The 112,547-nt window shown below is 67.5% G+C and carries 107 protein-coding genes (1 of these 107 running past the window's edge); 55 read left to right on the forward strand and 52 right to left on the reverse strand.

Features of this window, described 5'->3' with window-relative positions:
* Positions 1-167 precede the first annotated feature (167 nt).
* Genes Q0672_RS04475 through Q0672_RS04490 form a run of 4 tightly spaced genes read right to left on the reverse strand, consistent with a single transcriptional unit; the run spans position 168 to position 4,395 of the window.
* On the reverse strand, positions 168-1,964 hold the full coding sequence (locus Q0672_RS04475) for an acyl-CoA dehydrogenase (RefSeq protein WP_298620194.1): 1,797 nt from the start codon (positions 1,962-1,964) through the stop codon (positions 168-170).
* A gap of 53 nt (positions 1,965-2,017) precedes the next feature.
* Positions 2,018-2,680, reverse strand: a complete 663-nt coding sequence (locus tag Q0672_RS04480) for an energy-coupling factor ABC transporter permease (RefSeq protein ID WP_298620197.1) — start codon at positions 2,678-2,680, stop codon at positions 2,018-2,020.
* 24 nt (positions 2,681-2,704) lie between these two features.
* Positions 2,705-3,646, reverse strand: coding sequence for an FAD-binding protein (locus Q0672_RS04485; protein ID WP_298620199.1), 942 nt, complete (start codon positions 3,644-3,646; stop codon positions 2,705-2,707).
* Entirely contained in the window at positions 3,646-4,395 is a 750-nt protein-coding gene (locus tag Q0672_RS04490) for an electron transfer flavoprotein subunit beta/FixA family protein (RefSeq protein WP_153159496.1), read from the reverse strand. The genes Q0672_RS04485 and Q0672_RS04490 overlap by 1 nt, the downstream gene beginning before the upstream one ends.
* A gap of 227 nt (positions 4,396-4,622) precedes the next feature.
* Here Q0672_RS04490 and Q0672_RS04495 point away from each other — a divergent pair, with 227 nt between their 5' ends.
* Positions 4,623-5,210: a TetR/AcrR family transcriptional regulator gene (locus Q0672_RS04495; RefSeq protein WP_298620203.1), complete on the forward strand. Its 588-nt coding sequence runs from the start codon at positions 4,623-4,625 to the stop codon at positions 5,208-5,210.
* Here the strand turns inward: Q0672_RS04495 and Q0672_RS04500 are convergent.
* From Q0672_RS04500 to ppx, 7 genes are read right to left on the reverse strand one after another with little or no spacing between them, the layout of a single operon-like run.
* A complete protein-coding gene (locus Q0672_RS04500) occupies positions 5,173-5,976 on the reverse strand; it encodes a TatD family hydrolase (protein ID WP_298620206.1) in 804 nt (267 codons plus the stop codon). The two genes, Q0672_RS04495 and Q0672_RS04500, sit on opposite strands and share 38 nt — an antisense overlap.
* Before the next feature lie 15 nt (positions 5,977-5,991).
* On the reverse strand, positions 5,992-6,792 hold the full coding sequence (locus Q0672_RS04505) for an enoyl-CoA hydratase (protein ID WP_298620209.1): 801 nt from the start codon (positions 6,790-6,792) through the stop codon (positions 5,992-5,994).
* A gap of 55 nt (positions 6,793-6,847) precedes the next feature.
* Entirely contained in the window at positions 6,848-7,474 is a 627-nt protein-coding gene (locus Q0672_RS04510; RefSeq protein ID WP_298620211.1) for an ABC-type transport auxiliary lipoprotein family protein, read from the reverse strand.
* A 26-nt stretch (positions 7,475-7,500) separates the two neighbouring features.
* Positions 7,501-8,451, reverse strand: a complete 951-nt coding sequence (locus Q0672_RS04515; RefSeq protein ID WP_298620214.1) for an MlaD family protein — start codon at positions 8,449-8,451, stop codon at positions 7,501-7,503.
* A complete protein-coding gene (locus tag Q0672_RS04520) occupies positions 8,451-9,236 on the reverse strand; it encodes an ABC transporter ATP-binding protein (protein WP_298620216.1) in 786 nt (261 codons plus the stop codon). Before Q0672_RS04520 ends, Q0672_RS04515 begins: the two co-directional genes overlap by 1 nt.
* Positions 9,233-10,354, reverse strand: coding sequence for an ABC transporter permease (locus Q0672_RS04525; protein WP_298620219.1), 1,122 nt, complete (start codon positions 10,352-10,354; stop codon positions 9,233-9,235). Before Q0672_RS04525 ends, Q0672_RS04520 begins: the two co-directional genes overlap by 4 nt.
* Before the next feature lie 11 nt (positions 10,355-10,365).
* Positions 10,366-11,877: an exopolyphosphatase gene (gene ppx / locus Q0672_RS04530; RefSeq protein WP_298620222.1), complete on the reverse strand. Its 1,512-nt coding sequence runs from the start codon at positions 11,875-11,877 to the stop codon at positions 10,366-10,368.
* A 169-nt stretch (positions 11,878-12,046) separates the two neighbouring features.
* Between ppx and ppk1 the strand changes: the two genes are divergently transcribed.
* From ppk1 to bioD, 7 genes are all read left to right on the forward strand, one after another.
* On the forward strand, positions 12,047-14,134 hold the full coding sequence (gene ppk1 / locus Q0672_RS04535; protein WP_298620224.1) for a polyphosphate kinase 1: 2,088 nt from the start codon (positions 12,047-12,049) through the stop codon (positions 14,132-14,134).
* A gap of 116 nt (positions 14,135-14,250) precedes the next feature.
* Positions 14,251-15,591 (forward strand): hypothetical protein, encoded by a 1,341-nt coding sequence (locus Q0672_RS04540; protein WP_298620226.1) that lies wholly within the window; start codon positions 14,251-14,253, stop codon positions 15,589-15,591.
* 90 nt (positions 15,592-15,681) lie between these two features.
* Positions 15,682-17,019 (forward strand): adenosylmethionine--8-amino-7-oxononanoate transaminase, encoded by a 1,338-nt coding sequence (locus tag Q0672_RS04545; RefSeq protein ID WP_298620228.1) that lies wholly within the window; start codon positions 15,682-15,684, stop codon positions 17,017-17,019.
* A complete protein-coding gene (gene bioF / locus Q0672_RS04550; RefSeq protein WP_298620231.1) occupies positions 17,012-18,196 on the forward strand; it encodes an 8-amino-7-oxononanoate synthase in 1,185 nt (394 codons plus the stop codon). Before Q0672_RS04545 ends, bioF begins: the two co-directional genes overlap by 8 nt.
* Positions 18,193-18,927 (forward strand): alpha/beta fold hydrolase, encoded by a 735-nt coding sequence (locus Q0672_RS04555; protein ID WP_298620234.1) that lies wholly within the window; start codon positions 18,193-18,195, stop codon positions 18,925-18,927. The genes bioF and Q0672_RS04555 overlap by 4 nt, the downstream gene beginning before the upstream one ends.
* Complete coding sequence (locus tag Q0672_RS04560) at positions 18,920-19,699, forward strand: methyltransferase domain-containing protein (RefSeq protein WP_153159510.1); 780 nt, start codon at positions 18,920-18,922, stop codon at positions 19,697-19,699. Before Q0672_RS04555 ends, Q0672_RS04560 begins: the two co-directional genes overlap by 8 nt.
* A 9-nt stretch (positions 19,700-19,708) precedes the next feature.
* Positions 19,709-20,383, forward strand: a complete 675-nt coding sequence (gene bioD / locus Q0672_RS04565) for a dethiobiotin synthase (protein ID WP_153159511.1) — start codon at positions 19,709-19,711, stop codon at positions 20,381-20,383.
* Here the strand turns inward: bioD and Q0672_RS04570 are convergent.
* The 17 genes from Q0672_RS04570 to rpsB all read right to left on the reverse strand — a co-directional run bounded on the left by Q0672_RS04570 (position 20,372) and on the right by rpsB (position 35,747).
* Positions 20,372-21,160, reverse strand: coding sequence for an RNA methyltransferase (locus Q0672_RS04570; RefSeq protein WP_298620238.1), 789 nt, complete (start codon positions 21,158-21,160; stop codon positions 20,372-20,374). The genes bioD and Q0672_RS04570 overlap by 12 nt on opposite strands.
* A 3-nt stretch (positions 21,161-21,163) precedes the next feature.
* The gene (locus Q0672_RS04575; RefSeq protein WP_298620240.1) at positions 21,164-21,619 is read right to left on the reverse strand and encodes a CopD family protein; all 456 of its coding nucleotides are present in this window, start codon (positions 21,617-21,619) and stop codon (positions 21,164-21,166) included.
* Positions 21,616-22,212, reverse strand: a complete 597-nt coding sequence (rnhB, locus tag Q0672_RS04580; protein ID WP_298620243.1) for a ribonuclease HII — start codon at positions 22,210-22,212, stop codon at positions 21,616-21,618. Before rnhB ends, Q0672_RS04575 begins: the two co-directional genes overlap by 4 nt.
* On the reverse strand, positions 22,212-23,360 hold the full coding sequence (gene lpxB / locus Q0672_RS04585; protein ID WP_298620246.1) for a lipid-A-disaccharide synthase: 1,149 nt from the start codon (positions 23,358-23,360) through the stop codon (positions 22,212-22,214). Before lpxB ends, rnhB begins: the two co-directional genes overlap by 1 nt.
* Positions 23,361-23,363: 3 nt before the next feature.
* Entirely contained in the window at positions 23,364-24,137 is a 774-nt protein-coding gene (lpxA, locus tag Q0672_RS04590; protein ID WP_284187110.1) for an acyl-ACP--UDP-N-acetylglucosamine O-acyltransferase, read from the reverse strand.
* Positions 24,134-24,568: a 3-hydroxyacyl-ACP dehydratase FabZ gene (gene fabZ / locus Q0672_RS04595; RefSeq protein ID WP_367179933.1), complete on the reverse strand. Its 435-nt coding sequence runs from the start codon at positions 24,566-24,568 to the stop codon at positions 24,134-24,136. Before fabZ ends, lpxA begins: the two co-directional genes overlap by 4 nt.
* 19 nt (positions 24,569-24,587) lie before the next feature.
* Positions 24,588-25,610, reverse strand: coding sequence for a UDP-3-O-(3-hydroxymyristoyl)glucosamine N-acyltransferase (gene lpxD, locus Q0672_RS04600; protein WP_298620253.1), 1,023 nt, complete (start codon positions 25,608-25,610; stop codon positions 24,588-24,590).
* A 10-nt stretch (positions 25,611-25,620) separates the two neighbouring features.
* Entirely contained in the window at positions 25,621-26,115 is a 495-nt protein-coding gene (locus Q0672_RS04605; protein WP_153159876.1) for an OmpH family outer membrane protein, read from the reverse strand.
* 43 nt (positions 26,116-26,158) lie between these two features.
* Positions 26,159-28,450, reverse strand: a complete 2,292-nt coding sequence (bamA, locus tag Q0672_RS04610) for an outer membrane protein assembly factor BamA (protein ID WP_298620256.1) — start codon at positions 28,448-28,450, stop codon at positions 26,159-26,161.
* A 6-nt stretch (positions 28,451-28,456) separates the two neighbouring features.
* A complete protein-coding gene (gene rseP, locus Q0672_RS04615; RefSeq protein ID WP_298620259.1) occupies positions 28,457-29,821 on the reverse strand; it encodes an RIP metalloprotease RseP in 1,365 nt (454 codons plus the stop codon).
* A gap of 46 nt (positions 29,822-29,867) precedes the next feature.
* Positions 29,868-31,061: a 1-deoxy-D-xylulose-5-phosphate reductoisomerase gene (gene ispC, locus Q0672_RS04620; RefSeq protein WP_284187114.1), complete on the reverse strand. Its 1,194-nt coding sequence runs from the start codon at positions 31,059-31,061 to the stop codon at positions 29,868-29,870.
* 3 nt (positions 31,062-31,064) lie between these two features.
* On the reverse strand, positions 31,065-31,892 hold the full coding sequence (locus Q0672_RS04625; protein WP_298620261.1) for a phosphatidate cytidylyltransferase: 828 nt from the start codon (positions 31,890-31,892) through the stop codon (positions 31,065-31,067).
* Entirely contained in the window at positions 31,885-32,673 is a 789-nt protein-coding gene (uppS, locus tag Q0672_RS04630; RefSeq protein WP_298620263.1) for a polyprenyl diphosphate synthase, read from the reverse strand. The genes Q0672_RS04625 and uppS overlap by 8 nt, the downstream gene beginning before the upstream one ends.
* Positions 32,674-32,721: 48 nt before the next feature.
* Entirely contained in the window at positions 32,722-33,279 is a 558-nt protein-coding gene (gene frr, locus Q0672_RS04635) for a ribosome recycling factor (protein ID WP_153159521.1), read from the reverse strand.
* A gap of 10 nt (positions 33,280-33,289) precedes the next feature.
* On the reverse strand, positions 33,290-34,006 hold the full coding sequence (gene pyrH / locus Q0672_RS04640; protein ID WP_153159522.1) for a UMP kinase: 717 nt from the start codon (positions 34,004-34,006) through the stop codon (positions 33,290-33,292).
* A 15-nt stretch (positions 34,007-34,021) separates the two neighbouring features.
* On the reverse strand, positions 34,022-34,918 hold the full coding sequence (gene tsf / locus Q0672_RS04645; protein ID WP_298620266.1) for a translation elongation factor Ts: 897 nt from the start codon (positions 34,916-34,918) through the stop codon (positions 34,022-34,024).
* A gap of 76 nt (positions 34,919-34,994) precedes the next feature.
* Positions 34,995-35,747, reverse strand: coding sequence for a 30S ribosomal protein S2 (gene rpsB, locus Q0672_RS04650; RefSeq protein WP_153159524.1), 753 nt, complete (start codon positions 35,745-35,747; stop codon positions 34,995-34,997).
* 298 nt (positions 35,748-36,045) lie between these two features.
* Here rpsB and map point away from each other — a divergent pair, with 298 nt between their 5' ends.
* Together map and Q0672_RS04660 are read left to right on the forward strand one after the other, a co-directional pair.
* Positions 36,046-36,873, forward strand: a complete 828-nt coding sequence (gene map, locus Q0672_RS04655; RefSeq protein ID WP_298620268.1) for a type I methionyl aminopeptidase — start codon at positions 36,046-36,048, stop codon at positions 36,871-36,873.
* Positions 36,874-36,883: 10 nt separating this feature from the next.
* Entirely contained in the window at positions 36,884-39,481 is a 2,598-nt protein-coding gene (locus Q0672_RS04660; RefSeq protein WP_298620270.1) for a [protein-PII] uridylyltransferase, read from the forward strand.
* 3 nt (positions 39,482-39,484) lie between these two features.
* On the opposite strand, the gene Q0672_RS04665 is transcribed toward Q0672_RS04660, so the two are convergent.
* Both Q0672_RS04665 and Q0672_RS04670 read right to left on the reverse strand, forming a co-directional pair.
* Positions 39,485-40,018 carry a peptide deformylase gene (locus Q0672_RS04665; protein ID WP_298620272.1) on the reverse strand — a complete coding sequence of 178 codons (534 nt, stop codon included), beginning with the start codon at positions 40,016-40,018 and terminating at the stop codon, positions 39,485-39,487.
* Positions 40,015-40,761: an S-methyl-5'-thioinosine phosphorylase gene (locus Q0672_RS04670; protein WP_153159527.1), complete on the reverse strand. Its 747-nt coding sequence runs from the start codon at positions 40,759-40,761 to the stop codon at positions 40,015-40,017. The genes Q0672_RS04665 and Q0672_RS04670 overlap by 4 nt, the downstream gene beginning before the upstream one ends.
* Positions 40,762-40,900: 139 nt before the next feature.
* Here Q0672_RS04670 and typA point away from each other — a divergent pair, with 139 nt between their 5' ends.
* Positions 40,901-42,715 (forward strand): translational GTPase TypA, encoded by a 1,815-nt coding sequence (gene typA, locus Q0672_RS04675; protein WP_153159528.1) that lies wholly within the window; start codon positions 40,901-40,903, stop codon positions 42,713-42,715.
* Between the two features lie 95 nt (positions 42,716-42,810).
* On the opposite strand, the gene galU is transcribed toward typA, so the two are convergent.
* From galU to smc, 4 genes are read right to left on the reverse strand one after another with little or no spacing between them, the layout of a single operon-like run.
* Positions 42,811-43,698, reverse strand: coding sequence for a UTP--glucose-1-phosphate uridylyltransferase GalU (gene galU / locus Q0672_RS04680; RefSeq protein ID WP_298620275.1), 888 nt, complete (start codon positions 43,696-43,698; stop codon positions 42,811-42,813).
* Positions 43,695-45,797 carry an NAD-dependent DNA ligase LigA gene (gene ligA, locus Q0672_RS04685; RefSeq protein WP_298620277.1) on the reverse strand — a complete coding sequence of 701 codons (2,103 nt, stop codon included), beginning with the start codon at positions 45,795-45,797 and terminating at the stop codon, positions 43,695-43,697. Before ligA ends, galU begins: the two co-directional genes overlap by 4 nt.
* Before the next feature lie 13 nt (positions 45,798-45,810).
* Positions 45,811-46,902 (reverse strand): cell division protein ZipA C-terminal FtsZ-binding domain-containing protein, encoded by a 1,092-nt coding sequence (locus Q0672_RS04690; protein WP_298620279.1) that lies wholly within the window; start codon positions 46,900-46,902, stop codon positions 45,811-45,813.
* Between the two features lie 21 nt (positions 46,903-46,923).
* Positions 46,924-50,448: a chromosome segregation protein SMC gene (gene smc, locus Q0672_RS04695; protein WP_298620281.1), complete on the reverse strand. Its 3,525-nt coding sequence runs from the start codon at positions 50,446-50,448 to the stop codon at positions 46,924-46,926.
* Between the two features lie 224 nt (positions 50,449-50,672).
* Between smc and dapC the strand changes: the two genes are divergently transcribed.
* From dapC to Q0672_RS04725, 6 genes are all read left to right on the forward strand, one after another.
* Positions 50,673-51,887 (forward strand): succinyldiaminopimelate transaminase, encoded by a 1,215-nt coding sequence (gene dapC, locus Q0672_RS04700; RefSeq protein WP_153159533.1) that lies wholly within the window; start codon positions 50,673-50,675, stop codon positions 51,885-51,887.
* Positions 51,888-51,904: 17 nt separating this feature from the next.
* Positions 51,905-52,735, forward strand: a complete 831-nt coding sequence (gene dapD / locus Q0672_RS04705) for a 2,3,4,5-tetrahydropyridine-2,6-dicarboxylate N-succinyltransferase (RefSeq protein WP_228111726.1) — start codon at positions 51,905-51,907, stop codon at positions 52,733-52,735.
* A 76-nt stretch (positions 52,736-52,811) separates the two neighbouring features.
* A complete protein-coding gene (locus tag Q0672_RS04710; RefSeq protein WP_298620287.1) occupies positions 52,812-53,981 on the forward strand; it encodes a PilT/PilU family type 4a pilus ATPase in 1,170 nt (389 codons plus the stop codon).
* Positions 53,982-54,071: 90 nt separating this feature from the next.
* Entirely contained in the window at positions 54,072-55,214 is a 1,143-nt protein-coding gene (dapE, locus tag Q0672_RS04715; protein ID WP_298620289.1) for a succinyl-diaminopimelate desuccinylase, read from the forward strand.
* Positions 55,211-56,155, forward strand: coding sequence for a 50S ribosomal protein L3 N(5)-glutamine methyltransferase (gene prmB, locus Q0672_RS04720; protein ID WP_298620291.1), 945 nt, complete (start codon positions 55,211-55,213; stop codon positions 56,153-56,155). Before dapE ends, prmB begins: the two co-directional genes overlap by 4 nt.
* Before the next feature lie 137 nt (positions 56,156-56,292).
* Positions 56,293-56,742: a response regulator gene (locus Q0672_RS04725; protein ID WP_153159538.1), complete on the forward strand. Its 450-nt coding sequence runs from the start codon at positions 56,293-56,295 to the stop codon at positions 56,740-56,742.
* 9 nt (positions 56,743-56,751) lie between these two features.
* On the opposite strand, the gene Q0672_RS04730 is transcribed toward Q0672_RS04725, so the two are convergent.
* The 12 genes from Q0672_RS04730 to Q0672_RS04785 form a co-directional block, all read right to left on the reverse strand.
* The gene (locus tag Q0672_RS04730) at positions 56,752-57,231 is read right to left on the reverse strand and encodes a glutathione peroxidase (protein WP_298620294.1); all 480 of its coding nucleotides are present in this window, start codon (positions 57,229-57,231) and stop codon (positions 56,752-56,754) included.
* 17 nt (positions 57,232-57,248) lie between these two features.
* Complete coding sequence (gene iscX, locus Q0672_RS04735) at positions 57,249-57,443, reverse strand: Fe-S cluster assembly protein IscX (RefSeq protein ID WP_298620296.1); 195 nt, start codon at positions 57,441-57,443, stop codon at positions 57,249-57,251.
* Complete coding sequence (fdx, locus tag Q0672_RS04740) at positions 57,443-57,784, reverse strand: ISC system 2Fe-2S type ferredoxin (RefSeq protein ID WP_153159541.1); 342 nt, start codon at positions 57,782-57,784, stop codon at positions 57,443-57,445. Before fdx ends, iscX begins: the two co-directional genes overlap by 1 nt.
* A gap of 8 nt (positions 57,785-57,792) precedes the next feature.
* Positions 57,793-59,661, reverse strand: coding sequence for a Fe-S protein assembly chaperone HscA (gene hscA, locus Q0672_RS04745; protein WP_298620298.1), 1,869 nt, complete (start codon positions 59,659-59,661; stop codon positions 57,793-57,795).
* A complete protein-coding gene (hscB, locus tag Q0672_RS04750) occupies positions 59,661-60,191 on the reverse strand; it encodes a Fe-S protein assembly co-chaperone HscB (protein ID WP_298620300.1) in 531 nt (176 codons plus the stop codon). The genes hscA and hscB overlap by 1 nt, the downstream gene beginning before the upstream one ends.
* 16 nt (positions 60,192-60,207) lie before the next feature.
* Entirely contained in the window at positions 60,208-60,531 is a 324-nt protein-coding gene (gene iscA, locus Q0672_RS04755) for an iron-sulfur cluster assembly protein IscA (protein ID WP_153159544.1), read from the reverse strand.
* Positions 60,532-60,545: 14 nt separating this feature from the next.
* A complete protein-coding gene (iscU, locus tag Q0672_RS04760; RefSeq protein WP_153159545.1) occupies positions 60,546-60,929 on the reverse strand; it encodes a Fe-S cluster assembly scaffold IscU in 384 nt (127 codons plus the stop codon).
* 13 nt (positions 60,930-60,942) lie between these two features.
* Positions 60,943-62,154, reverse strand: coding sequence for an IscS subfamily cysteine desulfurase (locus Q0672_RS04765; protein ID WP_284187168.1), 1,212 nt, complete (start codon positions 62,152-62,154; stop codon positions 60,943-60,945).
* Positions 62,155-62,198: 44 nt separating this feature from the next.
* Complete coding sequence (locus Q0672_RS04770) at positions 62,199-63,347, reverse strand: cysteine desulfurase family protein (protein WP_298620303.1); 1,149 nt, start codon at positions 63,345-63,347, stop codon at positions 62,199-62,201.
* A gap of 17 nt (positions 63,348-63,364) precedes the next feature.
* Positions 63,365-63,847 (reverse strand): Fe-S cluster assembly transcriptional regulator IscR, encoded by a 483-nt coding sequence (iscR, locus tag Q0672_RS04775; RefSeq protein WP_153159548.1) that lies wholly within the window; start codon positions 63,845-63,847, stop codon positions 63,365-63,367.
* Positions 63,848-63,950: 103 nt separating this feature from the next.
* On the reverse strand, positions 63,951-64,715 hold the full coding sequence (gene cysE, locus Q0672_RS04780; RefSeq protein ID WP_153159549.1) for a serine O-acetyltransferase: 765 nt from the start codon (positions 64,713-64,715) through the stop codon (positions 63,951-63,953).
* A gap of 94 nt (positions 64,716-64,809) precedes the next feature.
* Positions 64,810-65,532, reverse strand: coding sequence for an RNA methyltransferase (locus Q0672_RS04785; RefSeq protein ID WP_298620306.1), 723 nt, complete (start codon positions 65,530-65,532; stop codon positions 64,810-64,812).
* A 79-nt stretch (positions 65,533-65,611) separates the two neighbouring features.
* Between Q0672_RS04785 and Q0672_RS04790 the strand changes: the two genes are divergently transcribed.
* Together Q0672_RS04790 and Q0672_RS04795 are read left to right on the forward strand one after the other, a co-directional pair.
* Positions 65,612-66,418: an inositol monophosphatase family protein gene (locus Q0672_RS04790; protein ID WP_298620308.1), complete on the forward strand. Its 807-nt coding sequence runs from the start codon at positions 65,612-65,614 to the stop codon at positions 66,416-66,418.
* The gene (locus tag Q0672_RS04795; RefSeq protein WP_284187138.1) at positions 66,418-67,032 is read left to right on the forward strand and encodes an arylesterase; all 615 of its coding nucleotides are present in this window, start codon (positions 66,418-66,420) and stop codon (positions 67,030-67,032) included. Before Q0672_RS04790 ends, Q0672_RS04795 begins: the two co-directional genes overlap by 1 nt.
* Before the next feature lie 15 nt (positions 67,033-67,047).
* Here the strand turns inward: Q0672_RS04795 and Q0672_RS04800 are convergent, their stop codons facing one another.
* Entirely contained in the window at positions 67,048-67,593 is a 546-nt protein-coding gene (locus Q0672_RS04800; protein WP_153159553.1) for a bifunctional 2-polyprenyl-6-hydroxyphenol methylase/3-demethylubiquinol 3-O-methyltransferase UbiG, read from the reverse strand.
* Positions 67,594-67,759: 166 nt separating this feature from the next.
* Between Q0672_RS04800 and Q0672_RS04805 the strand changes: the two genes are divergently transcribed.
* On the forward strand, positions 67,760-68,359 hold the full coding sequence (locus Q0672_RS04805; RefSeq protein ID WP_298620311.1) for a c-type cytochrome: 600 nt from the start codon (positions 67,760-67,762) through the stop codon (positions 68,357-68,359).
* Positions 68,360-68,548: 189 nt separating this feature from the next.
* Complete coding sequence (locus Q0672_RS04810; protein WP_298620313.1) at positions 68,549-69,670, forward strand: rhodanese-like domain-containing protein; 1,122 nt, start codon at positions 68,549-68,551, stop codon at positions 69,668-69,670.
* A 78-nt stretch (positions 69,671-69,748) separates the two neighbouring features.
* Here the strand turns inward: Q0672_RS04810 and Q0672_RS04815 are convergent, their stop codons facing one another.
* A complete protein-coding gene (locus Q0672_RS04815; RefSeq protein WP_298620315.1) occupies positions 69,749-71,029 on the reverse strand; it encodes an NAD(P)/FAD-dependent oxidoreductase in 1,281 nt (426 codons plus the stop codon).
* 14 nt (positions 71,030-71,043) lie between these two features.
* Complete coding sequence (locus Q0672_RS04820) at positions 71,044-71,358, reverse strand: c-type cytochrome (protein WP_153159557.1); 315 nt, start codon at positions 71,356-71,358, stop codon at positions 71,044-71,046.
* Positions 71,359-71,640: 282 nt separating this feature from the next.
* Between Q0672_RS04820 and soxC the strand changes: the two genes are divergently transcribed.
* From soxC to Q0672_RS04865, 9 genes are all read left to right on the forward strand, one after another.
* Positions 71,641-72,987 (forward strand): sulfite dehydrogenase, encoded by a 1,347-nt coding sequence (gene soxC / locus Q0672_RS04825; protein ID WP_298620318.1) that lies wholly within the window; start codon positions 71,641-71,643, stop codon positions 72,985-72,987.
* The gene (locus Q0672_RS04830) at positions 72,971-74,038 is read left to right on the forward strand and encodes a c-type cytochrome (protein WP_298620320.1); all 1,068 of its coding nucleotides are present in this window, start codon (positions 72,971-72,973) and stop codon (positions 74,036-74,038) included. The genes soxC and Q0672_RS04830 overlap by 17 nt, the downstream gene beginning before the upstream one ends.
* 27 nt (positions 74,039-74,065) lie before the next feature.
* Positions 74,066-74,533, forward strand: coding sequence for a thiosulfate oxidation carrier protein SoxY (gene soxY / locus Q0672_RS04835; RefSeq protein WP_298620322.1), 468 nt, complete (start codon positions 74,066-74,068; stop codon positions 74,531-74,533).
* A 33-nt stretch (positions 74,534-74,566) separates the two neighbouring features.
* Positions 74,567-74,878, forward strand: coding sequence for a thiosulfate oxidation carrier complex protein SoxZ (gene soxZ, locus Q0672_RS04840; protein ID WP_298620324.1), 312 nt, complete (start codon positions 74,567-74,569; stop codon positions 74,876-74,878).
* 98 nt (positions 74,879-74,976) lie between these two features.
* A complete protein-coding gene (soxA, locus tag Q0672_RS04845) occupies positions 74,977-75,783 on the forward strand; it encodes a sulfur oxidation c-type cytochrome SoxA (RefSeq protein WP_298620326.1) in 807 nt (268 codons plus the stop codon).
* A gap of 15 nt (positions 75,784-75,798) precedes the next feature.
* Positions 75,799-76,419, forward strand: a complete 621-nt coding sequence (soxX, locus tag Q0672_RS04850) for a sulfur oxidation c-type cytochrome SoxX (protein ID WP_298620328.1) — start codon at positions 75,799-75,801, stop codon at positions 76,417-76,419.
* Positions 76,420-76,435: 16 nt separating this feature from the next.
* A complete protein-coding gene (soxB, locus tag Q0672_RS04855) occupies positions 76,436-78,160 on the forward strand; it encodes a thiosulfohydrolase SoxB (RefSeq protein ID WP_298620330.1) in 1,725 nt (574 codons plus the stop codon).
* Between the two features lie 32 nt (positions 78,161-78,192).
* A complete protein-coding gene (locus Q0672_RS04860) occupies positions 78,193-79,155 on the forward strand; it encodes an MBL fold metallo-hydrolase (protein ID WP_298620332.1) in 963 nt (320 codons plus the stop codon).
* A 4-nt stretch (positions 79,156-79,159) separates the two neighbouring features.
* Positions 79,160-79,624, forward strand: coding sequence for a thioredoxin fold domain-containing protein (locus tag Q0672_RS04865; RefSeq protein WP_298620334.1), 465 nt, complete (start codon positions 79,160-79,162; stop codon positions 79,622-79,624).
* Between the two features lie 21 nt (positions 79,625-79,645).
* Here the strand turns inward: Q0672_RS04865 and Q0672_RS04870 are convergent, their stop codons facing one another.
* Positions 79,646-79,948 (reverse strand): c-type cytochrome, encoded by a 303-nt coding sequence (locus Q0672_RS04870; protein WP_284187153.1) that lies wholly within the window; start codon positions 79,946-79,948, stop codon positions 79,646-79,648.
* 46 nt (positions 79,949-79,994) lie between these two features.
* Between Q0672_RS04870 and Q0672_RS04875 the strand changes: the two genes are divergently transcribed.
* From Q0672_RS04875 to Q0672_RS04890, 4 genes are all read left to right on the forward strand, one after another.
* The gene (locus Q0672_RS04875) at positions 79,995-80,594 is read left to right on the forward strand and encodes a rhodanese-like domain-containing protein (protein WP_298620337.1); all 600 of its coding nucleotides are present in this window, start codon (positions 79,995-79,997) and stop codon (positions 80,592-80,594) included.
* A gap of 81 nt (positions 80,595-80,675) precedes the next feature.
* Positions 80,676-81,701, forward strand: a complete 1,026-nt coding sequence (locus tag Q0672_RS04880) for an amino acid ABC transporter substrate-binding protein (protein WP_298620339.1) — start codon at positions 80,676-80,678, stop codon at positions 81,699-81,701.
* Between the two features lie 35 nt (positions 81,702-81,736).
* Entirely contained in the window at positions 81,737-82,699 is a 963-nt protein-coding gene (locus Q0672_RS04885; protein ID WP_298620341.1) for an ABC transporter permease subunit, read from the forward strand.
* A complete protein-coding gene (locus Q0672_RS04890) occupies positions 82,699-83,736 on the forward strand; it encodes an amino acid ABC transporter permease (RefSeq protein WP_298620344.1) in 1,038 nt (345 codons plus the stop codon). Before Q0672_RS04885 ends, Q0672_RS04890 begins: the two co-directional genes overlap by 1 nt.
* Here Q0672_RS04890 and Q0672_RS04895 read toward each other — a convergent pair.
* Together Q0672_RS04895 and Q0672_RS04900 are read right to left on the reverse strand one after the other, a co-directional pair.
* Positions 83,708-84,103 carry a RidA family protein gene (locus Q0672_RS04895; RefSeq protein WP_298620346.1) on the reverse strand — a complete coding sequence of 132 codons (396 nt, stop codon included), beginning with the start codon at positions 84,101-84,103 and terminating at the stop codon, positions 83,708-83,710. The two genes, Q0672_RS04890 and Q0672_RS04895, sit on opposite strands and share 29 nt — an antisense overlap.
* A gap of 46 nt (positions 84,104-84,149) precedes the next feature.
* The gene (locus tag Q0672_RS04900; RefSeq protein ID WP_298620348.1) at positions 84,150-85,049 is read right to left on the reverse strand and encodes a LysR family transcriptional regulator; all 900 of its coding nucleotides are present in this window, start codon (positions 85,047-85,049) and stop codon (positions 84,150-84,152) included.
* A 100-nt stretch (positions 85,050-85,149) separates the two neighbouring features.
* On the opposite strand from Q0672_RS04900, the gene Q0672_RS04905 reads away from it, so the two are divergent.
* From Q0672_RS04905 to Q0672_RS05005, 21 genes are all read left to right on the forward strand, one after another.
* Complete coding sequence (locus tag Q0672_RS04905) at positions 85,150-85,752, forward strand: NAD(P)H-dependent oxidoreductase (protein ID WP_298620351.1); 603 nt, start codon at positions 85,150-85,152, stop codon at positions 85,750-85,752.
* Between the two features lie 15 nt (positions 85,753-85,767).
* A complete protein-coding gene (locus tag Q0672_RS04910; protein ID WP_298620353.1) occupies positions 85,768-86,613 on the forward strand; it encodes a pirin family protein in 846 nt (281 codons plus the stop codon).
* A 78-nt stretch (positions 86,614-86,691) separates the two neighbouring features.
* Positions 86,692-87,039: a hypothetical protein gene (locus tag Q0672_RS04915; RefSeq protein WP_153159574.1), complete on the forward strand. Its 348-nt coding sequence runs from the start codon at positions 86,692-86,694 to the stop codon at positions 87,037-87,039.
* A gap of 344 nt (positions 87,040-87,383) precedes the next feature.
* Entirely contained in the window at positions 87,384-87,950 is a 567-nt protein-coding gene (locus tag Q0672_RS04920; protein WP_298620356.1) for a DUF4255 domain-containing protein, read from the forward strand.
* Positions 87,950-88,804 carry a hypothetical protein gene (locus tag Q0672_RS04925; RefSeq protein ID WP_298620358.1) on the forward strand — a complete coding sequence of 285 codons (855 nt, stop codon included), beginning with the start codon at positions 87,950-87,952 and terminating at the stop codon, positions 88,802-88,804. Before Q0672_RS04920 ends, Q0672_RS04925 begins: the two co-directional genes overlap by 1 nt.
* A gap of 18 nt (positions 88,805-88,822) precedes the next feature.
* Complete coding sequence (locus Q0672_RS04930; RefSeq protein WP_298620360.1) at positions 88,823-90,664, forward strand: phage tail sheath subtilisin-like domain-containing protein; 1,842 nt, start codon at positions 88,823-88,825, stop codon at positions 90,662-90,664.
* A gap of 34 nt (positions 90,665-90,698) precedes the next feature.
* Positions 90,699-91,154 carry a phage tail protein gene (locus tag Q0672_RS04935; RefSeq protein ID WP_284187166.1) on the forward strand — a complete coding sequence of 152 codons (456 nt, stop codon included), beginning with the start codon at positions 90,699-90,701 and terminating at the stop codon, positions 91,152-91,154.
* Positions 91,155-91,274: 120 nt separating this feature from the next.
* A complete protein-coding gene (locus tag Q0672_RS04940) occupies positions 91,275-93,356 on the forward strand; it encodes a phage tail sheath C-terminal domain-containing protein (protein ID WP_298620363.1) in 2,082 nt (693 codons plus the stop codon).
* A complete protein-coding gene (locus Q0672_RS04945) occupies positions 93,356-93,838 on the forward strand; it encodes a phage tail protein (RefSeq protein ID WP_298620365.1) in 483 nt (160 codons plus the stop codon). Before Q0672_RS04940 ends, Q0672_RS04945 begins: the two co-directional genes overlap by 1 nt.
* A complete protein-coding gene (locus Q0672_RS04950; RefSeq protein ID WP_298620367.1) occupies positions 93,835-95,115 on the forward strand; it encodes a hypothetical protein in 1,281 nt (426 codons plus the stop codon). The genes Q0672_RS04945 and Q0672_RS04950 overlap by 4 nt, the downstream gene beginning before the upstream one ends.
* Positions 95,116-95,117: 2 nt before the next feature.
* Positions 95,118-95,315 (forward strand): hypothetical protein, encoded by a 198-nt coding sequence (locus tag Q0672_RS04955; protein ID WP_153159582.1) that lies wholly within the window; start codon positions 95,118-95,120, stop codon positions 95,313-95,315.
* A complete protein-coding gene (locus Q0672_RS04960; RefSeq protein ID WP_298620369.1) occupies positions 95,312-96,391 on the forward strand; it encodes a hypothetical protein in 1,080 nt (359 codons plus the stop codon). The genes Q0672_RS04955 and Q0672_RS04960 overlap by 4 nt, the downstream gene beginning before the upstream one ends.
* The gene (locus Q0672_RS04965; RefSeq protein WP_153159584.1) at positions 96,388-97,086 is read left to right on the forward strand and encodes a phage baseplate assembly protein V; all 699 of its coding nucleotides are present in this window, start codon (positions 96,388-96,390) and stop codon (positions 97,084-97,086) included. The genes Q0672_RS04960 and Q0672_RS04965 overlap by 4 nt, the downstream gene beginning before the upstream one ends.
* The gene (locus tag Q0672_RS04970; RefSeq protein ID WP_298620373.1) at positions 97,080-99,599 is read left to right on the forward strand and encodes a hypothetical protein; all 2,520 of its coding nucleotides are present in this window, start codon (positions 97,080-97,082) and stop codon (positions 99,597-99,599) included. The genes Q0672_RS04965 and Q0672_RS04970 overlap by 7 nt, the downstream gene beginning before the upstream one ends.
* On the forward strand, positions 99,596-99,985 hold the full coding sequence (locus Q0672_RS04975; protein WP_153159586.1) for a GPW/gp25 family protein: 390 nt from the start codon (positions 99,596-99,598) through the stop codon (positions 99,983-99,985). The genes Q0672_RS04970 and Q0672_RS04975 overlap by 4 nt, the downstream gene beginning before the upstream one ends.
* 220 nt (positions 99,986-100,205) lie before the next feature.
* The gene (locus tag Q0672_RS04980) at positions 100,206-102,506 is read left to right on the forward strand and encodes a putative baseplate assembly protein (protein ID WP_298620377.1); all 2,301 of its coding nucleotides are present in this window, start codon (positions 100,206-100,208) and stop codon (positions 102,504-102,506) included.
* A 58-nt stretch (positions 102,507-102,564) separates the two neighbouring features.
* Positions 102,565-104,979: a phage tail protein gene (locus Q0672_RS04985; RefSeq protein ID WP_298620379.1), complete on the forward strand. Its 2,415-nt coding sequence runs from the start codon at positions 102,565-102,567 to the stop codon at positions 104,977-104,979.
* Complete coding sequence (locus Q0672_RS04990; RefSeq protein ID WP_298620381.1) at positions 104,976-106,220, forward strand: hypothetical protein; 1,245 nt, start codon at positions 104,976-104,978, stop codon at positions 106,218-106,220. The genes Q0672_RS04985 and Q0672_RS04990 overlap by 4 nt, the downstream gene beginning before the upstream one ends.
* A 13-nt stretch (positions 106,221-106,233) precedes the next feature.
* Positions 106,234-109,083 (forward strand): hypothetical protein, encoded by a 2,850-nt coding sequence (locus tag Q0672_RS04995; protein WP_298620383.1) that lies wholly within the window; start codon positions 106,234-106,236, stop codon positions 109,081-109,083.
* Positions 109,084-109,177: 94 nt separating this feature from the next.
* Positions 109,178-110,716, forward strand: a complete 1,539-nt coding sequence (locus Q0672_RS05000) for a hypothetical protein (protein ID WP_298620385.1) — start codon at positions 109,178-109,180, stop codon at positions 110,714-110,716.
* Positions 110,713-112,547: the 5' portion of an ATP-binding protein gene (locus tag Q0672_RS05005; RefSeq protein WP_298620387.1), read on the forward strand. The gene runs 76 nt beyond the window's last position; 1,835 of the gene's 1,911 nt are visible here — the first part of the coding sequence; it begins with the start codon at positions 110,713-110,715; the stop codon falls past the right edge of the window. Before Q0672_RS05000 ends, Q0672_RS05005 begins: the two co-directional genes overlap by 4 nt.

The raw sequence follows: 112,547 nt of genomic DNA on the forward strand, positions 1-112,547 counted from the left end.
GACACGAATACGCTATTTGGGCTGCCCGGGGGAGATGGGGTGGCCGGACGCTTACAGAACTTCGATCAAATCTAGTCTTTGAAATCGCTCCGACGAAATAAAAATGCCGTTCAGCCTACGCTGAACGGCATTTGTCTGGCGATCAAAAACCGACGATCAGCCCAGCATCAGAACTGATCTTCCGCCAGATCCAGCGCACCAGCAGCGCCGTTGACCACCGTATAGGCCAGGCCCGGAGCCTGCGACAGCACATGGTCGGCGTAGAAGCGCGCCGTGGTGATCTTGGTCTTGTAGAACGACGCATCACCGCTGCCTTCGGCCAGGCGACGGGCGGAAACCAGCGCGGCACGGGCCATCTGCCAGCCACCGGCAACGATGCCGAGGAGCTTCAGGAAGGGCACGGAACCGACGGAGGCCGCCTTGATGTCCTTGCCATAGGTGGCGACGATGTACTCCACCGCCTCCTCAACTGCCGTCACGCCGGCCGACAGGGACTTGCGGATTGCCACGAACTCATCGCCAGCCGCTTCGGCCAGCTGAGCCTCGACCTTGCGCATCTCGGCAACCAGCGCCTTGGCGGTCAGGCCGCCTTCGCGGGCGATCTTGCGGCCGATCAGGTCATTGGCCTGGATGGCGGTGGTGCCTTCGTAGATCGCGGTGATGCGGGCGTCACGGTAGTGCTGAGCGGCGCCAGTTTCCTCGATGAAGCCCATACCACCGTGCACCTGCACACCATCGGAGGTGATGAGGTTGGCGTTTTCGGTGCACCAGCCCTTGACCACCGGGATCATCAGATCAACAAAAGCCTGGCTGCGGGCACGCACGGCTTCGTCGGCATGGTAGTGGGCCATGTCGGTGGCGGCGCCGACCACGTAGGCCAGCGAGCGCATGGCTTCGGTGGTGGACTTCATGTTCATCAGCAGACGACGGACGTCGGCGTGATGCAGGATGCTGACCTTCGGGCCGCCACGAACGCCGGCTTCGGTGCCCTGGACACGATCCTTGGCGTAGGCCAGCGCCTGCTGGTAGGCGCGCTCGGAGAGGGCCAGGCCTTCCATGCCGACTGCAAAGCGGGCTTCGTTCATCATCACGAACATGTACTCGAGACCCCGGTTGGCTTCGCCGACCAGCGTGCCGATGGCGCCGCCGTTATCGCCGAAGGCCAGCACCGCCGTCGGGCTGCCGTGGATGCCGAGCTTGTGTTCGATGGACACGCAATGCACATCGTTGCGCTCGCCCGGGGTGCCGTCGGCGTTGAGCAGGAACTTGGGCACCACGAACAGCGAGATGCCCTTCACGCCCTCCGGCGCATCCGGCAGACGGGCCAACACCAAATGAATGATGTTGTCGGTCATGTCGTGCTCGCCGTAGGTGATGAAGATCTTCTGGCCGAAGATCTTGTAGGTGCCATCACCCTGCGGCACGGCGCGGCTGCGCACGGCAGCGAGGTCGGAACCGGCCTGGGGCTCGGTGAGGTTCATGGTGCCGGTCCATTCGCCGCTCACCATCTTGGGCAGGTAGTCGGCTTTCTGGGCATCGGTGCCGCACAGGGAGATCGCTTCGATCGCGCCGGTGGTCAGCATCGGGCACAGGGAGAAGGCCATGTTGGCCGACTTCCACATTTCCATCACCGCGGTGGAGACCAGCTTCGGCAGGCCCTGGCCGCCGAATTCAGGTTCGCAGGCCAACGCGGTCCAGCCGGCTTCGGCGAACTGCGTGTAGGCGTCCTTCCAGCCGGGCACGGTCGTCACGACACCGTTGTCCCACTTGGCGCCGATGGTGTCACCGGCACGGTTGAGGGGAGCCAGCACGCCGTTGGCGAACTTGCCGGCCTCTTCGAGGATCGCGTCCACCACGTCGGGGGAGGCATCCTCACAGCCAGGCAGGGCGGCGACGGCTTCGAGATCAGCCAGTTCGCGCATCACGAACTGCATGTCACGGATAGGGGCGTTGTAACTGCTCATCGTATTTTTTCTCCACTCTAGTTGTTTTGGATTTACGACCTGGCGGGGCCGGCTTACTGATTCAAATAACTGCGGTCATCAAAACTCGCGACCCATTCCGGGCGGTAAACCACCAGCAATGTGAGCGCCATGCCCGACAGCCAGGCCTCGGCGAAGCCAAGCAGCAAAAAGAAGGGCAGATACTCGGACAACAGCAGATCCGCCGGGTAAGCGCCGGCAGCAAAGAGCATCACCGATGCCACGGCGCCCTGGACGAGAACCACCGCCGCAGCGCCGATGAAGGCATTGATGAAGATATAGACAAAGAAATGCTTGGGCAGCCAGCGCTCCACGAGGCGGAAATAAAACCGCCCCGCCAGCACTGGCACGATACCCATCACCAGCAGGTTGAGCGGATAGGCCGCCCATTCGGCGCTGCCATTGATGGTGATCCCCAGCAGGGCCAGCGCCACCACCACCAGGGCCAGCTGTGGCCCGAAGATCAGCGTGCTGGCCATGGCCCCGAGCAGATGGAGATTGAGCCCGGGCTTGACGCCGGCGTTCATGCTCCACAGCAGGGTAAGAATCACGGCGGCCCCCAGCAGCGCGTTGAGCTGATGCCCATCGAGCAGGCGCCGCCACGGGGCCGTCCGATAAATCCACGCTCCGACCCCCGCCCCGCAGCAGATGGCACCCACGTGCCATGCTGTCGAGAAGAGGTCGGGCGCGAAGTTCATTCAAGCGATCCCGACGGGGGCTCGTCAGACTGCGGAGACCAGCTGCGGAACCGCTTCGAACAAGTCGGCAACCAGACCGTAGTCGGCCACCTGGAAGATCGGCGCTTCCGGATCCTTGTTGATCGCCACGATCACCTTGGAATCCTTCATGCCGGCCAGATGCTGGATGGCACCGGAAATGCCGACCGCCACGTACAGCTGCGGCGCGACGATCTTGCCGGTCTGACCAACCTGGTAGTCGTTCGGGACGTAGCCCGCATCGACGGCCGCACGGCTGGCACCAAGGGCGGCACCCAGCTTGTCCGCGAGGGGCTCGAGCACCTTGTGGTAGTTCTCGCTGCTGCCCATGCCGCGACCGCCGGAGACGATGATCTTGGCAGCGCCAAGCTCAGGACGGGCAGACTTGGTGAGCTCGCGACCGACCAGCTTGCTGAGGCCGGCATCCGCCACCGCGGCAACTTGTTCGACAGCGCCGGAACCACCCTCACCCGCCGCTTCGAAGGCGGTGGTACGCACGGTGATGATCTTGACCGCGTCGGCCGACTTGACCGTGGCCAGCGCGTTGCCGGCGTAGATCGGACGCACGAAGGTGTCGGCGGATTCGATGCCGACGATGTCGGAGATCTGCGCCACATCCAGCAGCGCGGCGACGCGGGGCAGCACGTTCTTGCCGAAGGTGGTGGCCGGGGCCAGCACGTGGCTGATCGCGCCACCGGCCGCATTGACGACGGCGACGATCTGGGCGGCGAGGTTCTCGGCGGACTGGTCGGCGAAGGCGGCCGAATCGGCCACCAGCACCTTGGCGACGCCGGCCACCTTGGCAGCGGCTTCGGCGGCAGCACCGGCGCCGGAACCGGCAACCAGCACAGCCAGATCACCACCCAGCTTGGCAGCGGCGGCAATCGTGTTGAGCGTCGCGGCCTTCAGGGACGCGTTATCGTGTTCGGCAACAACCAGAACCGTCATCACAGCACCTTCGCTTCGTTCTTGAGTTTTTCGACCAGCTGAGCCACGTCAGCCACCATCACGCCAGCGCTGCGCTTGGCCGGCTCGACGACCTTGAGGGTCGTGAGACGCGGCGTCACATCAACGCCCAGATCGGCCGGCTTGACGGTTTCCAGCGGCTTCTTCTTGGCCTTCATGATGTTCGGCAGCGTCGCGTAACGCGGCTCGTTCAGGCGCAGGTCGGTAGTCACCACTGCCGGCAGGGCGATCTCGAGGGTCTCGAGGCCGCCGTCGATTTCACGGGTGACGGTTGCCTTGCCGCTGCTCACCGCCACTTTGGAGGCGAAGGTGGCCTGGGGCCAGCCCATCAGCGCAGAGAGCATCTGACCGGTCTGGTTGGCGTCGTCGTCGATGGCCTGCTTGCCGCAGATCACCACCTGGGGTTGTTCCTTGTCGCACAGGGCCTTGAGCAGCTTGGCCACAGCGAGGGGCTGGAGTTCCACGTCGGTTTCGACGAGGATGCCCCGGTCGGCACCGATGGCCATCGCGGTACGCAGGGTTTCCTGGCAGGCGCCCACGCCGCACGACACCGCGACGACTTCGGTCGCGACACCGGCTTCCTTCAGGCGCACGGCTTCTTCAACAGCGATCTCGTCGAAGGGGTTCATGGACATCTTGACGTTGGCGATATCCACGCCGGAACCGTCGCTCTTCACGCGCACCTTGACGTTGTAGTCGACCACGCGTTTAACGGGAACCAGAATCTTCAATGCTGCGCTCCTTCCATATGAGACGTTCTCCACCATTTTCGGCATGCCAGCGCGCCGGGAGTTCCATCCCGCCACGGGCCGACAGCCTCTTTTTTCGCCTTGCCGACACTGCAGCGCATTTGCGCGCACCGTCACGGCGTCAAGCAGGCTAGCTTCTCACAGCAAGCCTTGCCTTGTCACTTTCCGTACGGTAGCGTATGGAGCAATAAGCGTCAATACTACTGCGTATGGATAAGCCTCCCCGCGCCCAACTCGACCGCGCCACCTGGATTCACGCCGCCCTCGACACCCTTGCCGACGAGGGCGCGGGAAGCATCCGTGTGGAAATCCTGGCCAAACGCCTGCACGTCACCAAGGGCAGTTTCTACTGGCATTTCAAGGATCGGCAGGATCTCCTCGACGCCGTGCTCGAGACCTGGAAGGAAGGCCGCATCCGCGACATCGTCAAGCAGACGCGCCCCGAACCCGGTCGCGAAGAAGCCCAGCTCTACCACGTCATCGACGTTTACAGCGCCAGCCGCAACAACAAGGGCATCCTCATCGAGCTGGCGATGCGCGACTGGGCCCGTCGTGATCCGGCCGCCCAGAAGATCGTCGAGTCAGTGGACACCGCCCGCCTCAACTGCGCCCGGGATCTGTTCATCGCCTGCGGTCTGCCGAAAAACGAAGCCTCGACCCGCAGCGTGTTGCTGTACGCCTACGTGTTCGGGGTGTCGATGATGAATTGCGGCAACTTCGACGGCAATGTCGAGGAGATGAAGACGGAGATCCGCCACATCATCGCCCGCAGCAGGACGCCTGCCCCGCCGGCCTGAGGGTTGCAAGCCCCGGAATCGCCGCCACCGCATTGGCGCCGGTCGCGGCGATCACCTCTTCCACCGACATTCCCCTCAACTCCGCCAGCACCATGGCGAACCTTGCCAGGTTGGCCGGATCGTTGCGCCCGCCTCCACACCACGCTGGCGGGATGTCCGGCGCGTCGGTTTCCAGCACGATGGATTCGAGCGGCAGTGTCGCCGCCAGCTCGCGGATGCGCCTTGACCCGGGGTAAGTCATCGCGCCGCCAAACCCCAGCCGAAAGCCCAGCTTGATGAAGGCGTCGGCCTGCTGACGGCTGCCGTTGAACGCGTGGGCGATGCCGCCCGGCACCGGAATCCGTCGCAGAAACTTGAGGATCTCGTCCTGGGCGCGGCGGATGTGAAGCACCACCGGCAGATCGAAATCCCGGGCGAGCCTAAGCTGCGCCTCGAAATAGCGCATCTGCAGCGGCAGGTCGCCGTCCGGCACGAAACCGTCGAGCCCGATCTCTCCCACCGCCACCGCCGAGCCTTCGGCGAGCCTTTCGCGCAGGCGATCAAGATCGTCCGGCCCGGCCTGGCCGACGTACATCGGGTGGATGCCGAAGGCGTGGCGGCAGTCCGGGTTGGCCCGTGACAGGGCCGCCACGGCATCGAAATCCGTCGCGCCGACCGCCGGCACCAGAAAACCGCCGACGCCCGCGGCACGGGCTGCCGCCAGGATGCCAGGCCGGTCGGCGTCGAACTCGGCGGCATCCAGATGGCAGTGGGTATCGATCAGCACCCGGAAGGCTCCAGCTTACTTGCCGGTCCAGACCGGCTTGCGCTTGGCCATGAAGGCGTCGATGCCTTCGGCGGCGTCCTCGCACATCATGTTGCAGGCCATGACTTCGGCGGCCTGCTGGTAGGCAGCGTCGAGGCCCATCTCGAGCTGCGAGTAGAACATCTGCTTACCCATGGAGATCGCCGCCGGCGACTTGGCGCAGATCGACGCGGCAAGTTTGGCCACTTCGTCGTCCAGCGCATCCAGCGGCACCACACGATTGACCAAGCCGCGCTGCTTGGCCTCGGCCGCGTCGATGAAATCGCCGGTGACAAGCATCTCGAAAGCCTGCTTGCGGCCCATGTTGCGGGACAGCCCGACGCTGGGGGTGGCGCAGAAAAGGCCCACGTTGATGCCCGACACGGCAAAGCGCGCGACATCCGACGCCACCGCCAGGTCGCACATGGACACCAGCTGGCAGCCCGCCGCGGTGGCGATGCCGTGGATGCGCGCGATGACCGGCTGGGGCATGTTCACGATCTGCATCATCACCTTGCCGCACAGGCGGAACAGCGCCTGCTGGAAAGCCTTGGTGTAGTTGCCGCGCATTTCCTTCAGATCATGGCCGGCACAGAAAGCCTTGCCGGCACCTGCCAGCACCACCACGCGCACGGATTTATCGGCGGCCACGGCCTCGAGCTCGGCCAGCAGGGCTTCGAGCATGGGCTGGGACAGCGCGTTGAACTGGCCCGGGCGGTTGAGCGTGATGGTGGCGACGCCATCGGCGTCCTGGCGCAGCAGCATGGGTTCGGTGTTGGGCTGGACGACTGCGTTCATGAGTTCTCCTCCTGGTTATGAAAGCGCCGGCACGTGTCGGCCGGTCGTGGCTGCGTCACGCGCCGCAGCGGGCGCGCACGCGGTGGGCCGGATCGGTGTCGAGGGATTCGAGCCAATCCAGCAGTTCATGGTTAACCCGGGCAACGCCGTCGCGCAGGGCGAGCACGCCGCCAACGGCGTTGGCCGACGGCGCCGGCACGCTGGCGCTGAAGCTGCGCGCTGCGATCGACTGGTCGCTACGGGGCGCCAGCAGTGCGGCGCGCAGTTCGATCACGCCACGGCTCACACCCGCGGATTCGAAGACCTGGGCGAACTCATCCAGATCGACCCGCAGCCTGCAGCCGATCGCGCCCGCAGGCGGCAGGTCGCCCTTCATGCTGCGCTTGAGGGCGAGCTCGAGCAGTTGCCCCGGGTGGGCGGCCCAGCGGTTCTCGACGAACACCTGGCGGCGTGTCGGCTGGGCATACAGGAGCCGGTAATGCATCGCCGTCGAGGCAAGCCACGGCGCTGGGACGACCTCGGTGCTGCGGATCGGAAAAGCCAGCATTCGCGGCGGCGGGCCGTCGAGGGGGCCGAAATCGTGCACCGCATAACCCGGGGCCGCCTTGGGCACACTGTTGCAGGCAGCAAGCAGCAACGCTGCGGCGGCGAGGGACAGGCGGATGAGAGGCAGGAGCTGCATGGGCCGGTTCCGGTTGAATTGGGGGCTCAGTGGCTGCCAGCCGCATTGCCGAACCCGGCCTCGCCCGGCCCGGGAGGCGGACGGCGGCGGCCGAGGAGGAGCAGCTGCGGGGTCTCGTCGATCTCGTCGAGCAGATCGGAGAGCTGCCGCGAGGTGGTGGTGAGTTCCTGCAGCAGCACGTTCAGGCGCGGCAGCGTGCTGGTGGCAAGCCCCTCGCCGGTGGTGCCAACCAGCCCGTCGATACGGTCGCTCACCGTCTGCAGTCGGGCGACCAGATTGCGGCCATCACGGGCCAGCGGCACGGCGTCGGCGCTGAGGCGTTCGAGGTTGTCCAGCGACCGCCCGATGCGGCCGAGGTTTTCCTTGCTGACCACCTGGCGCACGGCGGCGAGGGTCTGCGGGACTTCCTTCAGGGTGCGGTCGAGCCCCTGGCTGGAGGATTCCAGATGGGCCAGGGTGCGCTCGATGCGGGCGAGGTTCTCGGGCGCGGCCAGGGCCGACAGACGCTGGGTGAGCTCGCGGACCTGGCGCAGGGTCTGCAGCGACGCATCGGCCACCTCATCCACCAGCCCAGGGGCAAGCTTGAGGCGCGGCGGCCCACCGCCCTCCCCCAGCAGCGGCACGGGGTCGTCGCCCGCGTCATCCAGCGCGATGAAGGCCAGCCCGGTAACACCCTGATTGGCGAGGCGCGCCCGGGTAGCACGAGTGATCGGCAGATCGGTGCGGATGCGGGCGGTGACCAATACGTTGCGCGGGTCGGCCGGATCGAGGTTGATGGCCGCCACCTTGCCGGCAACGATGCCCCGGTAGCGCACGGTGGCCTGCACATTGAGCCCGTTGACGCTGCCGGAGCTCACCAGCAGCACGTCGCGGGTGGCGTCGCGGCGGTCCGAGAACCACCACAGGGCGCCCACCAGCGCGCAGCTCAGGATGATCGCGAACAGCCCGGCCGCGATGGCGTGGGAACGGCTTTCCATCAGGCTTCGGCCCGTCCGCGGGCGAGCGCGGCCTGGCTGCGCTGACTGTGGAAAAAGCGTTCGATGAATGGATCCTGCACCGTCATGATCTCGTCGAGGGGGCCGTTGGCGAGTATACGCCCATCGGATAGCACGGCCACGCGGGTCGCCAGCGCGGCCAGGGTGTCCAGATCGTGGGTGACGAGCACCACGGTGAGGCCCAGCGCCCGGTGCAGCGCGCGGATCAGACGCACAAAACCGGCGCTGCGGTCCGGGTCGAGGCCGGCGGTCGGCTCGTCGAGGAGCAGCAGTTCCGGCTCCAGCGCCAGCGCCCGGGCCAGGGCGACGCGCTTGACCATTCCGCCGGAAAGCTCGGCCGGCATGCGCAGCGCCACCTCGGGGCCGAGTTCGACCATCGCCAGCTTCAAAAGGACAAGATGGTTGACCAATTCATCATCATCGATACCCGCCTCGCGCAGCGGGAAGGCCACGTTGGCAAACACGTTGAGGGCCGAGAACAGCGCCCCTTGCTGGAACAGCATCCCGAAGCGCCGGCGACGGGCGAGCTGGGCGTCGCGGCTGCCGGCAGACAGCGGTTCGCCGAACAGCCGCACCTCGCCCTCGGCCGGCTGCAGCAGCCCGACCATCTGGCGCAGCAGGGTCGTCTTGCCGCTGCCCGAGCCGCCCACCAGGGCCACCACCTCGCCCGCCGGCACGGCCAGGTCGATGTGACGATGCACCCAGGTGTCGCCGAAGCGGGTGGACAGCCCCTTCAGCTCGACGGGAAACGTGGCCGCGCCGCTCATCGGAACGGCAGCCCGATGTTGCGGGTGGCGACGGCGAAGATCGCATCCACCAGAATCACCACGGTGATCGACGTGACCACCGATGCCGTGGTGTTGGCCGACAGGCTCTCGGTGTTGGGCTTGACCCGCAGCCCGAAATGGCAGGCGACCAGCGCAATGAGCAGGCCGAACACCACGCCCTTACCTAGCCCGATCACCAGATTGGCCATCGGCACCGCCCGGGGCAGCGTGTTGAGGAAGAATTCGTAGCTCATGTCCAGCTGCAGGTTGGCCGACACCATGCCGCCAAAGATCGCCACCGCCGAGCCCCACAGGGTAAGCAGCGGCATCGCCAGCGCGAGCGCCACCACTTTGGGCAGCACCAGCCGCACATAACGCGAGATGCCCATCGTGGTGAGGGCGTCCACTTCTTCGGTGACCCGCATCACGCCCAACTGGGCGGTCATCGCGGAGCCCGAACGCCCCGCCACCAGCACCGACACCAGCACCGGCCCGAGCTCGCGGATGATGCCGAGGCCCAGGATGTTGACGATGAACACGTCCGCGCCAAAAGCCCGCAGTTGTAGCGCCGAGAGGTAGGACATCACCACGCCGATGAGAAAGCCCACCAGGGCCGTCACCGGCATGGCCTTGACGCCCACCTTGTAGAAGTTGGCCGACATCTCCCGCAGCGGCCAATGCCCGTGGCAACGCAGCAGGTAGAACAGGTCGAGGCACAGCTGGCCGACCAGCGCCACGAAGTTGAGCAGATGGTGGCCGAAGCCGATGAGCATCCGGCCCAGGTGGGCGGTGGCGTCGAGAAAACGGTAAGGCGGCTCGACCGGCACGCTGACCTCGCCCAGCGCGTCGATGCGCCCGAAGATGCCTTCGAGCTCGGCTGGCAACACCAGCTGCGCAGGACGCCGACGCCCCCAACGCCGCCACAGGAGCAGTGCGCCAAAGCTGTCGAGGCGGGTCACGCCGGTGAGATCCCAACCGGCGGAATCGGGGGTTTCGTCAAGCTGCCTGCGGAAATCCGCCAGCAGCGGCGAGAGCAGGCGCAAGGTCCAGTCGCCCGACAGCGCGACCGCCGCGCCATCGCTGCGGATCGCCGGTTGCGGTCGGGCGTCGGGGGCCATCGGCCGGGCGGTCAGGCGCCCGCCAGGTTGCGGGCCGGGGCACGCTCCACGCGCACCTTGAGGGGCAAGCCGATGGCCTGCCACTGGCGTTCTTCCTCGTCGAGCACGGCGGCGGTGAGCGGCAGGTTGCGCAGCCATTCGCTGTCGGCGATCAGCACGTAGCCACGGCCGTCGCGCTTCAGCCGCAGAGGCGGCACGCCACGCCCGTCGCGGGCCCGATGCACCACCGCCGACAGGCGCAGGCACAGGATCAGCCGCCATTCCGGGCTCTCGGGGCCAAGCGAACTGACCCGCGACAGCTTGCCCCGGTGGGCAAGCACCATGCGCGCCAGCCGGCCCTGATCCATCCGCGAGAATCCCGGCATGTCGGCGTTGCCGAGGATGTAGGCGCTGTGCTTGTGGTAGCTGGAATGGGCCACCGAGACGCCGACCTCGTGGAGCATCGCGGCCCATTCGAGGAAGCGCCGATCCACGTTTTCTTCATCCGCCGCGCCGGGTTCGAGCTGCAGCAGGAAGGCCCGGGCGGTTTCGGTGACCTGCCGCGCGTGGGGCAGATCGACGCCGTAACGCTCGACGAAGGCCGACACGGTGGCGTCGCGCAGATCATGGTGGTGGTAGCGGCCGAGCAGATCGTAAAGCACGCCCAGGCGCAGCGCGCCTTCCGAGAAGGCCATGCGCTCGAGGCCGAACTCCTGGAACACCGCCCACATGATCGCAAACCCGCCGGTGAGCACCGGCAGGCGATCGGGGCGCAGGCCCTCCAGTTGCAGGTTGTCGATGCTGCCGGCCTTCAGCATCGCCGTGCGCAGGCGTTCGAGCCCGGCGCGGGTGATGCCACCATCCGAAAAGCCGTTGAGTTCGAGGATATCCACCAGCGCCTTGGCCGAACCGCTCGACCCCACCGCCTCCTCCCAGCCCACTTCGCGGTAGGCGTGGGAGATGGTCTGGATTTCCTTTTGCGCGGTGAGTTCGGCATCGCGCAGACCGCGCTTGTCGATGCGGCCATCCGGGAAGAAGCGCAGCGAGTAGCTCACGCAGCCCATGTAAAGGGATTCCAGCGCGATGGGCTCGAAGCTCTTGCCGATCACGAACTCGGTCGAGCCGCCGCCGATGTCCACCACCAGCTGCTGCTTGTGGGGATTCGGCAGGGTGTGGGCGACGCCGACGTAGATCAGCCGCGCCTCTTCACGGCCGGCGATGACTTCGATGGGAAAACCCAGCGCAGCCTCGGCCTGGACGAGGAAGTGCGACGCGTTCTTGGCGACGCGCAGGGTGTTGGTGCCCACGGCACGGACGGCCTCGGGCGGGTAATCGCGGATGCGCTCGTTGAAACAGCGCAGCGCGCTGATGCCACGAAACTGCGCGGCGGCATCGAGCATGCGGTCGGGCGAGAGGCCGGCGGCGAGGCGCACCGACTCCTTGATGCCATCGAGGGGATAGATCTGGTCATTCACGATCCGCCCGATCTGCAGGCGGAAGCTGTTGGAACCCAGATCGATGGCGGCGATCAATTCACGATTCATGAAGCAGGCACGAGCTGCGCCCCGTGGCGCGGAAGCCGGGGATTCTAGCACCCGCGCGCTGCGCTTCCGCGCGCCGTCGACACAATGTCGGGCATTGCGAAGCTTCATGATGCGGTAACAAAATCGTCACATACTTGGCATTCAATCGGACGATTCGACAGGAGAGCCCATGCGTCTAAACGCCCCCGACCGCCATTTCCGCCACGACCACTTCACCAACCGCGAGTTGTCCCTGCTCCAGTTCCAGCGTCGCGTCCTCGCCCAGGCGGCCGATCCGTCGGTGCCGCTGCTGGAGCGGCTGCGCTTCCTGTGCATCGTGTCGAGCAACCTGGACGAATTCTTCGAGGTGCGTGTCGCCGGTGTGAAGGAACAACTGCGGCTGGGCAGCGTGGCGCTCACCACCGACGGGCTCACCCCCGCCGTCCTCCACGCGCGCATCAGCCAGGAAGTCCATGGCCTCATCAGCGAGCAATACACCCTGCTCAACGACGTGATCCTGCCGGCGCTGGCCGCCGAAGGCATCGTCTTCCTGCGCCGCAGCGTATGGACCGACGCCCAGCACCTGTGGGCCCGCGAATACTTCATGCGCGAGGTGATGCCCATCCTCACGCCCATCGGGCTCGATCCGGCTCATCCCTTCCCGCGGGTGCTCAACAAGAGCCTCAACTTCGCGGTCGAACTCGAAGGCCGCGACGCCTTCGGGCGCAACTCGGGTGCCGCCATCGTCCAGGCGCCCCGCGCCCTGCCCCGGGTCATCCACCTGCCCAAGGAGCTGACCGGCGTCGATTACGGCTTCGTCTTCCTGTCGTCGCTGCTCCACGCTCATGTGGGCGAGCTGTTCGAGGGGATGAACGTGCTCGGCTGCTACCAGTTCCGGGTCACCCGCAACTCCGACATGTTCGTCGACGAAGAGGAAGTGAAGGATCTGCGCGCCACCCTCAAGGGCGAACTCCAGCAGCGCCACTTTGGCGACGCAGTGCGGCTCGAACTGGCCGACAACTGCTCCGAGGCCATGGCCACCTTCCTGATGAAGCAGTTCGGGCTCGACCCCTCCGACGTGTATCGGGTGCCCGGCATGGTCAATCCGGTACGCCTCAATCAAGTGCCCGACTGGGTGGACCGGCCCGATCTCAAGTACCGCCCCTTCCTGCCGGCCCGGCCGCGGGGGCTGGACAAGCGCGAGAACATCTTCGCCGCCATCCGCCGCCACGACATCCTGCTGCACCACCCCTTCCAGAGCTTCGAGCCGGTGATCGAGATGCTGAAGGCCGTCGCCGACGATCCGGCGGTGGTGTCGGTGAAGATGACCGTCTATCGCACCGGCACCGATTCGGTGCTGATGGAACACCTCATCCGCGCCGCCCAGAAGGGCAAGGAAGTCACCGTGGTGCTCGAGCTGATGGCGCGCTTCGACGAGGAAGCCAACATCAGCTGGGCCGCCCGCCTCGAGGAAGTCGGCGCCCACGTGGTGTATGGCGTGTTCGGCTACAAGACCCACGCCAAGCTGCTGCTGGTGGTCCGCCGCGAGAACGGCAACCTGCGCCGCTACGCCCACCTGGGCACCGGCAACTATCACCCGCGCACCACGCGCTTCTACACCGACTTCGGCCTCCTCACCGCCAACGACGAGATCGGCGCCGACGTGGCCGAGGTCTTCAAGCAGCTCACCGGGCTGGGCCAGGCGGGCAAGCTGCGTCACCTGTGGCAGGCACCCTTCACCCTGCAGCCCAATGTGGTCGCGGCGATCCGCGAGGAAGCCGAGATCGCCCGCGCCGGCCGCAAGGGGCGGATCATCGTCAAGGTCAACGCCCTGCTCGAACCCGAAACCATCGAAGCCCTGTACGAAGCCTCCCAGGCCGGCGTCGAGGTCAGCGTGATCGCCCGCAGCGTGTGCGCCCTCAAGCCCGGCGTGCCGGGGCTGTCCGAGAACATCAAGGTGCGCTCGGTGGTCGGCCGCTTCCTGGAGCACCACCGCATCTTCTACTTCCTCGCCGACGGCGCCGAGAAGCTCTACCTGTCCAGCGCCGACTGGATGGAGCGCAACTTCTTCAAGCGCATCGAGGTCGCCTTCCCGATCCTCGACCCGAAAGTGAAACGGCGTGTAATGAAGGAAGGCCTGCGTCCCTACCTGGGCGACAACTGCCAGGCGTGGGAACTCGACGGTGACAACCACTATCGCCGCAAGAATCCCCGCACCACCCGCCGCGCGGCACAGGAAATCCTGCTCAAGGAGCTCACCGGGGTGACGCCCGCCTGAACATCGACCATCGCCCGCACGGCTACCGTTTCGCCCCGCCCGGCGCACGGGAGGGAAGCCGGACGGCGATGGTGATGTAGAATTCCGGCTCGATTCGTTCATCGATGGCCAAACCCATGTCTGTGTCCCGCCTCCGCATCGCCCCTGCCACCCTGATCGCCGGCGCCCTCGCCGCCCTCATGCTGTCCGCCTGCGGTGGCGGTGGTGGCGACAGCAGCAGCTCCACCCCGGCACCATCCAATTTCGCCGTCGTGGCGGGCGATGGTCAGGCGACCGTCACCTGGGACGACAACACGGCCTACCAATACTGGCTCTACTACGCCCCGAGCGTCAGCTTCTCGACCGTCGAGCAGTGGAGCAAGCTCACCAGCGCACAGTCCAAGGTCGGCTACAACAACGACAAGGGCATCCGCCCGCCCATGGTCGTCACCAGCCTGACCAACGGCACCACCTATTACTTCGCGATGAACGGCCGCGACAACGGTAGCAAGGGCGGCCCGCTCACTGCCACGCTGTCGGCCGTCCCCCGCGCCTCCGGCGATGCCTGGCTGGCCGGCGGCACCTTCAGCGGTAGCCCGACCATGCGCAGCGTGGCCCTCGGCACCGACAGCAGCGACTCCACCTCCAATTACGTCGCCGTTGGCGACGGCGGCGCGGTGTATTCCGCCCCGGCCTACACCAGCACCAGCGCCCTCGTCTGGACTGCCAAGACCACCCTCGGCGGCCAGCTCAATGGCGTGGTCTACACCCTGAGCAAGTTCGTCTCCGTCGGCTCCGGCGGCAAGACCTGGTACTCGACCACGCCGGGCACCTGGACCGCCGGCACCATCAGCGACGCGGGCACCGCCAACCTCAACGCGCTCGCCAGCAACGGCGCCACCGTGGTGGCCGTGGGCGACAACGGCCGCATCGTCTACTCCACCGACGGCCAGAGCTGGACCCCCGCCGCCTCGGTGCCGGCCAGCACCCCCAACCTCTACGGCGTCACCTACTCCGTCAAGGGCCAGTGGATCGCCGTCGGCGCCAACTGCACCATGCTCACCAGCACCGACGGCAGCACCTGGACGACCCAGGCCGTCACCCTCAGCGGTGCTGGCTGCACCGCTCTGCGCAGCGTCGATACCGTCGCCGTCACCACCGACAACGTCACCACCTATTACTTCGCCGCGGTAGGCACCGGCGCTACTGGTGGCGCCATCATCACCAGCAGCGACGGCAGCACCTTCACCCAACAGGCCGACGTGGGCAGCGCACCCCTCTACGCCGTGGCCGCCTCTTCCGACGGCCGCTTCGCCGCGGTGGGCGCCAGCAACGCGATCTACATCGCCACCGCCCTCAACACCTGGGTTGCCCCCACCACCAAGCCGACGCCGGGCGCCACGATGTACGGCATCACCCGTGCCAACGCCACTTACACCGCCGTCGGCGCGAGCGGCACCAGCATCTACTCGTACTGAGCACTACCGACGCAACACCGATTCATCACCGGTAAAAAAGTGGAGCGGCTCCCCGGAGCCGGCTCCACTTTGTCCTTCTGAAGCCAGCCCATGTCCGTCGACCGCAACTCCGCCAACGCCAGCCTCCTCGGTCGCTCCCTCGCCGCCGTGTGGCATCCGTGCACCCAGATGAAGCACCACGAGCAGCTGCCACTGGTGCCGATCAAACGGGGCGAAGGCGCCTGGCTCTACGACATGGACGGCCGCCGCTACCTGGACGGGATCAGCTCCTGGTGGGTCAATCTCTTTGGTCACGCCAACCCGCGCATCGGCGCCGCCCTCAAGCAGCAGCTCGACCAGCTCGAACACGTGATGCTCGCCGGCTTCACCCATGAGCCGGTGGTCGAGCTCTCCGAACGCCTCGCCGCCCTCACCCATCACCAGCTCGGCCACGCCTTCTACGCCTCCGACGGCGCCTCGGCCACCGAGATCGCCCTCAAGATGAGCGCCCACTACTGGCGCAACCACGGCGAGCCCGGCAAGAACCGCTTCGTCAGCCTGGCTGGCAGCTACCACGGCGAGACTGTCGGCGCCCTGGCCGTCACCGATGTCGCCATCTTCCGCGACGCCTACGCCCCGCTGGTCCGCGCCGGCACCTGCGTGCCCAGCCCCGACACCCGCCACGCCGCGCCGGGCGAGACCGCGGTCGACGTGGCCCGCCGCGCCGCCGCCGCCCTCGACGCCCACCTGGCCGAACACGGGCACGAGACCGCCGCGCTGATCGTCGAGCCGCTCATTCAGTGCGCCTCCGGCATGGTGATGTACGACCCGGAATACCTGCGCCTCGCCCGCGAGATCTGCACCCGCCACCGGGTGCATCTGGTGGCCGACGAGATCGCCGTCGGCTGCGGCCGTACCGGCACCTTCTTCGCCTGCGAGCAGGCCGGCATCTGGCCGGATTTCATCTGCCTCTCGAAGGGCATCTCCGGCGGCTACCTGCCGCTCTCCATCGTGCTCGCCACCGACGACGTCTTCGCCGCCTTCTACGACGACGACACCGCCCGCGGCTTCCTGCATTCCCACAGCTACACCGGCAATCCGCTGGCCTGCCGGGCGGCGCTGGCAACGCTCGACATCTTCGCCCAGGACGACGTGCTCGCCGCCAACCGGATCAAGGCCGAACGCCTGGGTGCCGCTTTCCGCGCCGCCATCGGCAGCCACCCGGCCGTGCGCCACCTGCGCCAGCGGGGCATGATCCTGGCCTTCGACGTGGAAGGCGCACCGGCCGGCTTCTCGCGCCGCTTCTTCACCGAGGCGCTGGCCCGCGAGCTGCTGCTGCGCCCCATCGGCAACACGGTCTACACCATGCCGCCCTACATCCTCAGCGACGCCGAGATCGATCATCTGGCAAGCCAGACCGCCGCGGCCCTGGAGGCCAGCCTTGCCTGAGCCCATCGACCCGCTCCTCGAAATCTCCGCCAGCCTCGCCGATATCGACGAAGCCGGCCTGCGCCGCCGCCGCCGGGTCGTCACCACCCCGTGCGCGCCGGTTGCGGGGCTTGCCGACCGGCCCGACCCGGTCATCGCCTTCTGCTCCAACGACTACCTCGGCCTCGCCGCCGAGCCCTCGCTGGCCGAAGCCGCCAGCCAGGGCGCCCAACGCTGGGGCGTCGGCTCCGGCGCGTCCCACCTGGTGAGCGGCCACTACGCCGTCCATGACGAGCTCGAAACGCGCCTCGCCCGCTTCGTCGGCATGGACGACGCGCTGTATTTCTCCACCGGCTACATGGCCAACATCGGCGTGATGCCGGCCCTGGTCGGCCGGGGCGACGCGATCTTCGCCGACAAGGTGAACCACGCCTCGCTGGTGGATGGCGCCCTCCTCTCCCGTGCCGAATTCATCCGCTACCCCCACTGCGACCTCGCCGCCCTCGCTGCCCGGCTCGAGGCCTCCACGGCCCCGCGCAAGCTGATCGTCACCGACAGCGTGTTCAGCATGGACGGCGACCTCGCCCCGCTGCCCGAACTCCTCGCCCTGGCCGAAGCCCACAAGGCCTGGCTGCTGGTGGATGACGCCCACGGCTTCGGCGTGCTCGGCCCGCAAGGCCGCGGCAGTCTGGCCCACTTCGGACTGTCGTCACCGCGCCTGATCCACATGGGCACCCTCGGCAAGGCCGCCGGCGTCTCCGGCGCCTTCGTTGCCGGCCAGCGGGATGTCATCGAGTGGCTGGTGAGCAAGAGCCGCAGCTACATCTTCACCACCGGCGCCCCGCCGCTCATCGCCCACACCTTGCTCAGCGCGCTGGATCTCATCGAGCAGGGCGACACTCGGCGTGCCCACCTCAACACCCTGATCGCCCGCTTCAAGGCCGGCCTGCGCCTCTCCCGCTGGCAGCTGCTGCCCTCCGACACCCCGATCCAGCCGGTGGTGATCGGCGACAACCACGAGACCCTCGCCGTCTCCCGTGCCCTCGACGCCGAAGGCATCTGGGTGCCGGCGATCCGCCCACCCACGGTGCCCAAGGGCGCGGCGCGCCTGCGCGTCACCCTGTCGGCCGCGCACAGCTTCGAGCAGGTCGACCGCCTCGTCGCCGCCCTCAACCGCCTCGAGGCCGCGCCGACATGAGCGCGCCGCTCGTCCTGCTCCATGGCTGGGGCCTGTCGTCGGCCGTGTGGGCGCCGCTCACCACACAGCTTTCGTCGGACCTGACGATCCACACGCCCGATCTCCCCGGTCATGGCGCTGCGCCCGCTGCCGGCGAAACCCTCACCGACTGGGCCGACGCCCTGATCCCGGCGCTGCCCGACGGCGCCACCGTGGTCGGCTGGTCCCTCGGCGCCCAGCTCGCCCTGCACCTGGCCGCCCACGCGCCGCACAAGGTCGCCCGGCTGCTACTGATCGCCGCCAGCCCGCGCTTTGTCCAGACCGACAACTGGCCCACCGCGATACCCGTCGACACCCTTACCGAGTTCCGCCAAAGCTTCGATCTCGACCCGGCCGCCACCCAGCGCCGCTTCGTCGCCCTGCAGGCCCTGGGCGATGCCGCCCGACGCGAGGTGTCCGCCACGCTCACGGCCACCCTCACGCCCGCCGACGCCAACCGCCAGCCGGCGCTTGCCACCGGACTGCGCCTGCTCGCCGAGACCGACCAGCGCCCCCTCGTCAGCCGGATCACCCAGCCGGTGCGCCTGCTCCACGGCAGCGAAGACAAGCTGATGCCAGTCGCCGCTGCCGAATGGCTGGCCGACCACCTGCCCAACGGCCGGCTGTCGGTCTTCCAGCACAGCGGCCACGCGCCCTTCGTCTCGCGTCCGGCCGACTGCGCCACCCTCATCGAAAGCTTCATCCGTGACTGACGCCCCGGCTCCCAAGCGCGCCGTCCGGGCCGCCTTCGACAAGGCCGCCGACGCCTACGACGCCGTCGCCACCGTCCAGCGCGCCGCCTGCGACCGCCTGCTCACCCTTGCCACCGGCCGCGGCTTCGCCCCCCAGCGCATCCTCGACGCCGGCTGCGGCACCGGCTACGCCCTCGCCGGCCTCTCCCGCGCCTATCCGGCCGCCACGCTGTTCGCCCTCGACTTCGCCCCGGCGATGCTGCGCCGCCACCCGCCGGGCCTGGCCCTGCCCGTCTGCGCCGACCTCGAACACCTGCCCATCGCCGCCGGCAGCCTCGACGCCCTGTGGTCAAGCTACGCGCTGCAATGGTGCAACCCGCGCCGCGCCCTGCCAGAGCTCGCCCGCGCCCTCGCCCCGGGCGGCCAGCTGTGGATCGCCACCCTCGGCCCCGGCACCCTCACCGAACTCCGCGACGCCTTCCGCCACGTGGACAACGACGAGCACGTGCTGCGCTTCCAGCCGCCCGAAGTCGTCATCGACGCCGCCGAATGCGCCGGCCTGCGGGTGCTCGACAGCGACCGCGACACACTCCACGCCTGGGCGCCCGACCTGCGCAGCCTGCTCACCGACATCAAGACCCTCGGCGCCCACCAGACCGGCGCCCCGCGCCGCCGCGCGCCCCTGGGCAAGACCGCCTGGGCACGGCTCTCCGCCGCCTACGAAGCCCACCGGGGCCCGGACGGGCTGCCCGCGTCCTACGACACCTTCTGGCTCATCGCCGAAAAGACCTGAAAACCTGAAATGAGCGCGTTCTTCATCACCGGCACCGACACCGAAATCGGCAAGACCTTCGTCACCTGCACCCTCCTCCACGCAGCCCGCGCCCGCGGCCTCAGCGCCCTCGGCATGAAACCCATCGCCGCCGGCGCCGAGATGGTGAACGGCGAATTCCTCAACGAAGACGCCGCCCGCATCCGCGCCGCCTGCAGCTTCGATCCGGGCCTCGCGCTGCTCAACCCCTACTGCCTCGCCAGCCCCATCGCGCCACACATCGCCGCGGCTGAAGAAGGCGTGACGCTCGAAACGGGCAGCATCCTCGACGCGTTCGAAACGCTCAAGGGCAAGGCCGATCTGGTGCTGGTGGAAGGCGTGGGTGGCTTTCGCGTGCCGCTGTCGGACGACTACGACACCGCCGATCTGGCCCGGGATCTGGGCCTGCCGGTGATCATCGTGGTGGGAATGCGTCTGGGCTGCATCAATCATGCGCTGCTGACAGCCGAGGCGGTGGCCGCGCGCGGCCTGACCATCGCCGGCTGGGTGGCGAATCAGGTCGATCCGGCCATGCTGCGTTTTGATCAGAACCTCGAAGCCCTCAAGGCCCGCATGCCGGCGCCGCTGCTGGGGGTGGTGCACTTCCAGCCCGACGGCAACGCCGCCGCAGCTGCGGCATCGCTGGAACTGCCCTTACCGGCCTGAAGCGCGCCGCTGGCGCAGCTGCTCGAACAGGCACACGCCCGCGGCAACACCCACGTTGAGGGACTCCATGCCACCCGGCATCGGGATCAGCACCCGCTTGGTTGCAAGCCCGGCCACGGCCTGCGACAAGCCCTGACCCTCCGACCCGAACAGCCAGGCCACCGGCCCGCGCAGGTCGAGGTCGTAGAGTTCGACCGAATCTCGCAGATCCGCCGCGAGGATCTCGCCAGGATAATCGGCCAGCGCCACGGCGGCATCAACGCCCTCACGGATGCGCAGCCCGAAATGTGCCCCCATCGCCGCCCGCAGCACCCGGGGCGACCAGGCCTGGGCGCAGCCCGGCGTGAGCAGCACATCCGTCACGCCAGCCGCCGCGGCAGTGCGCAGGATGGTGCCGAGGTTGCCCGGGTCCTGCACGCCGTCGAGCACCACACAGTTGCCGGCAAGCGCCACCGCCGCCGGAGCGTCGGGGATCGCCATCACCGCCAGCACGCCGCTGGGCGCATCCACCGGGCTCACGTGGGCAAACAGGCGGTCCGGCAACTCGATGCAGATGTCCGACCGACAGCCGACCAGCAGCGCGGCGATCTCGGGCAAGCGTCGCCCGCTCTCGCTCACCACCACCCGTAGCGGCTGAAAACCCCGCTCCAGCGCGACACCCAACAGATGGGCGCCGTCGAGCAGCGTCTCGCCGCTGGTGCGCCGATCCCGGGCTGACGTGGCCAGGGCGTGGAGGTGCTTGACCGTCGGGTTATCGCGGGAGGTGATCTGCTTCACGGTTCAGAAGGCCAGGCCGAGGGTGGCCAGCGCCACGGTGAGCGTGCCGAGGATCAGGTTGAGCATCACCCGCTGGCGGATCTCGTTCATCGCCTTGGCGCCCTGAGCCCAGCTGGCCTCCATCACTGCCTGCTGCAATCCGCGCCACGGCCCGAACCAGATGCTGGCGAACACCGCCGCCATCACCAGCCCCACACCAGCCATCACGTGCCACGAGCGCGGCGCCTGGGCGAAGCCCACTTCGAGCAGCATTGCGAAGCCACTTACGACGATCGCGCCGATCGCCACCCAGACGATCCGGAAAAAGCGCCCAAGCACCCGGCTCCACAGCCCGAGCCGCTCGGCCGGCGGCAGTTCCAGCGCAGCCGGACGCAGGCAGAAGTGCGCAAACGCCATCCCGCCGACCCACACGATCACGCCGGCCAGATGGATGAAGAGCATCAGATGGTGGAGCTTCATGTGCAGTCCTCGTCTGTCCAGAGTGGTGGGTTGGCGATCACATCATGAACCGGCCCAAAGCTCTTGCGGTAGATCTCGCAGGCACCGTGGGCCCGCAGCGCGGCCAGGTGAGCCGGTGTCGGGTAGCCCTTGTGGCCGGCAAGGCCGTACTGGGGATACATTCGGTCGAGCTCGAGCAGCTGCGCGTCCCGCGCCGTCTTGGCGAGGATCGACGCCGCCGAGATCTCGGGCACCAGGGCGTCGCCCTTCACGATGGCCTCGCAGGGCACGGCCAGTTGCGGGCAGCGGTTACCATCCACCTGGGCACGGGTTGGCGCGGGGCTCAGCCCGGCGACCGCACGCTGCATGGCGAGCATCGACGCATGGAGGATGTTCAGCCGGTCGATCTCCTCGACGCTCGCCTCGGCCACGCACCAGGCCAGCGCCTTCTCGCGGATCTCGGCAGCCAGCGCGACGCGGCGCTTCTCGGAGAGCTTCTTGGAATCGGCCAGCCCGGCGATGGGCCTGGCGGGATCGAGGATCACCGCCGCCGCCACCACCGGCCCGCACAGGGGACCGCGGCCGGCCTCATCGACGCCGCACAGGCGTTCCATCAGGCGTGCCCGCGCAGGTAAGGCAGGATCGCCGCCGCGGCCTTGTCGGCGGTGTTCTGGCGCAGCTGCAGGTGCATGTCGGTGAACACCTGGACCAGCTCGGCAGCCCGCGCCTTGTCGGTTAACCAGCCATCGAGGGCATCGGCGAGCGCCTGGGGCGTGGCAGCATCCTGCAGCACCTCGGGCACCACCTCGCGGTTGGCGAGCACATTGGGCAGCCCGACCCACGGCAGATAGGCCATGCGCCGCATCAGGCGGTAAGACCACTTGCCGATCTTGTAGGTGATGACCATCGGCCGCTTGAGGAGCGCCGCTTCGAGCGTCGCGGTACCGCTCGCCACCAGCACCACGTCGGCGGCGATCATCGCGTCGGTGGCGTGGCCGAACAGGATGCGGATGGGCAGATCCACGTGGGCATGGCGCCGCAGCGCGTCCTCGAACAGCATCCGCGTCTCGCGGGTCGCCAGCGGCACCAGGAAGCGCGCGTCAGGATGGCGCTCGTGGAGGATCGCCGCAGTGGCGATGTAGGTGTCTGCGAGGTTGCGCAGCTCGGACTGGCGGCTGCCCGGCAGGAAGGCGAACACCGGGCCGTCGCCGGTGATCTGCAGCATTTCCCGGGCGCCTGCCTGATCCGGCTTCAGCGGAAAGACATCGGCCAGCGGGTGGCCCACGTAGCTCACCGGCACGCCAGCGGTGCGGTAAAGCTCGGGCTCAAACGGGAACAGGCACAGCATGTGGCTGACCGATCGCGCGATGCCCTTCAGCCGGCCCTTGCGCCAGGCCCAGATGGACGGACTGACGAAGTGGATCGCCGGGATACCCTTGTCCTTCAGGCGGCGCTCCAGCCACAGGCTGAAATCCGGCGCGTCGACGCCGATGAAGGCAGCCGGCCGATCGGCCAGCAGACGGTTCAGCAGGCTGCGGCGGATGCCAGAGAGTTCGCGGTAATTCTTGAGGGCGTCCACATAGCCGTGGACCGAGAGCTTTTCGGCCGGCCACCAGGCCTTGAAGCCTTCGGCCTGCATCTTGGGCCCGCCGATGCCGAAGAACTCGGCATCGGGGAGATGGCGCTTGAGCGCCCGGATCAGGTGGCTGGCGAGGAGGTCGCTGGAGGCCTCGCCCGCCACCATGGCGATGCGCACAACCATGGATCAGCGAACGATGCCACGCCCGGAGTCGGCGATGAAATCAGAGAACTGTTGCAACTCGGGCGCCGAGGCGGCAGCTTCGGCGATCTGCTTGCGGGCCTCGTCGAGGGTCAGGCCGTTGCGGTACAGGGTCTTGTAGGCCCGCTTGATGGCGGCGATGCCTTCTGCGCTAAAACCCCGGCGCTTGAGGCCTTCGCTGTTGATGCCGTGGGGCGAGGCCGGGTTGCCGGACACCGTGACAAACGGCGGCAGATCCTGCAGCAGCACCGTGCCGACGCCGCAGAAGCTGTGCGCGCCCACGCGGACGAACTGGTGCACGCCGGTGAAACCACCGAGGATCGCCCAGTCGCCCACCGTCACGTGGCCGGCCAGCGTCGCGTTGTTGGCGAAGATCGTGTTGTCGCCGACCATGCAGTCATGGGCGACATGCACGTAGGCCATGATCCAGTTGTTGTTGCCGACGCGGGTCAGGCCGCCATCCTGCACCGTGCCGGTGCTGAAGCTGCAGAACTCGCGGATCGTGTTGCCGTCGCCGATCTCGAGGCGGGTCGGTTCGGCGGCGTATTTCTTGTCCTGGGGCTCGGAGCCGATGGAGCAAAACTGGAAGATCCGGTTGTCGCGACCGATCTTAGTGTGGCCCTCAACGACCACATGCGGACCGATCCACGAGCCTTCTCCGATCTCGACGTGCTCGCCGATGATCGAATAGGCACCGACCTGCACGCCGTCGGCCAGACGGGCACCGGGATGGACAATGGCAGTCGGATGGATGCTCATCGCTTGATCGCGCACATGAATTCAGCTTCGGTCGCCACTTCGCCGTCGACGCGGGCAACCCCCTTGAACTTCCAGATGTTGCGGATCGTCCGGACAATCTCCGCTTCGAGGATCAGCTGGTCGCCGGGCACCACCGGGCGCTTGAAGCGCACGTTATCGACGGAGGCGAAATACACCATCGCATCCGGATCCGGCGTCGTGCCTTCGGTCTTGAAGGCGAGCACCGCGGCTGCCTGGGCCAGGGCTTCGATGATCAGCACGCCGGGCATCACCGGGCTGTGGGGAAAGTGGCCGGGGAAGAACGGCTCGTTCACCGTGACGTTCTTCAGACCGACGACGCGCTTGCCCTCTTCCAGCTCGAGAATGCGATCCACCAACAGGAACGGATAGCGGTGGGGAATGTATTTCTTGATCTCGTTGATGTCGATGATGCTCATTGTTCTTGCTCCCTCATGATTCCTTGGCGCCGAGCTTCTTCTCGAGTTCGCGCAGCCGCTCGGCCATCGCGTCGAGACGACGCAGATGGGAGAAATTCCTGACCCAGTCTGCATGGGACTGCAGCGGGATCATCGACGTGTAGACGCCGGCCTTGTCGATGCTCTTGGTGACGTTGGTGTCGGCCGAGATGGTCACATCGTCGGCCACCTCCAGGTGACCCGAAAAACCGGCCTTGCCACCTGCCATCACACGCTTGCCGACGACGGTGCTGCCCGCCAGGCCCGCCATCGCCGCCATGATCGAATCGTCGCCGATACGGCAGTTGTGGGCCACGTGGATGAGGTTGTCGAGCTTCACGCCGTTGCCGATCACCGTGTCGTCCAGGGCGCCACGGTCGATGGTGGTGTTGGCACCGATCTCCACGTCGTCGCCGACGATGACGCGGCCGATCTGGGGAATCTTCACCCAGTGCTTGTCGGCATCCCGCGCGAAACCCAGGCCGTCGGCACCGATCACGGCGCCCGAATGGATAACCGCGCGGGCACCGATGGTGCAGTTGTCGTAGATCTTCACCCCCGCATGGAGGAGCGAGCCGGCACCCAGCCGGACGCCATCGCCCAGCACACAGCCGGCGCCAATGATGCAGTCGTCGCCGATCTCACAGCCTTCACCGATCACCGCCTGGGGCGCGACCGAGACGGAAGCAGGCAGCGACGATGCAACCACCGCCGACGGATGAACGCCGGCAGCGGGCCGTTTGGGCGGATTGAACAGCTGCGCGGCGCGGGCGAAGTAAAGGTAGGGATCCGGCGTGAGGATGCGGGCCCGTTCGGTGAGCCCCGCAGCCTTCGGCGAAAGGATGAAAGCCGACGCCTCGCTCGATGCGAGAGCCGCGATCAGCTTCGGATTCGAGAGGAATGCGATTTCGCCGGGCCGTGCGGCTTCCAGCGACGCGATCTGGCGAACACGAATTGTCGCGTCGCCGACCAGTTCGCCACCCAGCCGGGCGACCAGTTCGCCAAGGGAGATTTCCATCGGCGAACGCTTACTTGGCTTCGGTCAGCGCCTTGATCACCTTGTCGGTGATGTCGATACGCGGGCTGGCGTAGACGGCTTCCTGGAAGATGATGTCGTACTTCTCGGCCTCGGCGATCTGCTTGATCGTCTTGTTGGCACGATCAAGAACGCTGGCGAGTTCTTCGTTGCGACGCTGGTTCAGGTCTTCACGGAACTCGCGCTGCTTGCGCTGAAAGTCGCGGTTGAGTTCATTGAACTCACGCTCCTTGTTGCGGCGCTCGCCCTCGGCCATGGTCATGCCGTTCTTCTCGAGGGCTTCCTGCATGCCCTGGAGCTGCTTGGCGATCCGCTGCAGATCCTGGTCACGCTTCTCGAATTCCTTCTCGAGCTTCTGCTGGGCACGCTTTGCCGGCGGCGCTTCCTTCATCACCCGGTCCGAATTGACGAACCCGACCTTCACCTCGGCTACCGCCGTCTGCGCAAAGGCGGCAAGCAGAAGCGCCGCGAGCGTGGATATACCGATACCTTTCACCTGAAACCTCCATCTGCACCCGATACGGCTGCAATCAGAAAACCGTACCCAACTGGAACTGGAATTTTTGCGTCCTGTCCCCGTCCTCTTTCTTGAGGGCCTGGCCAAGACTGAACTTGAGCGGACCGACCGGGGAGCTCCAGCTGAACGCCAACCCGGCACTGTACCGCAAATCAGAAGCCCGAACCTTGTCGTCCGCGCCCCAGACATAACCCGCGTCACCAAACAGCGAAAGGCGCATGGACTTGTCCTTGCCGCCACCGGGCATCGGGAAATAATACTCCACGTTACCCACCACCCGGCGGTTGCCGCCGAGCGCACGGACATAGCCGTTACTGTCGGTGTAGTGCGGGCCCAGCGTGCTCTGCTGGTAGCCCCGCACCGAACCGATGCCGCCGGCGTAGAAGTTCTTGTAGAACGGCAGTTCCTTGCCATCGTAACCGTGGGCATAGCCGAGATCGCCGTTCAGCATCAGCGCGTAGCCGCCGCCGAACGGGATCCAGTACTGATGCTGGTAGCTGCCGCGGACGTAGCGCATGTCGAGCGCCGGCGTTGCGACTTCCAGCGACGCGCGCTGATAGACGCCGGACGTCGGGTACAGGAAGCTGTCACGCCGATCCCGCGCCCAGCCGGCCGTTGCCACCAGGCTGCGGGCCGTGTCGCCGAAGGTATTGACGAAGTTGACGTACGGCGCCGGGCTGGTGTCGAAGACCTTGATGGAGGTCTGGTCGACGGCCAGGCCGAAGTTGATCCGGTCATCCTCGGCAATCGGGTAGCCGAAGCGCAGGCCGGCACCGATGGACGACGACTTGTAGGTCGCCACCGACAGGGAGGTGGGATCGACGTTACGCTGATAGATGTCCCAGCCCATGCTGACGCCATCGATGGTCCAGTACGGATTGGTGAAGGACAGGGCGACCGTCTTGTTGATGCGGCCGGTGTTCACCTGCAGGGTCATCGCGTTGCCGGTGCCGAAGAGGTTCTGCTGGGCGATGGAGCCGGACAGGATCACCTTTTCGGCACTAGAGAAACCTGCGCCGAGCATGAGGTTGCCGGTGGCGCGTTCCTTGACGCTGAAGTTGGCATCCACCTGGTCGGTCGAGCCCGGCACCGCCGGCGTCTCGATCGTCACTTCCTCGAAGTAGCCGAGGCGGTCGAGGCGGGCCTTGGAGCGGTTGATCGCCGCGCCGTCATACCACGCACCTTCCATCTGGCGAATCTCGCGACGGATCACCTCATCGCGGGTCCGCGCGTTGCCGGAAAAGTTGATCTTGCGTACATAGACGCGCCGACCCGGATCGACAAAGAAGGTGAAGGCGACTTCACGCTTGGCCTTGTCCACTTCCGGCGCGGCATTCACGTTGGCGAAGGCGTAGCCGTCGTTGCCGAGCCGCTCGCTGATCGCCTTGGTGGTAGCAGTCACCGAATCCCGCACGAAGGTGTCGCCAGCCTTGAGCTTGACGAGCTTCTGCAACTCAGCCTCAGGCACTGCCATGTTGCCCGCGAGCTTGACATCGGAGACCGTGTACTTCTCCCCCTCGGAGATACTGAGGGTGATGTAGATGTCTTTTTTATCGGGCGTGATCGAGACCTGGGTCGACTCGATACTGAAATCCAGGTAGCCCCGATTCAGATAGAAGGAACGCAGGTTTTCGATGTCGCCGGAAAGCTTGGGCTTGGAATACTGGTCGCTCTTCGAGAACCACGTGAACCAGCCCGGCGTGGTCAGGGAGAACAGCTCGACGAGCTCCTTCTCCTTGAAGGCCTTGTTGCCGATGATGCTGATCTGACGGATCTTGGCGGCTTCGCCTTCGACCACGTTGAAGTTCACGCCCACGCGGTTCCGCTCGAGCGGCGTGACCGTAGTGGTGATCTGCACGCCGTACAGGCCCTTGGCGAGGTACTGGCGCTTGAGTTCCTGCTCGGCACGTTCGAGCAGCGCGCGGTCGAAGATGCGGGATTCGGCGAGGCCGACTTCCTTCAGGCCCTTCTTGAGGGCATCCTTTTCGAATTCCTTGGTGCCGACGAAGTCGATCTGGGAGATCGCGGGCCGTTCGTCCACCAGAACGATGATCACATCGTTCTCGACTTCGATCCGCACATCCTTGAAGAAGCCCGTCGCGAACAGCGACTTGATCGCCTGGGACGCCTTGTCTTCCGAGAAGCGCTCGCCCACCTTCACCGGAAGATAGCTGAACACCGTCCCGGCTTCGGTCCGCTGGATCCCTTCAACACGAATGTCTTTGACAACGAAAGGCTCGAAAGCCAAGGCGGGCGAAGCAGCGAAAAGCGCGGCAATCACCCCGGAGAGGAGCGTGGATTTCATCCGATTTCAGCTAGCAACAAGGCGGTTGATGTCGTTGTAGAAGGCAAAAGCCATTAGCGCCGCCAGCAGAGCCATTCCAATCTGCTGTCCGATTTCCATGACGCGTTCGGAAACCGGGCCGCCCTTGATGATCTCGATCACATAATACAGCAAGTGTCCGCCATCAAGCACGGGCACCGGCAGCAGATTGAGGACCCCAAGACTGATGCTGATGAGCGCCAGGAACTTGATGTAATGGGCCCAGCCCATGCGGGCCGACTGGCCGGCAAAGTCGGCTATCGTCACCGGGCCGCTGAGATTCTTGACCGAAACCTCACCGACGATCATCCGTCCAAGCACCGACAGGCTCATCGTCGCGGTTTCCCAGGTCTGGTTGATGCCCTTGGTGAGCGCATCCAGTGCCCCGTAGCGTACGGTGACGAACATGAGGTCTCGCTGCCCTTCGGCATCAGCCATCGCGACGCCGATCCGTCCGATGGTCCGACCATTCTCCTCGATGGCCTTCGGTACCAGTTGCACCACCCGCGTCTTGTTACCGCGCAGCACTTCCACCTCGAGCGTCTGACCCGCAGCATCGCGCACGCTGGCGACGAGCTCCGACCAGGTCTCGACCGCCTTGTCACCAATCCGCACCACCCGGTCGCCAGATTGCAGACCGGCCGTTGCAGCGGCGCCGTCGGCGCTCAGCTGACCGAGCACCGCAGGCAGCTTGGGCCGATATAGACGCAGGCCGAGCTGGCTCGCAGCGTCGTTCTGGGTCTGATCCACATCAACCCCCGACAGATCCAGCTTGCGGAAGGCGATCTCGTTCTGCCCGTTGATGGTCTCGATGGTGACGCTGCGTCGGTCGAGGGCGTCGTTGAGCAGGTGCCAACGGAAATCAGTCCACGTCTGCACCTCGTCGCCGTTCACGGAACGCACGAGTTCGCCGTCCTGGAAACCCGCCTGAGCCGCCTGGCTCTCGGCTGGCGGCTCGCCGATGCGGGCGCGAAGCTCCTCGACACCACCGGCGTATAGCCCCCAGTAAAGCACGATGGCCAGCACGAAGTTGGCCAGCGGTCCGGCAGCGACGATGGCGATCCGGCGCCAGACGGACTGACGGTTGAACGCCCGGTGCAGCTCTTCGGCCGGCACCGGCGCTTCACGCTCGTCGAGCATCTTTACGTAACCGCCAAGCGGAAAGACCGACAGCGCCCACTCGGTCTGGTCGGCACCAAGGCGCCGCATGAACAGCACCTTGCCGAAACCCAGCGAAAACCGCAGCACCTTCACGCCGCACAGGCGCGCGATGATGTAGTGGCCAAACTCGTGGACGATGATCAGCACACCAAGCGCCGCGAGAAACGGCAGGACGTAATCGAGCAGGCTCATCGAGCACCCCCTGCAGACCGCCACCGCATGAACAGAGGCGCTCCGGTCACGAGCAATACTGGCGAACGAGACTCGCCGCGACCTGTCTGGCCTGACGATCCGCTTCGAACACAACCTCAAGGGAATCCGCGCTCTGCGCTTCGATCCTGTCGAGGGTCGCCGCGATCACCCCGGCGATGCGATCGAAACGCAGGCCGCCGCCGAGGAACTCGCCAACAGCGATCTCGTTGGCCGCGTTGAGCACTGCCGGCGCAATGCCCCCCTCCTCCAGCGCCCGGTAAGCCAGCGCCAGACACGGAAAGCGCTGCAGATCGGGGCGTTCGAAATTGAGCTGACCGACGGCAAACAGATCGAGCGGCTTGACGCCCGCATCGACCCGCTCGGGAAAAGCCATCGCGTGGGCGATGGGCGTGCGCATGTCGGGGTTGCCGAGCTGGGCCAGCACCGACCCATCCACGTAGGCCACCATAGAGTGGATGACGCTCTCGGGATGGATCACCACCTCGATCCGCTCGGCGGGTGCGCCGAACAGCCAGTGGGCCTCGATGACTTCCAGCCCCTTGTTCATCATGGTCGCCGAATCGACCGAAATCTTGCGGCCCATCACCCAGTTGGGGTGAGCGCAGGCCATATCGGGCGTCACTGCGGCAAGCTCTTCAACCGGCTTGCGGCGGAACGGGCCACCCGACGCGGTAAGCAGGATACGCGTGACCTCGGTGCCATCAACCCCCTGGCGAAAACCGCTGGGCAGCGCCTGGAAGATCGCGTTGTGCTCGCTGTCGATGGGCAGCAGAGTCGCGCCATTGGCGGAGACTTCCTGCATGAAGAGCGCGCCGGACATCACCAGCGCCTCCTTGTTGGCCAGCAGGATGCGCTTGCCTGCGCGCGCTGCAGCGAGGGTCGGAACCAGACCCGCGGCGCCGACGATCGCGGCCATCACCATGTCGACTTCCGGCGCGGACGCAACAGCCACCAGCGAAGCTGCACCAGCCAGCACCTCCGTGCAGCAGCCGGCCGCATCCAGACGGGCCTGAAGCGCCTGCGCGTCTTCGGCGCGATCAAGCACCGCATAGGCCGGCCGATGCTGCAGGCACTGCTCGTAGAGCTTGTCCACCTGCCGGTGGGCGGTCAGGGCGAAAACACCATAACGCTCCGGGTGGCGCGCAACGACATCAAGGGTGCTGACACCAATCGAGCCCGTCGCACCAAGTACGGTGATGAACTTTTTGTCGGAAACCATGGCTTACCGGGCGAACCAGAGGGCCAGCAGACCCGCCAGCGGAAGAGTCGAAGTGAGGCTGTCGATGCGGTCGAGAACGCCGCCATGGCCGGGCAGCAGCGTGCCGCTGTCCTTGACGCCGGCCTGGCGCTTGAGCATCGACTCGAAGAGATCGCCGATGATGCTGATCGCGGTGAAGGCGACGAGTCCGGCAGCCGCAAACACCAACTGACCAATAGCCAGCCCGTGGGGCAGGAAGTAAGACAGGCAGACCAGGCCGTAGATCACGACGCCCGCGACGGCACCATAGGCACCTTCCCAGCTCTTGCCGGGGCTGATCGCCGGGGCCAGCTTGCGCCGACCGAAGGCACGCCCGGTGAAATACGCCGCAATGTCGGCGATCCAGACCGACGCCATCACGCCCAGCAACAGCCAGGGGCTGAGCAGGCGCAAATGGATCATTGCGAGACTGGGCGGGATCAGCAGCACAAAGCCCACCAGCGCTGCGGCGCCAGCACCGGGCAGCGCCCAGCGGGACCGCAGCCAGAACGGCACGCACAGCACCCAGAACAGCGCACTCAGCCCATACGCAGGAACGAGATTGAAGGGCGCAACGGTGTCGTCCCGATGCAACCCGGCCACAAGGCCGAAGGAGAGGCACAACGCCCCCAGCAGCACGGCGTAGATCCAGCTCCGGGCGCCCTTGTAGCCAACGATGCCACCCCACTCGTGGGCGGCCGTCGCGCAGATGACGGACACGAAAGCGAGCCAGCCCCAGGACGGCAGCAGGAACAGCGCGCAGAGCAGCCCTGCCAGCAGAAAAATCGCGGTGATGACCCGCGCTTTAAGCATGGCCTGAGCCGGAAGAATCCGCTCCGCCACCGACGACCTGCTCGCTGGTCCGGCCGAAGCGTCGCTCGCGCCCCTGATAGGACGCAATGGCGGCATCCAGTTCGGCCTCGCCGAACTCGGGCCACAGCTTGTCGGTGAAATACAGCTCGGAGTACGCGAGCTGCCAGAGCATGAAATTGCTGATGCGGGTTTCGCCGCCGGTCCGGATGAAGAGATCGGGCTCCGGGCTGAAGCTCAGCGCCAGATGGGGCGCCAGATCATCCTCGGCGTAGCCGCCTTCTCGGGGGCCACAAGCGGCAATCATCTTGTCGATGGCCTGCATGATGTCCCAGCGACCGCCATAGTTGGCGCAGATCGTCAGGTTCATCTTGGTATTGCCCGCCGTGAGCGCTTCGCCATCGCGGATCAGATCGACCAGCGCCTTGTCGAACGGCGCAAGATCACCCACGACACGCAGGCGAATGTTGTTGCGGTGGATGCGCTCGATCTCGGCCTTGAGCGACTTCACGAACAGCTGCATCAGGAACGAGACCTCGTCCTTCGGACGACGCCAGTTCTCGGAGCTGAAGGCAAAGACGGTCAGATATTCGACGCCGCGATCGAGGCAGGTGCGGATGACTTCGCGCAGGGAATCGACGCCCTTGGCATGGCCCGCAACCCGTGGCATCAGGCGCTTTCGCGCCCAACGCCCGTTGCCGTCCATGATGATCGCGATATGCCGCGGAACCTGCGCAGCCTCAGGTACGCCCCGCGTGGAGCTGGTAAACGGCAATCGCACCATGTAATCTCCGCCTGAAAAGAACCGGGAAAGCAGACACTGACCGGATGGTCAGATCTGCATCAGCTCTTGTTCTTTCTGTGCGAGAAGCTTGTCGATTTCGACCACTGCCTTGTCGGTCAGCTTCTGGACGTCATCCTGGGCACGACGCTCATCGTCTTCCGAGATCGTCTTGGCCTTCAGGGCATCCTTCAGGGAGGCGTTGGCGTCCCGGCGCAGATTGCGCACGGCCACCTTGGCCCCTTCACCTTCATGCTTGACGACCTTGATCAGTTCCTTGCGACGCTCTTCGGTCAGCGCCGGCATCGGAACGCGGATCACTTCGCCCTGGGACGACGGATTGAGACCCAGGTCGGAATCTCGGATGGCCTTCTCGACCTTGCCGATCATCGGTTTTTCCCAGGGCTGCACACCAATCGTGCGGGCGTCGATCAGGGTGATGTTGGCCACCTGATTGACCGGCACCGGGCTACCGTAATAATCGACCATCACGTGATCCAGAATGCCCGTGCTCGCGCGGCCGGTACGCACCTTCGCGAGATCCAGCTTGAGCGCCTCGATGGACTTCTGCATCTTGGCTTCGGTAGTTTTCTTGAGTTCCGGGATCATCGATTCATCCTCAGCAATAGACCAGCGTACCTTCGTCCTCGCCCATCACGACGCGCTTGAGCGCACCGCTCTTGAACAGGCTGAAGACGTTGATCGGAAGACGCTGGTCGCGGCACAGCGCGAACGCGGTCGCATCCATCACGGCGAGGTTGCGGGCGATCGCTTCGTCAAAGGAAATTCGCTGGAAACGCGTGGCGGCCGGATCCTTCTTCGGGTCGGCGGTGTAGATGCCATCCACCTTGGTGGCCTTCAGCACGATGTCCGCACCAATTTCGGAACCGCGCAGGGCTGCAGCGGTGTCCGTCGTGAAGAACGGATTGCCGGTGCCGGCACCAAAGATGACGACGCGACCTTCTTCAAGGTAGCGGATGGCCTTGCCACGGATGTACGGCTCGACCACCTGGTCGATCCGCAGCGCGGACTGAACCCGCGCATTGACCCCGGCGGCGCGAAAGGCGTCCGCAAGGGCCATGGCGTTCATGACGGTGGCCAGCATCCCCATGTAGTCGGCGGTGGCGCGGTCCATGCCGGACGCAGCCCCCGCCATGCCACGGAAGATGTTCCCGCCGCCAATCACAATCCCGATCTCGACCCCAAGTCGGGTCACCTCGACCACATCGCGAACGATGCCGGAAACGACTTCCTGGTTGATGCCGTAGGCGTCGTCGCCCATCAGGGCTTCGCCGGAGAGCTTGAGGAGAATGCGTTTGTAGGCGGGCTGGCTCATCGTCAGGCTACTCCCTTACTTCTGGGCAGCAGCAGCGGCCTGGGCGGCCACTTCGGCGGCGAAATCGGTCACCTTCTTCTCGATGCCTTCGCCGACGACGTACAGGGTGAAACCGGCAACCGACGCGCCCTTGGCCTTCAGCAGCTGGGCCACGGTCTGCTTGCCGTCTTCAGCCTTCACGAAGACCTGATCCAGCAGGGTCACGTCCTTCAGGAACTTCTGGACGGTGCCTTCGGCGATCTTCTCGAGCATGGCTTCCGGCTTGCCGGCTTCGCGGGCCTTCTCGATGGCGATGCGACGCTCGACATCCAGCAGCTCGGCGGGAACACCGGAGGCGTCGAGGGACTTCGGCTTGGAAGCGGCGATGTGCATGGCCAGATCCTTGGCCAGGGCTTCATCACCACCCACGAGGTCGATCAGCACGCCGATCTTGGCGCCGCCGTGGATGTAGCTGGCAACGGCACCCTTGGCTTCGGTACGGACGAAGCGGCGGATGGACATGTTCTCACCGATCTTGCCAACCAGCGCCTTGCGGACTTCTTCAACGGTCTGACCGTCGATTTCCAGCGCGGACAGGGCTTCGACGTCGGCCGGGTTCCTGGTGGCGACGAGTTCGGCAACATTCTTGACCAGCGCCAGGAAGTCGTCGTTCTTGGCAACGAAGTCGGTCTCGCAGTTCACTTCAACCATCGCGCCGAGCTTGGCGTCGGCGGAGATGTACACGCCAACGATGCCTTCAGCGGTCACGCGGGCGGCAGCCTTGGAGGCCTTGTTGCCCAGCTTGACGCGCAGGATTTCTTCAGCCTTGTCCATGTCGCCAGCGGCTTCGGACAGGGCCTTCTTGCATTCCATCATGGGCGCGTCGGTCTTTTCGCGCAGCTCCTTGACCATGCTTGCGGTGATTTCCGCCATGTTTGCTCCTGGATATCTAATTGAATGATGTTCAGTCGGATGCTGAATGGGCGCCCAAGGCGCCCATTGAGAGGGATCAGGCCTGCTCTTCGGTGCCGTCTTCCACTTCGACGAACTCGTCGGAGCCGGCGGCAACGATTTCCTGGATCACGGCATTCTTGCCTTCCAGCACAGCATCGGCGACGCCACGGGCGTACAGGCGGATGGCGCGGGAGGAGTCATCGTTACCCGGGATCACGAAATCCACACCTTCGGGGGAGTGGTTGGTATCGACCACGGCCACAACCGGGATGCCCAGCTTGTTGGCTTCGGTGATGGCGATCTTGTGGTAGCCGACGTCGATGACGAACAGCGCATCCGGCAGACCGCCCAGATCCTTGATGCCGCCCAGGCTCTTCTGCAGCTTCTCGAGCTCGCGGGAGGCCATCAGGGCTTCCTTCTTGGACAGGCGCTCGATGGAGCCGTCTTCGACCATGGCTTCCATGTCCTTCAGGCGCTTGATGGAAACCTTGACGGTCTTGAAGTTGGTGAGCATGCCACCCAGCCAGCGCTCATCGACGAAAGGCATGCCGGCGCGCGCAGCTTCTTCAGCCACGATTTCGCGGGCCTGACGCTTGGTGCCGACGAACAGGATGGTGCCGCGGTTGGCAGCCAGCTTGCGCACGAAATCCATCGCCTCGTTGTACTTGACGAGGGTCTTTTCGAGGTTGACGATGTGGATCTTGTTGCGCTGACCGAAGATGAACGGGGCCATCTTCGGGTTCCAGAAACGGGTTTGATGGCCGAAGTGGACGCCCGCTTCGAGCATTTGACGCATGGTGACAGACATTGTGTAACTCCAGTTACTGAGGTTTGACCGCCGCCCGACCTGCCGACCTCGCCATCGCGAAGCCACGCTTAGCCGCGAATGCCGCACCGTACCAGGTGGCAACATCCGCCGGACCCCAATGGGCCGGACGTGTGTATTTTGCCTGGCACCCTTGCCAGACAAGCCGCAGATTGTAGCAGGATACGGTTAAACCCCTCAAGGCCGGGATGTGCAGCGCAGCACCGGGGATAACCGGATTGCCCCGGAAGGCCGCATGAGCTAGCCTATCCGGTCGGAAAACCCCAGCAGATCAAGCCTCATGAGCGTCACCATAAAAACGCCGGAAGAAATCGAAAAGATGCGTATCGCGGGCCGCCTCGGCTCGGAAGTGCTCGACTACATCACCCCCTTCGTGAAAGCCGGCGTCAGCACCGGCGAGATCGACCGCCTGTGCCACGAGTACATGGTCAATGTGCAGGGCTGCATCCCCGCCCCGCTCAACTACGCGCCGCCGGGCTACACGCCCTACCCGAAGTCGATCTGCACCTCGGTGAATCATCAGGTCTGCCACGGCGTGCCGAACGAAAAGGTGATCCTCAAGAAGGGGGACATCGTCAATCTGGACATCACCGTCATCAAGGACGGCTACCACGGCGACACCAGCCGGATGTTCATCGTCGGCGAAACCTCGATCCGCGCCAAGCGCCTGTGCCAGATCACCTATGAATGCATGTGGCTGGGCATCGCCCAGGTCAAGCCCGGCGCGCACCTCGGCGACATCGGCGCCGCCATCCAGAAACACGCCGAAGGCAATGGCTTCTCAGTGGTGCGCGAGTTCTGCGGCCACGGCATCGGCGCGAACTTCCACGAAGAGCCCCAGGTGCTGCACTACGGCAAGCCAGGTACCGGCATCGAGCTCAAGCCCGGGATGATCTTCACCATCGAGCCGATGATCAACGCCGGCAAGGCCGCGATCTCCGAACTGCCCGACGGCTGGACCATCGTGACCCGCGACCGCAGCCTGTCCGCCCAGTGGGAGCACATGGTGCTGGTCACCGAGACCGGCGTCGAGGTGCTCACCCTGTCGGCCGGCAGCCCGCCCCGCCCGGACGTCGTTGCCCCCTACTCTGCCCAGATCAAGCCCTGACCCGTCCAAGATGTCCCAGACCGTGCCCGCCGCGCCAACTCCCGAAGCTTCCCGGGAGCTCATCACCCGCTTCAAGAGCCGCCTGAAAAGCGGCGGCGAGGCACTCCGCACCGCCTACGAAGCCCATCCGCTGACCGAGCCCATCCTCAAGGGCCGGTCCCGGCTGGTGGACGGGGTGCTGGTGGACATCTGGAAGGAGTTCGGCATCCCCGCCTCGGCGAGTCTTGTTGCCGTGGGCGGCTATGGTCGTGAGGAGCTGTTTCCCTTCTCCGATGTGGATCTGCTGTTCCTCCTCGACCGGGAGCCGGATCACGATCTGAGCGAACGCCTCACCCAGATGATCGGGCTGCTGTGGGACGTCGGCCTCGACATCGGCCACAGCGTGCGCACCATCGACGAGTGCATCGAAGAAGCCGGCCTCGACGTGACGGTGATGACCAACCTCCTCGAAGCCCGGCTGATCGGTGGCAACACGCGGCTCTTCGATCGCTTCACCGAGCAACTGCGAAGCGCGCTCAACGTCGGGCAGTTCTTCAAGGCCAAGCGCCTCGAACAGGAGCAGCGCTACACCCGCCACAACGAGACGCCCTACTCGCTTGAGCCCAACTGCAAGGAAAGCCCGGGCGGCCTGCGCGACCTCCAGATCATCGGCTGGATCAGCCGGGCGGCGGGCTTTGGCACCCACTGGCGCGACCTCGCCAGCCACGGCCTCGTCACCGCCGAGGAAGCCACCGAGCTGCGCGACCTCGAACGCTTCCTGCAGCACGCCCGCATCCGCCTGCACCACATCGCCGGGCGCCGGGAAGACCGCCTGCTCTTCGACCACCAGGAAAAGCTCGCCCATCGATTCGGCTTCGAGGCCAACGAGCACCGCCGGGCGTCGGAAGTCTTCATGCAGGAGTACTACCGAACGGCCAAGAAGGTCACCCAGCTCAACACCATCCTGCTGCAGAATTTCTGGGCTGAGTTCTTCCCCAACCGCTACCCGGCGGCGATCAACATAAACGAGCGCTTCCAGTGCGTGCGCGAGCTCCTCGACGTGCGCGACGAAGGCGTCTTCGACCGCCACCCGAGCGCACTGCTCGAATGCTTCCTGATCCTCCAGCAGCGCTCCGAGCTCAAGGGCATGACCGCCCGCACCCTGCGCGCCCTGTGGCGCGGCCGCAAGCTGATCAACGCCGAGTTCCGCCACGATCCGGCCAACCGGGCGCTGTTCCTGCGCCTGCTCCAGCAGAAACGCGGCGTGGTGCAGGAGATGCGCCGGATGAACCAGTACGGCATCCTCAGCTTCTACCTGCCGGCCTGGCGCCGAATCGTCGGGCAGATGCAGCACGACCTGTTCCACGTCTACACCGTGGATCAACACATCATGCAGGTGCTGCGCAACGTGCGCCGCTTCATGGTGTCGGAACACGCCCACGAATACCCGCTGCTCACGCGGCTCGCCACCAGCTTCGAGAAGCCCTGGCTGATCTACATCGCGGCGCTGTTTCACGACATTGCCAAGGGCCGCGGCGGCGACCACTCCAAGCTCGGCATGAAGGACGCGCGGGAGTTCTGCTCCGCCCACGGGCTCGACGAGACCGACACCGCGCTCGTCGAATGGCTGGTGGAACACCACCTGTCCATGTCCAACGTGGCCCAGAAGCAGGACATGTCCGATCTCGACGTGATCCGTCGCTTCGGCGATCTGGTGAAAACCGAGCGCCGCCTCACGGCCCTCTACATCCTCACCCACGCCGACATCCGCGGCACCAGCCCAAAGGTCTGGAACGGCTGGAAGGGCAAGCTGCTCGAAGACCTCTTCTTCGCCACCCAGCGCCTCCTGCGCGGCGCCACCCCCCACCAGGCCCTCGGCACACCCCTGCGCCAGGACGACGCCCGCAACCTGCTGCGCTACTACGGCCTGCGCCCGGGCACCGAAGACAAACTGTGGGCCCAGCTCGATACCGTTTACTTCATGCGCCACGACGCCGAGGAAGTCGCCTGGCACGCGCGGATGCTCTACTACCGGGTCGAATCCGATGTGCCCGTCGTCAAGGCCCGCCCCACCCATGGCGACGAGGGGCTGCAGGTGATGGTCTACATGAAGGACCAGAAGGACATCTTCGTGCGGCTGTGCGGCTTCTTTGCGCGCCTCGGCTTCACCATCGCCGACGCCAAGATCCACACCACCCGCCATGGCTACGCGCTCGACAGCTTCCTGCTGCTCGATCCGGGCCAGGAAACCCATTACCGGGACGTGATCAACCTGCTCGAACACGACCTGACCGAGCGCCTCAGCGACCCGGATTCGCCCATTGACCAGCCGGCCAGTGGCCGCCTGTCACGGGAGGTCAAGCACTTCCCGATCACGCCCGGCGTAACCATCGAACCCGACGAGCGCGGCCAGCACTACATCATGTCGGTAACCGCCGCCGACCGCCCGGGCCTGCTCTTCGGCGTGGCCGAAACCCTCGCCAGCAACGGGATCAACCTGCACACCGCCAAGATCGCCACCCTCGGCGAGCGGGTCGAGGACACCTTCCTGATCAGCGGCCCCAACCTCACCCAGGACACCCAGGTCCTCAAGATCGAGACCGAACTGCTCGAAAAGCTGGCGATCTGAGCGTCAGTCGCCGTCCGCCGCCGGGGTGCCCGGAAACAGCACCTCGGTGAACCCGAAGCGGGTGAAATCCCGCACCCGCATCGGGTACAGGATGCCGTCCAGGTGGTCGCACTCGTGCTGCACCACCCGGGCGTGAAAGCCCTCCGCAACCCGGTCGATGGGCGCACCATCGGCGTCGAAGCCGGTATAGCGTAATGATGCCCAGCGGGGCACCCAGCCCCGCAGCCCTGGCACGGACAGGCAACCTTCCCAGCCCCCCTCTTCGTCTTCCGACAAGGGCGATAGCACCGGGTTGATCAGCACCGTATCGGGCACCGAGGCCGCATCCGGATAGCGCGGGCTCGGCCCGCCACCAAAGATCACCACCCGCAGATCGACGCCGATCTGCGGCGCCGCCAGCCCGGCACCGGAAAGATGCGCCATCGTGTCGCGCATGTCGGCGATCAGCGCTGCGAGCTCCGGCGTGCCGAAGGCCGTCACCGGCTGCGCCCGCCGCAGCAGACGCAGATCCCCCATCCGCAGTACCTCGCGAATCATTTCGCCGGCCCTTCGCAGATGTGCTCCAGCACCTCGCGGACCCGGCCCATCGCCTCGCGCAGCACCACGTCGATGCTGCCGAAGCAGATCTGCGCCGCACTGTTGCCGCGGCCGGCTGCAAAATTGGCCACCACGTTGATCGCGGCGTACGGAATGCCCAGTTCCCGCGCGAGGGCCGCCTCGGGCATGCCGGTCATGCCCACCACGTCAGCACCGTCCCGCTCCAGCCGGTTGATTTCGGCCGCGGTTTCGAGCCGCGGGCCCTGGGTTGCCGCATACACGCCCCCATTCACCACCGGCTGACCCGCCGCCACCGCCGCCGCAAGAATGCGCTGGCGCACGACCTCGTCGTACGGCCGCGTGAAGTCGATATGCACCACCGGCTGCTCGGAGCTCTCGTGGAAGGTGCTCTTGCGGCCCCAGGTGTAGTCGATGATCTGGTCCGGCACCACCAGCACGCCCGGCCCCAGGTCGTCGCGGATGCCACCGACCGACGCCACCGAGATGATCGCGTCGGCCTTCGCCTCGCGCAGCGCCCACAGGTTGGCCTGGTAGTTCACCCGATGGGGCGGAATCGTATGGCCGTAGCCGTGACGGGCCAGAAAGACCACCGGATGCTCGCACAGCTGCCCGAAAGTCAGGGCGCCCGACGGCTCGCCGTAGGGCGTGCGCATCACCTCGCGGCGGATCACGTTCAGGTTGGCCAGTTGGGTAAGACCGCTACCGCCGATGATTGCCAGCATGCCGGACAACTCCTCATAAAACCGTGTGGGCCGGGGATCTTATCACGCAGCCAGACCCCGACCGCTCCGCGCACCGATGCTGCGTTGCGCAAAAGCGTGGTAAAATTTTGGGTTTACAAGTACTTCGGTATCCAACCCCATGTCCCGCGCCATCCGCAACATTGCCATCATCGCCCACGTCGACCACGGGAAGACCACCCTCGTCGACCAGCTCCTGCGCCAGTCCGGCACCTTCCGTGAAAACCAGCAGGTCAGCGAACGGGTGATGGACAGCAACGATCTCGAAAAAGAGCGGGGCATCACCATCCTCGCCAAGAACTGTGCCGTGCAGTACGGCGACACCCACATCAACATCATCGACACCCCGGGCCACGCCGACTTCGGCGGCGAGGTCGAGCGCGTGCTGTCGATGGTTGATGGTGTGCTGCTGCTGGTCGATGCCGTCGAAGGCCCGATGCCCCAGACCCGCTTCGTGACCCGCAAGGCCCTGGCCCTCGGCCTCAAGCCCATCGTCGTGATCAACAAGATCGACCGTCCGGGCTCCCGCCCCGACTGGGTCATCAACCACACCTTCGACCTGTTCGACAAGCTCGGCGCCACCGACGAGCAGCTCGACTTCCCGGTCGTGTACGCCTCCGCGCTCAACGGCTACGCCATGCTCGACGCCGACAAGCCCGGCACCGACATGACCCCGCTGTACGAAGCCATCCTCGAACACGTGCCCCAGCCCGACGTGGACGCCGAAGCGCCCCTGCAGCTGCAGGTCTGCTCGCTCGACTACTCCACCTACATCGGCCAGCTGGGCATCGGCCGCATCAAGCGCGGCCGCATCAAGCCGAACCAGGAAGTCGTCGTGATGTACGGCGACGAGAACCGCGGCAAGGCCAAGATCAGCCAGATCCTCACCTTCAAGGGCCTCGAGCGCAGCCCCGCCGAATCCGCCGAAGCCGGCGACATCGTGCTGGTGTCGGGCATCGACCAGGTGAACATCGGCGTCACCCTGTGCGACCCGGACAACATCGAGCCGATGACTCCGATCGCGGTCGACGAGCCCACCCTGACCATGAACTTCATGGTCAACAACTCCCCGCTGGCCGGCCGTGAAGGCAAGTTCGTCACCAGCCGCCAGATCCGCGAGCGCCTCGACAAGGAACTCCTGAAGAACGTCGCCCTGCGCGTCGACTACACCGGCGACTCCGACACCTTCCAGGTGTCCGGCCGTGGCGAACTGCACCTCACCATCCTCCTCGAAAACATGCGCCGCGAAGGCTACGAGCTGGCCGTCGGCCGTCCGCGCGTGGTGTTCAAGGACATCGACGGCGTAAAGTGCGAGCCGTACGAAATGCTCACCATCGATGTGGAAGAAGGTCACCAGGGCGGCGTGATGGAAGAACTCGGCCGCCGCCGTGGCGAAATGCAGGACATGCAGCCGGACGGCAAGGGTCGCGTGCGCCTCGAATACCGCATCCCGGCCCGCGGCCTGATCGGTTTCCAGGGTGAATTCCTGACCCTCACCCGCGGCACCGGCCTCGCCAGCCACGTGTTCGACGACTACGGCCCGATGGCCGGCACCATGAGCGAGCGTCGCAACGGCGTGCTGATCTCCCAGGACGACGGTGAAGCCGTGGCCTACGCCCTGTGGAAGCTGCAGGATCGCGGCCGCATGTTCGTGAGCCCGGGCGATGCGCTGTACGAAGGCATGATCATCGGCATCCACACCCGCGACAACGACCTCGTCGTGAACCCGATCAAGGGCAAGCAGCTCACCAACGTGCGCGCCTCCGGCACCGACGAAGCCGTGCGCCTGATCACCCCGATCCAGCTGACCCTCGAATCCGCCATCGAATTCATCGCCGATGACGAGATCGTCGAGATCACCCCGAAGAACATCCGCCTGCGCAAGCGTTACCTCAAGGAACACGAGCGCAAGCGCGCTGCCCGCGACGAGGCGTAAGCCTCTTCAACCCGACCGGGGCAACCCGGCTCGGGCGGCGGTTCAAAAAAAACGCGGCCACATCGGCCGCGTTTTTTATCGTCTGTCACGGTGAGTCATCCGGCCATGTTGGCGCAACGGCTGGCAAGGAAGGCCGCAAACTCGGCGCCCACCTCGGGGTGCTTCAGCCCCAGCTCGACGGTGGCCTGCAGGTAGCCCAGCTTCGAGCCGCAGTCGTAGCGCACGCCCTTGAACTGGTAGGCAAGCACGGCTTCTTCCTGCAGCAGCGAGGCGATCGCATCGGTGAGCTGCAGCTCGCCACCGGCGCCCGGCTTGAGCTGGCGCAGGTGATCGAAGATCCGCCCGGTAAGGATGTAGCGGCCGATCACCGCCTGGGTGGACGGCGCCTCCTCGGGCTTCGGCTTCTCGACGATGCCGGTCACGCGCTGGATCTCGCCGTCGTCGCGCTGGGTGCTGACGATGCCGTACTGCTTGGTCTGCTCCCGCGTCACGTTCATCACGCCGAGCACCGAACAGCGGTTGTAGTTGTACACATCCACCATCTGACGCATCACCGGCAGATCGCCTTGACCGTCGAGCAGATCGTCGGCGAGGAGCACCGCGAAGGGCTCGTCGCCCACCACCGGCGCCGCGCACAGCACCGCGTGGCCCAGGCCCAGCGCTTCGGCCTGGCGGATGTAGATGCAGTTGACGTGGGACGGCACGGTGTCGCGGACGATCTTCAGCAGCTCGGCCTTGCCACGCATCTCGAGTTCGGTCTCGAGCTCGTAGGCCTTGTCGAAGTGATCCTCGATGGCACGCTTCGAGCGACCGGTGATGAACACCAGATCGGTTACGCCAGCAGCCACGGCCTCCTCCACCGCGTACTGGATCAGCGGCTTGTCGACGATCGGCATCATTTCCTTGGGACTTGCCTTGGTCGCCGGCAGGAAACGGCTGCCGAGGCCTGCTACCGGAAACACCGCCTTCGTAACTTTTTTCATCGATCTTCCTCAAACAATCCAATCTGCCTATCGGCGGGCGCAGTATCCACCGGGGCGAGCAAGGCCTGCAAACCCGCTTCGTCAAGAATGGTCACGCCCAGGGCTTGCGCCTTCTCGAGCTTGCTGCCGGCATCGCTGCCGGCCACCACGTAATCGGTCTTCTTGGAGACGGAGCCAGCGACCTTGCCGCCCACCGCCTCGATCATCGCCGCCGCCTCGTCGCGCCGGAGCGTGGGCAGTGTGCCAGTCAGCACGAAGGTCTTGCCGGTGAAAGCGCCCACCTCGGGCACCGCGGCGGGTTCGGTCTCGGGCCAGCGCATGGCCTCGCGCAACCGCTCGATGATCTCGCGGTTGTGGGCCTCGGCAAAGAATTCGACGATCGACCTGGCGACGATCGGCCCGACGTCTGGCACCTGCAGCAGCACGGTTTCGTCGGCGGCCAGCAGGCCGTCGAGCTTGCCAAAGTGGCGCGCAAGATCCTTGGCGGTCGTCTCGCCCACGTTGCGGATGCCCAGCGCGAAGATGAAGCGCGCCAGCGTGGTGTCACGACTCTTGTCGATCGCGGCGACCAGGTTGGTGGCGGATTTCTCGCCCATCCGCTCCAGCCCGGCAAGCACCTCGGCGTTCACCTTGCCGGCGTCGTAAAGATCGGCCGGCGTCTTCACGATGCCGGCGCCGACCAGCTGATTCACGATCTGCTCGCCGAGCCCGTCGATATCCACCGCGCGACGCCCGGCAAAATGGAGTAGCGCCTGCTTGCACTGGGCCGGACAGAACAGTCCGCCGGTGCAGCGCGCCACGGCCTCGTCCTCGCCACGCACCACGTGGGAACCGCACTCAGGGCACTTGTGCTCGATGGCGGCCAGCAGATCGAAGCGCGGCAATTCACCTTCACGTCGCTCAGGGATCGGGCCGACCACCTCGGGAATCACGTCGCCGGCACGGCGCACCACCACCCAGTCGCCGATCCGCACGTCCTTGCGATCGATCTCGCCCTGGTTGTGCAGCGTCGCGTTGGTCACCGTCACGCCGCCGACAAACACAGGCTCGAGCCGCGCCACCGGCGTGATCGCCCCGGTGCGGCCCACCTGCACGTCGATGCCCAGCAGCCGGGTGGCGACTTCCTGGGCCGGATACTTGTGGGCCACGGCCCAGCGCGGCTCGCGGGAGACGAAACCCAGCTCACGCTGACGGACGATCGAATCCACCTTGTACACCACGCCGTCGATGTCGAAGGGCAGCGACTCGCGAAGCGCCGCCATGTCGGCGTGGAATTGCGCGAGACCTTCCGGCCCCGCCACGCAGCGGCGGTGCTCGCACACCGGCAGGCCGAAGGCCGCCAGCGCGTCGAGGATGGCGCTATGGGTATCGGGCATCGCCCAGCCGACCACCTCACCCAGGCCGTAGGTAAAGAAGGACAGCGGGCGCTGGGCGGTGATGTTGGGGTCGAGCTGGCGCAGGCTGCCGGCAGCCGCGTTACGCGGATTGACGAAAATCTTCTGCCCGGCAGCAGCCTGGGCGGCGTTGAGGCGCTCGAAGTCGTCACGGCGCATGTAGATCTCGCCGCGGACCTCCAGCACCGCCGGCGCGTCGCCACGAAGGCGCAGCGGCACCTTGCGCAGCGTACGCACATTGCGGGTCACGTCCTCGCCGGTGCTGCCGTCGCCGCGGGTGGCGGCCTGGACCAGCACGCCGTTCTCGTAGCGCAGGCTGATGGCGAGGCCGTCAAACTTGAGCTCGGCGGCGTAGCCCACCGGCGGCGCGGATTCATCCAGCCCCAGCGCCCGGCGCACCCGGGCGTCGAAGGCCACGGCGCCCTGGTCGGTGGTGTCGGTCTCGGTGCGGATCGACAACATCGGCACCACATGCTGCACCGACGCCAGCTCGGGCGACGGCGCGCCGCCTACCCGCTGAGTGGGCGAATCGGGGGTGACGAGTTCGGGATGGGCGGACTCCAGATCCTGGAGCTCGCGGAACAGGCGGTCGTACTCTGCATCCGGCACAGTGGGCTCGGCCAGCACGTAGTACGCGTGATCATGCGCGGCGATCTCCGCGCGCAGGGCCGCAACCCGCGCGCAGGTTTCGGGACTTGCTGCCACCAGGATGCCCCGCTCAGGAGAACAGGCGCAGGGCCAGCGGGGAACCCGGTGCGATGCCCTGCTCCGCCATCTGCCCCTGGAACTGCTCGATCTGGGCGCGAATCAGGCCCACGGCCTTGTCGCCGAAGGGCGAGCGGTTGTCATCGACCACCGCGCCGCCAAGGGCATCGGCGAGCTGCTGGGCAACGCCCATCATCCGCTCGAAGACGCGTACGCCGTCGGCAACCCGCGGCACGTCGAGGGTCAAGGTGACGCCCTGGGTGACGAGGCCGCGCATCTCTTCGGCTGCAAACAGGACAGGCTCCAGGTTTGACAGCACGAACTGGCTCACGCCAAGCTCGTCGCGGGCATGGAAGCTGCCGTCGCTCATCAGCTCAAGCCCGGCCGCCTCGGCCAGGCCGCGCAGCTTGGTGCCAGCGAAACCCTGGTCGCGGGCCACCACATTGACGCCGATCTGGATGTCCACACCAGCACACAGGCGGTCGAGGTCAGCGGCACGGGTCAGCGCATCGGCCTTGGCCGGCAGCGACGGGATGGCCATGAACAGGTCGCACATGCGCTGCAGGCCGGCGCCCAGCCGGGTTAGGTCGCCGTCGCTGGCGGGGCCGCGGCGGTCCACCAGCTGCAGCGCGGCACACACCCAGTGATAGCTGGCAGCCGTGTTCGCGCCGACGAGCTCCCAGCGATTGTCGGTATCCGAAAAACCGAACCAGCGCAGCGGCTTGGCCGGCCCATCGAGCTGCTCGGTTGCGGCCTGCCACAGGCGGCCACCCACCACCGGCTCAATGGCCTCGATGCGCACCACCCAGTCGGCCCGCTCGTCCACCTCGATGGGCAACAGCGGCGGCACGCGCCGGGCGCTGGCGTCCTTGACGTCCTGAGCGCTGGGCTGGGGCCGCGCCGGCGCCTCACCACCGATCACCGGCTCGAGCCGGTCGGCAGACGCCGGACGGGACGACGCCTCGCCGCCGAGGGGCTGGACATTGTCGAGCGCATCCATCTTCTTGCGGTGCTTGCGCTCCTGCCACTTGTTGAACGCAAAGATGCCGACGACGACAACGCCGCCAGCACCGACCAGACCCATCTGCAAGTCACTGATTGCCATCGAAATCCCTTGTTTCCCGCATCACGCCGCGGCAGCTTCCGCAAGACGCAGTGCTTCTTCAATATCCACTTCCACCACCCGCGACACACCCTGCTCCTGCATCGTGACGCCCACCAGCTGCTCCGCGATTTCCATCGTGATCTTGCTGTGGCTGATGAACACGAACTGGGTCTGCGACGACATGCGCTTGACCATCTGGCAGTAGCGCTCGGTGTTGGAATCGTCGAGTGGTGCATCCACCTCATCCAGCATGCAGAACGGCGCCGGGTTGAGCTGGAACATCGAAAATACCAGCGCAATCGCGGTCAGTGCCTTTTCCCCGCCCGAAAGCAGCTGGATGGAACTGTTCTTCTTGCCGGGCGGCTGGGCGACGATCGAGATGCCCGCATCGAGAATCTCGTCGCCAGTAAGCACCAGCCGCGCTTCACCCCCTCCGAAGAGCATCGGGAAGAGATTCCCGAAATGGTGATTAACCGTATTGTACGTCTCTTGAAGCTGCTCTCGCGTCTCCCGGTCGATCCGACGAATGGCATCTTCAAGGGTTTCGATCGCACCTAGCAGATCCTCTGTCTGCACGTCGAGGTAATTTTTCCGCTCCGACGCCGCTTTCAGCTCGTCGAGCGCCGCCAGATTGACCGGCCCCAGCTCGGCGATCTCACGGCCAAGGCGAGCCACCTCGCGCTGCAGCGAACCTTCCTTCAGATCCGGTACCAGCAGCGGCGCCAGTGCCGCCTCGTCGGCCTGGGCTTCTTCGAGCCGAGCGGCGTGCTGGGCTTCAGCCATCTCGACGGCCTGGACGCGCAGACGCAGATCGGCGACGCGCTCGCGCTGGGGCGCGGCTGCGTGCTCGGTGCGCTGGCGATCTTCCTCCAGCCCGCGCAGCTGGCCGTTGGCGGCCTCCAGCGTGTTGCGGCTGGCGGCGAGCGCGGTCTCGCGGGTCGCTCGCAGGGCCACGGCCTCCTGCAGCGCAGCAGACACCGAGACCTCGTCGATCTCCATCAGCGATTCGCGGCGCTCGGTGAGCTCCTCGGCGATGCGCTCTAGCTGCTCGCCGGCGAGCGCCCGGTTGCGGGCGATGTCGTCGAGCTTGCTCACGCACTCGCGCTCGGAATGGCGGGCTTCCTGCAGCTCGCGGGCGAGCGCGGATTCAAGCGCGCGGGTCTCGCGCAGACTGCTCTCGCGCTCGCGGCGCACGGATTCGGCGGCATCCAGCCGGCCGCGCTGCAGCTCGGCCATCTCGCGGCTGCGTTCGAGCTCGGTCTCGGCGCGCAGCAGGCGATCGCGCTCGGCCTGTTCGGCGTGGGCGATCTCGCCCAGGTCACGTTCGATCTGGCCGCAGCGCTCTTCGTAGCGCTGCCGGGCCTGGTTGAGCTTGAGCACCTCGACCTGCTCGGCATGCACCCGCGCCTGCAGCGCCTGGGCGTCGCGACGCAGGTTGGCGAGCGCATCCTGCACGCGGGTGGCGAGCGCCTCGGCCTCGGCCATGGATTCCCGCGCCATCGCGGCGGCTTCCTGGGCGGCCTCGACTTCGGCGCCCAGCTGGTCGATCTCCCGCTGGCGCTCGATGACGCCGTGGGTGCGCGAATCCGGCGCGTAGTGGATCAGCGCGTGACGGCTCAGCAGGCGGCCATCCCGCGAGACCAGCACCACGCCGGCGGCGAGCGACTCGCGGCGATCGATCCACGCGGCAAGATCGTCGGCCACGAAGACCCGGGCCAGCCAGCTTTCGAGCACCGCGGCGAGTTCGCCATCGGCGCCGACCTTCTCCACCAGCGGCCGGCAGCCCTCCGGCGCCGGCATGGTGTCGCCCGTAGCAGGGCTGCCGCCAAGCAGGAAGGCGAAGGCGCCCGGCACCTTGTCGGCCAGCGCGGCCAGCGCCACCTTGCCGTCCACGGCCGGCAAGGCTGCGAGGCGTTCGCGCAGCACCGCCTCGACGGCCAGCTCCCACCCGGCCTCGACGCGGATACGCTGCCACAGGGGCTTGAGCCCATCGAGCTTGTGGCGCTTGATCCAGTCGCCGAGCTGGCCCTGCACCTGCACCTTGTTCTGCAACTGCACCAGTGCTTCGCGCCGCGCCCGCAGCTCGGTGGCGTGGCGCTGGGCCTGGCGTTCGGCTTCCAGTGCCTGCTTGAGGGCCTGCTGGGCGGCGGGCAGCTGGGTCTGGGCGTCGGCGATATCGGACTGACGCTGATCCAGCGCTTCTTCGGCCGCCGCCAGCGCCGCCTCGCGCTCGGCGGCCATGCGCAGATCGGGTGCCTGGACGGCGGATTCTTCCTGCTGCAGCCGGGCGCGACGCTGGGCCAGCGTGTCGAGCGTGCGCTCGCTGCTCACCCGGTGGGTGTCTTCGACGCGGATCTGCTGCTCGGCCTGGTTGAGTTCGCGGCGGATCGCGGCGGCGGCGGCGGCGGCGGCGTTGAGGGCTTCCTCGGCCTCCGGCAGACGGTCGCCCACCTCGGCGTGGCGGGCCTCGGCCTGTTCGGCGCGGATCGCGGCGTGGTCGAGCAGGCCCTGCCAGCGCTCGCTGTCGGCGGCGAGGCTTTCCAGCTGGCTGCGCCACTGGGCGTCGTCGCGCTCAAGCTGGGCGAGGCGGCTTTCGAGAATCCGCCGGCTGTCACGCAGGCGGGCAAGCTCGCCTTCGAGGCGGGTGAGCTCGGAGCTCACCGCAAACAGTGCGGTCTGGGCGTGCTGCACGCCCTCGTTGGCTTCAAGCTGGGCTTCGCGAGCGGTTTCGAGCTGGCTTTCGAGTTCCTGCAGGCGCGACGAGTCGGCCTCGATGCGCCGGGTGGCGTCGGCCAGCTCTTCGGCCAGCCGGGCGCGTTCGGCGCGGGCCTCATTGCGCTTGAGCAGCCACAGCAGGTTCTGCCGCTCCGACAGGCTGGCGTTGAGCTGGCGGTACTTTTCGGCGATGGCGGCCTGCTGCTCGAGCTTGCCGAGTTGCTGGCCGAGTTCGCTGCGGATGTCGTCGAGACGGGTCAGGTTGTCGCGGGCGTCGCACAGGCGCCCTTCGGTTTCCTTGCGCCGCTCGCGGTATTTGGTGACGCCGGCGGCCTCCTCGAGAAAGCCGCGGACTTCTTCGGGCTTGGCCTCGATGATCCGCGAGATCATGCCCTGCTCGATGATCGCGTAGGCCCGCGGCCCGAGGCCGGTACCCAGGAAGAGATCGATCACGTCCTTCCGGCGCACCTGCATGCCGTTGATGAAGTAGGTCGATTCGCCGCTGCGGTCGAGCACGCGCTTGACCGCCACCTCGGCGTAGGGCTTCCACTGGCCGGCGGCCTTGCCTTCGGCATTGTCGAAGACCAGCTCGACGCTGGCCCGGGACACCGGCTTGCGGGTGGTGGAGCCGTTGAAGATGACGTCCATCATCGAGCCGCCCCGCAGCGCCGAGGCGCGCGATTCGCCCAGCACCCAGCGCACCGCGTCGATGATGTTCGATTTGCCGCAGCCGTTCGGACCCACCACGCCCACCAGATTACCGGGCGTGAGCACGGTCGTCGGATCGACGAAGGTCTTGAAACCGGCGAGCTTGAGTTTGGCGAGACGCACTGGAATTCGGAAAAAGGCTGGGGAAAACGGAGCTGCAAGCACTTGCGCAGCACGCTTGCTGCACTGCCACATAAACGGCGGACGCTATAATAGCATTCGTTAAAAATCAGGCCACAGGCTTTGTCTTGCCCTGTCCTGCACCACCGCAACACGGCGATTTATCCTCTGCGCCCCGCCATCCGCGCCGGGCCGCCCCCAGGACGAACACAGGAAATCCCCCGAACGTGAACCCGCACCTCCAGGATCTTCACCCCTATCCCTTCGAAAAACTGCGCGGCCTCTTCGAAGGCATCGTGCCGCCGGCTGGCTATTCGGCGATCCGCCTGTCCATCGGCGAGCCGCAGCACGCCACGCCCGAATTCATCAAGCAGTCGCTCATCGACAACCTCGGCGGCCTCGCCAACTACCCGACCACCCAGGGCTCCGACGCCCTGCGCCAGTCGATCGCCGGCTGGCTGGAGCGCCGCTACGGCCTGCCCAAGGTGAGCGCCGCCACCCAGGTGCTGCCGGTCAACGGGTCCCGCGAGGCACTGTTCGCCTTTGCCCAGTGCGTGATCGACGGCAGCAAGCCGGACGCCCTGGTGCTCTCGCCCAACCCGTTCTATCAGATCTACGAAGGCGCGGCCTACCTGGCCGGGGCCAAGCCCTACTTCGTCAACAACCTGCCGGACAACCGCTTCGCGTCGGATTTCGACGCCGTGCCCGAATCCGTCTGGCAGCGCGTCCAGCTGGTCTTCGTGTGCTCGCCGGGCAACCCCACCGGCAAGGTGCTCTCCCTCGACGAGTGGAAGCAACTGTTCGATCTGTCGGATCGCTACGGCTTCGTGATCGCCGCCGACGAGTGCTATTCCGAGATCTACTTCGACGACGCCCACCTGCCCATCGGTGGCCTCGAAGCCGCCCATCGCCTCGGCCGCACGGATTTCCGCAACGTGGTGATGTTCTCCAGCCTGTCCAAGCGCTCCAACGTGCCGGGCATGCGCTCCGGTTTCGTGGCCGGCGACGCGGAGATCCTCAAGCGCTTCCTGCTCTACCGCACCTATCACGGCTGCGCCATGAGCCCGTCGGTGCAGGCGGCCTCCGCCGCGGCCTGGAACGACGAGGCCCACGTGGCCGAAAACCGTCGTCAATATCGCGAGAAGTTCGCCGTTATCACCCCCATGCTGAAACCCTGGCTAGACGTGGACCTGCCCGACGCCGGCTTCTACCTGTGGGCCAACGTCACCCGCCTGGGGGTTTCCGACACCGAGTTCGCCCGCCGCCTGCAGGCTGAATATAATGTGACGGTTCTGCCTGGCAGCTTCCTCGCCCGCGAGGCTCACGGGATCAATCCCGGTGCCGGCTTCGTTCGTATCGCGCTGGTTGCCGACTTGGCAGAGTGCGTCGAAGCGGCCAATCGAATCGTCGCCTTCGCCCAACAACTTTCGAACAATCCATGACCGTATTCGTACATATCATGCCCCATCACGAAAACCCCTTTGCCGCCCTCATTGAAGACCTCTGGGAGCGTCGCACCGAGCTGTCGCCCGCCACCGCCACCAGCGAACAGCTGCGCGCCATCGAGCACGTCATCGACGAACTCGACCAGGGCAAGCTGCGCGTTGCCGAGAAGATCAACGGCGAGTGGGTGACCCACCAGTGGATCAAGAAGGCTGTGCTGCTGTACTTCCGCACCCACGACAACAAGGTGCTGTCCGGCGGCGACACCCGCTACTACGACAAGGTGCCCACCAAGTTCGACAACTACACCGAGCACGATTTCCAGCACGGTGGCTTCCGTGTGGTGCCCAACGCCGTCGCGCGCAAGGGCAGCTTCATCAGCAAGGGCGTGGTGCTGATGCCCTCCTACGTGAACATCGGCGCCTACGTCGGTGAAGGCACGATGGTCGACACTTGGGCCACCGTCGGCTCCTGCGCCCAGATCGGCAAGAACGTGCACCTTTCCGGCGGCGTCGGCATCGGTGGCGTGCTCGAGCCCCTCCAGGCCAACCCGACCATCATCGGCGACAACTGCTTCATCGGCGCCCGCTCCGAAGTCGTCGAAGGCGTCATCGTCGAAGACAACTGCGTGATCTCGATGGGCGTCTACATCGGCCAGAGCACCAAGATCTACGACCGCGCCACCGGCGAAGTCACGTACGGCCGCGTGCCCGAAGGCTCCGTGGTGGTGAGCGGCAACCTGCCCTCCGCCGACGGCAAGTACAGCCTGTACTGCGCCGTGATCGTGAAGAAGGTCGACGCCCAGACCCGCGCCAAGACCAGCATCAACGAACTGCTGCGCGACTGACCCCGCGCCCGGGGCCGCCCTCAGGAACCCTCCGGGGTAATCCTGAAGCGGCCCAGCCTGCCGCCGGAGCTGACTGATGATCATCGACAAGCTGTTCGCCCTGATGGCCGAGAAGAAAGCCTCGGACATCTTCATTACCGTCGGCACTCCGATCCACATCAAGATCGACGGAAACACCCTGCCCATCAACCAGCAGGCCATGGACCCGACAATGGTCCACCGCATGGCCTACGAGATGATGTCGCCCGAGCAGGTCGAGCGCTTCGAGCGCACCCGGGAGATGAACCTCTCCTTCGGCCGGCGCGACATGGGCAACTTCCGCGTCAATATCTTCTGGCAGCGCAACAGCGTCGCCATCGTCGTCCGCTACATCTCGGGCGACATCCCGCGCCTCGAAAGCCTCGGCCTGCCGCCGGTGCTGGCCGACATCATCATGGAGAAGCGCGGCCTCATCCTGGTCGTGGGCGCAACCGGCTCGGGCAAGTCCACCACCATCGCCTCGATGATCGACCACCGGAACGAGAACCGCTCGGGCCACATCCTGACCATCGAAGACCCGATCGAATATCTGTTCAAGCATAAGATGTCGATCGTGAACCAGCGCGAGATCGGCCAGGACACCAACGACTGGCAGCAGGCCCTCAAGAACGCCATGCGCCAGGCGCCCGACTGCATCCTGATCGGCGAGATCCGCGACCGCGAGACGATGCAGGCCGCCCTGTCGTATTCCCAGACCGGCCACCTGTGCCTCGCCACGCTGCACGCCAATAACGCCTACCACGCCCTCAACCGCATCTTCAGCTTCTTCCCGATGGACGGCCGCGCGCTGCTGGCCCTCGACCTCGCCGCAACGCTCAAGTGCATCGCCTCCCAGCGCCTCGTCAAGAAGCCCGACGGCGGGCGGATCCCGGCCGTCGAGATCCTGCTCAACTCCCGTCAGGTGGCCGAGCTCATCGAACGAAGCGAAATCTCCGCGATCCGCGAGGCCATGGAACAAAGCCTCGCCCAGGGCTCGCGCATCTTCGAGCAGGATCTCTTCCGGCTCTACAAGGAAAAGGTCATCACCCTCGAGGAAGCCCTCACCAACTCCGATTCGCCGACCAACCTGTCCTGGCTCATCAACAACGCCCAGTTTGGCAACACCAACGAAAAGGCCAGCCGCAACCAGTCGGCCATCGACTTCGAAAGCACCCAGCCGGACGGCTCGTCCTTCCGCGAGTTCACCCTCGAACTCGACGACGACTGAGCCCAGTACCACCCCCCCCCGCCGTCCATCCGCCCTGCCCAGGGGCGACGGCGGGCGCATCGCCTGCCCCAACCAAATACAAGACAACGCATGAACCCCACGCTCGAACTCACCCGCAGCCTCATCGCGCGCCCGTCGGTCACCCCCGAGGACGCCGGCTGCCTCGATCTCATCGCCAGCCGTCTGGCGCCCCTCGGCTTCGTCTGCGAGCGCATCGATGGCGGCGGCGTCAGCAACCTGTGGGCCCGTCGTGGCACCGCCCGCCCGCTGGTGGTGTTCGCCGGCCACACCGACGTGGTGCCCACCGGCCCGCTCGAAGCCTGGACCTCCCATCCCTTCGAGCCCACCGAGCGTGACGGCCTGCTGTTCGGCCGCGGCGCCGCCGACATGAAGGCATCGCTGGCCGCCTTCGTCACCGGCATCGAAGCCTTCGTCGCCGCCCACCCGGACCACGCCGGCTCCATCGCCCTGCTGCTCACCTCCGACGAGGAAGGCGACGCCACCCACGGCACCACGCTGGTCGTCGAGACCCTGCGCGCCCGCGGCGAAGCCCTCGACTTCTGCATCGTCGGCGAGCCCACCTCCACCAACACCCTCGGCGACACCATCAAGAACGGCCGCCGGGGCAGCCTGTCCGGCAAGCTCACCGTGAAGGGCGTGCAGGGACACATCGCCTACCCGCACCTCGCGAAGAACCCCATCCACCTCGCCGCGCCGGCCCTGGCCGAACTCGCCGCCGAGAAGTGGGACGAAGGCAACGAATACTTCCCGCCCACCTCCTGGCAGATGTCCAACATCAAGGCCGGCACCGGCGCCACCAACGTCATCCCCGGCACGCTGGAAGTGCTGTTCAACTTCCGCTTCGCCACCGTGCACACCGCCGACCAGCTCAAGGCCCGCGTGCACGCCGTCCTCGACCGTCACGGCCTTGATTACGACCTCGCCTGGACCCTCGGCGGCAAGCCCTTCCTCACGCCCCGCGGCAGCCTCGTGGGCGCGATGGAAGCCGCCATCCGCGACACCCTTGCGATCAGCCCCGAGCTCTCCACCACCGGCGGCACCTCCGACGGCCGCTTCATCGCCGACATCTGCCCGCAGGTCGTCGAGTTCGGCCCGGTGAACGCCACCATCCACAAGCTCAACGAATGCATCGCGGTGGACGCCATCCAGCCCCTGTCGGACATCTACCGCCGCACCCTCGAAAACCTGCTCACCGCATCGGACAAGGCATGAACGACCACCACCACGACCACCTGGAAGAAGACGAGCACGACCACGAACACGAGCACGGCCCCCTGGCCGAGCTCGTCACCGTTCGCGACTGGCTGCGCTATGCCGTCACCCGCTTCAACCGGGCCGGCTGCTATTTCGGCCACGGCCTGCCGGATGCCTACGACGAAGCGGTGTACCTCGTCCTGCACACCCTCGCACTGCCGCTGGATCGCCTCGAGCCCTTCCTCGACGCCTGCATCCCCGGCGACGAACGGGAAGCCATCTTCGAAGTCATCGAGAAGCGCGCGGTGGACAAGCTCCCCGCCGCCTACATCACCGGCGAAGCCTGGCTGGGGGATTTCCGCTTTGAAGTGGACCCGCGGGTGATCATCCCCCGCTCGTATTTTGCCGAGCTGCTCGAGGACGGCTTTGCGCCGTGGATTCAAGACGCGGAAGAAGTCACCGCGGCCATGGACATGTGCACCGGCTCCGGCTGTCTGGCCATTCTGATGGCCCACGCCTTCCCCAACGCCCACATCACGGCTGTGGACATCTCCCAGGACGCCCTCGACGTGGCCGCCGCCAACATCGCTGCCTACGGCCTGGAAGATCGCATCACGCTGGTGAAGTCCGACGGCTTTGCGTCGGTGCCCGAGCAGCGCTTCGACTTCATCCTCAGCAACCCGCCCTACGTCACCCGCGAATCGATGGAATCGCTGCCGGCCGAATACCTCCACGAGCCTGGCATCGCCCTCGGCTCAGGTGAAGATGGCCTCGACCTGGTGCGCAAGCTGCTGGCCGACGCACCCCGTTTCCTGCAGCCGGAAGGCCTGCTGGCGATCGAAGTAGGGCACAACCGGCACATCGTCGACGAAGCCTTCCCGGCCCTCGCACCTACGTGGTTGTCGTCCCCCGGCGGCGAAGATAAGGTATTTGTCCTCCAAGCCGGTCAATTGTTGTAAAACCAAGCGCTTTTTGAGAATTAGGTCAACCCGGTCGCCTGCCTGCCGTACTTATCATCTTGCCTGAGAGGGAAAAGCGTCTTTCCCCCTCATACAAAAAATCTGGCAAAAACGATAAATAAGGTCAAGGAGTAGCCATGGCGACCGATCGCCCCATCCTTCTCGTCGAGGACAATCCCGACGATGAGGCACTTACGCTCCGCGCATTCAGCAAGAACAAGATTGCCAACCAGGTCGTCGTGGCGAGGGACGGCGTCGAGGCGCTGGACTACCTTTTCTGCACCGGTCAGTACAGTTCCCGTGATAGCCTGGTCATGCCGGCTTTCGTGCTTCTGGATCTGAAGCTGCCGCGCATCGACGGTCTTGAGGTGCTCCGGCGCATCCGCGCCGACGAGCGCACCGCCCTCCTCCCGGTGGTCGTGCTGACCACCTCGAAGGAACACCAGGATATTTTTGAAGCCTACCGGCTGGGCGCCAACAGCTACATCCGCAAACCGGTGGATTTCGAGCGTTTTCTGCAGGCCGTCGGCCAACTCGGGCTGTACTGGCTGTCCCTCAACGAACCCTCCGACCCGACCGCCCGCTGAAGGCTACGCCTAGAGCAGCGCCTCGATGTCTGCCGCCAGGGCTTCTGGCGTCGTCGTCGGGGCGTAGCGGCGGATCGGCGTCCCGCTGCGGTCCACCAGGAATTTCGTGAAGTTCCACTTGATGGCGCGACTGCCGAGCACACCCGGCAGGGCCGCCGTGAGATACGCGAACACCGGATGGGCATCCGGGCCGTTCACATTCACCTTTTCGGTGAGCAGGAAATCCACGCCGTAATTTCGTTCGCAGAACGCCGCGATCTCGTCTTCCGTGCCCGGCTCCTGCGCGCCGAACTGATTGCACGGAAACCCCACTACCACCAGCCCGCGCGGCCCGAGCTGCTGGTGCAACTGCTCCAGGCCCTTGTACTGGGGCGTAAAGCCACAACGGCTGGCGGTATTCACCACCAGCAGCGCCTTGCCGGCGAAATCCGCAAAGCGGATCACGCCGCCGCCAAGACGGCCAACCTCGAAATCGTGGATGCCCGGCATGGCGCGCGTGGCCTTCTTCAGGCCACTTCGTCGATCCAGGCTTGCTGGATCGCCTCAAGCACCCGTTCGCCGCAGTGCTTGGGGTCGTCGTTGAACTCGGGCAGCGCCATCACCCAGCGCATCAGGTCAACAAAGTTGAGTTTTTCCGGATTCACATCGGGATGGGCTTCGGACAGCTGGATGCCGATTTCCTGAACGTCAGTCCACTTCATCAGTGCTTGCCCTCCCGGGCCATGTTGATCGAGTACTTGGGAATCTCGACGGTCAGCGGCGTGGTGCCGACCACCGCCTGACACGACAGGCGCGAGTTGGGCTCAAGCCCCCAGGCCTTGTCGAGCAGGTCTTCCTCGAGTTCCTCGGCCGGCTCGAGGCTGTTGAAGCCTTCCCGCACGATCACGTGACAGGTGGTGCACGCACAGGATTTCTCGCAGGCGTGCTCGATCTCGATGTCGTTGGCGAGCAGGGTATCGCAGATGGTCTGGCCGGGTTCGGCCTCCAGCACCGCGCCCTCGGGGCACAGCTCCACGTGGGGGAGCACAATCAGGGTCGTCATGTTCGGTCTTAAATCTTGATGTCGTCGATCTTGTGGCCAGCCAGGGCCTCGCGGATGCTCTTGTCCATCCGGCGCGATGCGAACTCGTTGGAGGCGCGATTGAAGGCTTCCAGCTGGATCTTGATCGCCCGCACGTCCTGCCCTTCGGCAGCGGTGCGCAGCGCGGCGATGGCCACGTCCAGCGACGCCCGTTCGGCGGCGTTGAGCAGCCCGCCATCAATGGCCAGGGCCTTTTCGGTGGCTTCGACGACGCGGGCCGCCTCGACCTGCTGTTCCTTCAGGCCGCGCAGTTCCATGTCGCGCTGGGCGTGCTCGAAACCGGCCTTCAGCATCTCGGCGATCTCGTCGTCGGCAAGGCCGTAGGACGGCTTCACCTCGACCCGCGCCTCGACGCCGGTGGCCTGCTCCCGGGCGGTGACCGACAGGAGCCCGTCGGCGTCCACCTGGAAGGTCATGCGGATGCGCGCGGCGCCCGCCACCATCGGCGGAATGCCGCGCAGTTCGAAGCGGGCCAGCGAACGGCAGTCGGAAACCAGCTCGCGCTCGCCCTGCACCACATGGAAGGCCATGGCCGTCTGGCCGTCCTTGAAGGTGGTGAAATCCTGGGCGCGGGCGGTCGGGATGGTGGAATTGCGGGGGATGATCTTCTCGACCAGCCCGCCCATCGTCTCGATGCCGAGGGACAGCGGGATGACGTCGAGGAGCAGCCATTCGTCCTCGCCCGCCCGGTTGCCGGCCAGCACGTTGGCCTGCATCGCGGCGCCCACGGCGACGACGGTGTCGGGATCGAGGTTGGTGAGCGGCGTCTGGCCGAAGAATTCGCCGACGGCCTTCTGAACGTGGGGCATGCGCGTGGCGCCGCCCACCATCACCACACCCTTCACGTCGGCGGGGTCAAGGCCGGCGTCGCGCAGGGCTTTCTTGAGCGGGCGAATGGTCTTGTCCACCAGCGGCCGGGTGATGTCCACGAAAACGTCGCGGGAAATGACGAGGTCCAGCTCATCGCCGCTGTCGAGGGTCATGCGGATCGGCACGGATTCGTCGAGGGTCAGGCGTTCCTTCACCTCGCGGGCCTTCATCAGCATGCGCCGGGAGTCCCTGTCGGACGGCAGCGAGATGCCGGCGTTGTCGAGCATCCAGCAGAACAGGCGATGGTCGAAGTCGTCGCCGCCCAAGGCCGCATCGCCGCTGGTGGCCACCACCTCGAACACCCCGCGGGAGAGCCGCAGGATGGAGATGTCGAAGGTGCCGCCACCCAGGTCGTACACCGCATAGACGCCTTCAGAGGCATTCTCGAGGCCATAGGCGATGGCTGCCGCGGTGGGCTCGTTGAGCAGGCGGAGCACGTTGAGCCCGGCGAGCCGGGCCGCATCCTTGGTGGCCTGGCGCTGGGCGTCATCGAAGTAGGCGGGCACGGTGATGACCGCGCCGGTGAGCTCGCCGCCCAGACTGCGTTCGGCGCGAATGCGCAGATCCTTGAGGATTTCGGCAGAGACTTCGACCGGGCTCTTCACGCCCTGGATGGTGCGCAGGCGGACCATGCCTTCGGTGTCGACGAAGTCGTAGGGCATGGTCTCGACGTGGGCGACGTCTTTCAGGCCGCGGCCCATGAAGCGCTTGACCGACACGATGGTGTTGCGCGGATCGACCGCCTGGGTCGCCATCGCCTTGCGGCCGACGACGATCTGGCCGTCGGGCAGGTAATGCACGATGGACGGCAGCAGCATCTTGCCGTCTTCGTCCTGCAGGCACTGGGGGATGCCGTTGCGCACGGTAGCCACCAGGGAGTTGGTCGTACCCAGATCGATCCCCACCGCCAGCCGGTGCTGGTGCGGCAGGGTGGACAGGCCCGGTTCGGAGATTTGCAGCAGAGCCATCAGGATTCCAGCGCCGTCAAGGCGTCATTGATTTCGTGTTGCAGCTTTTCGAGGAATTTCATGCGCCGGATGGTATCGGCGGCGGCGTCGAGATCGACGGTGTCGTCAAGCTGCCGGCCGAGTTCTTCGACCAGCGCCCGGGTGTTCTGGCGGATGTGCCGGGCGAGCTCGTCGAGCACGTCCTCGTCGGCGGCCTCGCGGGCCTCGCCGAGGGCCTCGCGCCATTCCATCTGCTCCATCAGGAACTCGGCGGACATGGCGGTGTTGGTGTCGAACGCAGGATCGACACCGCGCAGCTCAAGCAGGTAATGCCCGCGGGTGAGCGGGCCCTTGAGGGTGCGGAAGGCTTCGTTGACGTGGGTCGCCCACTGCATTGACTGACGCTTCTCGGCGTCGGACAGGTGGGCAAAGCGGTCGGGATGGACCCTGCCCTGCAGGTCGAGATAGGCCTGCTCCAGCCGCTCCTCGTCGATGCGGAAGGCCGGCGTCAGGCCGAAGAGCGCAAAGTAATCCTGCTTGAGATCGAGCATCGTGGACGTTCGCGCCTCAGACCGTGAAGCTTTCGCCGCAGCCGCACTGGTCCTTCACGTTCGGGTTGTTGAACTTGAAACCCTCGTTGAGGCCCTCGCGTACGAAGTCGAGTTCGGTGCCGTCCATGTAGGGCAGGCTCTTCGGGTCGATCAGCACCTTGAGACCGTGGCTTTCGAAGACGATGTCCTCGGGCAGCACCTCATCGGCAAACTCGAGCTTATACGCCATGCCGGAACAGCCCGACGTACGCACGCCGAGGCGGATGCCGACACCCTTGCCGCGCTTGGCGATGAAGTTGCCGATGTGGGTTGCTGCCTTGTCGGACAGGGTTACTGCCATGATCGAACTCCTTGTCAGCCGTTGTGCTTTTTCTTGTAATCCTCGACCGCCGCCTTGATGGCGTCTTCGGCCAGGATCGAGCAGTGGATCTTCACCGGCGGCAGGGCCAGTTCTTCGGCGATGGCCGTGTTCTTGATCTCCAGCGCCTGGTCGAGGGTCTTGCCCTTGACCCACTCGGTGACGAGGGAGCTGGAAGCGATCGCCGAGCCGCAGCCGTAAGTCTTGAACTTGGCATCTTCGATGATGCCGTCCTTGCCGACCTTGATCTGCAGTTTCATCACGTCGCCACAGGCCGGCGCACCGACCATGCCGGTGCCCACGCCGTCGTCTTCCTTGCCGAATGCACCGACGTTACGGGGATTCTCGTAGTGGTCCAGAACCTTTTCGCTGTATGCCATTTTTGCTCTCCTGTCAGTGCGCTGCCCACTGCACGGTATCAAGATCGATGCCTTCCTTGAACATGTCCCACAGGGGCGACAGTTCGCGGAGCTTTCCGACCTTGCGCTGCAGCAAGTCGATTGTATAGTCGATTTCCTCGTCCGTCGTGAAGCGGCCGATGGTGAAACGGATGGAACTGTGGGCGAGCTCGTCGTTGCGGCCCAGGGCGCGCAGCACGTACGACGGCTCGAGGCTCGCCGAGGTGCAGGCCGAACCGCTCGACACGGCGATGTCCTTGATCGCCATGATCAGGGATTCACCTTCCACGTAGGCGAAGCTGATGTTCAGGTTGTGGGGCACGCGATGGACCATGTCGCCATTGACGAAGGTTTCCTCGATCTGACTGAGGCCCTTCAGCAGGCGGTCACGCAGGGCGCCGACGCGCTTGTTTTCTTCGGCCATCTCGAGGCGGGCCAGGCGGAACGCCTCACCCATGCCGACGATCTGGTGGGTGGCCAGGGTGCCGGAGCGCAGGCCGCGCTCGTGGCCGCCACCGTGCATCTGGGCTTCGAGACGCACGCGCGGCTTGCGACGCACGTACAGGGCGCCGATGCCCTTCGGCCCGTAGGTTTTGTGGGCAGAGAAGGACATCAGATCGACCTTCAGCTTCGAGAGGTCGATCTCGACCTTGCCGGTGGCCTGGGCCGCATCCACATGGAAGATGATGCCCTTCTCACGGCAGATCTCGCCGATCTCGGCGATGGGCTGGATCACCCCGACTTCGTTATTCACGAACATCACCGACACCAGGACGGTGTCCGGGCGGATCGCCGCCTTCAGCACGTCCAGGTCGATGAGGCCGTCTTCCTTCACGTCGAGGTAGGTGGCCTCGAAGCCGACGCGCTCAAGCTCGCGCACGGTGTCGAGCACGGCCTTGTGTTCGGTCTTGAGGGTGATGATGTGCTTGCCCTTGCCGGAATAGAAATGGGCTGCACCCTTGATCGCCAGGTTGTTCGATTCGGTTGCCCCGGAGGTCCAGATGATTTCCTTCGAATCGGCACCCACCAGCGCCGCGACTTCCTCGCGGGCTTCCTCGACGGCCTTCTCGGCGGTCCAGCCGAAGGCGTGGCTGCGGGATGCCGGGTTGCCGAACAGCTCGGTGAGGTAGGGGATCATCTTTTCCGCAACGCGGGGATCCACCGGCGTGGTCGCCGAATAATCGAGGTAGATCGGAAACTTGAGCATCTTCATCTTCTCCGTACAGCAAAAATTTTAAACCGTTCAGAAACTTAGACCGCCATCGCGGCAAGCGTTCGGAGGCCGGCGAGGTTCTCGCCCAGGGCCGTCAAAAATTCATCCACGTCGCGCCCGGTGCTGCCGGCGCCAAAGCTCACCCGCACCGCCGAGCGGGCCAGGCCCGCCTCGACACCCATCGCCATCAGCGTGTGAGACGGCTCTGGATTGGCGCTGGAGCAGGCCGAGCCGCTCGCCACCGCAAATCCGGCCCGGTCAAGCTTGCCGACCAGAGTCTCGCCATCCACGCCACCGATCGCGAAGAACGTGGTGTTGGACAGGCGCCGTGCATCTGCCGCGAAAATCTGTGCGCCCATGCTGGCGAGCCCGGCTTCGAGCCGCTGCTGGAGCCCCGCCATCTGTACCGCGCGGGTTTCGACCGCCGCCGCGGCCAGCTCACAGGCCTTGCCGAAGCCGACAATGGCCATCACGTTTTCGGTGCCGGAACGCAGGTTGCGCTCCTGGCCGCCCCCGGCCACCAGCGGCGCGAGTTCGACACGTTTGTCGATCACCAGCGCCCCGGCGCCCAGCGGGCCGTAAATCTTGTGGGCCGACAGCGTCAGGCCCTGCACGCCCAGGGCGCGAAAATCCACCTTCACCTTGCCCAGCGCCTGCACCGCGTCGCAGTGCATCCAGCCACCGGCAGCGCGCACTGCCCTGGCATGCGCGGCGACATCCTGGATCACGCCGGTTTCATTGTTGGCGAACATGATCGACACCAGCTTCGGCTTGCCGGCGAGGCAGGCCTCGAAAGCCACCGGGTCGATCCGCCCTGCTCCATCCACCGCAATCTCGTCAAACTGCCAGCCCTGGCGCACCAGCTGCCGGGCGGGCTCCCGCACGCAGGGGTGCTCGATGGCACTCACCGCAACGCGGCCCGGCTTCATCAGCGCCGCAGCGCCCTTGATGAACAGGTTGTTGGCCTCGGAGCCGCCGCTGGTGAACAACACCTCGGTAGGATGCGCACCCACGGCTGCGGCCACCTGGGCCCGCGCCTCGTCGATCGCTTTGCGCGCCGCACGGCCGTATTCGTGGCGGCTCGACGCGTTGCCGAAGCGCTCGCCGAACCACGGCCGCATGGCCTCACGCACCGCCGGATCGAGGGGCGTGGTGGCGTTGTGATCGAGGTAAACCGGCGCAAACACCGATCGCTCCTGTGAAATCAGGCCGTTGCCGGAACAACGCCCTTGGCGGACGCAGCCGAGCGCTCATCGTGAAGCACCGATACCTGTGCCGCCTTGGCCCGCTGCTGCTCGACGAGGTTGGCCAGCGTCACCGAGTGCAGGTATTCATACATGCGACGGTTGAGGTTGGTCCACAGCTCGTGGGTCATGCAGCGGTGCTCGTCCTTGCAGTTTTCCTTGCCACCGCAGGAGGTGGCATCCAGCGGCTCATCCACCGCGGCGATGATGTCGGCAACGGTGATCGACGCCATGTCCCGGGCCAGCGCGTAACCGCCGCCGGGGCCGCGGACGCTGCTGACCAGCTCGAAGCGGCGCAGCTTGCCAAACAGCTGCTCGAGGTAGGAGAGGGAAATCTTCTGGCGATCGGCGATGCCCGCCAGCGTCACGGGGCCCTCGGCACAACGCAGCGCCAGATCAATCATTGCCGTGACGGCAAAACGACCTTTGGTGGTGAGTCTCATGGTGGCTCCTGGGGGCGGGCAAATTAATAGTTGAACGTTTCAGTCAAGAATACCAAACCCGACAAAAACGATCAACTATTTTCACACCCGCAACACAGGCCGCTCAATCCACCATCTTGCCGAGCCCTTGCGGGTCGAAGGCGTCTTCGGACTTGGCCGCTTCCTCCACCGAAATCCCGGCTTCGGCGAGCTTGTCGAGCAGTACGCGGATGCGCCGGTCGGTCTCGACGGCGTGGTCGAGCAAGCCATGCAGCGCCTTCGAAACCGGGTCGTCCAGATCGCGGGTGACGCCGTAGGCGGTGAAGCCCATCTGCTCCGCCTTGGCCTCGCGGGCCCGGGCAGCGTCGTCCTTGCCGGCCTCGATGACGCGGGCCGGATTGCCGACCGCGGTCGCACCCGCCGGCACCGGCTTGACCACCACCGCATTGGAACCCACCTTGGCCCCGTCGCCCACCTCAAAGCCACCCAGCACCTTGGCGCCGGCGCCGATCACGACGCCACGCCCCAGCGTGGGATGGCGCTTGGTGCCACGGTAGAGCGAGGTGCCACCGAGGGTCACGCCCTGATAGATGGTGCAGTCGTCGCCGATCTCGGCGGTCTCGCCGATCACCACGCCCATGCCGTGGTCGATGAACACCCGCCGGCCGATGGTCGCGCCGGGGTGGATCTCGATGCCGGTGAGCATCCGCCCCACATGGCTGCTGAAGCGCCCGACCCAGCGAAAACCGTTGGTCCAGGCAAGATGGGCAAAACGATGCAGCCACAGGGCGTGCATCCCGGGATAGCAGGTGAGCACTTCCCACCTGGAGCGTGCGGCCGGATCTCGCTCAAGCACATTGGCGATGTCCTCACGCAGACGACTGAACATGAAAGGGAACTCCCGAAACGAATCGCGCTGTTTTCCGCCCCCGCCGGCCCGGGATGGAACCGGGCGGGAGATTTTTATTTCCGACTATTTTAGTCTACTTCTTTTCAAAGGCGGTCAGCATTCCACGCAGAATGTTGATTTCGTCCTTCTCGAGCTGGATCCGCCCAAACAGCCGGCGCAGGCGCGGCCACAGGCGCTTGGAGTTGCTCGGATGGAAGAAACCGCTGGCGGTGATCGCCCGGTCGAGGTGGCTGAAGAAGCCCTCCACCTGCTCGAAGGTCGCCAGCTCGGATTCGAGATTCGGCGGTTCGCCCGGATCGAGGGCCGCCATCCGCAGCTCGTAACACAGCACCTGCACCGCAGCCCCCAGGTTGAGCGACGAATACTCGGCGCTCACCGGGATCTTCACCGGCATGTGGCACAGGGCCACATCCTCGTTCGAGAGCCCGACCGTCTCGTTGCCGAAGACCAGCGCCACGTCACCGAAGCTGGTGCGCGAGACGATGTCGCCGGCGGCGTCCCGGGCCCACTTCATGGGCACTGCGAGTTCGCGCTGGCGCGCGGTGAGCGCCGCGGCGAACACCGTGCCCTCCAGCGCCTCGGCCAGGCTGCCGACCACCCGCGCACTGGCGAGGATGTCGTCGGCGCCGGCCGCGCGGGCGGTGGCCACCGGATCGGGGAAGGAATGGGGGGAGACAAGCACCAGTTGCGACAGGCCCATGGTTTTCATGGCCCTGGCCGCGGCTCCGATATTGCCCGGATGACTGGTACGGGAAAGTACTACACGCACGCGCCCAAGCGCGCCATCGTGGTTCATATTAAAATGCCGGGTTTCCGAATTAGTGTCGACCGGTGGGGGCAATCCTGCCCGGGCCGGCCAACCTTGCCAGACACCCATGCATCCCACTCTGAACATCGCCATCAAGGCCGCACGCCGTGCCGCCGCCGTCATCAACCGGGCTTCGAACGACGTCGAACTCCTGCGGGTCGAATCCAAGTCGCCCAACGACTTCGTCACCGAAGTCGACCGGGCTGCCGAAGAAGCCATCATTCAAGTGCTGCGCGATGCTTATCCGACCCACGCCATTTTAGCAGAAGAGTCCGGCGAGACCGGTCCGGAGGCCGAGACCGAGTACCAGTGGATCATCGACCCCCTCGACGGCACCACCAACTTCATTCACGGTTTCCCGCAATACGCCATCTCCATCGCCCTGGCCCGCCGCGGCGTGGTGGAGCAGGCGGTCGTCTATGACCCGAACCGCAACGAGATGTTCACCGCCTCCAAGGGCGCCGGCGCCTTCCTGAACGACCGCCGCATCCGCGTCTCCAAGCGCCTGCGCCTGCAGGAAGCCCTGGTCGGCACCGGTTTCCCGTACCGCCAGTTCGGCAACGTCGACACCTACCTCGCCATCTTCAAGGAGCTCACCCAGAAGACCGCCGGCCTGCGCCGTCCGGGCGCCGCGTCGCTGGATCTGGCCTACGTGGCCGCCGGCCGTCTCGACGCCTTCTGGGAATTCGGTCTGTCCCCGTGGGACATGGCTGCCGGCAGCCTGCTGATCAGCGAGGCGGGCGGCCTGGTGAGCGATCTGGCCGGTGAATCCGACTACCTCACCACCGGCAACATCGTCGCCGGCACGCCCAAGGTGTTCCCCCCGCTCATGCAGATCATCCAGGGCCACTGCGCCGACAAGATCCCCGCCTGATGCGCGCCGTCGCCCTCCTCCGCACCCTGCTGGCGAGCCTGCTGCTGATGGCAGCGCCCGCATTTGCCGGCACGGTGCTGGTGTGGGGCGACAGCCTGTCGGCGGGTTACGGCCTGCGCCCCACCGAAGCCTGGCCGGCGCTGCTCGAGCTGCGTCTGCACGAATCGAAACTGCCCCTCAAGGTTGTAAACGCCAGCATCAGCGGCGAGACCACCGCTGGCGGGCGCAGCCGGCTGCCGGCCGCGCTGCAGGCCCACCGGCCTTCGGTGGTGGTGATCGAACTGGGCGCCAACGACGGCCTGCGCGGTCTGCCCATCCCGGCCATGAACGCCAACCTGCAGGCGATGATCGACGCCAGCCGCCAGGCCGGCGCTCGGGTGCTGCTGGTGGGCATGCAGATGCCGCCCAACTACGGTCCCGACTACACCGCGCGGTTCGCCAGGACGTATCAGGATCTCGCCCGGACCAACAAGGTCCGGCTCGTGCCTTTCATGATGGCCGGCTTCGCCGACAAGCCGGATCACTTCCAGCAGGACGGCATTCACCCCACCGCCGAGGCTCAGCCGAAGATCCTCGACACCATCTGGCGCGAACTCAAGCCGCTGCTGCGCTAGGTTCGCTCCGCCCGCTCAGGGCAGGCGCAGCGACGGATTGTGCCCCTTCACCGCGCAGATGCGCTGGATCACCGCCGGCTTAGGCTCGGCCACCTCGCCCTGCTCGTAGGCCAGCACCGTGCAGGTGTCGGCCACCCGTTCGAACAACTCGTGAGAGCGCAGCAGGAAATCCGGATTGCTCGGCTTGCCGAAGCGCTCGTTGCCCACCATGAAGGTCTCGTAGATCAGCACCCCGCCGTGATTGAGCGCCGTCAGCAGCAAGGGCAGCCGCGGGCGGAAGAGATAATTGGTAACGATGATCGCGTCGAAGTGACGCCCGGCGTAGGGCCACGGCCCTTCCTCGATGTCGGCCTCGCGGGTGGTGAGGTGCGGCACCCCGGCCAGCAGCTCGAGCGCCACGGCGTCCCGATCCACCGCCTCGACCCGAAATCCCCGACCCGCCAGCCAGCGCGCATGACGACCGCTCCCGCACGCAAAGTCGAGCACTTCGCCGCCGGAGGTGATCAGTGAAGCAAAACGGGTGACCCACGGCGACGGGGTCAGAGAGGCAGCATGGCGCATCGGCAATCGGGCTCCCGAATCAGTATTGGAATGGCGTTCATTCTGTCAGATGGGCGCCGCGTCCGGCAGTTCCCGTGCGCAGCCGCCAGCCAGTCACGGGTAATTTAGTAAATCACCAGATTCTGATAGTCTTTCCCCGACCTAAAACCAGAACGAGGAGACATACATGAACGGGAGATTCATCGCCGCCGGACTGGGGCTTCTGCTTGCCGCCGGCGGTGCGCTGGCCGCCGACCTGAAACGTGCCGAAGAGATCGTCGGCGGGCGCTGCTTCATCTGCCACGGCATGGAAGGCGAAGCCGCTTCGGCGCTCTACCCGCGCCTCGCCAGCCAGCACGCCGACTACATCGCCCGGCAGCTCGCCGACTTCAAGAGCGGCAAGCGCAAGAGCGAAACCATGGCCGGGATGGCCGCCGACCTGACTCCGGAAGAGATGAAGGCCCTGGGCGAGTTCTTCCAGAAGAAACCCGCCACCCACAGCCAGAGCGCCGATCCGGACCTCTCCGGCGTGGGCCGCTACATCTTCACCAAGGGCAACCAGTATTCCGGCGTGGCCGCCTGCGTGTCGTGCCACGGCCCCAAGGGTTACGGCACGCCGCAACTGCCGCGCCTTGCCGGCCAGCAGGCGCTGTACATCGAGAACCAGCTCAAGCAGTTCAACACCCGCGAGCGCAACAACGACAACGCGGTGATGCACTCCATCGCCTCGAAGCTCTCCGAGCTCGAAGTCAAAGCCGTCGCAAGCTTCATCTCGACGCTGGAATAGGTGCCCAACGGTGGCCGGCAAGCCACGTGGGGAGCCTGCCACCACGGCAGCGTTTGACCTTGATCAGAACGCTGCCGATTAGTCCGACCGCCCCCACCTATTCGCGCGAAAATCAATCGGGTACCTGCACCCAGGCCAGTCGGGGGCCATTTCAAGCCCGGCGCCCGAAGTTCATGATTGGAGACGTCCATGAAGCTCCACCGAACGCTTGCACTTGCTGCCGCCATCGCAACCCTTGGTCTGATCTCTGCCCTCCCCGCACACGCGGCCGAAACACCCGTTGCAACGGCATCCAGGGAAGGCTGGTATCACCAGCTCGTGGATGCCGGCTTCGTCGCCGGCTATGCCGTCCTCCCAAAACCGGATGGCGTCCTGATCGTCGATTCACGCCCCACCGCCCGCAAGTACGATCCGGGGCACATCCCGACCGCCGTCAACATTCCGGACAGCCAGTTCGAGAAGCTCATCGACAAGCTCCCGGCCGACAAGCAAACCCTGCTGATCTTCTACTGCGACGGCTTTGAATGCCTGCTCAGTCACAACTCCGCCTTCAAGGCCGAGAAGCTCGGCTACACCCGGATTCACGTGTACGCCGCGGGCTACCCCGACTGGATCAAGCAGGGCCACATCGGTGCCGTCTCCGTCCCCTTCATCAAGAAGCTCCAGGACGAAGGCGCGCCCATGACGCTCATCGACTCTCGCCCCAAGGAGCGCAAGTACGACAAGGGGCACATCCCCGGGGCAATCAGCATCCCGGATCTGCAGTTCGACAAGCTCATCGACCGACTGCCCACCGACAAGACCAGTCCCCTGTATTTCTACTGCGAAGGCCTCGCCTGCACGCTGAGTTCAGACTCGGCCGCACGAGCGGTGAAACTGGGTTACACGCGAGTCAAGGTGGTGCCCGAAGGCTACCCCGAGTGGGTGCGCCTCTACGGCCCGGGCCCGACGTCCGAGACACCCGCCAGGCCCGCGATCCAGGTCGGGCGTGACACCAGCACGATCACCGTTGCGTCCTTCGAGCGGATATACCGTCAGGCACCCGACACCATCCACCTGATCGACGTGCGCGATCCCGCGGAATTCGCCAAAGGCAGCTTCAAGGGCGCCATCAACTTCCCGATCAAGACCCTCGAAAGCCGGATCGCCGAACTGCCGTCCGACAAACCCATCGTGTTCTTCTGCGGTGCCGGCGGGCGCAGCGGCGACGCCCACGATCTGGCCAAGCAGTTGCGGCCCCAGCTGCAAACCTACTTCATCGACGCCGAGATCAAATGGACCGCCGACGGCGGTTACACCATCACGGAGTAATCTCCGCCAGCCCGGCGAAAAAAAATCCGGCCACCTGGATCAGGTGGCCGGATTTTTCGTGGTGAGTGCAGGTTAGGCTTACACCAGCATGTCGGCCCAGATGTTGCGGGCCCAGGCCATCGCGGCCTTGCCCTCGATCTCGTTGGCCGCCGCCGACACACCACCGGAGCCCGGCACCGGCAGCACCGTCTTCTTCTCGGCGTCGTACTGATGCACCGAGGTCACGTGGATCACGTTCTTCGAATCCACGAAGCTGTAGCAGGTGTTCATCACCACGGGCGCCGGGTTGGGCGCTTCGCCCGCCAGCAGGTTGAGGATCGCTGCCGCCGTCACTTTGGCGTGCTGGTTGGCCATGTGGCCAGACTTGGGCATGGTCGGCGCCGGGAAGATCGCGTCGCCGATCACATGCACGCCCGGGGTGTTCACCGATTCAAAGGTCTGCCAGTTGATATCCACCCAGCGGCCGTTGATGAGCTTCACGCCAGACTTCGCCGCGATGTCGCCCGCGCGCTGGGGCGGCACCACGTTGAACACGTCGGCCTTCACCTTGTCGAACTCGAGGATCGCGGTGCGGTTGGCTGCATCCACCTCGCGCAGCTCGCTGTTCGGGCGGTATTCGAGGATGCCCGCGTACTTCTCGAAGGCCTTGGTGAACAACCCCTTCTTGGAGGTGATCTCCTCGTTGGCGTCGAGCACCAGCACCTTGGATTTCGGCTTCTTCTGCTTGAGGTAGTTGGCCACCAGGCACGCCCGCTCGTAGGGCCCGGGCGGGCAACGGTAAGGCGCCTTGGGGATTGACAGCGCGTACACGCCGCCGTCCTTCATGTCCTCCAGCTGCTTGCGCAGGGCAACGGTCTGCGCGCCCGCCTTCCAGGCGTGGAGCACCACCGCCTGAGCCGCCTCGGTCTCGAGACCCGGCACCTGGTCGAACATGAAATCCACCCCCGGCGACATCACCAGCCGGTCGTAGCTCAGCACGCCGCCCGAGGCCAGCGTCACCTTGCGGCCGGCGGCGTCGATGGCGGTGACGCTGTCCTGCAGCACCTTCACGCCCCAGGTGCTGCGCAGGCCGTCATAGCTCATGGTGATGTCGGCCATCGTCTTGTCGCCGCCAATCACCAGGTTGGAGATCGGGCACGAGATGAACTGCGGGCTGCGCTCGACGAGGGTCACATCCACGCCCCGCTCGCTCCACATGCGCAGGTATTTGGCCACCGTGGCCCCGCCGTAACCGCCGCCCACCACCACCACATGGCCGCGGGGCCGGCTTCCGCCCAGGGCGCAGCCACCGAGCATCGGCACTGCGAGCGCTCCGCCAGCAAGGGCGGCCGTCTTCAGGAAATCGCGTCGATTCTGCATGGTTCCGGGCCCCCTCATTTCTGGGCGGCGAAGTACGCCGCGATCAGCTCGAGCTGGGCTTCGGTATAGCCCTTCGAGATCTGGTGCATGATCGTCGCGGGCTTGGCGCCGGACCGGAAGTCACGCAGCTTCTGCATGAGCTTGTCCTTGTCGACGCCGGCCAGCGCGTCGTTGCCGGCGCCAGCCACCGCACGGCCGTTGGTGCCGTGGCAGTTGGCGCAGGTGGCGGCCAGATTGCGGGCCAGGTTCGGGTCGGGCTGGCCCGCGGCCTGGGCCGCACCGACCGCGCCGACCAGGCACAGGGCCGAAATCCATCGAAGCAGTTTCATCACTTCTCCTCCTTGAAGCCGCGGGCGCGGCGAGCAGTTGAGCCAGCTTATTGTTCTCCGTGACAGCCTGCATCGGCAAGCTGCCATGACCGTCGTGGTGCGGCCTTTCGTCAAAGCTTGTATCGCCGCGCGCGCTTCCGCACCGCACCAATATTAGCAATTGACTATATTAGTTTATGGTTATAAATTGTTTGAGATCAAGGGAGAAAAAAACTTAATTGCGCACGCCCCGATGCCCGCCTCCCTCGACACCGACCACTGGAACAAGGGAGAGACACACCCATGGCAGACCAGCCAACCCAGCGCGGACGCGTGCGCCCGGCGCCCGAGCACTTCCTGACCGAAGCGGACATCGCCGAGGTCAAGGACGGACGCCGCGACTTCCTGCGCAAAGCCTTCCTCACCGCCTCCGCCGCCATGGCCGCCCCGGCCATCGTGCGCGCCGAGGACGGCGATCCCAACATCTTGACCCTGCCGCCGTGGACCACCAGCCTCGGCCAGCCCGTCGCCGCCCGCCCCTACGGCCTGCCCTCCCAGTACGAGAAGGGCCTGCAGCGCCGCGAATCGCCGGGCCTCACGCGGATGTCGCAGGTGTCGGTGGCCTTCACGCCGCTGCAGGGCCTGTTCGGGATCATCACCCCGTCGGGCCTGCACTTCGAGCGTCACCACCAGGGCTGGAGCGACATCGATCCGTCCAAGCACCGCCTGATGGTGCACGGCACCGACGAAGGCTTCGTGAAGCAGCCCAAGGTCTATACCGTCGATGACATCCTGCGCCTGCCACCGGTGTCGCGGATGCACTTCATCGAATGTGGCGCCAACACCGGCATGGAATGGGGCAACGTGGCCGTGCCCACCGTGCAGTACAGCCACGGCATGCTCAGCTGCTCCGAATTTACCGGCGTGCCCCTGAGGTTGATCCTCGAAGACTGCGGCATCGACTGGAAGAAGGCGAAGTACGTGCTCGCCGAGGGTGCCGACGGCTCGTCGATGACGCGCACCATCCCCATCGAACTCGTGCAGTCCGACGAAGTGCTGGTCGCCTACGGCCAGAATGGCGAGATGCTGCGCCCCGAAAACGGCTACCCGCTGCGCCTCGTGGTGCCCGGCGTGCAGGGCGTGAGCTGGGTGAAGTGGCTGCGCCGCATCGAGGTGGGCGACAAGCCCTGGGCCACCAAGGACGAGGCGATCCATTACATCGACCTGATGCCCGACGGCCAGCACCGCCAATACACCTCCACGCAGGAATGCAAGTCGGTCATCACCACCCCGTCCGGCGGGCAGATCCTGCTGGATAAAGGCTTCTACAACATCTCGGGGCTGGCCTGGTCCGGGCGCGGAAAGGTCAAGCAAGTTGACGTATCCACCGACGGCGGCATCAACTGGCGCCGGGCGCGGATCGAGGGCCCGGTCAATTCCAAGTGCCTGACCCGCTTCAACATCGACTGGGTGTGGGACGGCAAGCCCGCGATCCTCCAATCCCGCGCGGTGGACGAGACCGGTTACGTCCAACCCTCCTACGGCCAGCTGCGCGCGGTGCGCGGCACCAAGTCGATCTACCACAACAACGCCATCCAGTCGTGGAAGGTTGCTGAAAGCGGGGAGGTGAGCAATGTCCAGGTTCTCTAAGACTCTCGTCGCCATCGCCCTGGCTGCCTGCGCCACCGGCGCCCTGGCCGACGGCAAGTACGCCGGCGTGGGCCGCGCCGCCAAACCGGCCGAGATCCACGCCTGGGACATCGACGTGCGCCCCGACTTCAAGGGCCTGCGCCCCGGCAGCGGCAGTGTCGATCAGGGCCAGGAAACCTGGGAAGCCAAGTGCGCGTCCTGTCACGGCAGCTTCGGCGAATCCAACGAGGTGCACACCCCGCTGATCGGCGGCACCACCAAGGACGACGTGAAGACCGGCCACGTGCTGTCGCTGGTCAAGGGCGACGCCCCCCAGCGCAGCGCGATCATGAAGGTCGCCACCGTCTCCACCTTGTTCGACTACATCAACCGGGCGATGCCCCTCACCGCGCCCAAGTCGCTCACCAACGACGAGGTGTACGGCCTGGTGGCCTACCTGCTCAACCTGGCCGAGGTGGTGCCCGGCGACTTCGTGCTCACCGACAAGAACATCGCCGAAGCCCAGGCCCGCATGCCCAACCGCAACGGCATGACCACCAACCACGGCCTGTGGCCCGGTGCGCCCGCCAGCAAGGGCGGCATCGGCAACGGCGGCAAGCCGGACGTGAAGAGCATCGCCTGCATGAGTAACTGCAAGACCGAGGTGAAGGTCGGCTCGCTGCTCCCGGTGTATGCCGAGACGGCCCACGGCAACCTCGCCGAGCAGAACCGCCCGGTGGGCCCGGTACGCGGCAAGGACACGTCCGGCAAGGCGCCGGCCGAGGCCAGGCCCGCAGCCCAGAGCGACAACGCCGCCGCCACAAAGCTCGCCAGTGACAGCGGCTGCATGGCGTGCCACGGCGTGGCGAACAAGATCGTCGGCCCCGGCTACAACGAGGTCGCCGCCCGCTACAAGGGCCAGACCGACGCCGAGGCCAAGCTGACCGCGAAGGTGAGAGCGGGTGGCCAGGGCGCATGGGGGGCGATCCCCATGCCGCCCCAGAGCCAGCTCAAGGATGACGACATCCGCCGCCTCGTGAAGTGGATTTTGTCTGGCGCCAAGGCGCAGTAACCCAGGATCAACCAAGGAGAGAGACCCATGAACAACCAACGCCGTGAAATCCTCAAGGCCGGCGGCGGGCTCGGCCTGTTCGGCCTGCTGGCCGCCGCCGGCCTGCTCACCCCGGGCGAGGCTCGCGCCGAGTGGAACAAGGCCGCCTTCGACGCCAAGACCATCGACGAAACCCTCAAGGCCCTCGGCGCCACCGCCCCGGCCAACTCCGCCGATGTGCAGCTCACCGCCCCGGACATCGCCGAGAACGGCGCCGTGGTGCCGGTAGGCGTGGTGTCGACGCTGGCCGGTGTCGAGGCCATCGCCATCCTCGTCGAGAAGAACCCGAACCCGCTCGCCGCCAGCTTCACCCTGCCCGCCGGCACCGAACCCTCGGTGCAGACCCGCGTGAAGATGGGCCAGACCTCCGACGTGTATGCCCTCGTGAAGGCCGGCGGCAAGTTCTACATGGCGAAGAAGGAAATCAAGGTCACCCTCGGCGGCTGCGGCGGCTGAGCCCTGCGCGCTTCATTACAGAAAGGAATCGAAATGGCAGATCCGATGAAGATTCGCGCAAGCGCGAAGGATGGCATCACCGAAGTGAAGATCCTGATGAGCCACGAGATGGAAACTGGGCAGCGCAAGGATTCGTCCGGCAACCTGGTGCCGGCCCATTTCATCACCGAAATCACCGCCGAGCACAACGGCCGCCAGGTGCTGGCCGGCCAGTTTGGCACGGCGATCTCGAAGAACCCCTACCTGGCCTTCAAGTTCAAGGGCGGCGCCAAGGGCGACAAGCTCGCGGTGAGCTGGGTGGATAGCAAGGGCGACAAGCGCACCGACGAAGTGCAGATCGCCTGATGCCCGGCGCTGCCGGCCGATACGCCGGCAGCGCCCCCGCAAGCCGACCCACAGACCGCCCCAAGGCGGCACGGCCCCCACCAGAAGGAGGAAGACACATGCAGCCCAACCTGCGCACCGCGCTGGCCACCGCCGCCATCGCCCTCGCCGGCCCGGCCTTCGGGCAAGGCGGCACGATGGACGAGATCGCCAAATACCGGGAGATGCTGGCCGACGGCAACCCCGCCGAGCTCCTCGAAGCCAAGGGCGAAGAGCTCTGGAAGAAACCCCGCGGCCCGAAGAACGCCAGCCTCGAGCAATGCGACATGGGCCTCGGCCCGGGCAAGCTCGACGGCGCCTACGCCCAGCTCCCGCGCTACTTTGCCGACACCAAGAAGGTGATGGACGCTGAATCCCGCGTCGTCCATTGCATGGTGAGCCTGCAGGGCTTCACCCAGGCCGAAGCCACGAAGAACTGGTACTCGAGACCCGGCCAGGATTCCGACATCGAGGCGCTGGTCACCTACATCGGCGGCAAGTCCAACGGCGTGAAGATCAATGTGCCGGCGCGCCACCCCGAAGAAGCGCGGATGGCGAAGGTGGGCGAATACATTTTCTACCGCCGCAGCGGCCCGCAGGATTTCTCCTGCGCCATCTGCCACGGCCAGGAAGGCAAGCGCATCCGCCTGCAGGAGCTCGGCAACCTCACCACCCAGGCCGGCGCCGGCACCGCCATGAGCACCTGGCCGTCGTACCGGGTATCCCAGGGCGCGGTGTGGACGATGCAGCGGCGCCTGATCGACTGCATGCGCCAGGCCCGCTGGCCCGAGCCCCAATACCTAGCCGATTCCATCATCGCGCTGGAAGTCTTCCTCCAGAAGACCGCCAGCGGCACCGTGATGCAGACCCCCGGCATCAAGCGCTGAGCCCCGGAGACGACCATGAAAAACACCTTCATCGCCGCCCTCCTCGCTTTGGGCGCCACCGGCATCCATGCGGCCGATCCGGTCGCCTTCCAGGCCGAGCAGATCTTCCGGAGCTCCTTCCGCCCCGACAACCCGAAATACTGGATGACCCGTCTCGACCAGGACGAGGCCATGCGCCTGTGCAGCCAGTACAAGGACAACCCGCCGCCCAAGGTGCGCGCCCAGATCGAGAAAGCCCAGCAGGCCACGATCCGCTACCCCGTCGAAGGCAAGCTCATCGGTGACTGGAAGGAAGGCGAAAAGCTCGCCGCGGTGGGCACCGGCGGCCACATCGGCTTCATCCAGCCCGACCCGCCGGGCCGCGTGCGTGGCGGCAACTGCTACGCCTGCCACCAGCTCGCCAAGAAGGAAGTCGCCTACGGCACCATCGGCCCGAGCCTCCAGCACTTCGGCAAGCTGCGCGGCAACAGCGACGAGATCATCAAGTACACCTACGACAAGATCTACAACTCCAACGCCTTCACCGCGTGCACGAACATGCCGCGCTTCGGGCTGCACAACTGGCTGACGCCCGAGCAGATCACCCACATCGTCGCCTTCCTGGTCGATCCCGAATCGCCCGTGAACAAAGATTGAGAACGGAGTCCATCGCATGTCCATGAACCGTCGGGATTTCCTCCAGGTGCTGGCCGTTGCCGCGGCCGGCGGCCTGGCGCTGCACAGCAATCCGTCCGAGGCTGCCAAGTCCGCCGCACGCATGTACGACCTGCCGCGCTTCGGCTCGGTGAGCCTGCTCCACATGACCGACTGCCACGCGCAGCTCCTGCCGATCCACTTCCGCGAGCCGGACGTGAACCTGGGCGTCGGCCCGATGGCCGGCCAGGTGCCGCACCTCGTCGGCGAGAACCTGCTGCGCCACTTCGGCATCCGCCCCGGCACACCGGAGGCTCACGCCTTCACGTATCTGGATTTCGTGAAGGCCGCCAAGACGTATGGCAAGGTCGGCGGCTTCGCCCACCTCGCCACGCTGGTCAAGCAGCTCAAGGCCAGCCGGCCCGGCGCGCTGCTGCTCGATGGCGGTGACACCTGGCAGGGCTCCGGCCTCAGCCTGTGGACCAACGCCCAGGACATGGTCGATGCCTGCAAGGCGCTGGGCGTCGATGTGATGACGCTCCACTGGGAAGCCACCTACGGCGAAGCCCGCGTCAAGGAGATCGAGGAGAAGGATTTCGCCGGCAAGGTGGATATCGTCGCCCAGAACATCAAGACCGCCGACTTCGGCGACCCGGTGTTCAAGCCCTACGTGATCCGCAACATCAACGGCGTGCCGGTGGCCATCGTCGGCCAGGCCTTCCCCTACACGCCCATCGCCAACCCGCGCTGGCAGGTGCCCAACTGGAGCTATGGCATCCAGGACGACAACCTGCAGAAGGTGGTCGACGAAGCCCGCGCCGCCGGCGCCCAGGTGGTGGTCGTGCTGTCCCACAACGGCATGGACGTGGATCTGAAGATGGCGAGCCGGGTGCGCGGCGTCGATGCCATCCTCGGCGGTCACACCCACGACGGCGTGCCCGCGCCGGTGATCGTGAAGAACGCCGGCGGCCAGACGCTGGTCACCAACGCCGGCTCCAACGGCAAGTACCTGGGCGTGCTGGATCTCGACGTGAAGGCCGGCAAGGTGGTCGACTTCCGCTACAAGCTGCTGCCCGTCTTCGCCAACCTGATCCCCGCCGACCCGACGATGGACGCCCTCATCAAGAAGATGCGCGCACCGTATGAGGGCAAGCTCGCCGAGAAGCTCGCGGTGAGCGAAGGCCTGCTGTATCGCCGGGGCAACTTCAACGGCTCGTGGGACCAGCTCATCCTCGACGCGCTGCTCGCCGAGAAGAACGCCGAGATCGCCTTCTCGCCGGGCTTTCGCTGGGGCACCAGCCTGCTGCCCGGCGACACCATCCGGATGGAGCACCTGCTCGACCAGACCGCCATCACCTACCCGTGGACTACCGTCACGATGATGAGCGGCGAGCAGATCAAGACCGTGCTCGAAGACGTCTGCGACAACCTCTTCAACCCCGACCCGTACTACCAGCAGGGCGGCGACATGGTGCGCGTGGGCGGTCTGCAGTACGCCTGCGACCCCAACGCCGCGATGGGCAGACGCATCACCGACATGCGCCTGGGCGGCAAGCCCATCGACGCCGGCAAGACCTACAAGGTGGCTGGCTGGGCGCCGGTATCGGAGGACGCCAGGAACGCCGGCGGCGAAGCCGTGTGGGATCTGGTCGCCCGCTACCTCAAGGGCCAGAAGGTGATCCGCGCCCGGCCCCTCAACCTGCCCACCCTCAAGGGCATGGCCGGCAACCCCGGCATGGCCTGAAGGCCCGTGCCAACCCGATCAAGGAGACGACGATGAGCCGCGCCCACGCATCCCTCCCCGCCTGGCTGCGGGTCATCGTCGCCGTCCTTGTCCCGCTGCTCGCCGGGCTGGCCGTGGCGGCCGAACTCAAGCCCATCCGCGTCTCCGAACACGCCTGGTACGTGCTGGGCGATTCGGGCATGGCGTCCGGCGCCAATCAGGGCTTCAACAGCAACGCCGGCTTCGTGGTCACCCGCGACAGCGTGGTGGTCATCGACGCCCTCGGCACGCCGGCGCTGGGCGAGGCGCTCCTCGCCGCAATCCGCAAGATCAGCGACAAACCGATCCGCCGCGTGATCCTCACCCACTTCCACGCCGACCACTTCTACGGCCTGCCCGCTTTCAAGGCCGCGGGTGCCGAGGTGTGGGCCCACCGGGCCGGGCGCGACTACTTCACCAGCGGCGAAGCCGCCGCCCGCCTCGCCCAGCGCCGGCAGGATCTCTTTCCGTGGGTGGATGAATCCACCCGCCTCGTCGAGGCCGACCACTGGCTCGACGGCGACACCCGCTTCGAGGAAGGCGGGCTGCACTTCCGGGTGAGCTTTCTTGGCCCGGCCCATTCGTCCGAAGACCTGATGGTCAGCGTGGACGAAGACGGCGTGGTTTTCTGCGGCGACATCCTCTTCGCCGGGCGGATTCCCTTCGTGGGCAGCGCCGACAGCCGCCGCTGGCTCGTCGCCATCGACCAGCTCGCCGCGCTCAAGCCGAAGATCCTCGTCACCGGCCACGGCCGCCACTCCACCAACGCCGCCGCCGACCTCACCCTCACCCGCGACTACCTCATCTACCTGCGCGAGCAGATGGGCCGGGCGGTGGATGAGATGGTCCCCTTCGACGAAGCCTATGCCCGCACCGACTGGCGGCGCTTCAGCAATCTCCCCGCCTTCGAAGCCGCCAACCGGATCAACGCCTACGGCACCTATCTCACCCTGGAGCGCGAATCTCTCGCCCGCTAATCCGATGCGCGCCGGCCTGCTCGCCCTGATCCTCGCCTTCAGCCTCGCCCTGGCCGGTTCGCCCGCTTCCGCCAAGGGGCCGCTCGGATCACGGCTCCACGACCCTGCCGCCCGGCCCGACGTGCTCTACGTCGTCCTCTTCAGCCTGCCCGACTGCCCCTACTGCGTGGCGATCCGCGACGCCTACCTGCCGGCCCTGCCCGACGACCCGCGCTTTCGCGAGCGGGTGCGCATCCGCGAGGTGTCCATCAGCAGCCCTCGCCCGATCACCGATTTCGATGGCACCCTCGCGCGCCAGGCCGACATCGCCCGCCGCTACGGCGTCAAGTTTGCGCCGACGGTACTCTTTCTCGACAAGGGTGGACAGGTGCGCGCCGAAGCGCTGCTGGGCGGTGACAGCGTGGGGTTATACGGCGGCTATCTGGAGAAGCGGGTGCTTCAGGGGCTCGACGCCGCGGCGGCCCACTGAAGCAGGCGCCGCTTTGGCGGCCTACTTGAACTGGTAGTAGCGGTGATTGAGCCAGGCGACCACGTCTTCCTCATCCTCGGGAAACCAGCCGGTCTTGAGCTGGCTGCTGCAAAAGCTCACCTGGGCGTGGAGCTGGGACAGGCTCTTCACCTTGCGGTCGCTGCGCAGGTAAAGCTTCGAGCCATCACCGCCAATCAGGCGCTGGTGGCACGCGGCACAGTTTTTTTCGGTCACCAGCTTTTCGCCCGCGGCCGGACTGCCGGCCCAGGCGCCCGCGGCCACCGTAAGGCCGGCCGCCAGCATCAGGAATTGCGTTGCGTTCATGGTCTGCCTCTCCGGAGGTTGATCGGATGAAATCCACGGAGGAAGTATGAAACATTTTGCCGCCAGCGCCATGATCGCGCTGCTTGTCATCGGTCTTCCCCTGCCGGGCACGGCCCAGGTGGACCCCGCCAGTGTGCCCGAGATCAAGCGTAGCCGGCTCCAGCTCTACCTCACCGCCCGCGAAGCCCACGACATCTATTCCCGCGAACCGGCCCGAACCCTCTTCCTCGACGTCCGCACCCGCGCCGAAGCCATGTACGTGGGCATGCCCAGTGATGCCGACGCCCTCGTGCCCTACGTCGAACACCAGGAGCTGATGACCGACTGGGACGACCGCAGGGGCATGTACCAGCTGATGGCCAACAGCGATTTCCTGACCGAAGCCGAGACCCGCCTCAAGCAGAAAGGGCTCACCAGGACCGACCGGGTGATCCTGATCTGCCGCTCGGGCGACCGCAGCGCCCACGCCGCCGACCTCCTCGCCAACGCCGGCTACACCCGTGTTTACAGCGTGGTGGATGGCTTCGAGGGCGACACCGCCAAGGACGGCCCGAAGGCCGGCCAGCGCATCGTGAATGGCTGGAAGAACGCCGGCCTGCCCTGGTCGTACAAGCTCGACAAGGCCAAGATGTACTTCCCGCGCTGATCGCCGCCGGCTCGGGCCGCTTGGCACCGCCGGCCCCGCGCCCGTAAGCTACGGGGCTCCGGCCTCTCCGCGTCCCCTGCCATGTTCCGAATCCGCACTCTTGCCGCGGCCACCGCCGCGCTCCTCGCCACCTTCGTCACGCCGGCCCACGCCGGCAAGACCCTCGACGCCATCAAGACCAAGGGTCAGCTCGCCTGCGGCGTGAGCACCGGCGTGATCGGCTTCTCCGCCGCCGACAGCCAGGGCCAGTGGCGCGGGCTCGACGTGGACGTGTGCCGGGCGATCGCCGCGGCGGTGCTGGGCGACCCGAACAAGGTGCGCTGGGTGCCCCTCAACTCCCAGCAGCGCTTCACCGCCATCCAGTCGGGCGAGGTGGACATCCTCTCCCGCAACACCACCTGGAGCCTGACCCGCGACGCCGGCCTGGGCCTGCACTTCACCGCCGTCACCTACTACGACGGCCAGGGCTTCCTGGTGGCGAAGAAATCCAAAGTCACCAGCGCGAAGCAGCTCAAGAATGCCGAGATCTGCGTGCAGTCCGGCACCACCACCGAACGCAACCTCGCCGACTGGTTCCGCGCCCAGGGCATCAAGGTCAAGCCGGTGGTCTTCGAGAAGTTCGAGCCGTCCATCAAGGCCTTCTTCAGCGGCCGCTGCCAGGCCTACACCACCGACGCCTCGGCGCTGGCCTTCATCCGCACCAAGGAAGCGCCCAATCCGGACGACTACCTGGTGCTGCCCGAGATCATCTCCAAGGAGCCCCTCGGCCCGGCCGTCCGCCGCGGCGACGACGAGTGGTTCGCCATCGTCAAATGGGTAGTCCAGGCGCTCGTCGAAGCCGAAGAGCTGGGCATCACCCAGGCAAAGGTGGATGCCCTCAAAACCTCGCCCGACCCGGCCGTCCAGCGCTTCCTCGGCGTGGGCGAAGACCTGGGCAAGAGCCTCGGCCTCGACCGGGAATGGGCCGCCCGCGCCGTCAAGGCCGGCGGCAACTACGGCGAACTCTTCGAGCGCAACGTGGGCGCCGGCTCGCCCCTCAAGCTGCCCCGCGGCCTCAACGCCCAGTGGAACAAGGGCGGCCTGATGTACGGCCTGCCGCTGCGCTGATTCCATCGCGGGCGCCAACGCCCGCGACACCCGCAATGCACGCAAAACAGCTCTCCCGCATCGCCGCCCAGGCGCTGATCGTCCTCGCCGTCGCCGGCCTGCTGGCGCTGCTCGTCACGACCACCGCCGGGCACCTCGCCCAGCGCGGCATCCGCAGCGGCTTCGATTTCCTGCTCGAGCCCGCCGGCTTCACCCTGGGCGAGACCGCGATCCCGCTGGATGCGGGCGACTCGACCCTGCTGGCCTTCGCCGCCGGCCTCGCCAACACCCTGCGCCTGGCCCTGCCCGGCGCGGCGCTGGCCCTGGGGCTGGGCGTGCTGGTGGGCTTCGGGCGGCTCGCCGAGCATCCGCTGGTGCGCGGCCTCGCCAGCGCTTTCGTGAATGCCTTTCGTAACATCCCGCTGCTGCTCCAGCTGCTGGCGTGGTATTTCATCCTCACCGACCTGTTGCCCGCCTCCGACGCCGCGCTGCGCCTCGCACCCGGCGTGTTCCTCAGCAAATCCGGGCTGGCCCTGCCCTGGTGGGGCGAGGCCGGCTTCGAGATCCCCGAGCCCGCCGGCTTCGGCATCGACGGCGGCGCCCGCCTCACGCCGGAATACCTGGCGATGCTGATCGGCCTTGTGATCTACACCGCCGCCTACATCGCCGAGATCTTGCGCGCCGCGGTCGAGGCCCTGCCCCCCGGCCAGCGCCTCGCCGCCCTGGCGATGGGCATGACGCCGCGCCAGACCTTCGGCCTCGTGCTGCTGCCCCAGGCCTGGCGCGCCGCGCTGCCGCCCGTCACCAGCCAGCTCCTCAACCTGTTCAAGAACGCCTCCCTGGCGGTGGCCATCGGCTACCCCGATCTCGTCTCGGTGGCCGGCACCAGCCTCAACCAGACCGGCCGCGCCATCGAATGCCTCTCCATCGTGATCGCGGTGTACCTGCTGCTGTCGCTGGCGGGCGCGGCGGTGAGCCACCGGCTCGAACGGCGCGTGCTGCGGGGCGGTGTCGCGTGATGGGCACCGTGCTGGCTCCGATCCGCCGCCGGCTGTTCGGCGACGCCCTCAGCACCGCGCTCACGCTGCTCGTTATCGCCGCCGCCCTCGTGGCCTTGCCGCCGCTGCTGCGCTGGGCGGTGCTGAACGCCGCGTTCAGGCCCGATGCCGCCGCCTGCACGGCCCTCGACCACGCCGGCGCCTGCTGGGGCGTGGTGGCCGAGAAGGCCCGCTTCATCCTGCTCGGTCGCTACCCCGGCGACGAAAGCTGGCGGCCCATCGCCGCCGCCGGGCTGATCGTCGCCAGCTGGCTGGCGGTCGCCTTCGGGCGCATCGGCGGACGCACCGCCCTGCTCGCCCTGGCGTTGCCGCCATTCGCCGCCGTGCCGCTGCTGGGCGGCGGTTTTGCAGGCCTCGCCCCGGTGCCCACCGAACTATGGGGCGGCCTGCCGCTGACCCTGCTCCTCACTGCCGGCGGCATGGCCGGCGCGCTGCCGCTAGGCATTGCGGTGGCTTACGGACGACGCTCGAAGCTGCCGGTGCTGCGCGGTCTGCTCACGGCCTATGTGGAACTCGCGCGGGGGATTCCGCTCATCGCCGCGCTGTTCGTGGCGTCGTTTTTGCTGCCGCTGTTCTTTCCGGACGGCGTGGCCCTCGACATGCTGTGGCGGGTGCTGATTGCCATCGTGCTGTTCGCCGCCGCGTATCTGTCGGAGATCATCCGCGGCGGGCTGCAGGCGATCCGCCCCGGCCAGCTGGACGCCGCCGCCGCGCTGGGCCTCTCGCCGTGGCAGACCCAGCGCTGGATCGTGCTGCCCCAGGTGCTGCGGGCCGCCGCGCCGTCGCTGGCCAACAGCGCCATCGCCCTGTTCAAGGACACGTCCCTGGTCACCGTGGTGAGCCTGTACGAGCTCACCGGCTCGCTGGGTCTCGCCCTCGCCGGGGATGGCGAATGGCGGCCCTTCTACCTGGAAGCCTGGCTCTTCCTCGCCGTCATCTACTGGCTGGGCTGCGCGCTGCTGGCGAGGATCAGCTCCGCAATACGGCGACGGCCTTGATCTCGATGATGTAGCCCGGCACGCCGCACAGCTGGGCCGCGCCGATCGCCGTCCAGGCCGGGTAGTCGCGGGTCAGGTAGCGGTCCTTCACCTCCATGAACAGCGGCAGGTCGCGCATGTCGGTATGGAAGGTGGTGAGATCGACGATGTCGGTCATCTCGGCGCCGGCTGCTGCCAGCACTTTCTTGAGGTTCTCGAAGGCCTGGACGATCTGCGCCTCGCGGGGCTCGACGAGCTGCATGTGCTCGTCTCGGCCGATCTGGCCGGACACATAGATGGTGTCGCCGACCTTCACTGCCGGCGCGTAGTGGATTTTTTCGTAAACCGCTTCCATCCCCTTCGGGATGATGGGCTGGCGATCGCTCATGGTGGCGCTCCGTTGCAAGTTGGGGTGCCGATCCTAACCCGAAGCGCTAAGCCGCAGCCCCCGTCGCCACCTCGGCCAGAATCTCCGCCAGCCGCCGCACGCCCGGGCCGGCAAAATCCGGATCGGCGATCACCAGGTACAGCGTCACCCGCCGCAGCTCGGCGCCACCGAGGGGCAGCGGCTTGAGCCGCCCGTCCCCCAGCTCGCGCAGGATGTGGGCCTCGGGATACCACGCAAAACCGTGCCCGGCGCAGGCCGCGGCGATCGACATGGCCATGCTGCCAAAGGTCCAGCGCTGCTCCACTTCCACGGTGGTGCTGCGCCGGTCGCGCACCGACCCGCTCGCCCGCACTTGCAGATGCCGCCACGGGCGCAGGTCCTTCTCGCCGAGCTCGCGCCCGAGCTGATGGAGCGGATGGCCCGGAGACGCCACCGCCAGCAGCGGCACGTCGAGCAGCGGCGTGCCCAGAAAGCCCGGCGGGATGTGCGGCGTCACACCCACGTCGGCCGTCCCGCCCAGCAGCGCCTCCACGGTGCCCCCCAGCACCGATTCGATCACCTCGATGCGCGTCCGCGGCGCCTCGGCGCCAAAGCGCGCCAGGGCCTCCAGCAGCAGATCCGGCGGAAAGAGTACCTCTGCCGCCAGCCCGATCTCCGCCTCCCAGCCCGCCGACAGCTTGCGCGCCGCCTGCTCCAGATCGCCCGCCTCGGCCACCAGCGCCAGCGCCCGGCGGTACAGCATGTGGCCGGTGGGCGTGAGCACCGCCTTGCGGCCGTGGATCTCGAAGGCCTTCACGCCCAGCACGGTTTCGATCTTCTGCACCGCGTAGGTGACGGCCGACTGGCTCTTGAACAGCGCCTCGGCCGCCTGGGCGTAGCCGCCGGCCTCCACTACGGCGATGAGGGCCCGCCACTGGTCGAGGCTGAGATGGGGGGTGACGATCATTGATCAGATTATTAGATAGATTTAAACGAAATATTCTACTTTTTTATCTCCCGGGTAAATCATTAAATAGACACATCCCAACACCACCGGAGCCCTCAAAATGACCACCCTGCTCAAGATCAACGCCAGCCTGTTCTCCAACCAGGGCCAGTCCAGCCAGCTCGCCGACCGCTTCGTGGCTGCCTACGTGGCCGCCCACCCCGGCGCCACCGTGATCGACCGCGACCTGGCCGCCAACCCCGTGCCGCACCTGGACGCCGAGCGCTTCCTGTCCTTCCTGGCCAAGCCCGAAGCGCGCAGCGAAGCACAGCAGGCCGTCGTTGCCTTCTCCGACGCGCTGATCGACGAACTCCGCCGGGCCGACCAGATCGTGATCGGGCTGCCCATGTACAACTTTGGCGTGCCTTCCACGCTCAAAGCCTATTTCGACCACATCGCCCGCGCCGGCGTCACCTTCCGCTACACCGCGAACGGCGCCGAAGGCCTGCTCACCGGCAAGAAGGCGACCGTGCTCGCCGCCCGCGGTGGCAAGTACGTCGGCACCCCGAAGGACAGCCAGACCACCTACGTCCGCGACTTCCTCGCCTTCATCGGGATCACCGACGTGGAATTTGTGTACGCCGAAGGCCTCAACATGGGTGAGGAAAGCAAGTCCGCCGCCCTCGCCGCCGCCCACGCCCAGGTCGCCGAACTGGCCGCCTGAATACCGGAGACAGCCATGACCACCCGCAGCCTGACCGCCCTCATCCCCTCCCTCCCGGTGTCCGACGGCGCCGGCGTCAAGCTGCGGCGCAGCCTCGGCCACAGCCAGCGCCTCGACCCCTTCCTGATGCTCGACGAGTTCGCGTCGGACAACCCGGACGACTACATCGCCGGCTTTCCGCCCCACCCGCACCGGGGCTTCGAGACCGTCACCTACATGCTCGCCGGGGATTTCGAGCACCGTGACCACCTGGGCCACACCGGCCACCTGCGTGGCGGCGGCGCCCAGTGGATGACCGCCGGGCGCGGCATCATCCACTCGGAGATGCCGCTCCAGAAGAGCGGGCGCCTCCACGGCTTCCAGTTCTGGATCAACCTGCCCGCCGCCGAGAAGATGAAGCCCGCCGGCTACCGGGACATCCAGCCCGAGGAGATCCCCGAGGTGACGATCCCGGGCGGCAGCGTCAAGGTCGTCGCCGGCACCCTCGATGGCGTGGGCCACGCGCCGGTGCCGGGCCCGATCCAGGGGCTCTCGACCGCGCCGCTGTTCCTCGACGTGCGCCTTGAAGCCGGCGCGGCCTTTGCGCAGTCGGTCGAAACCGGCCACACCGCCTTCCTCTACCCCTACGCCGGCAGCCTGCAGGTGGGCGACGAAGGCCGCACGCTGCCCGCCCGCCAAGCCGGCGTGCTGTCGGCGGGCGAGCGCATCGCGGTGACGGCCGGCAACGAGGGCGCGAGCTTCCTGCTGCTGGCTGCCCGGCCCCTGGGCGAGCCGGTGGTGCAGTACGGCCCCTTCGTGATGAATACCCGCGAAGAGATCGAACAGGCCCTGGCCGACTACCGGGACGGCACCCTGGCCTGAAACATCGGCACACCAAAAACCCGAACACGGCGCTACGGCGCCGTGTCACATTCGGGAGATCGAAAACAGGAGCACACCATGGCCGGCTTTGAAAACTACGCCCAGGACACCCACGACATCGAACTCGAGATCGAACGCAAGGGCGTCGCCCTGGGCATCGACTGGACCAACGAAGACGCAGTGCGCGCCCTCGCCCGGGAGGCGCTGGATTTTGCCGGCGCCGCCGAGAAGGACAAGGAGCTCGACGCCAACCACCTCGACTACGCCCGCCTCGCCAAGCTGGAGCTCTTCGGCCTCGCCGGGCTGATGCTGCGCACGATGCAGGAGAGCGCATCCGCCGCCGGCTTCGAGAGCCACGGCGGCGACGCCTGGAAGGCCTTCGCCCGCGCCCTGTGGGCTGAGAAGAACCTCCGTCGCCCTGACTGACCGCTACCGCCCGCAAACTGTCGGATACCGTTCGTCGGTCTGCCAGAGCACGCCTTGATTTGCCAAATTGCATGTGCTTGACTGCACTGGCAGAGGCACTCGATACAAGTGTTTTCCACCATCATCCTGACATGATGGCATTGGTTTGCGCCTTGCCGGGCCGTGTTCCGCACGCGCCTCTCCGACGGCAGGGGCGCGACATGTTACCAAGCTGTTTCATCTCGTCGCCGAGGGTTTACGTTTCATCCGAATGGTGTAGATTGCATACGTAAACGCGGTGATCGGCAGCACGCAAGGCAAACCCCCAACTTTGCATCAATGGCCCAATCAGGGAAGGCGATGAAATGTTTATAGCCGGAACAAGCGCCACCCTCCGACGCCTGATCGAAGATCAGCTCGTGGCCTCTGGTGGGCTCGACGGCTACGATGTCCAGCTGTTCTCCACCCGCAATTTCACCGGCACCATCACCAACAAGGTTGCGCTCTTCCTCTACCGCGTCGAGGTGGATGAATCCCGGCGCAACGTCGATCTCCCCCGCCTCGCCCCCAACGCGCCCCGCCGCCAGGCCCTCGGGCTCGAACTGCACTACCTGCTCACCGTGTGGGGCCAGCGCAACGCCGAAGGCGAGCAGGTGATGCTTGCGCGCTGCATGGACATCCTCGACCGCCACGCGCTCATCACCGGCCCGCTCCTCGACCCGGCCTATCCGTGGGAGCCCGAAGACAGCCTGCGGGTGGCCATCAACCACCTCTCCACCGAAGACATGCTGCGCCTGTGGGACAGCCTCGAGCCGCCCTACCAGCTGTCGGTGCCCTACGTCGTGCGCACCGCCCGGCTAGCCGCCCGCGAGCGGCCCGATCCGGCCATCGCCGATTCGCGCACGCTGGTGTTCACACCCCAGGTGCCGTGATGCTCGCCGCCACCGACACGCCCCTCGGCTGGGCCGCCCGCCACTCGCCAGACCGCATCGCCGCGGTCGGTGTGCTGGCGGTCAAGGTGAGGCGCCACCTCACCGACGGCACCGACCCCGGCCTCACCCCCATCCCGGGCCTGCGGGTGCGCGTCGCCGGCCAGCCCGAACAGCCCCTGTGGCACCAATCCACCGGCCTCTATGGTTTCCTCGACATCCCGGCCGGCGAAGCCCGCATCGAGATCGACGACCCCACCGGCCGCTACCAGCCCCAGGCCATCACCGCCACTGTGCCCGACCGGGCTGATCTCAAGGCCGCCCTCGAAGCCGGCGAAGTGCCCCCCGCCGTGCCCTCCCCGGCCTACCCCGAAGTTGCCCTGCGCCCCGGCCTGACCATGGCCCTGCCCCCCGGCACCAGCGCCCTGTGGGGCGTGCTGCGTGACGCCGGCCGGCCGGTGCCCGGCGCGCTGCTCACCCTCGCCACCGTGCAGGGCGGCGCCGCCGACAGCGTGACCGCCCTCAGCGGCCCCGACGGCAGCTACCTGCTGGTGCTGCCCTTCGAGGTCATCGACCGCAGCGTGACCCCGCCGCTGCGCGCCTTCGACCGCGCCCTCACGGTGTTTGCCCCGCGCCCGGCCCTGGCCACGGCGCTCGCAACCAAAGGTTTTCTCGCCGGACAACCGGCCAATATCTTCGGACTCACCGCGGCCGGGCGCAATGCGCTGTTCCTGCCGCGCGACTTCCAACTGCGTGACGCTGGCGGCACCCTGCACCCGCAGGTTGGCGGCCAGAATCCGCCCGCTTCGGTTTCGGTCGGCGCACGGGTCCGGCTGGATATCGAGTTGTTACCCTAGCCAAGATGGAGGCTCGAAATGCCTGAATACCTAGCCCCGGGAGTTTACGTCGAAGAAACCAGCTTCCGCGCCAAGTCCATCGAGGGCGTGGCGACCTCCACCGCCGGCTTCGTCGGCCAGGCCCGCTTCGGCCCCACCGCTGGCCTGCCCACCCTCGTCACCGGCTTCGAGGAATTCCAGCGCCACTTCGGCGATGGCAATGACCTGCTGCTGGGTGGCGTGCCCACCACCAACCAGCTCGCCCACGCGGTGCGGCTGTTCTTCGAGAACGGCGGCAAGCGGGTGTACGTGTCGCGCATCTTCGTGCCCACCGGCGGCGGCTCGGTGGCCGCCAGCCGATCGGTCAGCAGCGCGATCTCGGTGCTCGGCACCGACCGTTTCCTGCGCGCCCGCTTCCCCGGCCGGGCCGGCAACGTGGTGGTCAAGATCGCCGCCACCCGCAGCGGCAACCTGCTCACCGGCACCGCCGGCAGCCGCCGTGTGATGGGCCTGCGCCTGGGCGACGTGGTCGAGGCCGGCGCGCTGAAGGAGAGCGCCGTCACCGCCGCCGGCCCCAACGCCGTCACGGGCGCCAACATCTACAGCGTCAGCTTCGACGCAGCGGGCAGCCCGCTCCTCACCAACGCCGGCGGCACGCTTGACCTCAACGGCGCGGCCCTCGCCGCAGTGCAGAAGATCACCCTCGACATCAGCGTCGGCCCCAATCTGGATGGCTCCACCGGCAGCCGCAGCGAGCAGATCCAGCGCCTGTCGCCCCACCCGGATTCCGACCAGTTCGTCGGCCGCGTGCTGCGCCACGAAGACCCGGACGCCGGCATCGAACCGCCCGCCGACCGCAGCCAGCGCATCTACTTCGATGCCATGGTCGACCTGCCCAGCGTCGCCGCCCAGCGCACCACCTTCGCCCGCGACCTGCTCACCGGCCTCGTCGCCGCCTCGCCGATCACCCTCTCCGGCGGCAGCGATGGCATCTCCCCGGATGCGGCCGCCTTCACCGGCGGCGGCAGCGGCCACGACGCCACCGGCCTCGCCGCGCTGGCCGAGATCGAGGACATCGCCATCGTCGCCGCGCCGGGCTCCGCGGCCCTCGCCTCGCCCATCGATCAGGCCGTTCGCGACGCGCTCGTCAGCCACTGCGAAAACCTGCGCTACCGCTTCGCCATCCTCGCCGGCCCGCAGGACGCCGATCAGGCCACCATCCGCCAGGTGCGCGGCCAGCACGACTCCAAATACGCCGCCATGTACTACCCCTGGCTCGTCGCCAGCACCCCCGGCAGCGCCCGCGAAACCGTGCTCTACTCGCCCGAAGGCGCGATGGCCGGCGTATACGCCCGCAGCGACATCGAGCGCGGCGTGCACAAGGCCCCGGCCAACGAAACCGTGCGCGGCGTGCTGCGCTTCTCGCGCAACGTAAACAAGGGCGAGCAGGACGTGCTCAACCCCGAAGGCATCAACTGCCTGCGCTTCTTCGAAGGCCGCGGCTACCGGGTGTGGGGCGCCCGCACCATCAGCTCCGATCCGGAATGGACCTACATCAACGTCCGCCGGCTGTTCATCTACCTCGAACACTCCATCGACCGCTCCACCCAGTGGGCGGTGTTCGAGCCGAACAACGAAGAGTTGTGGCTGAAGATCCGCCTCACCATCGAAGGCTTCCTGTACGACGTGTGGCGTAGCGGCGCCCTGCTCGGCGCCAAGCCCGACGACGCCTACTTCGTGCGCTGCGACCGCAGCACCATGAGCCAGTCGGATCTCGACAACGGCCGCCTGGTCTGCCTGATCGGCGTCGCGCCCACCAAGCCGGCCGAGTTCGTGATCTTCCGCATCGGCCAATGGACCGCCGACGCGTCCATCGTCTGAGCACCGATAACCGAAGCTTCAAAGGAGACCGGCAATGGCCACCCTGCGTGAAGACCCCTACGGCCCGTTCAACTTCAAGGTCACCATCAACCCGGCGAGCGGCGGCGAGTTTCGCGGCGGCTTCTCCGATGTCTCGGGGCTGTCCACCGAGATCACCCACGCCGACTACCGCGAAGGCACCGACGCCTTCAACCGGCCGCGCAAGGTTCCGCTGATGTACAAGGCGGGCGACGTGACCCTCAAGCGCGGCATGATCGCCTCGCTCGATCTGTGGAACTGGGTCAATCAGGTTCGCCGCGGCAACATGGACGCCCGCGCCACCGTCGTCATCGAGCTGATGAGCGAAGACCGGGGCAGCACCGTCGCCCAGTGGAAGCTCATCAACGCCCGCCCATCGAAATGGACTGGCCCGACCCTGGCCGCCAAGGGCGCCTCCGACGTGGCGATGGAAGAGCTCACCCTGGTCTGCGAAGACCTGGAATTCGAATAAGCCCACGGCCAACCCGCGCTGAACTGAGGTTCATTCCATGAGAGCCACCGCCCGGCCGCCCGAAGGGGGCGCTCACCCTCCCGTGGGGAGGTGGTCACGTAGTGACCGGAGGGCCGTAAAGTGACCGTCGCGCTGCTGGGCAGCCTGTGGCGTCCCGGGCTGCCGCCCGGCATCTACGAGGAACGACCCGCCGTGGCCACCCGCCCGCGGGTGCGTCTGGATGTCGCCGCGCTGATCGGGCTCGCCGAACGGGGGCCGGTGAACACCCCGGTCGTCATCGACGACGCCCGCCAGTTCGAGGCGATCTTCGGCCGTGCCCTGCCCGGGCTGCAGCTCCCCTTGGCGGTGCGCCTGTTCTTCGCCAACGGCGGCCGGCGCTGCGTGGTCGTGCGCTGCGTCGATCATGTGAACATCCGCACCACCCGCCTGCTGGTGCCCGGCTTCAAGGCGGTGCGCGGCAGTTCCCGGCGCCAGGTGCGCATCGCCGCTCGCAACCCGGGCAGCTGGGGCAACCGGCTGCAGGTGCGTGCCCAGCTCATCCAGCGCCCGGTCGCGCTGGGTTTCGACCCCGTCACCCACGCCATCCGCATCCCGCCCGACCGCCCCGCCGTGGGCGCCACCCTGCGCCTCACCGGCCGCCCCACCAGCCCCGGCGCTGCGCCGCGCAGCCGCTTCTTCCGGGTTGCCCTCGACGCCGCCCGCCAGCCCATTCTGGTGCCGCCCCCCACCGCGCCCTTCCTCGACGCCGAACTGCTCACCGCCGCTGTCGAGCTCACCCTGCGGCTGGACGTCTTCCTCGACGGCAAACACGTCGAGACCTGGGACGACGCCGCCCTCCACCCCAGCCACCCGCGTTTCCTGCCGCGCCTGCTGGGCCGCCGGGCCGCCAGCGAAGCCCTGCTGCCGCCCCGCACCGACACGCCCAACCCCGAAGACCCGGCCGCCGAGCCCGACCGCCTGTGGGGCAGCGCCGACGAGCCCTGGGGTTCCGACTACCTGCGCCCCAGCGCGCTGCTCACCGACGCCTGGCTGCTGCCCACCAAGGCCTTGCTCGCCGCGCCCACCGGCATCCTGCTCTCCGCTGCCGAGATGCCCGCCTCCCGCCACGGCCGCGACGCCACCGCCAGCACCGGGCGCCATCATTTCTTTGAAGCCACCTCGATGGCGCTGGCCGACCTCATCGAGGATTCCGACCACCGCTTCGTCGCCTTCAACGCCCGGCCACCGGCCCTCGACACCCTCGCCGTGTGGGATCAGACCCACCCCTTCGAGCCGGTCGCGCTCGTCACCTTGCCGGATCTGCTCCACCCCACGCCGCCCGAGGCCGTGAGCGTGCCGCCGGCCCTGCCCGACGAGCTGTGCTTTGGCGCCCAGTGCAGCCGCGGCAAGGCCGACACCACCGCCAACGTCCTCGACTACCCGCTGCTCGGTTTTGATGCCAGCGCGCTGCAGGCCAGCCAGCTTGCCCTCGTCCAGCACTGCGAAGCCCTCGGCGCCCGCATCGCCCTGCTCGACCTGCCACCGGGCCTGCGCGCTGGCGACATCGTGCAGTGGCGCCACGCCCTGGCCAGCCCCCGCGCGGCCCTCTACACCCCGTGGCTGCGGGTCGATGCCGACGGCACCGCCGCCACCGTGCCGCCTTCCGGCGCCGCCTGCGGCATCACCGCGCAAGTGGAAAACGACACCGGCGTGTGGGCCGCGCCCGCCAACCGCAACGTGCAGGGCGCCTTCGCCCGCGCCGACGACGCCGGCCTGCCCGAACCCGGCTTCCTGTTCGAAGAGCGCATCGACGAGATCCGCCGCACCGAGCGCGGGCTGATGCTCCTCGGCGCCCGCACCACCTCCACCGACCCGGACTGGACCCACATCCCGGTGCGCCGCCTGATCGACTGGCTCAAGGCCCAGCTCGCCGCCGATCTGGCCTGGGCGCCCTTCGAGCCCAACGACGCCGTGCTGTGGTCGGCCATGGCCGGCACCGCCCGCCGGCGCCTCAAGGCCCTGTTCAATGCGGGCGCCCTGGCCGGCCGCACCGACACCGACAGCTACTTCATCCGCTGCGACGCCAGCACCCACACCCAGGGCGATCTCGATTCCGGGCGGGCGATCATGCAGGTCGGCGTCGCCCCCGCCGTACCGGCCGAATTCATCGTCTTCCGCCTGGTGCGCAGCGGCGCGGACGATCCCCGCATCGAGGTCTTCTGATGCCCGCCCAGGCCATGCTCACCCACTTCAACTTCGCCGTGCAGATCGAGCTTTCTGGCCTCGGCGGCGACGAAGGCCTCGCCCTCGGCGGGCGCAAGGGCGCCTTCTCCGAGGTGCAGGGCCTGGAGATCACCATGGAGCCGGTCAGCTTCCGCGAAGGCGGCTACAACCGCGGCGCCCGCCAGCTCGTCGGCAAGACCACCAACCCGCCGCTGGTGCTCAAGCGCGGCCTGTCCCTCGACCCGGCCTTCTGGACCTGGATCCAGCGCTGCATGGACGGCACTTTTCCGCTGCCCTACATCTCCGGGACGATCCGGGTGCTCCAGGCCAACAGCACCGCCGCCGACGCCGGCGTGTGGCGCTTCGAAAACGGCATCGCCACCAAGGTCAAGTGTGTTGACCTCAACGCTGGCAACGCCCGCGAAGTCGCCCTCGAAGAGCTCCACATCGTCCACGAAGGCCTGAGCCGGGAGCAGTCATGAGCACAGCCCAGTTCCGCCGTGCCAAGCTCGTCCCCTTCGACGCCGGCGGTCGCAACGTCGAAGAGAACCGCGCGATCCCCCTCGACTTCAACCCCGAGACGCTGACCCTCAAGGTCTCCGCCGGCGAGCAGCGCGACCGCAGCCGCCGCGGCCGCCAGCAGGTGCAGAACGTCGGCTCCTCCAAGGCCACCCTGTCCTTCGAGTGCTATTTCGACTCCACCCGCCCCCGGGACGACAACGCCAACGACGATGCCGGCGGCGAAGAGATGCTCGACGTGCGCGTGCGCACCAAGCCCATCGCCGATCTGGTGCAGACCTTCGGCAGCGGGCGCGAGCAGGCCCCGCGGCGGGTCCAGTTCCGCTGGGGCACACTGCTCTTCAACGGCGTCATCTCGTCCCACCAGGAAGTCTTCGATTACTTCAGCCCCAGCGGCGTGCCGCTGCGCTCCAAGGTCCAGCTCACCCTCACCGAGCAGGAGTTCCGCTACGAGGTGAACGCCAGCGACGCCGCCCAGCGCCGCCAGGCCGTGGAGCAGGCGAGCGACGCCCGCAGCCAGGCCGCCGCTGCCGGCGCCGACAGCCTGCTGGGCGACGGCGCCAACGGCGGGCTGGGCTTCGATCTCTCCGCCGGCTTCGAGCTGTCCGCCAGCCTCGACGTGAATCTGGATCTGAGCCTGTCTGCCCAGGTCGGGCTGTCGGCCAGCCTGGGCGCCTCGGCCGACATCGGCATGTCGGTGGGCGCCGGCATCAAGCTCGACGCCTCCGCCGCCATCGACGTGTTCGGCCCCGCCGCGCTCGGCACCACCGGCGACCTGGGCAAGAGCGGGCTGACCATCCCCAAGCCCTCGCCCGGCCTCGCCGCCGCCGGCGTCACCCCCAACCCGTGGGCGCCGGACGGCCCGGCCCCGGGCAGCAAGGCCGCCGGGCTCGCCGCCGTGGTGAGCGACCAGCGCGCCGCGGGCGCCGTGGCCACCCTGCCCAAACCCACCGGCGGCGGATCGGCCTCCGGCGCCATCGCCTCAACCGAAAAGGCACCGCTGCCCGTGCGCGGCAGCCCGCCCCTGGCCCTGCGGCGCAGCCCGCCCGCCGGCAACCCGCTGTTCGCCGCCCGGAGCACGCCCGTCGAGCTCGCCGCAGGCGAACGCCGCCCCCGCTGGGAAAGCCTGCCCGCCACCGCGGCGGCCGCTGTCACCACCTCGGCCTCCAACCATTCCACCTGCAGCTGTGGCTGCAACTGTAGCGGCGGCTGCGGTTGCCGCCGCGGCTCGGGATGCTGACCATGACCGTCACCATCGGCGAACTCTCCACCACCATCGAAACCCTGCCCGGCGAAGGCACCGAGCGGGGCAGCGGCGGCGGCGCACCGGCCGAAGACGCCGCCTTCGAAGTGCGCATCGAAGAGCTCCGCGCCCTCGTCCGCGCCCTGGTGGCCGAAGAGCTCGAACGCCAGCTACGTCACCGGAGCGACTGTCCATGAGCGACGCGCCCCTCCTCGCCAGCGCCCGCCCGCAGATCAAGGTGGATGGCCGACGCGCCGAGCGCCTCGAGACCGACCTGATCCGCCTCGAAGCCCGCGCCGACGCCGCTGGCGTAGCCTCGCTGGAGGCCGTGTTCCTCAACTGGGGCAGCCGCGAATCCGGCGATCCGGTGGATTACGTGCACTTCCACACCGCCGACATCGACTTCGGCAAGCGGCTCGCCATCGCCTTCACTACCGGCGGGCAGGCGCAAACCGTGTTCGACGGCCTCATCACCGGCATGGGTGCGGCCTTTCCCGAGCTGCGCCCGCCCGAGCTCACCCTGCTGGCCGAGGACGCGCTGGCCGGCCTGCGCTACCGCCGCCGCACCCGGCTCTCCGAAAACCAGAGCGACGGCGACATCGCCTCGCGCATCCTGTCCGACGCCGGCCTCAGCCCCGATTCCGGCCGCAGCGGCGCCAGCCATGTGGAACTGCTCCAGGTGAACGAAGACGAACTCTCCGCCCTGCGCAGCCGCAGCGGCGACGCGCTCATCAGTCTTCGCGACGGCACCGCGCACATCAACGAAGCCTCCGCCCTCACCGATCCGCCGATCCGCCTCTCCCGCGAGAACGAGCTGATCCGCTTCACCGTGCTGGCCGATCTCGCCCACCAGCGGGGCGAGGTGCGCGTCCATGGCTACGACGTGGCCGCCAAGGAAGGCATCCACGAAAGCGCCGGCGCCGACGCCATCCGCCCCGAAGCCGGCCCTGGCCGCCTGGGCCCCGAGATCGTCACCCAGGTCTTCCCCAACGCCGCGGACGACCTGCACCTGGAAGCCCCCGCTACCGGCGCCGAGGCCCGCACGCTGGCCGAAGCCGCCCTGCGCCGCCGCGCCCGCCGCTTCGTGCGCGGGGTCGGCGTCACCCGCGGCACGCCCCAGCTGCACGTGGGCTCGAAGGTCGAACTCGTGGATCTCGGCCCGTGGTTTGCCGGCACCTATCTGGTCACCGCCGTCACCCATCGCTTCGACCAGCAGGAGGGCTTTCGCACCGAGTTCGAGGCCCAGCGGCCCAACCTGGGAGAATCCTCATGATCCCCGGCGCAAGCGCCACCCCGGCCGGCGACCGCCCGCGCCTCTACGGCGTCTACCCGGCCCTCGTCACCGACGTGCAGGATCCGGACAACCAGGGCCGGGTGCAGGTCAAGCTGCCCTTCGTCGAAGAGAGCGACGGCGGCAGCGCCTTGGCCTGGGCCCGCCTCGCCACGATGATGGCCGGCGGCGACCGGGGCACCTGGTTCATCCCCGAGGTGGACGACGAAGTGCTGGTCGCCTTCACCGCTGGCGACCCGCGCCGCCCGGTGGTGATCGGCGCCCTCTGGAATGGCGTGGACGCCCCGCCCGAGACGATGGACAGCGCCAACAACGTGCGCTCCGTCACCTCCCGCAGCGGCCACAAGCTCACCTTCGACGACACCGCCGGCGCCGAGAAGGTCGAGCTCAAGACCAAGGGCGGCCACACCTTCACGCTGGATGACGCGGCCGGCGGCACCGTCACCCTCACCCACAGCAACGGCGCCACCATCAAGATCGACGCCGTCGGCAACATCGAGATCACCGCCAACGTCAAGGTGAAGATCAACGCCCCGGCGGGCCTCGACGTCACCGCCGCGATGGTCACCGTCAACGCCGCCATGTCCAGCTTCTCCGGCGTGGTAAAGGCCGACACTGTCATCACCAACAGCGTGGTGTCGGCCAGCTACACGCCGGGCGCGGGGAACATATGGTAGCCAAGGCCCCCGCCGCGCGGCTCCTCGTTCCGGCCAACCGCAACCCCTCGCGGGAGCACCTGTTTGCAGGCGAGCCCTACTTCCTGCGGCCGGCCGGCGCGCTGCCCGTCGACGCCCGCCCGCGCATCCTCTCCTTCGAGAGCGATGCCTTCATGGACGACTTCCTGGCCATCGCCGCCGGCAAGCGCCCGGCTCCGCCCAAGCTCCTCCCGTGGCGCGACTGGGCCGAGCCGCCCGCCGGGCTGGTGGATGTCGCCGGCGCGCCCCGCTACCCGACCACCGCCACCGGCATCGTGCGCCGCCCGCCCGACGCCGCCGACATCGAAGTCAGCACCGGCCCGGCCATGGACGGTGACGGCATCCCCCATGGCCTCGTAACCAGCGAGAAGGCCACCACCCCGGCCTGGCTGCGCAAGCTCTACCTGCCCACCCACGAGCGCTTCAACCTCATCAGCTTCGACACCCACTGCGGCGCCGCCGGCCTGCCGCGGCTGGCCCGCAGCCGAGTGAAGGGCAGCGGCGCGGTGATCCGCCGGCTGGTGCCGGATGCAAGCTCGGAGCGCTGGGAAGACTGGGTCGCCGTCGACGAAAAGCACGGCGCCTGGCTGCCACTGCTGCCCGCTGCCCTCCACACCGGCACGCCGGTCGACCCGGCCACCATCACCCCGCCCGCCGGGCTCGAGGCGCGGCTGCGCACCTTGTTCGGCCTCGGCGCCACCGACCCGCTGCCGCCCATCGCCCTCGCCAGCCAGCCTCTCCTGCTGGTGCCGCCCGACGCCGGCCACGCCGCCGAGCACTGCACCCTCTACGGCTACCTGCCGGTGTTCAGCGCCGCGCGGGAGATCCCCGCCGAGCAGCTCACCGGCACCACCGCCGCAGAGATCGCCGCGGCCCTCGCCCAGCAGAGCAGCAACCGCCTCGCCACGCTCTTCCAGAGCGCCGCCGACCTGCGCGACGCCGCCCGCCCGCAGCTGCGCAAGCTGCTCGACGCCACCGTGATGCCGTCGCGCCCCGGCGTCAGCGCCACCGCAGACGCCGAGACCTTCACCACCGGGCTCGCTGCCAGCGCCCCGCCCGGATTGGGACAGGTGGGCGACGTGCTGGCCACCAGCATCGACCTCGCGCTCTCCCAGGCTCTCTCCCGCCTGTGGCAGACGGTCACCGCCGCCGCCACCGACGACGCCGACATCAACGGCAACGTGAAGGGTGCCGACACCCTGTGGGCCGACAGCCACGCCGCCAACGCCGCCACCGAGCCTGGCCTCTTCGACAGCCTGCCCGACAACAACCCCGCCGCCGGCAACCAGACCGCCCAGTGGCTCGCCGCCAGCGGCCCCGCCGGCGCCTGGGACACCCTGCTGCGCCTGCGCCTGCACCAGCTGATGGACGCCTGGCTAGCCGGCACCGCCCTGCCGCCGCCCGCCCAAGGCAGCTCCAGCCTCTTCAACCCCGGCCACCTGGGCCTGGTGGCGGTAATGGCCCTGCTGCGCCTGCGCGGCTGCCGGCTCGCCATCGCCGCCAGCATCAACCAGACCCTCTACGGCGACCGCAAGGCCACCGAGCTCAAAGCCTTCGCCGCCGACGGCAAACGCGCGCTGGGCCTGCCGGCGCTGGCCGAGCAGATCGAAGCCGTGCTGGCGATGGAAGCCGCCCGGGGCGACGTAACCGCCACCCCGCCGTGGCCGCCGGTGACGCTGCCGGCCCAGTGGATCCGCGACGTGCACGGCTACGGCCAGGCCATCGCCAAAATCTACGGCCGCTTCGACGACGGCCTCGCCACCGCCGGCAACGGTGCGCTGGATCAGCTCAAGGCCCGCGCGGCCGACATCGAGACCACCCTCGACACCGCCCTCGGCGGCCTCAAGCCCGGCCTCGGTATCGGCGCCGCCCGCCTCAGCTTTACCGAACAGCCCCTGTGCGGCCTGCTGGTGCTGCCGGGCATCCGCATCGACAGCGGGGTGCTCAACGCCTTCCGCACTGCCGCCGGCGCCCGCTACACCGCCGACCCCGAACGCGCCGCCCTGCCCGAAGCCCGCACCGGCGACGCCCAGCCGCGGCTGCGCTTCGACGCCGAGCACCTCTACGCCGCCTGGTGCTGGGTGCGCGTCGCCGGACGCACCCCCTGCGAGCCCGAACGCATCGTGTGGACGCAACGCAGCGAGCCCTTCTCCATCGCCGACCCCACCGACCTCCTCGGCGCCCGCCCGGCCAGCATCCAGATGCCCGACATCCCCAAGCTGCTGCGCGACATCCCGCGCATCGCCCGGGCCCGGGCCAAGCCCTTCGCCGGCATGGCCTCGCCGCCGGGCTCCGGGGTCGTCACCGGCGCCGACATGGCCGACACCCGCCGCGATTTCGGCATCGGCATGATCTGCAACTTCGGCATCCCCATCCTGACGATCTGCGCGCTGATCCTCTTCAAGATCATCTTCACCATCCTCATCGCGCTGCCCTCGTTCAGCTGGATGCTGTTCCTCAAGTTCTGCCTGCCATTTCCCAAGAGGGGACCATGAGCATCGACAAGCTCGGCACCGGCCTTCGTTTCCCGCTCGTCACCGGCGACGGCTTCGGCTGGATCTCCGGCGCCGGCGCGGTGGAGCAGTCCATCCGCACCATCCTCCTCACCGAACCCGGCGAGCGCATCGCCCGCCCCAACTTCGGCGTCGGACTGCGGCGATACCTCTTTGCGCCCAACAGCCTCGAACTGCGCACCCAGATCCGCGCCGCCGTCACCGACGCCCTTGCCCGGGATGAAGCGCGCATCCGCGTCGAATCCGTCGCGGTCAACACCGACCCGCGGGAAGCCACCGTGCTCTCCATCGCCATCCGCTACGAGATCCTCGGCGAACCCGGCGTGCAGAACCTCGTCTTCCCCTTCTACCTGAACGGGGGTAGCTGAGATGAAACAACGCCCCCCGACGCGCCTGCGGCGCCTCCCCCCACTGGGGGGCGGGCCGGCCGCTCCGGAGCGGCCGAGCGCGGCCGGCCCGTGGCCCGTTTCATGCACCGAGGGTGGCGCGCCGCGCAATGGAGAACTGACATGAAACAGCCCAACACTCGCGGCCTTTGTGCGCTCAGCGGCGCACCTCGCCGCCTCTCCACTCCAGGGAGGTGCTGAAATGGCCATCCTTCCTCCCCGCCTGGACGACCGCGCCTTCGACGATCTGCGCGCCGAACTGGTCCGCCGCATCCCCACCCACGCGCCGGAATGGACCGACCACAACGCCTCCGATCCCGGCATCGCGCTCATCGAGCTCTTCGCCGCCCTCGGCGACAACGTGCTCTACCGGCTCAACCGGGTGCCCGAAGCGGCGCGGCTGGAATTCCTGCGCCTGCTGGCGATTCCGCCCAAGCCCGCCCACGCCGCCCAGGCGATGGTGAGGCTCGAAGCCCGCAGGAGTCCGGCCCCCGTGCCGGTGGATTTCGCCGTCGGCAGCCCGACCCTCGAATTCACCGCCGGCGACATTCACTTCCAGGCCCTGGACGAAATCACCGTGCTGCCCCTGGAGCTTTCCGCCTGGATCAAGCAGCCGTATTCCGGCCCGATCCTCGCCGGTGGCATCGAGAACGTCAGCACCCTGCTCGTCGACCACCTGGGCAGCGCGCCGTCCCTCGCCCAGTACCGGCCCTTCCCCCTCGAAGCGCCCAAGGGCGGCCGGCTGCCGGCGCCCGTCTCGTCCGGCGCCAGCCTCGACGGACGCATCTGGCTGTGCCTCGCCGCCCCCGAAGCCACCTGGGCCGACGCCCTCAAGGCCGTGAGCAATGATGCCGCCGCTGCCCGCACCAATCTGCGCCGCGGGCTCTCCGGGCAGGTGCTCAACCTGGGCGCCCGCACCGACGACGCCCTGTGCGGCAGCACCGACCACCACCGCTGCCCCGACGCCGGCACCGACCCCGAACGCTGGCCCCTGCGCTGGGAGATCTCCACCGGCGGCTTCACCGGCGCCAGCGCCCAGGTGGACCGGGTGCGCTACCAACGCCTCGCCGTGGTGGCCGACACCACCGACAACCTGGGCCGTCGCGGCACGATCCGCCTGCGCCTGCCCGACGCCAAAGCCGGCGCTGAGCCCTTCGGCGACTGGACCGCCGCCAGCTTCACCCCGGCCGACCCCGATCTGCTGGGCATCGGCGAGCTCCCCCCGCGCATCGACAACGACAAGCTCGCCCAGCGCGTGCTCGGCTGGATCCGCGTCAGCCGCGCCGATGCCACCCACCCGCCCATCCGCCTGCGCTGGATCGACGCCAACGTGGTGCGCACCGAGCAGGCCGTCACCGCCGCGGCCGAGCTGCTGGGCTATGGCGACGGCCGCACCGGCCAGCGCCACACCCTGTCGCGCACCCCGGTCATCCCGGGCAGCCAGCAGGTGCAGGTGGCCGGCCCCCTGGGCTGGGAGAACTGGCAGGTCGTGGACAACCTCGCCCTCGCCGGCCCGGACGACCCCTTCTACACGCTCGACCCTTCCGACGGCAGCATCACCTTCGGCGACGGCATCCACGGCCGCATCCCCCTGCCCGGCGAGGCGATCCGCTGCCTCACCTACAAGTACGGCGGCGGCGTTCGCGGCAACGTGGGCGCCGAGCGCATCAACCGGGTGTTCCGCGCCGCACCGCCGGCCGCCCTCGCCCTCAAGGCCGCCAACCCGCTGCCCGCCGAGTTCGGCGCCGACGCCGAGACCCTGCCCGAAGCCAGCGCCCGCATCCCCGAAGTCCTGCGCCACAACGACCGCGCCGTGGCCACCGACGACTTCGCCGCCCTGGCCCTCGAAACCCCCGCCGTGCAGGTGGGCCGCGCCCATGTGCTGCCCCGCCACAAGCCCCACGAGCGGGTGGACGGCGTGCCCGGCGTGGTCACCCTGATCGTGCTGCCCGCCTACGACCCCATGCAGCCCGACCAGCCCACGCCGGACAAAGAAATGCTGCGCCGCGTGTGCGCCTGGCTCGAGCCGCGCCGCCTCGTCACCACCGAGCTCTACGTCACCCCGCCGCAGTACGTGCGTCTGTCGTGCTCGGTGGCCGTCGAGCCCGATGCCGGCGCCGGCGAGGAAACCCTGCGCCGCCACATCGAACTCGCCCTGCGCCAGCACCTCGCGCCCCTGCCGCCCTACGGGCCGGACGGCAAGGGCTGGCCCTTCGGCCGCGACGTGCGCGACCGGGACATCGAAGCCGCCACCCTGCGCGTGCAAGGCGTGCGGCTGGTGAACGAGGTGCTGGTGGTGGGTGAGGAGATCAGCCGCACCGGCGTGCGCACCGCCGTCGAAGAAACCGTCACCCTGCTGCCTTGGCAGCTGCCGGTGCTGCTGGAGGTGAAGGTTGCCATCGGCGCCGACGCCACCGCCGAAGCCCTGCCGCCACTCGACACCGAGGCCGACCCCACGCCCGTCACCACCATGCCGGTGCCCGTGGGCAAGGAGGAATGCTGATGAACCCCCGCCGCACCGCGCCCTTCGCCGCCCGGTGCCCGGCATCGGAGACGCTGCCATGACCGGCCCGCGCTTCGCCCACCTCACCGGCCGCCCCATGTGGGAACGCTGCGACCACGCCGGCACGCGCATCGAAGGCACGCCCGCCGCGGTGGTGCTCGCCCCCAAGGGTGCCACCATTGACGGCAGCACGCCCCCAAGCCCGGCCGACTACGCCGCCTGGCTCGCCCGCCTGGGCAGCGCGGTGGTGCTGGCCTGCCCGCCGGACCAATGCACCGACGCCCACGTGGTGCTGGCCGAGCCCGGCAAACCGCTGTCCATCCGCACGCCCGCCGGCTGGCTGCCCATGCCGATGCCCCGGCCAGCGCCCGCAGCCACGCCAGCGCCGGGGCTGGATTTCACCCCCGTCGCACCGCCGCCCGTGCCCTCCGCGCCGGACGCCATCGCCCTCGACCCCCTTGGCCGCTGCTGGCTGCTCGACCGCATCGGCCGTCGCCTGCTGTTACTGGCGCCGGATTTCCGCGTGCAGGCGGTGGTGCCCATCCCCCACGACATCAAGCCCAACGGCTTTGCCTGCAGCGCCTTCGGCCTGGTGGTGAGCGATCTTGCCAGCCCGCGGCTGGTGGTGCAGCCCTGGGGCGGCAGCTGGCGGGGCTACGCGCCGCCAGATCTTGCCGACCGGCGCATCGTCGCCATCACCGCCGATCCCGCCTGGCCCGAGGCCATCGCCCTCGTCGAAGGCGGCCCCGAGCGCTGGCAACTGCTGCGCGTCGGCCCCACCGGGGCGGTGCTCCACACCCTGCCCATGGCCACCGCGCCGCTGCAGCTCATCCTCACCGCCGCAAACCGCCTGCTGGTGGGCGAAGTCTCCCACCGCCCCGGCGATCCGCTGCCTTACCTCTTCCGCGAATACACCCTGGCCGCAGACAGCGTCGAGGCCGAGCGGGGCTTTGCGGTGCGCAGCTTCGACGGCCGCGCCCTGTGGCTCGAGCGGGACTGCGACGGCACCCGGGTGATGGCCAGCACCGCCGCCGGCGCCCGCGCCCTCTACGCCCGCGAAGCCGAGCTCGATGGCAGCGGCGTGGTCGAAACCTGGGCACTGGATTCCGGCATTTTCGGCTGCCGCTGGCACCGGCTGTTCCTCGACCTGTGCCTGCCCGCCGACTGCGCGGTGAGCATCGAGGCCAAGACCGCCGACGACCTGCCGCCCTTCGAGATCCGCCGCGCCGCCCGCCTGCCCGCCGACCGGGCCGGCGACGTGCGCCCGGCGGCCATCGACGACCCGTGGCCGCCGCTGGGCTCGCGCATCGCTGACGAAACCGAAGGCTGGGTCGCCCTCGGCGTGGCCGACCGCCGCACCGCCCGGGCGGATGTGGCGCTCGCCGGCAGCGTCGGCGAGCGCCCGTCGGACGACCCGCTGGCCGCCGTCCGCCAGCCTTCCGCCCCACCGCCCGCCGGCATGGTCACGCTTGAATACCTGCTCACCCCGCCCGCCGGCCGCTACCTGTGGTTGCGCGTGCGCTTGTCGGGCAGCCGGCGCCAGGGGCCCAGCCTGTTCGCCCTGCGCGCCACCTTCCCGCGCCCATCGCTGCTCGATTACCTGCCCGCCTACTGGCGCTCCGACCCCGCCGGCGCAGATGCCACCGAGCGCGCCCTGGCGCTCTTCGAGGGCTGGATGACCGAGATGGACCAGCGCATCGACGTGCTGCCCCAGCTCCTCGACCCGAACCTCGTGCCCGCCGAGGCGCTGCCCTGGCTGGGGGATTTCCTCGCCCTCGGCTTCGACGCCCGGGTGCGCGAAGGGGTGCGCCGCGAGCTGCTGCTGAACATCGCCGAACTGTATCGGGCGCGCGGCACGTTGCCGGGGCTCGGCAAGCTGCTGTCCATCCTCGCCGAGGCGCCGGTGCAGATCATCGAAGGTTTCCGCCTGCGTCGGCCCACCGCTGCCTTCGTGGGCACCGCACTGGTCGGCCCGGCGCTTGAGCTGGGCGGCAGCGAAAGCACCCTCGCCGCCGGTAGCCTCGAAGACTGGGAGCAGGAGCTCGCCGGCGCCCACGCCGCGCTGACGCTGCGCCGCGCGCTGGAAAACCAGCCCTGCCCGGCCCGCGACCCGGACGACCCGCTGCCCGACGACGCCCTCATCGCCTTCTACCGCCGCCACGCCCACCGCTTCACGGTGATCGTGCCCCGGGCCCGCTGCGACACCCTGGCCGCCGTCCTTGACCTGGCCATCGAACGCAACAAGCCCGCCCACACCCTTCACCGCCTGTGCTGGCTGGACGCCGGCTTCCGGGTCGGCAGCGCCAGCCTCGTCGGCATCTCGCACCTGGGGCCGGTGGACCGCGCCCAGCCGGCGGTGCTCGGCAGCGCCGTGCTATCCACTTTCACCACCCTCCACCGTGGCCGCCACGCCGAATCCGACGGCCGCTACCCGTACTTCAAACCCATGAACCCATGGGAGGCATCGCCATGAGCACCCCCACCGCCGCCAACGTCTTCGCCCCCCTCGACGACCTCGACCCGGCCACCCCGGGCGATCCCTTCGTCCGTCTGCGCTACAGCTACGGGCAGCTCCTCGGGGCCGAGGATTTCACCACCGAGCAGCGCTACTTCCTGCTCCGCAGCCGCCTGCACAACGCCGCCCTGCACGGCTTTGGCACGGTATGGGGGCTGAAGGTGGGCAGCCAGGAGAGCGAGACCTCGCTCACCCTCACCTGCGAGACCGGGCTCGCCATCGACCCGCTCGGCCGCGAGGTGTTCGTGCCCCAGAAGGTCTGCCTCGACATTACCGGGCTAGCCGCCACGCCCTTCTGGGGCGAGCTCTCCGCTCCGCCGGTCGACCCGGCAGCACCCGCCTCCGACGCCATCGACACCCGCCGCCGGGTGTACGTGGTGCTGCGCTACCGGGCCTGCCTCACCGAGCAGGTGCCCGCCATCACCCAGCCCTGCTCCGGCGCCGATGCCGGCCTGTCGCCCTCCCGCGTGCAGGACGGCTACCGTCTGTGCCTCGAAGCCAAGGCCCCGGATCTCACCGGCCTGCCGATCCGCGACATCACCACCCGCGCCAATCCGGCGGGTGACCTCCGCACCCGCATCCTCGACCAGCTCATCGACCCGGACGTCCCGCCCCCTGCCCGCCTGTGGAGCGGCGCCGACGACGCGCCCCTGCTCCTCGCCGTGCTCGACCTCGAACCCGTGGGCAACCCGGCCGAGCGCGTCAAACTCGGCGGCGCCATCGACAACAGCGTGCGCGCCCTGCTGCCGGCGGTGCAGATGGTGGCCGACCTCGCCCTGGGCATCCATCTCGAAGCCGCCGGCGGCACGCCGCGCTTCCAGGCCACCGGCCTCAGCGCCCACCCGGGCGACGGTGCCGATCTCGGCCACATGCTGATCGACGTGGGCACCACCCGCCCCATCCTCGCCGCCAGCATCGCCGAACCTTCGGTGCGCGTGCTGCGCTTCGACGAGCCTTCCAAGGCCTGGGTGAGCCTGCCCATCCTCGTCCAGACGCCCACGGCCACCGGTCTGTCCCTCACCGTCGATGGCGGCGAGTGGGCCGCCGGCACGATCTACCAGGTCTGCCTGGCAGGCACCGGCCCGAACGCCCTCCTCGACATCGATGGCAAACCCCTGGCGGGCGCCGTTGGCGAAGTGGTGCCCCAGGGCACCGGGCGCGACGCCAGCCTGTTTGCCACCCACCCCACCACCGCCTGAGCCGGAGGCCGAGATGAGCACGAAAAAGTGGAAGAACATGGACGCCGGCCTCTTGACGATGATCGCCAAGGTCGCCCGTAACGAGGCCCTCAGCGCCGCCGACGAAGCCTCCATCGCCGATTTCCTCAAGGGCTACGCCGGCACGAGCAGCGACAACGGCTTTGCCACCGGCCCCACCGGCGATGTACGGGGCAACAACACCCTGCGCCGCACCAACTGGTTCAACGGCCGCTACCTCACCGCCGAAGCCCTGTCGCGGCAGGACGTCTACTTTGACGCCCGCGCCCGCCTCAACGCCCAGGCCATGATGCCCGGCATCGCCTGGGGCCTGGGCCTGAGCGCCGACGGCCTCAACCAGACCGGCATCGATTCCGAATCCCGCGTCGGCGGCGTCTCGCCGACGGCCGAGATCGTGCTCGCCCCGGGCCTCGCCTTCGACGCCATCGGACGCCCCATCGTCGTCTCGCAGCCCTTCTTCGTCTTCACCATCGAGCAGCTTCTGGGGGCCTACCGCAAGACGCCCCAGAAGGTGATCGGCGGCGGCAACGACTTCACCCCCTGCGTCTGCCTCGCGCCCGACCCTGCCGGCCCCACTGGCGGCAGCGCCGGCCTGCCCTCCGGCCCCTACCTGCTGATCATCCAGGCCAGCGAGAGCGAATCCGGCGGCGCCAAGGTGATGGGCGAAATCTGCGGCGGCGCGGCCGCAGCCAACTGCAAGGCCGACACCTGGCGCTGTGGTTTCGGCCTGTCGCTGGTGCGCTTCCCGGTGGATACGCCTTTCCGGCAGGATCTGCAGTCCGCCTGGGATCTGCGCGGCACCCTTTCGGCCTACTACTTCGACGTCTTCGAGCACCCGCTCTGGAAGCGCTGGGACCCGCGCTTCGGCACCGACGCCACCTTCAACGCCGATACCGGCGTGGGCCGCCACGACACCAGCGCCGTGCCCCTGGCAATGGTCTACCTGGGCGAGGATGGCAGCATCCTGTTCCTCGACCAGTGGATCCCCCGCCGCACCATCAGCAACAGCCAGGCCGACGACTGGCACCGCACCCGCTTCGGCGCCCCACCCCGGGCCGCCGCCTGGGCGCGCATCCACCAGTTCCAGTGCATGCTGGCCGAAAGCATCGCCCAGCGCCCGGTGGACCCGGACGGTAACAACCTCTTCACCCGAGGCTTCCGCCACATCCCGCCGATCGGCTTCCTGCCGATCCAGCCACGGGCTGCCGACGGCGAGTTCGACACCGGCTTCGACACCATCGACAAGATGCTCGCGGCCGCCCAGGGCAGCCGCTGGCTGGTCTCGCCGCTGGTCAAGAGCGCCATCAAGCAGGGCGAGAGCTATTTCCGCACGACCCGGGTGATCCCCTACGCGGTCGTCGCCCTCCACGACGACGACATCCTCGAAGACCTCAACAACGTCTTCGACAAGGACCCGATCCAGCTCTCCCGCCGCCTTGACGACACCACAGGCGGCACCACCGTACCCGGCGGCGGCACGGGTGGAGGCACCGGCGGCACCGGCGCCAACACCCACTACAGCACCCACCAGGCGTCCCTGTTCCAGGGGGGCCTCAAGCAGCAGACCGAAGCCGTGGCGCTGCCCGGCTACTTCCGCATCCTCGGCAACCTCTTCGAGATGATGGGACTCGACGATCTGGTCAATCGCCGCACCGAGATCGTCAAGCTGGTCGTGCCCCTCCAGGGCCTCACCCGCCAGCACCCGCTGATCGGCCGGCTGCCGGAAGACGCGCTCAATCAGGCCGAGCGCTGGGGCGTCAATCCCCTCCTCACCGCCGGCAACGCCCTCGGTCAGCTCGGCACCATCAACGACACCGCCGAAGCCATGGCCGGGCTCATCTCGCGCATCGGCCTCGACATGCTGCCCCGGCACTTCGTGGTGTACGTCAAGCAACGGCTGGTGCTCCTCGACGCCCTGTTCTACCTGCTCGAAGTGCTGCAGTTCCTGATCACCTTCCTGCAGGAAGTCCGGGGCTTCACCCGAAGCGGCCAGCAGAAGGCCCTCACCACCGAAGAGCTGCGCGCCCAGTATCTGCGCCAGCCCGCCGAGAAGCGCGCCATCGTCGAAGCCCTGATGGCTCAGCCCGACGTGCAGGCCAATCTGGTCCAGGCCGCCGACATGAGCAGCTCGGGCCTTGCCGTCACCACCCGCAACCAAGCCTTCCTGGCCCAGGTGCAGACGACCGAGGCGGCCCTCGAGAACACCGTCGCCGACCCCGCCGAACGCAAGCGCATCGCCGTCGGTCAGGTGGCTGACACCTACGCCGCCGAATACCCGGATTACCAGCTCGTCCAGGTGCTCGCCGCCGTGCAGCCCACCCAGACGCTCGCGGTGGTCAACAAGCTCTCGGTAAAGCGCACCACCGAGGTCACCCGCACCCTGGCCGACGATCTGGTGCAGGACGGCCCCGCCAACTTTGCCGACACCGGTGCCCGGCCCATCTACGCCGACCTGCGCGCCGGCCTCGAAAGCCGCAAGGTGGCCGACTACGTGCGCGGCAGCGACACCCAGCTCACCGTCAAGGAAGTGCTCGCCAAGACCCCGGAAGAAGCCGAGCAGCTCCTCGGCGCCGAGAGCTACGAGAAGTTCCGCAGTGCCTTCCAGGCCGACCGGGCCGCCGCGGTGGCCGGGGCCGAAGCCCTCGCCAAGGGCGTGCCCGCCGATCTGGCGGTCAAGGTGGAAGCCGAGATCCAGGCTGGCAAGCCCGCCGAGGCGGTGATCGAAAAGCTCCAGACCGAAACCGCCGCCTCCAGCGCCAACCGCCCGGTGCTCGACCAGACCGCCAATCTCCTGCGCATCACCGGCGGCCAGGCCAGCTTCCTCAAACTGGTGAAGCGCACCTGATGGCACGGCCAATGTGCGCACTCGCCCGGCCGCCCGACGGGGGCGCGCATCCTCCCCCGGGGAGGTGGTCGCGCAGTGACCGGAGGCTTGTTTGATGTCCGACGACCTCGACATCGGCCTGCTGTCCACCCGCATCCGCAGCAGCGATGCGGAGCACGCCCAGGCGCTCGCCGGGCAGGTGCGCCAGCTCGCCGACCGGCAACTCGCCCGCGCCCTCGACGGCGCCGGCGAGCGGGCCTTGGCCCGTGCCCGGCTGCCTGCCGGGGCCGTCGTCGCCGTTCACAAGCTCGACCTGCAGCTCAAGGTGTCGGCCGACGTGCCCGCCAGCGAACTCGCCGCCGGCTGGGCCGCCGCCTTCGAGGCCGGCCTCGCCCGACTCCTCGCCACCATCCCGCCCGGCGACGCGGACGAAGACGCCCCCGCCGCATGGTTTGCGGACGCCTGGGCCGCCGAACACCGCCACCTGGAACGCCGCGCCGCCGGCCAGCCCGACGCCTGGTGGGCGCTTGATCTTGCCGGTGACGACGACAGCCCCGACCCCCTCGCGCCCGTCGCTATCCTCCACCGCTGGCTCGCCCGCAACCCGGCCCGGGCGCTGGCCGCCATGGCCGCCCTGGCCCGCAGCGACGCCCCCGTAGCCAGCCTGCTCTCGGCCGACCAAGCCACGGGCCTCGTCCGCGCCCTCCTCGGTCACTTCGCCCGCCCCGACACGCCCCAGGCAACACGCACCGGCCCCGGCGCCGACTCACCCGCCACGCCGCCGACGCCCACGCCGGAAGCCGGCACCCTGCCGCATCTCCAGGCCCGCCTCGACCGCCTCGCCAGCCACAACCTGCGCCTTTCCATCGCCAGCAACCCGGCCCAGCGCGCCCCGTGGCTCCTCGCCCTGCTGCTCACCGAACACCCCTCCGCTACCCGCCAGACCGCCGCGGTGCTGCTGCAGACGATCACCCGCGCCGCAGCGCAGCCCGCCACGCCACCCACGAGCGTTCCCGGGGCGCCGACTCCTGCCGCCCCGTCGCCAGCCCCCGCATCCGCGCAATCCGGCAGCCCGGCAGAAGAACCCGCCACCCTCACCCACCCGGTCTGCGCCGCCGGCCTGCTCCTGCTCCTGCGCCCGCTGGTGCGCCTGGGCCTGCTGCCTGCGGCCGAGAACCTCGGCCCGGCCCTGGTCGATCTGGCCCTCACCGCCCTGCGCCGGGTGCTGGCGCCGCTGCCCCCGGGCGAGCGGGCCGTGGCCCAGGAACGCGAGCGCGTACTCCTCGCGGTGTTCGCCCCGGAATGCGACTGGCGCGAGCGCATCGCGCTGATCCCCGTGGGCGATCCCGCCGCCGCCGAGCGCCTCCTCGACGCCCTCATCGACGCCATCCCCGGCGACATCACCCCCGCGCCCGGCGGCCTGCGTCAGGTGTTCGGCACAACGCCCGCCGCCTTCCCCACCGCCGCCGACAGCCGCCTCGCCAGCCTGCTGCTGCGCCCCGGCCAGCTGCGCGTCAGCCCCTGGGAGGCCGAACTCGCCTGGCCGCTGGCTGGCATCGACCTGGCCCTGCGCCGCGCCGGCTGGGATCAGGACCCGGGCTGGCTGCCCTGGCTCGGCCGCACGATCCGCTTCCGCTTCGGAGACCCCGCATGACCGGCCCCCGCAGCCCCGACCTCACCGACCTCTGGCTGGCCCTCGCCGCCGGCCGCATGTTGCTGCGCCGGCCCGACGACGCCGGCCTCATCCGGATCGCCTCGGCGCATCTCGCCACCGACACGCCCCAGCAGCTGGCCGACAGCATCGCCAGCGGCAACGACATCCTCTTCGCCACCCTCGAGGCCGCGCCCGACGCCACGCCCCTGGCCCGCATCGCCACCGGATGCCAGCTCTCCGGCTTCGATCTGGATCTGCTCGCCTTCGCCGTTCTGCCCTGCTTCGACGAAGACGCCGCCGCCACCATCACCACCCTCGCCGGCGGCCAGCGCCGGCTTACGGTGGGCCTCGCCCTCAAGCTGCTCTTCGGCGACAACGTCGACCCTGCCGCGGTGCGCCACGCCCTGCGCGCCTCGCCCCTCTGGAACAGCGGGCTGATCCGCCCGGACGAAACCCAGCGCCCGCTGCTCGAGCGCCGCCTCGACCCCACCGAGACCCTCCTCGCCGGCCTCGATGGCCTGCCCCCCGCCGAAGCCGGCGCCGGCTGGCAGGTGCGCCTGCTCACCGCGCCCGCCCGCCCCGCCGCCAGCATCGACCGGGCCGCCCTGCAGATCACCGAGACTCCGGGCGTGTGCCTGCATCTCACCGGCCAGCCCGACCGGGCCGAGGAAGCCCTCGCCGTGGCGGCCATGCCCCAGGCCGCGCTGGTGCTCGACGCCCCCGACGAAGCCGCCCCGCCGCCCTGGGCCGAGGCCCACCTGCTGCGCCTCGCCACCGGCGCCCGGGTTGCCCTGCGCACCGACGCCGGCCAGCTCACCGCCCCCGTGCGCGTGCCGCCGGTGCCGGTAATCGCCCCGGCCAGCTTCTGCCTGCGCGGCCCCGGCGCCCACCTGCGGCGCGTGGACGTAGGCGGCAGCGACCCCCTCGAACTCTCCGAATGCTGGCAGCGCGCCCTCGGCTGCAACCGCGCCGACGCCGACGAGCTGGCCGGCCGCAACTGGATCGACGACGAAGCCCCGGCCCTCGTCGCCGCCGCCCTGCCGCCGGGCGCCAGCGTGCCCGACGCCCTGGCCGAACTCGCCCGGATGACGCCGCCCCGGGCCCTGCGCCTCGCCACCCGGTCGACGCCCGAGGTCCCCTGGCACCGGGTCGTGCTGCCGCCCCAGACCCGCGACCGCCTCGAAGACCTGATCCGCCGGGTGCGCCGCCGGGTGGGCGTGCAGTTGCGCTGGCAGATGGCCCGCGGCGCGCGCGGCCATTCGGTGATCGGCCTGCTGTACGGCGAATCCGGCACCGGCAAGACCCTCGCCGCCGAAGCCATCGCCACGCGGCTGCACCTGCCCATGCTGTCGGTGGATCTGTCGCTGGTGGTCTCCAAGTACATCGGCGAGACCGAGAAGAACCTCTCCGAACTGTTCGCCGCCGCCGAGGGCTACGCCGCACTGCTGTTCTTCGACGAGGCCGACGCCCTCTTCGGCCGCCGCACCAACGTGCAGGACGCCCACGACCGCTACGCCAACATCGAGGTGAACTACCTCCTGCAGCGGCTCGAATCCTTCGAGGGCTGCGCGATCCTCGCCACCAACCTCATGCAGGGCGTGGACGACGCCTTCCTGCGCCGCTTCGATCAGGTGGTGCATTTTCCCCGCCCCGGCGTGGCCGAGCGCATGGCCATCTGGCGCGGGCAGCTTCCCCTGGCGCACCTCGCGCCCGAGATTTCGATCGAGCAGCTGGCCGAGCGCTTCGAGCTCACCGGCGGCGAGATTCGCAATGCTGCCCTGTCGGCAGCCTTCATGGCCGCCGACGGCGGCACGGTGGTCACGGACGGCAT

The organism is uncultured Zoogloea sp., assembly GCF_937894855.1.
In the GTDB taxonomy this organism is placed as follows: domain Bacteria; phylum Pseudomonadota; class Gammaproteobacteria; order Burkholderiales; family Rhodocyclaceae; genus Zoogloea; species Zoogloea oryzae.

What these genes read in the sequence shown, in the direction of transcription:
- Q0672_RS04475 (WP_298620194.1), bottom strand. Translation starts at nt 1,964, where the DNA reads ATGAGCAGTTACAACGCCCCTATCCGTGACATGCAGTTCGTGATGCGC.
- Q0672_RS04480 (WP_298620197.1), bottom strand. Translation starts at nt 2,680, where the DNA reads ATGAACTTCGCGCCCGACCTCTTCTCGACAGCATGGCACGTGGGTGCC.
- Q0672_RS04485 (WP_298620199.1), bottom strand. Translation starts at nt 3,646, where the DNA reads ATGACGGTTCTGGTTGTTGCCGAACACGATAACGCGTCCCTGAAGGCC.
- Q0672_RS04495 (WP_298620203.1), top strand. Translation starts at nt 4,623, where the DNA reads ATGGATAAGCCTCCCCGCGCCCAACTCGACCGCGCCACCTGGATTCAC.
- Q0672_RS04505 (WP_298620209.1), bottom strand. Translation starts at nt 6,792, where the DNA reads ATGAACGCAGTCGTCCAGCCCAACACCGAACCCATGCTGCTGCGCCAG.
- Q0672_RS04510 (WP_298620211.1), bottom strand. Translation starts at nt 7,474, where the DNA reads ATGCAGCTCCTGCCTCTCATCCGCCTGTCCCTCGCCGCCGCAGCGTTG.
- Q0672_RS04515 (WP_298620214.1), bottom strand. Translation starts at nt 8,451, where the DNA reads ATGGAAAGCCGTTCCCACGCCATCGCGGCCGGGCTGTTCGCGATCATC.
- Q0672_RS04520 (WP_298620216.1), bottom strand. Translation starts at nt 9,236, where the DNA reads ATGAGCGGCGCGGCCACGTTTCCCGTCGAGCTGAAGGGGCTGTCCACC.
- Q0672_RS04525 (WP_298620219.1), bottom strand. Translation starts at nt 10,354, where the DNA reads ATGGCCCCCGACGCCCGACCGCAACCGGCGATCCGCAGCGATGGCGCG.
- ppx (WP_298620222.1), bottom strand. Translation starts at nt 11,877, where the DNA reads ATGAATCGTGAATTGATCGCCGCCATCGATCTGGGTTCCAACAGCTTC.
- ppk1 (WP_298620224.1), top strand. Translation starts at nt 12,047, where the DNA reads ATGCGTCTAAACGCCCCCGACCGCCATTTCCGCCACGACCACTTCACC.
- Q0672_RS04540 (WP_298620226.1), top strand. Translation starts at nt 14,251, where the DNA reads ATGTCTGTGTCCCGCCTCCGCATCGCCCCTGCCACCCTGATCGCCGGC.
- Q0672_RS04545 (WP_298620228.1), top strand. Translation starts at nt 15,682, where the DNA reads ATGTCCGTCGACCGCAACTCCGCCAACGCCAGCCTCCTCGGTCGCTCC.
- Q0672_RS04555 (WP_298620234.1), top strand. Translation starts at nt 18,193, where the DNA reads ATGAGCGCGCCGCTCGTCCTGCTCCATGGCTGGGGCCTGTCGTCGGCC.
- bioD (WP_153159511.1), top strand. Translation starts at nt 19,709, where the DNA reads ATGAGCGCGTTCTTCATCACCGGCACCGACACCGAAATCGGCAAGACC.
- Q0672_RS04575 (WP_298620240.1), bottom strand. Translation starts at nt 21,619, where the DNA reads ATGAAGCTCCACCATCTGATGCTCTTCATCCATCTGGCCGGCGTGATC.
- rnhB (WP_298620243.1), bottom strand. Translation starts at nt 22,212, where the DNA reads ATGGAACGCCTGTGCGGCGTCGATGAGGCCGGCCGCGGTCCCCTGTGC.
- lpxB (WP_298620246.1), bottom strand. Translation starts at nt 23,360, where the DNA reads ATGGTTGTGCGCATCGCCATGGTGGCGGGCGAGGCCTCCAGCGACCTC.
- lpxA (WP_284187110.1), bottom strand. Translation starts at nt 24,137, where the DNA reads ATGAGCATCCATCCGACTGCCATTGTCCATCCCGGTGCCCGTCTGGCC.
- lpxD (WP_298620253.1), bottom strand. Translation starts at nt 25,610, where the DNA reads ATGGAAATCTCCCTTGGCGAACTGGTCGCCCGGCTGGGTGGCGAACTG.
- bamA (WP_298620256.1), bottom strand. Translation starts at nt 28,450, where the DNA reads ATGAAATCCACGCTCCTCTCCGGGGTGATTGCCGCGCTTTTCGCTGCT.
- rseP (WP_298620259.1), bottom strand. Translation starts at nt 29,821, where the DNA reads ATGAGCCTGCTCGATTACGTCCTGCCGTTTCTCGCGGCGCTTGGTGTG.
- ispC (WP_284187114.1), bottom strand. Translation starts at nt 31,061, where the DNA reads ATGGTTTCCGACAAAAAGTTCATCACCGTACTTGGTGCGACGGGCTCG.
- Q0672_RS04625 (WP_298620261.1), bottom strand. Translation starts at nt 31,892, where the DNA reads ATGCTTAAAGCGCGGGTCATCACCGCGATTTTTCTGCTGGCAGGGCTG.
- uppS (WP_298620263.1), bottom strand. Translation starts at nt 32,673, where the DNA reads ATGGTGCGATTGCCGTTTACCAGCTCCACGCGGGGCGTACCTGAGGCT.
- frr (WP_153159521.1), bottom strand. Translation starts at nt 33,279, where the DNA reads ATGATCCCGGAACTCAAGAAAACTACCGAAGCCAAGATGCAGAAGTCC.
- pyrH (WP_153159522.1), bottom strand. Translation starts at nt 34,006, where the DNA reads ATGAGCCAGCCCGCCTACAAACGCATTCTCCTCAAGCTCTCCGGCGAA.
- tsf (WP_298620266.1), bottom strand. Translation starts at nt 34,918, where the DNA reads ATGGCGGAAATCACCGCAAGCATGGTCAAGGAGCTGCGCGAAAAGACC.
- rpsB (WP_153159524.1), bottom strand. Translation starts at nt 35,747, where the DNA reads ATGTCTGTCACCATGCGTCAAATGCTCGAAGCGGGCGTCCACTTCGGC.
- map (WP_298620268.1), top strand. Translation starts at nt 36,046, where the DNA reads ATGAGCGTCACCATAAAAACGCCGGAAGAAATCGAAAAGATGCGTATC.
- Q0672_RS04660 (WP_298620270.1), top strand. Translation starts at nt 36,884, where the DNA reads ATGTCCCAGACCGTGCCCGCCGCGCCAACTCCCGAAGCTTCCCGGGAG.
- Q0672_RS04665 (WP_298620272.1), bottom strand. Translation starts at nt 40,018, where the DNA reads ATGATTCGCGAGGTACTGCGGATGGGGGATCTGCGTCTGCTGCGGCGG.
- Q0672_RS04670 (WP_153159527.1), bottom strand. Translation starts at nt 40,761, where the DNA reads ATGCTGGCAATCATCGGCGGTAGCGGTCTTACCCAACTGGCCAACCTG.
- typA (WP_153159528.1), top strand. Translation starts at nt 40,901, where the DNA reads ATGTCCCGCGCCATCCGCAACATTGCCATCATCGCCCACGTCGACCAC.
- galU (WP_298620275.1), bottom strand. Translation starts at nt 43,698, where the DNA reads ATGAAAAAAGTTACGAAGGCGGTGTTTCCGGTAGCAGGCCTCGGCAGC.
- Q0672_RS04690 (WP_298620279.1), bottom strand. Translation starts at nt 46,902, where the DNA reads ATGGCAATCAGTGACTTGCAGATGGGTCTGGTCGGTGCTGGCGGCGTT.
- dapD (WP_228111726.1), top strand. Translation starts at nt 51,905, where the DNA reads ATGCCCCATCACGAAAACCCCTTTGCCGCCCTCATTGAAGACCTCTGG.
- Q0672_RS04710 (WP_298620287.1), top strand. Translation starts at nt 52,812, where the DNA reads ATGATCATCGACAAGCTGTTCGCCCTGATGGCCGAGAAGAAAGCCTCG.
- dapE (WP_298620289.1), top strand. Translation starts at nt 54,072, where the DNA reads ATGAACCCCACGCTCGAACTCACCCGCAGCCTCATCGCGCGCCCGTCG.
- prmB (WP_298620291.1), top strand. Translation starts at nt 55,211, where the DNA reads ATGAACGACCACCACCACGACCACCTGGAAGAAGACGAGCACGACCAC.
- Q0672_RS04725 (WP_153159538.1), top strand. Translation starts at nt 56,293, where the DNA reads ATGGCGACCGATCGCCCCATCCTTCTCGTCGAGGACAATCCCGACGAT.
- Q0672_RS04730 (WP_298620294.1), bottom strand. Translation starts at nt 57,231, where the DNA reads ATGCCGGGCATCCACGATTTCGAGGTTGGCCGTCTTGGCGGCGGCGTG.
- iscX (WP_298620296.1), bottom strand. Translation starts at nt 57,443, where the DNA reads ATGAAGTGGACTGACGTTCAGGAAATCGGCATCCAGCTGTCCGAAGCC.
- fdx (WP_153159541.1), bottom strand. Translation starts at nt 57,784, where the DNA reads ATGACGACCCTGATTGTGCTCCCCCACGTGGAGCTGTGCCCCGAGGGC.
- hscA (WP_298620298.1), bottom strand. Translation starts at nt 59,661, where the DNA reads ATGGCTCTGCTGCAAATCTCCGAACCGGGCCTGTCCACCCTGCCGCAC.
- hscB (WP_298620300.1), bottom strand. Translation starts at nt 60,191, where the DNA reads ATGCTCGATCTCAAGCAGGATTACTTTGCGCTCTTCGGCCTGACGCCG.
- iscA (WP_153159544.1), bottom strand. Translation starts at nt 60,531, where the DNA reads ATGGCAGTAACCCTGTCCGACAAGGCAGCAACCCACATCGGCAACTTC.
- iscU (WP_153159545.1), bottom strand. Translation starts at nt 60,929, where the DNA reads ATGGCATACAGCGAAAAGGTTCTGGACCACTACGAGAATCCCCGTAAC.
- Q0672_RS04765 (WP_284187168.1), bottom strand. Translation starts at nt 62,154, where the DNA reads ATGCTCAAGTTTCCGATCTACCTCGATTATTCGGCGACCACGCCGGTG.
- iscR (WP_153159548.1), bottom strand. Translation starts at nt 63,847, where the DNA reads ATGAGACTCACCACCAAAGGTCGTTTTGCCGTCACGGCAATGATTGAT.
- cysE (WP_153159549.1), bottom strand. Translation starts at nt 64,715, where the DNA reads ATGTTCAGTCGTCTGCGTGAGGACATCGCCAATGTGCTTGAGCGAGAT.
- Q0672_RS04785 (WP_298620306.1), bottom strand. Translation starts at nt 65,532, where the DNA reads ATGAACCACGATGGCGCGCTTGGGCGCGTGCGTGTAGTACTTTCCCGT.
- Q0672_RS04790 (WP_298620308.1), top strand. Translation starts at nt 65,612, where the DNA reads ATGCATCCCACTCTGAACATCGCCATCAAGGCCGCACGCCGTGCCGCC.
- Q0672_RS04795 (WP_284187138.1), top strand. Translation starts at nt 66,418, where the DNA reads ATGCGCGCCGTCGCCCTCCTCCGCACCCTGCTGGCGAGCCTGCTGCTG.
- Q0672_RS04800 (WP_153159553.1), bottom strand. Translation starts at nt 67,593, where the DNA reads ATGCGCCATGCTGCCTCTCTGACCCCGTCGCCGTGGGTCACCCGTTTT.
- Q0672_RS04805 (WP_298620311.1), top strand. Translation starts at nt 67,760, where the DNA reads ATGAACGGGAGATTCATCGCCGCCGGACTGGGGCTTCTGCTTGCCGCC.
- Q0672_RS04810 (WP_298620313.1), top strand. Translation starts at nt 68,549, where the DNA reads ATGAAGCTCCACCGAACGCTTGCACTTGCTGCCGCCATCGCAACCCTT.
- Q0672_RS04815 (WP_298620315.1), bottom strand. Translation starts at nt 71,029, where the DNA reads ATGCAGAATCGACGCGATTTCCTGAAGACGGCCGCCCTTGCTGGCGGA.
- Q0672_RS04820 (WP_153159557.1), bottom strand. Translation starts at nt 71,358, where the DNA reads ATGAAACTGCTTCGATGGATTTCGGCCCTGTGCCTGGTCGGCGCGGTC.
- soxC (WP_298620318.1), top strand. Translation starts at nt 71,641, where the DNA reads ATGGCAGACCAGCCAACCCAGCGCGGACGCGTGCGCCCGGCGCCCGAG.
- Q0672_RS04830 (WP_298620320.1), top strand. Translation starts at nt 72,971, where the DNA reads ATGTCCAGGTTCTCTAAGACTCTCGTCGCCATCGCCCTGGCTGCCTGC.
- soxY (WP_298620322.1), top strand. Translation starts at nt 74,066, where the DNA reads ATGAACAACCAACGCCGTGAAATCCTCAAGGCCGGCGGCGGGCTCGGC.
- soxZ (WP_298620324.1), top strand. Translation starts at nt 74,567, where the DNA reads ATGGCAGATCCGATGAAGATTCGCGCAAGCGCGAAGGATGGCATCACC.
- soxA (WP_298620326.1), top strand. Translation starts at nt 74,977, where the DNA reads ATGCAGCCCAACCTGCGCACCGCGCTGGCCACCGCCGCCATCGCCCTC.
- soxX (WP_298620328.1), top strand. Translation starts at nt 75,799, where the DNA reads ATGAAAAACACCTTCATCGCCGCCCTCCTCGCTTTGGGCGCCACCGGC.
- soxB (WP_298620330.1), top strand. Translation starts at nt 76,436, where the DNA reads ATGTCCATGAACCGTCGGGATTTCCTCCAGGTGCTGGCCGTTGCCGCG.
- Q0672_RS04860 (WP_298620332.1), top strand. Translation starts at nt 78,193, where the DNA reads ATGAGCCGCGCCCACGCATCCCTCCCCGCCTGGCTGCGGGTCATCGTC.
- Q0672_RS04865 (WP_298620334.1), top strand. Translation starts at nt 79,160, where the DNA reads ATGCGCGCCGGCCTGCTCGCCCTGATCCTCGCCTTCAGCCTCGCCCTG.
- Q0672_RS04870 (WP_284187153.1), bottom strand. Translation starts at nt 79,948, where the DNA reads ATGAACGCAACGCAATTCCTGATGCTGGCGGCCGGCCTTACGGTGGCC.
- Q0672_RS04875 (WP_298620337.1), top strand. Translation starts at nt 79,995, where the DNA reads ATGAAACATTTTGCCGCCAGCGCCATGATCGCGCTGCTTGTCATCGGT.
- Q0672_RS04880 (WP_298620339.1), top strand. Translation starts at nt 80,676, where the DNA reads ATGTTCCGAATCCGCACTCTTGCCGCGGCCACCGCCGCGCTCCTCGCC.
- Q0672_RS04885 (WP_298620341.1), top strand. Translation starts at nt 81,737, where the DNA reads ATGCACGCAAAACAGCTCTCCCGCATCGCCGCCCAGGCGCTGATCGTC.
- Q0672_RS04890 (WP_298620344.1), top strand. Translation starts at nt 82,699, where the DNA reads ATGGGCACCGTGCTGGCTCCGATCCGCCGCCGGCTGTTCGGCGACGCC.
- Q0672_RS04895 (WP_298620346.1), bottom strand. Translation starts at nt 84,103, where the DNA reads ATGAGCGATCGCCAGCCCATCATCCCGAAGGGGATGGAAGCGGTTTAC.
- Q0672_RS04900 (WP_298620348.1), bottom strand. Translation starts at nt 85,049, where the DNA reads ATGATCGTCACCCCCCATCTCAGCCTCGACCAGTGGCGGGCCCTCATC.
- Q0672_RS04905 (WP_298620351.1), top strand. Translation starts at nt 85,150, where the DNA reads ATGACCACCCTGCTCAAGATCAACGCCAGCCTGTTCTCCAACCAGGGC.
- Q0672_RS04910 (WP_298620353.1), top strand. Translation starts at nt 85,768, where the DNA reads ATGACCACCCGCAGCCTGACCGCCCTCATCCCCTCCCTCCCGGTGTCC.
- Q0672_RS04915 (WP_153159574.1), top strand. Translation starts at nt 86,692, where the DNA reads ATGGCCGGCTTTGAAAACTACGCCCAGGACACCCACGACATCGAACTC.
- Q0672_RS04920 (WP_298620356.1), top strand. Translation starts at nt 87,384, where the DNA reads ATGTTTATAGCCGGAACAAGCGCCACCCTCCGACGCCTGATCGAAGAT.
- Q0672_RS04925 (WP_298620358.1), top strand. Translation starts at nt 87,950, where the DNA reads ATGCTCGCCGCCACCGACACGCCCCTCGGCTGGGCCGCCCGCCACTCG.
- Q0672_RS04930 (WP_298620360.1), top strand. Translation starts at nt 88,823, where the DNA reads ATGCCTGAATACCTAGCCCCGGGAGTTTACGTCGAAGAAACCAGCTTC.
- Q0672_RS04935 (WP_284187166.1), top strand. Translation starts at nt 90,699, where the DNA reads ATGGCCACCCTGCGTGAAGACCCCTACGGCCCGTTCAACTTCAAGGTC.
- Q0672_RS04945 (WP_298620365.1), top strand. Translation starts at nt 93,356, where the DNA reads ATGCCCGCCCAGGCCATGCTCACCCACTTCAACTTCGCCGTGCAGATC.
- Q0672_RS04950 (WP_298620367.1), top strand. Translation starts at nt 93,835, where the DNA reads ATGAGCACAGCCCAGTTCCGCCGTGCCAAGCTCGTCCCCTTCGACGCC.
- Q0672_RS04955 (WP_153159582.1), top strand. Translation starts at nt 95,118, where the DNA reads ATGACCGTCACCATCGGCGAACTCTCCACCACCATCGAAACCCTGCCC.
- Q0672_RS04960 (WP_298620369.1), top strand. Translation starts at nt 95,312, where the DNA reads ATGAGCGACGCGCCCCTCCTCGCCAGCGCCCGCCCGCAGATCAAGGTG.
- Q0672_RS04965 (WP_153159584.1), top strand. Translation starts at nt 96,388, where the DNA reads ATGATCCCCGGCGCAAGCGCCACCCCGGCCGGCGACCGCCCGCGCCTC.
- Q0672_RS04970 (WP_298620373.1), top strand. Translation starts at nt 97,080, where the DNA reads ATGGTAGCCAAGGCCCCCGCCGCGCGGCTCCTCGTTCCGGCCAACCGC.
- Q0672_RS04975 (WP_153159586.1), top strand. Translation starts at nt 99,596, where the DNA reads ATGAGCATCGACAAGCTCGGCACCGGCCTTCGTTTCCCGCTCGTCACC.
- Q0672_RS04980 (WP_298620377.1), top strand. Translation starts at nt 100,206, where the DNA reads ATGGCCATCCTTCCTCCCCGCCTGGACGACCGCGCCTTCGACGATCTG.
- Q0672_RS04985 (WP_298620379.1), top strand. Translation starts at nt 102,565, where the DNA reads ATGACCGGCCCGCGCTTCGCCCACCTCACCGGCCGCCCCATGTGGGAA.
- Q0672_RS04990 (WP_298620381.1), top strand. Translation starts at nt 104,976, where the DNA reads ATGAGCACCCCCACCGCCGCCAACGTCTTCGCCCCCCTCGACGACCTC.
- Q0672_RS04995 (WP_298620383.1), top strand. Translation starts at nt 106,234, where the DNA reads ATGAGCACGAAAAAGTGGAAGAACATGGACGCCGGCCTCTTGACGATG.
- Q0672_RS05000 (WP_298620385.1), top strand. Translation starts at nt 109,178, where the DNA reads ATGTCCGACGACCTCGACATCGGCCTGCTGTCCACCCGCATCCGCAGC.